The organism is Mycetohabitans sp. B2 (assembly GCF_021733735.1).
Classification (GTDB): domain Bacteria; phylum Pseudomonadota; class Gammaproteobacteria; order Burkholderiales; family Burkholderiaceae; genus Mycetohabitans; species Mycetohabitans rhizoxinica.
Genome location: NZ_JAHKSP010000047.1, coordinates 113,240 through 205,359, shown reverse-complemented (window position 1 = coordinate 205,359; position 92,120 = coordinate 113,240). Strand labels below are relative to the sequence as shown.

General features: G+C 63.4%; 84 protein-coding genes, 1 tRNA gene, 8 pseudogenes and 1 riboswitch. Of the genes and pseudogenes, 41 read left to right on the top strand and 52 right to left on the bottom strand.

All coding sequences use genetic code 11. The annotated features are described in order from the left end of the window. Nucleotides 1–370: 370 nt before the first annotated feature. The 15 genes from KPG66_RS10885 to miaB all read right to left on the bottom strand — a co-directional run bounded on the left by KPG66_RS10885 (nucleotide 371) and on the right by miaB (nucleotide 14,416). Nucleotides 371–757, bottom strand: a complete 387-nt coding sequence (locus KPG66_RS10885; protein ID WP_237070876.1) for a type II toxin-antitoxin system VapC family toxin — start codon at nucleotides 755–757, stop codon at nucleotides 371–373. Then, entirely contained in the window at nucleotides 754–1,005 is a 252-nt protein-coding gene (locus tag KPG66_RS10880; RefSeq protein WP_237070875.1) for a type II toxin-antitoxin system Phd/YefM family antitoxin, read from the bottom strand. The genes KPG66_RS10885 and KPG66_RS10880 overlap by 4 nt, the downstream gene beginning before the upstream one ends. Nucleotides 1,006–1,167: 162 nt before the next feature. Further along, nucleotides 1,168–1,452 carry a hypothetical protein gene (locus KPG66_RS10875; RefSeq protein WP_237070874.1) on the bottom strand — a complete coding sequence of 95 codons (285 nt, stop codon included), beginning with the start codon at nucleotides 1,450–1,452 and terminating at the stop codon, nucleotides 1,168–1,170. Nucleotides 1,453–1,478: 26 nt separating this feature from the next. After that, nucleotides 1,479–1,868 (bottom strand): lactoylglutathione lyase, encoded by a 390-nt coding sequence (gloA, locus tag KPG66_RS10870; RefSeq protein WP_237070873.1) that lies wholly within the window; start codon nucleotides 1,866–1,868, stop codon nucleotides 1,479–1,481. 140 nt (nucleotides 1,869–2,008) lie between these two features. After that, a complete protein-coding gene (locus KPG66_RS10865; protein WP_442929428.1) occupies nucleotides 2,009–3,115 on the bottom strand; it encodes a YgjP-like metallopeptidase domain-containing protein in 1,107 nt (368 codons plus the stop codon). Nucleotides 3,116–3,175: 60 nt separating this feature from the next. Beyond that, nucleotides 3,176–3,955, bottom strand: coding sequence for a lysophospholipid acyltransferase family protein (locus tag KPG66_RS10860; RefSeq protein WP_041753830.1), 780 nt, complete (start codon nucleotides 3,953–3,955; stop codon nucleotides 3,176–3,178). 43 nt (nucleotides 3,956–3,998) lie between these two features. Next, a complete protein-coding gene (gmhB, locus tag KPG66_RS10855; protein WP_237070872.1) occupies nucleotides 3,999–4,550 on the bottom strand; it encodes a D-glycero-beta-D-manno-heptose 1,7-bisphosphate 7-phosphatase in 552 nt (183 codons plus the stop codon). A gap of 43 nt (nucleotides 4,551–4,593) precedes the next feature. Continuing rightward, nucleotides 4,594–6,696, bottom strand: coding sequence for a glycine--tRNA ligase subunit beta (glyS, locus tag KPG66_RS10850; RefSeq protein WP_237070871.1), 2,103 nt, complete (start codon nucleotides 6,694–6,696; stop codon nucleotides 4,594–4,596). A 24-nt stretch (nucleotides 6,697–6,720) separates the two neighbouring features. Then, nucleotides 6,721–7,734, bottom strand: coding sequence for a glycine--tRNA ligase subunit alpha (glyQ, locus tag KPG66_RS10845; RefSeq protein ID WP_237070870.1), 1,014 nt, complete (start codon nucleotides 7,732–7,734; stop codon nucleotides 6,721–6,723). Nucleotides 7,735–7,966: 232 nt separating this feature from the next. Further along, on the bottom strand, nucleotides 7,967–9,613 hold the full coding sequence (gene lnt, locus KPG66_RS10840; protein ID WP_237070869.1) for an apolipoprotein N-acyltransferase: 1,647 nt from the start codon (nucleotides 9,611–9,613) through the stop codon (nucleotides 7,967–7,969). 41 nt (nucleotides 9,614–9,654) lie between these two features. Further along, the gene (locus KPG66_RS10835; RefSeq protein WP_041753829.1) at nucleotides 9,655–10,545 is read right to left on the bottom strand and encodes an HlyC/CorC family transporter; all 891 of its coding nucleotides are present in this window, start codon (nucleotides 10,543–10,545) and stop codon (nucleotides 9,655–9,657) included. 52 nt (nucleotides 10,546–10,597) lie between these two features. Next, complete coding sequence (locus KPG66_RS10830; RefSeq protein WP_237070868.1) at nucleotides 10,598–11,392, bottom strand: gamma-glutamylcyclotransferase; 795 nt, start codon at nucleotides 11,390–11,392, stop codon at nucleotides 10,598–10,600. Nucleotides 11,393–11,413: 21 nt separating this feature from the next. Beyond that, complete coding sequence (gene ybeY / locus KPG66_RS10825) at nucleotides 11,414–11,887, bottom strand: rRNA maturation RNase YbeY (protein WP_013436217.1); 474 nt, start codon at nucleotides 11,885–11,887, stop codon at nucleotides 11,414–11,416. After that, nucleotides 11,884–13,032 (bottom strand): PhoH family protein, encoded by a 1,149-nt coding sequence (locus KPG66_RS10820; RefSeq protein ID WP_013436216.1) that lies wholly within the window; start codon nucleotides 13,030–13,032, stop codon nucleotides 11,884–11,886. The genes ybeY and KPG66_RS10820 overlap by 4 nt, the downstream gene beginning before the upstream one ends. A gap of 22 nt (nucleotides 13,033–13,054) precedes the next feature. Next, on the bottom strand, nucleotides 13,055–14,416 hold the full coding sequence (gene miaB, locus KPG66_RS10815; protein WP_237070867.1) for a tRNA (N6-isopentenyl adenosine(37)-C2)-methylthiotransferase MiaB: 1,362 nt from the start codon (nucleotides 14,414–14,416) through the stop codon (nucleotides 13,055–13,057). Nucleotides 14,417–14,715: 299 nt separating this feature from the next. On the opposite strand from miaB, the pseudogene KPG66_RS10810 reads away from it, so the two are divergent. Further along, nucleotides 14,716–15,049: pseudogene (locus KPG66_RS10810) on the top strand (MFS transporter); the annotation flags it as partial. Here KPG66_RS10810 and ribB read toward each other — a convergent pair. From ribB to KPG66_RS10785, 5 genes and pseudogenes are all read right to left on the bottom strand, one after another. Continuing rightward, nucleotides 15,046–15,789, bottom strand: a complete 744-nt coding sequence (gene ribB / locus KPG66_RS10805; RefSeq protein ID WP_083813467.1) for a 3,4-dihydroxy-2-butanone-4-phosphate synthase — start codon at nucleotides 15,787–15,789, stop codon at nucleotides 15,046–15,048. The pseudogene KPG66_RS10810 and the gene ribB sit on opposite strands and share 4 nt — an antisense overlap. 132 nt (nucleotides 15,790–15,921) lie before the next feature. Beyond that, nucleotides 15,922–16,096: riboswitch (FMN riboswitch) on the bottom strand. A gap of 145 nt (nucleotides 16,097–16,241) precedes the next feature. After that, nucleotides 16,242–17,744: a glycerol kinase GlpK gene (gene glpK, locus KPG66_RS10800; RefSeq protein ID WP_237070866.1), complete on the bottom strand. Its 1,503-nt coding sequence runs from the start codon at nucleotides 17,742–17,744 to the stop codon at nucleotides 16,242–16,244. A gap of 51 nt (nucleotides 17,745–17,795) precedes the next feature. After that, nucleotides 17,796–19,355, bottom strand: a complete 1,560-nt coding sequence (gene glpD, locus KPG66_RS10795; protein ID WP_237070865.1) for a glycerol-3-phosphate dehydrogenase — start codon at nucleotides 19,353–19,355, stop codon at nucleotides 17,796–17,798. A gap of 515 nt (nucleotides 19,356–19,870) precedes the next feature. Then, nucleotides 19,871–20,341: pseudogene (locus KPG66_RS10790) on the bottom strand (TonB-dependent receptor plug domain-containing protein); the annotation flags it as partial. A 254-nt stretch (nucleotides 20,342–20,595) separates the two neighbouring features. Beyond that, nucleotides 20,596–21,375: a DeoR/GlpR family DNA-binding transcription regulator gene (locus KPG66_RS10785; RefSeq protein WP_041753827.1), complete on the bottom strand. Its 780-nt coding sequence runs from the start codon at nucleotides 21,373–21,375 to the stop codon at nucleotides 20,596–20,598. Nucleotides 21,376–21,640: 265 nt separating this feature from the next. Here KPG66_RS10785 and KPG66_RS10780 point away from each other — a divergent pair, with 265 nt between their 5' ends. Further along, complete coding sequence (locus KPG66_RS10780; RefSeq protein ID WP_041754473.1) at nucleotides 21,641–22,468, top strand: ferritin-like domain-containing protein; 828 nt, start codon at nucleotides 21,641–21,643, stop codon at nucleotides 22,466–22,468. Nucleotides 22,469–22,545: 77 nt separating this feature from the next. Next, the gene (locus KPG66_RS10775; RefSeq protein WP_041753826.1) at nucleotides 22,546–23,043 is read left to right on the top strand and encodes a hypothetical protein; all 498 of its coding nucleotides are present in this window, start codon (nucleotides 22,546–22,548) and stop codon (nucleotides 23,041–23,043) included. Here KPG66_RS10775 and KPG66_RS10770 read toward each other — a convergent pair. The 3 genes from KPG66_RS10770 to KPG66_RS10760 form a co-directional block, all read right to left on the bottom strand. Beyond that, nucleotides 23,040–24,689: a DEAD/DEAH box helicase gene (locus KPG66_RS10770; protein ID WP_041753825.1), complete on the bottom strand. Its 1,650-nt coding sequence runs from the start codon at nucleotides 24,687–24,689 to the stop codon at nucleotides 23,040–23,042. The genes KPG66_RS10775 and KPG66_RS10770 overlap by 4 nt on opposite strands. A 189-nt stretch (nucleotides 24,690–24,878) precedes the next feature. Then, complete coding sequence (locus KPG66_RS10765) at nucleotides 24,879–26,177, bottom strand: c-type cytochrome (RefSeq protein ID WP_041753824.1); 1,299 nt, start codon at nucleotides 26,175–26,177, stop codon at nucleotides 24,879–24,881. Further along, on the bottom strand, nucleotides 26,174–26,929 hold the full coding sequence (locus KPG66_RS10760) for a c-type cytochrome (RefSeq protein ID WP_041753823.1): 756 nt from the start codon (nucleotides 26,927–26,929) through the stop codon (nucleotides 26,174–26,176). The genes KPG66_RS10765 and KPG66_RS10760 overlap by 4 nt, the downstream gene beginning before the upstream one ends. A 377-nt stretch (nucleotides 26,930–27,306) precedes the next feature. On the opposite strand from KPG66_RS10760, the gene KPG66_RS10755 reads away from it, so the two are divergent. Next, nucleotides 27,307–28,725, top strand: coding sequence for an F-box protein (locus KPG66_RS10755; protein WP_013436200.1), 1,419 nt, complete (start codon nucleotides 27,307–27,309; stop codon nucleotides 28,723–28,725). Nucleotides 28,726–29,006: 281 nt separating this feature from the next. Here the strand turns inward: KPG66_RS10755 and KPG66_RS10750 are convergent, their stop codons facing one another. Beyond that, nucleotides 29,007–29,669 carry a phosphoribosyltransferase gene (locus KPG66_RS10750; RefSeq protein ID WP_237070864.1) on the bottom strand — a complete coding sequence of 221 codons (663 nt, stop codon included), beginning with the start codon at nucleotides 29,667–29,669 and terminating at the stop codon, nucleotides 29,007–29,009. Nucleotides 29,670–29,839: 170 nt separating this feature from the next. Then, nucleotides 29,840–30,709 carry a manganese catalase family protein gene (locus KPG66_RS10745; RefSeq protein ID WP_041754472.1) on the bottom strand — a complete coding sequence of 290 codons (870 nt, stop codon included), beginning with the start codon at nucleotides 30,707–30,709 and terminating at the stop codon, nucleotides 29,840–29,842. Between the two features lie 541 nt (nucleotides 30,710–31,250). Between KPG66_RS10745 and KPG66_RS10740 the strand changes: the two genes are divergently transcribed. Next, the gene (locus KPG66_RS10740) at nucleotides 31,251–31,454 is read left to right on the top strand and encodes a DUF6723 family protein (RefSeq protein WP_232509368.1); all 204 of its coding nucleotides are present in this window, start codon (nucleotides 31,251–31,253) and stop codon (nucleotides 31,452–31,454) included. Nucleotides 31,455–31,528: 74 nt separating this feature from the next. Beyond that, the gene (locus KPG66_RS10735; protein WP_237070863.1) at nucleotides 31,529–32,794 is read left to right on the top strand and encodes an Nramp family divalent metal transporter; all 1,266 of its coding nucleotides are present in this window, start codon (nucleotides 31,529–31,531) and stop codon (nucleotides 32,792–32,794) included. A 221-nt stretch (nucleotides 32,795–33,015) separates the two neighbouring features. On the opposite strand, the gene ydiK is transcribed toward KPG66_RS10735, so the two are convergent. Continuing rightward, nucleotides 33,016–34,107, bottom strand: a complete 1,092-nt coding sequence (ydiK, locus tag KPG66_RS10730; protein WP_013436194.1) for an AI-2E family transporter YdiK — start codon at nucleotides 34,105–34,107, stop codon at nucleotides 33,016–33,018. A gap of 150 nt (nucleotides 34,108–34,257) precedes the next feature. Next, nucleotides 34,258–34,599, bottom strand: a complete 342-nt coding sequence (locus KPG66_RS10725; protein ID WP_237070862.1) for a hypothetical protein — start codon at nucleotides 34,597–34,599, stop codon at nucleotides 34,258–34,260. A 133-nt stretch (nucleotides 34,600–34,732) separates the two neighbouring features. Between KPG66_RS10725 and KPG66_RS10720 the strand changes: the two are divergent. From KPG66_RS10720 to KPG66_RS10710, 3 genes and pseudogenes are all read left to right on the top strand, one after another. Continuing rightward, nucleotides 34,733–34,957: pseudogene (locus KPG66_RS10720) on the top strand (preprotein translocase); the annotation flags it as partial. Between the two features lie 42 nt (nucleotides 34,958–34,999). Continuing rightward, nucleotides 35,000–35,245 carry an AbrB/MazE/SpoVT family DNA-binding domain-containing protein gene (locus KPG66_RS10715; protein WP_041753817.1) on the top strand — a complete coding sequence of 82 codons (246 nt, stop codon included), beginning with the start codon at nucleotides 35,000–35,002 and terminating at the stop codon, nucleotides 35,243–35,245. Then, nucleotides 35,245–35,670: a type II toxin-antitoxin system VapC family toxin gene (locus KPG66_RS10710; protein WP_013436190.1), complete on the top strand. Its 426-nt coding sequence runs from the start codon at nucleotides 35,245–35,247 to the stop codon at nucleotides 35,668–35,670. The genes KPG66_RS10715 and KPG66_RS10710 overlap by 1 nt, the downstream gene beginning before the upstream one ends. A 309-nt stretch (nucleotides 35,671–35,979) precedes the next feature. On the opposite strand, the gene KPG66_RS10705 is transcribed toward KPG66_RS10710, so the two are convergent. Further along, nucleotides 35,980–36,056: transfer RNA gene (locus KPG66_RS10705), tRNA-Met, on the bottom strand. A 929-nt stretch (nucleotides 36,057–36,985) separates the two neighbouring features. Continuing rightward, a pseudogene (locus KPG66_RS10700) lies at nucleotides 36,986–37,166 on the bottom strand (response regulator); the annotation flags it as partial. Between the two features lie 322 nt (nucleotides 37,167–37,488). Here KPG66_RS10700 and recA point away from each other — a divergent pair. From recA to KPG66_RS10670, 6 genes and pseudogenes are all read left to right on the top strand, one after another. Beyond that, nucleotides 37,489–38,553, top strand: a complete 1,065-nt coding sequence (recA, locus tag KPG66_RS10695; protein WP_041754468.1) for a recombinase RecA — start codon at nucleotides 37,489–37,491, stop codon at nucleotides 38,551–38,553. A gap of 24 nt (nucleotides 38,554–38,577) precedes the next feature. After that, a pseudogene (recX, locus tag KPG66_RS10690) lies at nucleotides 38,578–39,036 on the top strand (recombination regulator RecX); the annotation flags it as partial. Between the two features lie 158 nt (nucleotides 39,037–39,194). Next, nucleotides 39,195–39,859, top strand: a pseudogene (locus KPG66_RS10685) (DUF2889 domain-containing protein). Beyond that, the gene (gene sucC / locus KPG66_RS10680; RefSeq protein ID WP_237070860.1) at nucleotides 39,856–41,022 is read left to right on the top strand and encodes an ADP-forming succinate--CoA ligase subunit beta; all 1,167 of its coding nucleotides are present in this window, start codon (nucleotides 39,856–39,858) and stop codon (nucleotides 41,020–41,022) included. Before KPG66_RS10685 ends, sucC begins: the two are co-directional and overlap by 4 nt. A gap of 87 nt (nucleotides 41,023–41,109) precedes the next feature. After that, nucleotides 41,110–41,991 carry a succinate--CoA ligase subunit alpha gene (sucD, locus tag KPG66_RS10675; protein ID WP_041754466.1) on the top strand — a complete coding sequence of 294 codons (882 nt, stop codon included), beginning with the start codon at nucleotides 41,110–41,112 and terminating at the stop codon, nucleotides 41,989–41,991. Nucleotides 41,992–42,051: 60 nt separating this feature from the next. After that, entirely contained in the window at nucleotides 42,052–42,546 is a 495-nt protein-coding gene (locus KPG66_RS10670) for a YjbE family putative metal transport protein (protein WP_083813466.1), read from the top strand. A 251-nt stretch (nucleotides 42,547–42,797) separates the two neighbouring features. Here the strand turns inward: KPG66_RS10670 and KPG66_RS10665 are convergent, their stop codons facing one another. After that, nucleotides 42,798–43,376: a pilin gene (locus KPG66_RS10665; RefSeq protein WP_013436179.1), complete on the bottom strand. Its 579-nt coding sequence runs from the start codon at nucleotides 43,374–43,376 to the stop codon at nucleotides 42,798–42,800. Between the two features lie 160 nt (nucleotides 43,377–43,536). Between KPG66_RS10665 and KPG66_RS10660 the strand changes: the two genes are divergently transcribed. Further along, a complete protein-coding gene (locus KPG66_RS10660; protein ID WP_041753815.1) occupies nucleotides 43,537–45,342 on the top strand; it encodes a PglL family O-oligosaccharyltransferase in 1,806 nt (601 codons plus the stop codon). Between the two features lie 64 nt (nucleotides 45,343–45,406). On the opposite strand, the gene moaC is transcribed toward KPG66_RS10660, so the two are convergent. Continuing rightward, the gene (gene moaC / locus KPG66_RS10655; protein ID WP_041754463.1) at nucleotides 45,407–45,886 is read right to left on the bottom strand and encodes a cyclic pyranopterin monophosphate synthase MoaC; all 480 of its coding nucleotides are present in this window, start codon (nucleotides 45,884–45,886) and stop codon (nucleotides 45,407–45,409) included. 264 nt (nucleotides 45,887–46,150) lie between these two features. On the opposite strand from moaC, the gene KPG66_RS10650 reads away from it, so the two are divergent. Then, on the top strand, nucleotides 46,151–47,887 hold the full coding sequence (locus KPG66_RS10650) for a M48 family metalloprotease (protein WP_237070859.1): 1,737 nt from the start codon (nucleotides 46,151–46,153) through the stop codon (nucleotides 47,885–47,887). Nucleotides 47,888–47,918: 31 nt separating this feature from the next. On the opposite strand, the gene KPG66_RS10645 is transcribed toward KPG66_RS10650, so the two are convergent. From KPG66_RS10645 to KPG66_RS10620, 6 genes are all read right to left on the bottom strand, one after another. Beyond that, the gene (locus tag KPG66_RS10645; protein WP_013436175.1) at nucleotides 47,919–48,542 is read right to left on the bottom strand and encodes a DUF2946 family protein; all 624 of its coding nucleotides are present in this window, start codon (nucleotides 48,540–48,542) and stop codon (nucleotides 47,919–47,921) included. 6 nt (nucleotides 48,543–48,548) lie between these two features. After that, nucleotides 48,549–49,562 (bottom strand): hydrolase, encoded by a 1,014-nt coding sequence (locus tag KPG66_RS10640; protein ID WP_237070858.1) that lies wholly within the window; start codon nucleotides 49,560–49,562, stop codon nucleotides 48,549–48,551. Continuing rightward, nucleotides 49,540–49,986 carry a nuclear transport factor 2 family protein gene (locus tag KPG66_RS10635; protein ID WP_013436173.1) on the bottom strand — a complete coding sequence of 149 codons (447 nt, stop codon included), beginning with the start codon at nucleotides 49,984–49,986 and terminating at the stop codon, nucleotides 49,540–49,542. The genes KPG66_RS10640 and KPG66_RS10635 overlap by 23 nt, the downstream gene beginning before the upstream one ends. Before the next feature lie 71 nt (nucleotides 49,987–50,057). After that, nucleotides 50,058–51,083: a lipopolysaccharide heptosyltransferase II gene (gene waaF / locus KPG66_RS10630; protein WP_237070884.1), complete on the bottom strand. Its 1,026-nt coding sequence runs from the start codon at nucleotides 51,081–51,083 to the stop codon at nucleotides 50,058–50,060. Between the two features lie 165 nt (nucleotides 51,084–51,248). Then, entirely contained in the window at nucleotides 51,249–51,443 is a 195-nt protein-coding gene (locus tag KPG66_RS10625) for a zinc-finger domain-containing protein (RefSeq protein ID WP_013436171.1), read from the bottom strand. A gap of 31 nt (nucleotides 51,444–51,474) precedes the next feature. Next, on the bottom strand, nucleotides 51,475–52,395 hold the full coding sequence (locus tag KPG66_RS10620; protein WP_237070857.1) for a branched-chain amino acid transaminase: 921 nt from the start codon (nucleotides 52,393–52,395) through the stop codon (nucleotides 51,475–51,477). A gap of 310 nt (nucleotides 52,396–52,705) precedes the next feature. Here KPG66_RS10620 and KPG66_RS10615 point away from each other — a divergent pair, with 310 nt between their 5' ends. The 10 genes from KPG66_RS10615 to KPG66_RS10570 all read left to right on the top strand — a co-directional run bounded on the left by KPG66_RS10615 (nucleotide 52,706) and on the right by KPG66_RS10570 (nucleotide 62,259). After that, a complete protein-coding gene (locus KPG66_RS10615; RefSeq protein ID WP_083813465.1) occupies nucleotides 52,706–53,461 on the top strand; it encodes an AzlC family ABC transporter permease in 756 nt (251 codons plus the stop codon). Continuing rightward, nucleotides 53,458–53,784: an AzlD domain-containing protein gene (locus KPG66_RS10610; RefSeq protein WP_013436167.1), complete on the top strand. Its 327-nt coding sequence runs from the start codon at nucleotides 53,458–53,460 to the stop codon at nucleotides 53,782–53,784. The genes KPG66_RS10615 and KPG66_RS10610 overlap by 4 nt, the downstream gene beginning before the upstream one ends. Before the next feature lie 63 nt (nucleotides 53,785–53,847). Then, nucleotides 53,848–54,015, top strand: coding sequence for a hypothetical protein (locus KPG66_RS10605; RefSeq protein WP_157864432.1), 168 nt, complete (start codon nucleotides 53,848–53,850; stop codon nucleotides 54,013–54,015). A 145-nt stretch (nucleotides 54,016–54,160) separates the two neighbouring features. Next, nucleotides 54,161–55,375 (top strand): phosphoglycerate kinase, encoded by a 1,215-nt coding sequence (locus KPG66_RS10600; RefSeq protein WP_041753811.1) that lies wholly within the window; start codon nucleotides 54,161–54,163, stop codon nucleotides 55,373–55,375. 175 nt (nucleotides 55,376–55,550) lie between these two features. Continuing rightward, complete coding sequence (gene pyk, locus KPG66_RS10595; protein WP_041753810.1) at nucleotides 55,551–56,987, top strand: pyruvate kinase; 1,437 nt, start codon at nucleotides 55,551–55,553, stop codon at nucleotides 56,985–56,987. Nucleotides 56,988–57,151: 164 nt separating this feature from the next. Further along, nucleotides 57,152–58,216, top strand: coding sequence for a class II fructose-bisphosphate aldolase (gene fba, locus KPG66_RS10590; protein WP_237070856.1), 1,065 nt, complete (start codon nucleotides 57,152–57,154; stop codon nucleotides 58,214–58,216). 126 nt (nucleotides 58,217–58,342) lie between these two features. After that, nucleotides 58,343–59,239: a phosphoribosylaminoimidazolesuccinocarboxamide synthase gene (locus KPG66_RS10585; protein ID WP_237070855.1), complete on the top strand. Its 897-nt coding sequence runs from the start codon at nucleotides 58,343–58,345 to the stop codon at nucleotides 59,237–59,239. 13 nt (nucleotides 59,240–59,252) lie between these two features. Continuing rightward, a complete protein-coding gene (gene purE / locus KPG66_RS10580) occupies nucleotides 59,253–59,825 on the top strand; it encodes a 5-(carboxyamino)imidazole ribonucleotide mutase (protein ID WP_237070854.1) in 573 nt (190 codons plus the stop codon). A 191-nt stretch (nucleotides 59,826–60,016) separates the two neighbouring features. Continuing rightward, entirely contained in the window at nucleotides 60,017–61,171 is a 1,155-nt protein-coding gene (locus KPG66_RS10575) for a 5-(carboxyamino)imidazole ribonucleotide synthase (protein WP_237070883.1), read from the top strand. Nucleotides 61,172–61,215: 44 nt separating this feature from the next. Further along, complete coding sequence (locus KPG66_RS10570) at nucleotides 61,216–62,259, top strand: L-threonylcarbamoyladenylate synthase (protein ID WP_237070882.1); 1,044 nt, start codon at nucleotides 61,216–61,218, stop codon at nucleotides 62,257–62,259. Nucleotides 62,260–62,333: 74 nt separating this feature from the next. On the opposite strand, the gene KPG66_RS10565 is transcribed toward KPG66_RS10570, so the two are convergent. Together KPG66_RS10565 and dacB are read right to left on the bottom strand one after the other, a co-directional pair. Beyond that, entirely contained in the window at nucleotides 62,334–63,425 is a 1,092-nt protein-coding gene (locus KPG66_RS10565; RefSeq protein WP_237070853.1) for an SGNH/GDSL hydrolase family protein, read from the bottom strand. Between the two features lie 424 nt (nucleotides 63,426–63,849). Continuing rightward, nucleotides 63,850–65,457, bottom strand: coding sequence for a D-alanyl-D-alanine carboxypeptidase/D-alanyl-D-alanine endopeptidase (gene dacB, locus KPG66_RS10560; RefSeq protein WP_442929429.1), 1,608 nt, complete (start codon nucleotides 65,455–65,457; stop codon nucleotides 63,850–63,852). Nucleotides 65,458–65,860: 403 nt separating this feature from the next. On the opposite strand from dacB, the gene KPG66_RS10555 reads away from it, so the two are divergent. From KPG66_RS10555 to KPG66_RS10540, 4 genes are all read left to right on the top strand, one after another. Next, nucleotides 65,861–66,520 carry a response regulator gene (locus KPG66_RS10555; protein WP_237070851.1) on the top strand — a complete coding sequence of 220 codons (660 nt, stop codon included), beginning with the start codon at nucleotides 65,861–65,863 and terminating at the stop codon, nucleotides 66,518–66,520. 9 nt (nucleotides 66,521–66,529) lie between these two features. Beyond that, nucleotides 66,530–67,894, top strand: coding sequence for an ATP-binding protein (locus KPG66_RS10550; RefSeq protein ID WP_237070850.1), 1,365 nt, complete (start codon nucleotides 66,530–66,532; stop codon nucleotides 67,892–67,894). A 146-nt stretch (nucleotides 67,895–68,040) separates the two neighbouring features. Further along, nucleotides 68,041–68,472, top strand: a complete 432-nt coding sequence (locus tag KPG66_RS10545; protein WP_237070849.1) for a carboxypeptidase-like regulatory domain-containing protein — start codon at nucleotides 68,041–68,043, stop codon at nucleotides 68,470–68,472. Between the two features lie 109 nt (nucleotides 68,473–68,581). Then, the gene (locus KPG66_RS10540) at nucleotides 68,582–68,944 is read left to right on the top strand and encodes a DUF427 domain-containing protein (protein WP_041753805.1); all 363 of its coding nucleotides are present in this window, start codon (nucleotides 68,582–68,584) and stop codon (nucleotides 68,942–68,944) included. A 58-nt stretch (nucleotides 68,945–69,002) separates the two neighbouring features. Here KPG66_RS10540 and KPG66_RS10535 read toward each other — a convergent pair whose 3' ends face one another. Further along, entirely contained in the window at nucleotides 69,003–69,647 is a 645-nt protein-coding gene (locus KPG66_RS10535; RefSeq protein ID WP_041754455.1) for a TetR family transcriptional regulator, read from the bottom strand. Nucleotides 69,648–70,056: 409 nt separating this feature from the next. Here KPG66_RS10535 and KPG66_RS10530 point away from each other — a divergent pair, with 409 nt between their 5' ends. The 4 genes from KPG66_RS10530 to KPG66_RS10515 all read left to right on the top strand — a co-directional run bounded on the left by KPG66_RS10530 (nucleotide 70,057) and on the right by KPG66_RS10515 (nucleotide 77,731). Then, on the top strand, nucleotides 70,057–71,334 hold the full coding sequence (locus KPG66_RS10530) for an efflux RND transporter periplasmic adaptor subunit (RefSeq protein WP_237070848.1): 1,278 nt from the start codon (nucleotides 70,057–70,059) through the stop codon (nucleotides 71,332–71,334). 18 nt (nucleotides 71,335–71,352) lie between these two features. Beyond that, the gene (locus tag KPG66_RS10525) at nucleotides 71,353–74,526 is read left to right on the top strand and encodes an efflux RND transporter permease subunit (RefSeq protein ID WP_237070847.1); all 3,174 of its coding nucleotides are present in this window, start codon (nucleotides 71,353–71,355) and stop codon (nucleotides 74,524–74,526) included. Nucleotide 74,527: 1 nt separating this feature from the next. After that, a complete protein-coding gene (locus KPG66_RS10520; RefSeq protein WP_442929427.1) occupies nucleotides 74,528–76,048 on the top strand; it encodes an efflux transporter outer membrane subunit in 1,521 nt (506 codons plus the stop codon). 243 nt (nucleotides 76,049–76,291) lie between these two features. Further along, complete coding sequence (locus KPG66_RS10515; RefSeq protein WP_237070846.1) at nucleotides 76,292–77,731, top strand: DHA2 family efflux MFS transporter permease subunit; 1,440 nt, start codon at nucleotides 76,292–76,294, stop codon at nucleotides 77,729–77,731. Between the two features lie 31 nt (nucleotides 77,732–77,762). Here the strand turns inward: KPG66_RS10515 and KPG66_RS18010 are convergent, their stop codons facing one another. From KPG66_RS18010 to KPG66_RS10500, 4 genes are read right to left on the bottom strand one after another with little or no spacing between them, the layout of a single operon-like run. After that, entirely contained in the window at nucleotides 77,763–77,882 is a 120-nt protein-coding gene (locus tag KPG66_RS18010; protein ID WP_422393316.1) for a hypothetical protein, read from the bottom strand. Between the two features lie 27 nt (nucleotides 77,883–77,909). Next, the gene (locus tag KPG66_RS10510) at nucleotides 77,910–78,704 is read right to left on the bottom strand and encodes a metal ABC transporter permease (protein WP_013436146.1); all 795 of its coding nucleotides are present in this window, start codon (nucleotides 78,702–78,704) and stop codon (nucleotides 77,910–77,912) included. Continuing rightward, entirely contained in the window at nucleotides 78,697–79,572 is an 876-nt protein-coding gene (locus KPG66_RS10505) for a metal ABC transporter ATP-binding protein (RefSeq protein WP_237070845.1), read from the bottom strand. Before KPG66_RS10505 ends, KPG66_RS10510 begins: the two co-directional genes overlap by 8 nt. Next, nucleotides 79,569–80,585, bottom strand: a complete 1,017-nt coding sequence (locus KPG66_RS10500) for a metal ABC transporter solute-binding protein (RefSeq protein ID WP_013436144.1) — start codon at nucleotides 80,583–80,585, stop codon at nucleotides 79,569–79,571. Before KPG66_RS10500 ends, KPG66_RS10505 begins: the two co-directional genes overlap by 4 nt. Before the next feature lie 154 nt (nucleotides 80,586–80,739). On the opposite strand from KPG66_RS10500, the gene KPG66_RS10495 reads away from it, so the two are divergent. Together KPG66_RS10495 and KPG66_RS10490 are read left to right on the top strand one after the other, a co-directional pair. Continuing rightward, nucleotides 80,740–81,690: an ABC transporter ATP-binding protein gene (locus KPG66_RS10495; RefSeq protein WP_041753799.1), complete on the top strand. Its 951-nt coding sequence runs from the start codon at nucleotides 80,740–80,742 to the stop codon at nucleotides 81,688–81,690. Next, complete coding sequence (locus KPG66_RS10490) at nucleotides 81,690–82,451, top strand: ABC transporter permease (protein WP_041753798.1); 762 nt, start codon at nucleotides 81,690–81,692, stop codon at nucleotides 82,449–82,451. Before KPG66_RS10495 ends, KPG66_RS10490 begins: the two co-directional genes overlap by 1 nt. Here KPG66_RS10490 and KPG66_RS10485 read toward each other — a convergent pair. Further along, complete coding sequence (locus tag KPG66_RS10485) at nucleotides 82,423–82,578, bottom strand: hypothetical protein (RefSeq protein WP_157864429.1); 156 nt, start codon at nucleotides 82,576–82,578, stop codon at nucleotides 82,423–82,425. The two genes, KPG66_RS10490 and KPG66_RS10485, sit on opposite strands and share 29 nt — an antisense overlap. 54 nt (nucleotides 82,579–82,632) lie before the next feature. Next, entirely contained in the window at nucleotides 82,633–84,465 is a 1,833-nt protein-coding gene (locus KPG66_RS10480; protein ID WP_041753796.1) for a glycoside hydrolase family 15 protein, read from the bottom strand. A 246-nt stretch (nucleotides 84,466–84,711) separates the two neighbouring features. On the opposite strand from KPG66_RS10480, the gene KPG66_RS10475 reads away from it, so the two are divergent. Further along, entirely contained in the window at nucleotides 84,712–84,894 is a 183-nt protein-coding gene (locus tag KPG66_RS10475; RefSeq protein ID WP_013436139.1) for a hypothetical protein, read from the top strand. Between the two features lie 19 nt (nucleotides 84,895–84,913). Here the strand turns inward: KPG66_RS10475 and KPG66_RS10470 are convergent, their stop codons facing one another. After that, nucleotides 84,914–85,735: an EAL domain-containing protein gene (locus KPG66_RS10470; protein ID WP_041753793.1), complete on the bottom strand. Its 822-nt coding sequence runs from the start codon at nucleotides 85,733–85,735 to the stop codon at nucleotides 84,914–84,916. A 185-nt stretch (nucleotides 85,736–85,920) separates the two neighbouring features. Here KPG66_RS10470 and KPG66_RS10465 point away from each other — a divergent pair. After that, nucleotides 85,921–86,414 (top strand): annotated as a pseudogene (locus KPG66_RS10465) (FAD-dependent monooxygenase); the annotation flags it as partial. A gap of 224 nt (nucleotides 86,415–86,638) precedes the next feature. Here KPG66_RS10465 and KPG66_RS10460 read toward each other — a convergent pair. From KPG66_RS10460 to KPG66_RS10450, 3 genes are all read right to left on the bottom strand, one after another. Further along, complete coding sequence (locus KPG66_RS10460; RefSeq protein ID WP_013436135.1) at nucleotides 86,639–87,799, bottom strand: MFS transporter; 1,161 nt, start codon at nucleotides 87,797–87,799, stop codon at nucleotides 86,639–86,641. 100 nt (nucleotides 87,800–87,899) lie between these two features. Continuing rightward, nucleotides 87,900–89,066 carry an MFS transporter gene (locus tag KPG66_RS10455; RefSeq protein WP_237070844.1) on the bottom strand — a complete coding sequence of 389 codons (1,167 nt, stop codon included), beginning with the start codon at nucleotides 89,064–89,066 and terminating at the stop codon, nucleotides 87,900–87,902. A 159-nt stretch (nucleotides 89,067–89,225) separates the two neighbouring features. Continuing rightward, nucleotides 89,226–89,555: a hypothetical protein gene (locus KPG66_RS10450; protein WP_237070843.1), complete on the bottom strand. Its 330-nt coding sequence runs from the start codon at nucleotides 89,553–89,555 to the stop codon at nucleotides 89,226–89,228. A gap of 251 nt (nucleotides 89,556–89,806) precedes the next feature. Between KPG66_RS10450 and KPG66_RS10445 the strand changes: the two genes are divergently transcribed. Further along, nucleotides 89,807–90,004: a hypothetical protein gene (locus KPG66_RS10445; protein ID WP_237070842.1), complete on the top strand. Its 198-nt coding sequence runs from the start codon at nucleotides 89,807–89,809 to the stop codon at nucleotides 90,002–90,004. Nucleotides 90,005–90,059: 55 nt separating this feature from the next. Here the strand turns inward: KPG66_RS10445 and KPG66_RS10440 are convergent, their stop codons facing one another. Beyond that, nucleotides 90,060–91,181: a LysR family transcriptional regulator gene (locus tag KPG66_RS10440; protein ID WP_237070841.1), complete on the bottom strand. Its 1,122-nt coding sequence runs from the start codon at nucleotides 91,179–91,181 to the stop codon at nucleotides 90,060–90,062. A 405-nt stretch (nucleotides 91,182–91,586) separates the two neighbouring features. Between KPG66_RS10440 and KPG66_RS10435 the strand changes: the two genes are divergently transcribed. Then, the gene (locus KPG66_RS10435; RefSeq protein ID WP_237070840.1) at nucleotides 91,587–91,802 is read left to right on the top strand and encodes a hypothetical protein; all 216 of its coding nucleotides are present in this window, start codon (nucleotides 91,587–91,589) and stop codon (nucleotides 91,800–91,802) included. Between the two features lie 137 nt (nucleotides 91,803–91,939). Here the strand turns inward: KPG66_RS10435 and KPG66_RS10430 are convergent. Beyond that, nucleotides 91,940–92,113, bottom strand: a pseudogene (locus tag KPG66_RS10430) (MFS transporter); the annotation flags it as partial. Nucleotides 92,114–92,120 lie beyond the last annotated feature (7 nt).

Below are 92,120 nucleotides of genomic sequence, written 5' to 3'. Positions count from 1 at the left end.
TGCGCATCAAGCAGATTATGCAAACACGCGTGCACTACGGCTATCGTCGGGTGCATATGATGCTGCGCCGGGAAGGCTGGCGCGACAATCACATGCTGTAATTGTCTCTGTGACTTACTTTGGAGGCGGACATGGAAACGTATGTGGGTCTCGATGTGTCCCAAAAGGTTACGGTAATCTGCGTTGCCTGGAACAATTTATTCGCACAGTCTTATGCCTATCCGCCATTGTAAGTGGGAGACTGTGTCCGGGCTTTCAAGGGGCTGTTCTAAACTTTAGCTGTGCAGAAAAACTGCAAAGTATCATGCGCGGGCGGCGCGAAGCGAGCCGATGGGGCGGCTGAGCATGGAGCAACCCTAACGGCTTGCCTTCAGACAAGCCGAATCAGGCTAGGGTACTTTGCAATCATCGCATCGTGCGTTACAAGCGGTACGCCTTCGGCAACGGCCTGCGCGATCAAAATCCGATCGAACGGATCGCGATGGATGGGCGGTAGATGTTCGAGTTCCAACGCGTGCGCAGTCACGATCGGCAGTTCCTCGTAGCCAACGTCAAGCAGACTGCGACGCAGCACGCGCGGCTCGACCTGAAAATCGGCGCGGGCCAGGCCGCGTTTAATCACAATCTCCCACAGGCTCGCGACGCTAAAGAGCGGTGTGCAGGCCGGATCATCGAGCAGCGCGCGCGCTGCGGCCGGCAGTTCGGGTGCGGCGGCGGCCGCCCACAGGATTAGGTGGGTATCCAACAGCACCTTCATTCAGCGTTACCGTCAAACAACTGTTCAATGTCTGCAGCGCCCATCGTGTCGAAGTCAGCCGGCACGCTAATCTGTCCCTTCAGGAAGCCGATTCGACTGCGATGAACAGGTGCCGGGAGATCAAGTGGCACGACTTTGACCAGAGGCTTGCCGGCTTTGGCGATCACAAACGGTTCACCGCCGTGCACCGCTTGATCAATGAGTCGCGACAGGTGTGTCTTGGCGTCGTGAATGTTGTATGTATGCATAATCGCCCATTTAAACTAAACTAAGTTCAGTTGGTTTAGTTTAAATGGGCGATTAGGTTGCGTCAAGCACTTGTAGTAATGGATTTATGAGCATTGTGCGAACATTATGCGCGCAAGCAATCTAGGCAGCGCCCTACCCGCTATCGGCTACGGACAGGCTCGCTATCCCAGTCGGTGCGCTGCTTCGTCGGCTCGTGCCGCTTCGCGTTCAACAAAGCACTGGCTAACAGTGAAAGGGAAGCCACCGCACCCTTTGCAAAAGGGGTAGCCGTATTTCTTGGTTAAAGACACGAGGCGACATTGATGCGGAAACCCGTATTTTGCGGTTGGCCAACGATACGCGATGCCGACGACGGCCATGGGCGTCCACTCGGTCACCTGGGCGGTGCCGGTCAGACCCGCCAGCGCCAGCAACGCGATGGTGAAGGCATTGAGCGGCTTGCGCACTGACGCAGCGGTAATGGCCATCTGAATTACAAACGCTTTTTCTCGATAAACTCAATCTTGTAGCCGTCAGGATCTTCGACGAAGGCGATCACCGTGGTGCCATGCTTCATCGGGCCTGCCTCGCGCGTGACCTTACCGCCCTTGGCGCGCACCGCGTCGCACGCCTCGCGTGCGTTGTCCACGGCAATCGCGAGATGGCCGAAGCCGGTGCCCGGCTCATAGGCCGAGGTGTCCCAATTATGGGTCAACTCGATTACCGTATGGTCGTCCTCGTTGCCGTAGCCGACGAACGCAAGCGTGAAGCGGCCTTCCGGATAGTCATGCTTGCGCAGCAACTGCATGCCCATCACGTTCGTGTAGAAGTCCAGCGATCGCTCCAGGTTGCCGACTCGAAGCATTGTATGAAGAAGGCGCATGACGAAATCCTTGAAATGTCGATGGCGTTGCGAGGGGCGCGATAACAGCGTCATACTACGGCTGGCACGGCGCGATACGGCGGGAATTTTAACTCGTGCGGCACGGCTTTGCGCAATGCAGGCAAACGCGCGGGTGAGCCTCACAGCGTGGGCAGTAACTCCATCGGATGGTTTTTCAGCGAACTGCGCGCCTCGCGGAATTCCGGGAAGATCGACGCGACCGTATCCCAGAAACGTGAACTGTGGTTCATTTCACGCAAATGCGCGAGTTCGTGCGCGACGACATAGTCGATGATCGACAGCGGAAAATGGATTAAGCGCCAGTTCAGCCGGATTTTGCCGTCGCTCGAGCAGCTTCCCCAACGGGTTGCCGCCGATGACAGCGCATACGCACTATGTCGCACGCCGAGGCGTTGCGCATAGATGTCGAGTCGCTCGCCGAACAGGCGTCGGGCTTCCTGCTGCAGCCAGCCCTGTACGCGATCCTTGATCTGCTGCGCGTGCGCATCCGGTGGCAAGCCCAGCTCGAGCACGGCCCGTTCGGGGTCATGCCGCAGCGTGCCGCTTGACGACGTGATGGCGATGGTCAACGGCTTGCCCAGGTAGGGCAAGGTCGCTCCATCAGTCCAGACGATCCGCGGCAGCGCGCGTTGTTCCGTGCGTGTTTGCCATTCGGCCAGCTTGGCGAAGATCCAGCGCTGCTTGTCGGCGAGCGCCGCTTCGATATCGGCCAGTGTGGCCCAGCGTGGTGCGGTAACAGCCAGTCCGTTGCCGTCGATCGAGAATCCGATGGTGCGCCGCGCGGAACGCTTGAGCCGATAATCGAGTCGGTGCGAGCCGAGGGACACGCAGCGCAGCCTGCTGCTGTCCGGCAACCGAGTCTCGTTGCGCGGCGTGGCGCCCGTCGGCAGCGATGGCGCCGGCGTCGCGCTCGTCGGTTTAGAAGATGGACGCAACGGCGGCAACAGCGCGGCAAGCGGCTCCACTGGCGCTTGCAACGATGGCAACGGCGCGGCAATCGGCTCCACCGGCGCTTGCAACGGCGCCGACGGTGGTGGCATCGATTCGGCGCCGGGCCTGGGTGAGCAGGCGCCGCCGACGGGCGCCGCGGAGGCGGGCCGCGGCTCGGCCGGGACTTCGACGGATAGGACTGGCAACGCGTTGCCGCTGTCGAACAGCGGCAGGTCGAGTTGGCCCGAATCGAGTGAATCGAGTGCCGCGCGGCGCGGCAAGGGCGCGTGAGCCATAGCTATCGGGTTCGAAGGGGTGTCGCTGCACGGGTCGCTGGCTACCGTATCGAAGCGTGCTCAGACCGCCTCGGACGACGACGCGCGTTTGGCATACACCGGCGTTTCGTCCTGCGCAGGATACGCATGCGGATCGATGCGGCGCATCTCGGTTTCGATCCATTCCTCGACGCGCGCCATGACTTCGTCAGCGTTTAGGTTGCGGGTGTCGATGGGCTTGCCGATCGACACTGTGACTATACCTGGAAATTTCAGAAAGGCGTTGCGCGGCCACACGTGTCCGGCGTTGTGCGCGATCGGCACCACCGGCACCCCGGTAGCGATCGCAAAGCGCGTGCCGCCAGTCTTGTATTTGCCACGCTGGCCCACCGGCACCCGTGTGCCTTCCGGGAACATGATCACCCATGAACCCTCGGCCATCCGTTCCTTGCCCTGTCGAATCAGCGACGTGAACGCTCTGTGCCCTTTGTTGCGGTCGACGTGCACCATCTTCAGCATCCCGAGGGCCCAGCCAAAAAATGGCACGTATAGCAACTCACGCTTGAAAACATAGCACAACGGACGCGGCATGATCGCCGGAAAGGCCAGCGTTTCCCACGCGGACTGGTGCTTGGGCAGCAGGACGGCCGGGCCATCGGGCAGATTGTCCAGGCCTTCGATGCGCCAGCTCACGCCGACCAAGTGCCGCAGCATCCACAGCGTCGAGCGGCACCAGCCGACGGCCATCTTATAGCGCCGGTTTGCGTTCAGAAACGGGAACGCAATGAAGCAGGCGCATGCATACGGGATCGTGTAAACGATCAAATAAATGAAGAACAGTGTCGAGCGAATCACGTGCATGATGGTGCGATATAAGGCCTTGGACGGTGCGAGGCGCGTCGGCTCAGTTGGCCTCGGCGGCAAGGAAGTCGAGCGCGAATGCATGCAAGTCCGCATAGACTGTCGTGCCTGCCGGCAGATGGCCCGCATCCAGCGTTTGCTGGCCTTTGCCGGTCAGCACCAGGTGACAGCTGAATCCCAGCGCCGCGCCAGCTTGCAGGTCGCGCAGCGAATCGCCGACCACCGGCGTGCTGGCAGCATCGATCTCGAAGCGCCGGATGATCTGCGCGAGCAGGCCGGGTTTCGGTTTGCGGCAATCGCAATGGTCGGTGGGCGTATGCGGACAGAAGAAGATGGCATCGACCCGCCCGCCCAGCGCTGCCAGATTGCGATGCATCTTCTCGTGTATCTCGTTGAGCGTGGCCATGTCGAACAGGCCGCGACCGATGCCCGACTGGTTGCTCGCGATCACGACGCGGTAGCCCGCCTGGTTCAGCCGCGCGATTGCCTCGAGGCTGCCCGGGATCGGGATCCACTCGTCGGGTGACTTGATGAACGCGTCGGAGTCGTGGTTGACGACGCCGTCACGATCGAGGATCACGAGTTTCTTTTGCATTGTCCATTCACGCCGTTCGCCAGGAAAGAAAATCGGCCGTCACTCATGCCGCAAGCTTCGAGATATCGGCCACGCAGTGCATCAACTCGTGCAGCCGTGCCAATAAGCCCAACCGGTTCGCCCGCAATGCCGCATCGTCGGCATTGACCATCACGTCGTTGAAAAACGTATCGACCGCGTTGCGCAACGAGGCGAGCGCCGACAGCGCCCCTGTGTAGTCGCGTGAGCCTAGCCGACCCTGCACGGTCGGTGTGACGTTGTGCAACTGCTCGAACAGCGCCCGTTCCGCCGGCTCCACCAACAGCTTCGTCTCGACGTGCTGGGCCGCGCCGTCGGATTTTTTCAGGATGTTCGTGATCCGCTTGTTGGCCGCCGCCAGCGATGCGGCCTCGGGCAACGTGGCAAATTCGCGTACCGCGTCGAGTCGGCCGGTGATGTCGTCGATGCGGGTCGGATTTTGGCTCAGTACCGCGTCCACCTCGTTCGCGTCGTAGCCGCGCTCGCGCAACAGACCGCGTAGCCGGTCGATAAAGAAACCGTGCAACGCGCTGGTGGGATCGGCAACTTGCGGCTGGGCCGCGAATTGGGCGTACGCATGCCGCAATAAATCTATCAAGTCCAGCGGCAGCTGCTTTTCGAGCACGATGCGTAGCACGCCGAGCGCGTGTCGGCGCAGCGCGAATGGGTCCTTCTCGCCGGTCGGCTGCAGGCCGATGCCCCAGATGCCCACCAGCGTCTCGAGCTTATCGGCGAGCGCGACCGCGGTGCTAATTGCGGTGGAGGGTAGCGCGTCGCCGGCAAAACGCGGCCGGTAGTGCTCCGAGCACGCCAGCGCGATATCGTCGGGCTCGCCGTCGTGGCGTGCGTAGTAGGTGCCCATTGTGCCCTGCAATTCCGGGAACTCGCCCACCATGTCGGTGAGTAGGTCCGCCTTGGCCAGCCGCGCGGCGCGCGCTGCCCGCTGCGCGTCGACGCCGACGCCGGGCGCGATCACCGCCGCCAGCGCCTCGAGCCGCTCGACGCGCTGCAACTGGGAGCCCAGCTTGTTGTGGTACACGACATTGGCCAGCAGCGGCACGCGTTGCTCGAGCGTCTTTTTCTGGTCTTGCTCGAAGAAGAACTTCGCGTCGGCCAGCCGTGGGCGCACGACGCGCTCGTTACCCAGCACGATCTGCTGCGGCGTGTCGGTTTGCACGTTCGACACGACCAGGAAGCGTGAGCGCAACTTGCCGCCGGCGTCGGTCAGCGCGAAATACTTCTGGTTCGTCTGCATCGTCAGGATCAGGCATTCCTGTGGCACTTGCAAGAACGCGTCATCGAAACGGCATTCGTAGACGATCGGCCATTCGACCAGCGCATTGACTTCGTCGAGCAGTGCCTCGGGCATCAGTACATGGTCTGCGCCCGCGCGCTCGAGCAGTTGTGCGCGGATCGCCTCCTTGCGTGCCTGCATGCTGGCGATGACCTTGCCACGCTGCTCGAGCGTGCGCGCATAGTCGTGCGCATGCAGGATCGCGACGTGGCCCTCGGACAGGAACCGGTGGCCGAGCGTGACCGCGTCCGCATCCAATCCGAGCGCCGAGACCGGCACGATACGGTCCGCATGCAGCGCAACGAGCCGGTGCGCTGGGCGCACGAACTGCACGTTTGTGCCGTCCGGCCGCTGGTACGTCATGACCTTCGGGATCGGCAGTTTGGCGAGGGTTTCGTCCAGTGCGGCCTGCAGACCGTCTTCCAACGTCACGCCCGGTGCGGCGTAATTCAGGAAGAACGCCTCGGTCTTGCCGTCCATCGCGCGCTCCAGCTGCGTGAGCGGCATGTCCGGAAAGCCCAGGGCGGCGAGTTTTTTGGCTAACGGCGCGCTCGGCTGCCCGTTGGCGTCGAGTGCCACGGAAACTGGCAGGACTTTTTCGCGCACCTGGCGCTGCGGTGCCACCGCGCGCACGTTACGGATCGTGACCGCCAGCCGACGCGGCGTGCCGAACGGCTCGAACGAAGGTGAGCCGCCGTCGGCGACGTCGATTAGGTCACGCGCGGCGAGCCGCTCAACCAGACCGTTGGCAAAGGCATTGGACAAGCGGGCGAGCGCCTTCGGCGGCAACTCTTCGGTCAGCAGTTCGACGAGCAGGGTGGATGGTTGACTCATTGGAATGGCTTCTCTTCTGTCGTCTCAGGCGTCGTCCTCGAGCTTGCGCTCGACCTTCAGCGGCGGCACCCAATCGGGGCGGGCAGCCTCTTGCTCAGCGGTGACGGTGCCGCGCGCATGCGCGCCGGCCGCCTCGCCCAGCATCGGGAAGCCAAGTGCCTCCCGCGAATCGTAGTACGCCTGCGCAACCAGCCGCGATAGCGCGCGGATGCGGCCAATGTACGCGGCGCGCTCCGTCACGGAGATCGCCCCGCGGGCATCGAGCAGGTTGAACGTATGCGCGGCCTTCAGGATCAACTCGTAGGCTGGCAGCGCGAGCCGTTGCTCGATAATGCGCCGGGCCTCGCTCTCATACGCGTTGAAGAACGTGAACAGCAACTCGGCGTTCGAGTGCTCGAAGTTGTACGTCGATTGCTCGACCTCGTTCTGGTGAAATACGTCGCCGTAGGTCAGCCGGCGTAGCACCTTGCCGTCCGGGCCGTCCTCTTCCCATTCGGTCCATACCAGATCGAACACGTTCTCGACCTGCTGGAGATACATGGCCAGACGCTCGATGCCGTACGTGATCTCGCCGAGCACCGGCTTGCAATCGAGCCCGCCGACTTGCTGGAAGTACGTGAACTGCGTGACCTCCATGCCGTTGAGCCACACTTCCCACCCCAAACCCCAAGCGCCCAGCGTCGGGTTCTCCCAGTCATCTTCGACAAAGCGCACATCGTTTTGCTTCAGATCCAGTCCGAGCGCTTGTAGTGAGCCCAAGTACAAATCCAGGATATTCTCCGGCGCCGGCTTGAGGACCACCTGGTACTGGTAGTAGTGTTGCATCCGGTTGGGATTCTCGCCGTAGCGGCCGTCCTTGGGGCGCCGCGACGGCTGCACATAGGCAGCGCGCCACGGCTCCGGACCGATCGCGCGCAGGAACGTCGCGGTGTGCGACGTGCCCGCGCCGACTTCCATGTCGTACGGTTGCAGGAGCGCGCAGCCCTGTTTGTCCCAGTAGGACTGCAGGGTCAGGATGATTTGCTGGAACGTGAGCATGAAATGCCTTTCAGGCGAAGCGTCTGGTCGTGCGCACCGGCACACGCCGCCGCCCCGGGGCAGGAAAAGTGCTAAAGGGTGAGATTTTAGCGGAAAAGGGCGCGAGACCGATCGCTTTGCCGCGTACCGTGGTCGCCGTTGATGATGCCCCTCTTCCATATACAGTACTTGACCGCATCCCAACACATCCGAGCGCACAAGATTTTGTAATGCGAGTTTAGGATCTTCGCTTTTATTCGCATGCGCGGCCAGCGCTGGAGCGGCGTCCCATCCCCAACCCGATTGCCAGCCCGACCAGCGATATGACCAATACAGTGATATTGCCGGCTACGATGTAGGGCGTCATGCCACTGCGGCCTTGCACGCGTACGTCAAGGGCGCCCACTGTGAAGCGACGCAATTGGGCCTTGACCGAGCCGTGCGCATCGATCAGCGCGGTGGCGCCCGTGTTGGTGGCGCGCAGCATCGGCCGCCCGGTCTCGAGCGCGCGCATCCGTGCCATCTGCAGGTGCTGGTCCAGTGCGATCGTATTGCCGAACCAACCGAGGTTTGTCGAGTTGACCAGCACACTGGCGGGTTCCGACTGGCCGCGCAGCGTACGGGCGAGTGCTTCGCCGAAAATGTCCTCGTAGCAGATATTCGGCGCGATCGGCTGCCCGTGTACGATGAACGGCGGCTGTATTGAGCCGCCGCGCGAGAAGTCGCCCAATGGCATCTTCATCATGTCGACGAACCATCGGAAGCCCCACGGGATGAACTCGCCGAATGGCACCAAATGATGCTTGTCGTACCGGTACAGAACCGGCGATCCCGGCGTGATCCCGTACAGCGCGTTGGTCAAATCCTTCGGCCCGTTTTCGGTCATCGTTGCGCCGACAGCACCGAACAGGACCGACGTGTGCGTGGCGTCCACGAAGCGCCGTACCGCCGTGCCGAACTCGGGCGGCGCTTCATACAGCGGCAATGGAATTGCGGTTTCGGGCGTCACGACCAGATCGGCCGGCTTTTCCGTGATGAGCTGCTGGTACAGTGCAATGGCGTGATGCATGCCGACCGGGTCGAATTTCATGCTCTGCTCGATGTTGCCTTGAAGCAGGCGCACTGACAGTGCGGGCCCGCTCGACTGGGTCCACGTCACGCGTGCGAGCAGCATGCCGCAAGCGAGCAGCCCCGCAGCGACGGCGGCGGGCGCGAGCCACGTGGCCACGCGCGCCCCACTCATACGCATGGCTGCCTGTATGAACAACGCGCCGACGAGCGCGAGGACCCAGCCGACCCCGTAGACGCCGACGAGCGGCGCGAAGCCGGCTAGCGGACCGTCAACTTGCGCATACCCGCTTGCAAGCCACGGAAAGCCAGTGAAGACGGTCCCGCGCAACCATTCGCCCAATGCCCATGCGCAGGCGAACGCCACGCTCGCATGCCAACTAGGCGTAAATATCGCGCATTGCCCGCGCGGTGCGCGACATAAATGCCATAGTCCAGCCGAAAACGCCGGATAAAGGGCTAGATAGAGCGAGAGCAGCACGACGGCGGCACCGGCCATGAGCGCGGGCATGTCACCATAGAAGTGCATGCTTACATACAACCACCACACCCCGCTGACGAATTGACCGAAACCGAATGCGCCACCGGTGAGCAACGCGCCGCGCAGCGTGCGGGTGCGCGAAACGAGCCAGAACGCACAGGCAAAGATCGCTAACTCAAGCCAGCCGCCGTGTGGCGTGGGCGCGAACGCAAGCGTATTCAGCGCGCCGATTGTGCCTGCCAGCGTCAAATGCAGCACCGTCGCACGACGGCTGCGTGACGCATGTTGCAACGGCGGGAAACCAGACGAGGCAGCGCGCGGCGCGGGATCGGCGATCGGCTTATCGACCATCTGTCGGTATAGGAAAGACGTGCGTGGGTGCTGCCCTGGGCTCAATGATCATCGCGGTCGCGGCCCGCGAGCGCGCCGGCTGGCACGTGCTTGGCAAGCAGCATATGGACCTGTCGCGCGTCGCCACGCAGGATCTCAAACACGAAATCGTCGATGCGCACTTTTTCGCCACGGTGCGGCACGCGGCCGAAGCGGTGCGTGACCAAGCCGCCGATCGTGTCGACCTCGTCATCGCAGTAGTGCGTGCCGAACGTCTCATTGAACTGCTCGATCTCGGTCAGCGCACGTACCCGGTAGCGGCCGTCCGGCGTCGCGATGATGTTGCCTTCCTCTTCGTCGAAGTCATATTCGTCCTCGATGTCACCGACGATCTGCTCGAGTACGTCCTCGATGGTGATCAAACCGGCGACACCGCCGTATTCGTCGACGACGATCGCAATATGGTTGTGGTTCGCACGAAAGTCGTGCAACAGCACGTTCAGGCGTTTGGACTCGGGGATGAACACGGCGGGGCGCAACATGCCACGCACGTCGAATTCCTCTTCCGCGTAGTAGCGCAGCAGGTCCTTCGCGAGCAGGATGCCGATCACGTTGTCTCGGTTGCCATCGTACACTGGGTAGCGCGAGTGCGCCTTCTCCAGCACAAATGGAATGAACTGATCGGGGCTGTCGGCGATGTTGATCGCATCCATCTGCGCCCGGGGCACCATGATGTCGCGGGCGCACAGGTCAGCGACCTGGAACACGCCTTCGATCATCGACAGCGAATCGGCGTCGATCAGGTTGCGTGCGTGCGCGTCCTGCAGGATTTCGAGCAACTCCGCACGGGATTCCGGCTCGGGCGAGATGAGATCGGTCAAGCGCTCCAGCAGCGAGCGCGGTTTGTCTGGATGTTTCGAGTGACTTTTCCGACTGGGATACGGGTCGTTCATGTTCAAGCGTCCCGCGGGACCGGACGCGCGATGGAGGTAATCAAAGGATACACTAACCGGAATGCGCATCTGTGACGCCGCGCACGATGGCGGTTGTGGCTGGCCGCACGCCCTCGCCCGAGCAGCGCTCAAGCATTTTCTCGAGCGCGACATCGGGGATGCCGTTCGCCCGCAGCGCCTCGACGGTGCGCGCGACGTAGTCGTGGGTGGTGCCGTAGCGGCCGCTTGCCCGGGCGAGCACGATACGCATGACGTCGTCCGACACGCGGCCAGCATAGGTTGCTGCTTCGCGGCGCATCACGAATGCCAGCGCGCGTACATCGCGCCCGTCATCGAGCATGCAGCGCAGCCACGCGGGACGGTACGAGCCCATCGACATTTCACGCCGCCACAGCACCTGCAGGTGCGGCATCGCACTGTGCCCATCGAGCCGGAACGCAATGCCCGGGCAGCAGCCGCCACGGTCTAGCGCGAGCACCAGGCCGGGCAGTTCGGGCGTGCCACGGTTCACCCGCGACCACAGATACAGGCCCCGGTGATAGCCCATCACGCGTGCCCGGCACGATTCAACTGTCGGCAGACCAGGATTCCAAATCAACGATCCATAGCCGAACAGCCACAAATCGCTCGCCCGGTCCCAATGCACCAGCGTATGCTCGATCGATGCCGCCAGTTCCGCGTCCGTCAACAGTCGTGCGTCGCCGCCGATTGTGGGCGGATAACCCGGTACCGCCTCAGGCGGCACGGCACTGGTGCGCGCGACCGGTGTGCGCGGGCACGGCGGCGCCGGCGCATCGTGCTCGCGTTCGTCAGGTTCGGCGTGGTCGCCACGTTCGTCTTGCATCATTCTCGGTAGGCTTTGGCTTGCTCAGCCCTGTTGCGCGTACGGGTCCGGATAGCCGAGCCGCGCCAGAATATCGGTTTCAATCGACTCCATCTCCCGCGCCTGCTCGTCATCCTCGTGATCGTAACCCTGCGCGTGCAGCACGCCATGCACGATCAGGTGCGCGTAGTGTGCATCCAACGGCTTGTGTTGCTCGCGCGCCTCGCTTTCGACCACCGGGCAACAGAGCACTAGGTCGCCACTGACCGGCTCATTGTCCGATTCCCCGTACGCGAACGTGAGCACGTTCGTTGGGTAGTCCTTGCCGCGATAGCTACGGTTCAGCGCGCGGCCTTCTTGCTCGTCGACGAAACGGATCGTCAATTCAGCGGGCGCGAAGAGCGCGGCGCGGACCCAACCGGCGATCCTGGCGCGTGGCAGCAACGCCTTGTGGGCGGCGAACGCCCTGGCCGGGAACTGCACGCTGAGCGTGAGCTTCGGAGCACGGGGCGCGTTCATGCCGAATGCGCGCCGTCCGGATGGCGCTTGGCGTGTGCATCGTAGGCCTCGACGATGCGTGCGACCAGCGGATGCCGCACCACGTCGGCACTGGTGAAATGCGTCAGTGCGATGCCGCGCACGTTATGCAGTACCTGTTGTGCCTCCACCAGTCCGCTCTTGTTGCCCCGTGGCAGGTCGATCTGCGTGATGTCGCCGGTGATCACCGCCTTGGACCCGAAGCCGATGCGCGTGAGGAACATCTTCATCTGCTCGGGCGTGGTGTTCTGCGCCTCGTCCAAGATGATGAACGCGTGATTCAGCGTGCGCCCGCGCATGTACGCGAGCGGCGCGATCTCGATCATCTGACGCTCAAACATCTTGGCCGTCTTATCAAAGCCGAGCAGATCGTATAGCGCGTCGTACAACGGGCGCAGGTACGGGTCAACCTTCTGCGCGAGGTCGCCGGGCAGGAAGCCGAGCCGCTCGCCCGCCTCGACTGCCGGACGCGTCAACACGATCCGCTTGACCTGGTCTCGTTCCAGCGCGTCAACCGCGCAGGCGACCGCCAGGTACGTCTTGCCGGTGCCAGCTGGTCCGACCCCGAACGTCACATCGTGCTGCAGGATCTGCTTCAAGTAATCGCGCTGCGTCGGCGTGCGTCCGCGCAGGTCGGCGCGCCGCGTGTACAGCGTTGGCCCGCGTTCGTCGTCGGGCAGGTCGGCGGCGGCTGATCCGTCGAAGGGATGGTCGGGATCGCCGCGCAGGCGCAACGGCGCTGCCTCGTCCAGCGTCGCGTCGGCGCGTGCAGCCGGCTGCAGGCCGGCGCCTTCGGCACCCGCCGCGCGGGCGCTGCCGCGGTTGGCGGCGTGGCCCGGGGCGCGTGCCGGGTGCTCGGCACTGTAGCGCGCCTCGACCAGCGCGAGTTGAATATCGTCGACGGACAGCGGATCGCGCGCGAGATTGTAGAAGTTCTCCAGTGCGGTTAGAGCGACTTTCGCGGCGCGGCCGCGAACCGTGATTCGGTGGCCGCGCCGCGACAGTGTCACATCGAGCGCCTGCTCGATCTGGCGCAGGTTTTCGTCGAGCGGACCGCACAGGTTCGCCAGTCGCGTGTTGTCGTCGCGAGGCGCGGTGAATTCGAGCGTGGGCAGGGGTGTCTTCAAGATGCGTGAGAATGGGCGCCGGTCAATGCGTGCTTGCCGGCGTTAGCGCGAGCTCCCCGCGCAGGGAATGCGGATAGGCGTGGACAATTTCGACATCGACCATCTGGCCGAGCAGGCGGGCGTGCGGAGCCTGCGGCGCCGGGAAGTTCACCACGCGGTTGTTTTCAGTGCGTCCGGCTAACTCGTTCGGATCCTTGCGGGCCGAGCGCTCGACCAGGATGCGCTGCACGGTGCCGACCATCGATTCGCTAATCTTTGCCGCGTGCGCTTCGATTGCGGCCTGCAATTGCTGAAGCCGCGCAAGCTTCACGTCGCGCGGCGTGTCATCATGCAGGGTCGCGGCCGGCGTGCCGGGGCGCGGACTGAAAATGAATGAGAAGCTGGTGTCGTATTGCACTTCGTCGATTAGCTTCATCGTCTTGGCATGGTCGTCGTCGGTCTCACCGGGGAAACCGACGATAAAGTCGGTCGATAACGAGAGCTGCGGCCGGATCGCGCGCAGCCGTCGCACGATCGACTTATATTCGAGGACCGTATAGCCGCGCTTCATCGCCATCAGGATTCGGTCCGAGCCGTGCTGTACCGGCAGGTGCAGGTGGCTCACCAGCTTGGGCACGCTTTGGTACGTATCGATCAGCCGTTGCGAGAATTCCTTCGGGTGCGACGTTGTGTAGCGGATCCGCTCGATCCCCGGAATCTCCGCGACGTACTCGATCAGCGTCGAGAAATCCGCGATCTCGGCGGCGCCGGCGCTGATCGCGCCCCGATAGGCGTTCACGTTCTGCCCGAGCAGCGTGACCTCGCGCACGCCCTGGTCCGCCAGGCCAGCCACCTCAGTTAGCACGTCGTCCAGCGGGCGGGATACTTCTTCACCGCGCGTGTACGGCACGACGCAATAGCTACAGTACTTGCTGCAGCCTTCCATGATCGAGACGAACGCGGTGGGGCCTTCGACGCGCGGCGGCGGTAGATTGTCGAATTTCTCGATCTCCGGGAACGAGATGTCGACTTGCGCGTGGCCGCTCGCGCGCCGCGCATCGATCATCGCGGGTAGCCGATGCAGCGTCTGCGGGCCGAACACGAGATCGACGTAGGGCGCGCGCGCGACAATCGCCGCGCCTTCCTGGCTGGCGACGCAGCCACCGACGCCGATCAGCAGGTCGGGGCGCACCTGCTTGAGTTCGCGCACCCGGCCCAGGTCGGAAAAGACCTTTTCCTGCGCCTTTTCGCGAATCGAGCAGGTGTTGAACAGGATGACGTCCGCGTCTTCCGGGGAGTCGGTTTTGATAAGACCTTCAGCCGCGCCAAGCACGTCGACCATCTTGTCGGAATCGTACTCGTTCATTTGGCAGCCAAAAGTCTTTATGTAGACTTTTTTAGGCATAGTGTCGCCGTTCGCAGTCGTTTATCTGGGGGCGGGGGAAAGCCAGAATTATACGCCTAGCTGGTGACATCCCTCATGTTGGCGAAGGTGTGGGCAAAACGATCCACTAGAAAGTCGAGCAGCAAGCGCAGCCGCGGCGGTAAGTACCTGTTGCGTGCGGTGGGCGACCGCGTTCAGCGGCGCCAGATAACCGTGCCATGCCAGGCATCACGATTCGCAGGCGGGGCCCGCGCACATGTCGCTGGCAATGTCCCAGATCGACTTGTACGCGATGTCATAGCCACGCTGCCGTTGCTCTGGCAGCGGTCACGACAGTATTCGCGTGGAGTATCGTCGCTTTTGCCACTGTGCTGTCGCTGCAAATGCGCGTGGTCGAGAAGGCGCACGTGGCGCTGAATCTCGCCTCCACACTCAATATCGGGGCGTGCAGCCTCGGCAATGCGGGTGTGGCATGGCTTGGTGGTGGGGTGGTCATCCACGGCAGCGGTTTTGATCGCGCTGCCGTGGACCGCCGCAGCCGTTGCACTGGTGGCGCTCGCGGTGACGCTGCTCGCCGCCGGCGTCAAGCACCACGCCGCGCGTACTGGCCGCGCGCGCACGTGCGACGGCGCGGCGCCCGGTCGCGCCGGCTAGCAGGTGCTCGAGCTAAGCGCTGCGGACATTGGGATCGACGCGCCGGTGCCCGGCCGCTCCAGTGCGCGCCGGAAATCGACCAATTCCTCGATTGTCAGCATCGGCAGCCGATGCTGCGTGGCGAAACGCTCGACATCGTCACCGCGCATCATCGTGCCGTCTGGATTCATGAGTTCGCACAGCACGCCGGCCGGTTTCAGCCCGGCCAGCCAGCATAAGTCGACCGTTCCTTCGGTGTGGCCACGGCGTGCGAGCACGCCGCCGGGTTGCGCACGCAACGGAAACACGTGCCCCGGACGAACGATGTCGGTCGGCTTGGCCTGGTCCGCGATGGCCGCGCGAATCGTGGTCAGCCGGTCGGCCGCCGAGACGCCGGTGCTCACGCCGTCACGTGCTTCGATCGATACGGTGAATGCGGTGCCGTGGCGGCTTTGGTTGGCCGACACCATCTGCGGCAGCGCAAGCTGGCGAATCTTCGTATCCGGCAGGCACAGGCACACGATGCCGCTGCATTCGCGGATCAACAGCGCCATCGTCTCGATCGTAAGCTTTTCGGCCGCGATGACCAGGTCGGCCTCGTTCTCGCGATTGAAGTCATCCTGCAGCACGACAGGACGCCCGTCGCGCATCGCCTGCAACGCGGCGGCGATGCGCGACGGGATCGCGTGTGGATCGGCGTGATAACGGGGGTACAGAACCGAGCCTGTCGGCGGCTCGAACAACGGTGTGGGTTTCGACATGAAACGCTCCTCGCAAGGTTGGGCGAAAAACGTTTCAGGGCAACGGCTGGCAAGAGACAACCGAAGGAAGACCGACACGGGCAGCTGCCCGCACGGCGAACTGGCCGTGTGCGCGCTGTCGGCGTCGTGCCCTCACATCTTCTCTCATCCGGACTATGACCGTCGGCTCTGGCATCGCACCAGATCTGCTGACCCGACGCGGCGTTTGCACGACGCATCGGCGCTCGCGGGCTCGTCGCGCGCCGGCCGAAGGACCGGTGCGCGGCATACCGCCGGTGGGGACTTTCACCCCGCCCTGAAGACGCATTGACGTGCCACCGCGCATCGGTTCGATGACGCACGAGCGGCATCCGGGAGCATACAACAACCCGCGGCGTTGTGCCGCGCGCGAGGCGGCAGCCATGCGTTTGCTCGACATGCAAGGACAGCGGGATTTGCCAACACAGTGCGGTTCATGACGCTGCATCGGCCCACGCCTTCGCGGCACGAATCGCGCGATGCCACGCTGCCAGCCCCCGTTCGACGTCCTCGGCGCGTGCGTGGCGCACGAAACGCCGGTCCATTTGCCATTGCTGCTGTAGCTCAGCAATATCGTTCCAGTAACCGACCGCGAGTCCGGCCAGATAGGCGGCACCCAACGCGGTTGTTTCCTGGATTTGAGGCCGGACCACGTCCACGCCGAGCAGGTCGGCTTGGATCTGCATTAGCAGGTTGTTTTCCACCGCGCCCCCGTCCACGCGAAGCTCGCCGATGCGCAGTCCAGCGTCTGCTTCCATCGCGCGGACCACGTCGATCGACTGGTACGCGATCGCTTCAAGGGCCGCCCGGGCAAGATGGCCGGCCTGCGTGCCGCGCGTGATGCCGAACACGGTGCCCCGCGCGTTGGCGTTCCAGTGCGGTGCACCCAGCCCGGCGAAAGCGGGCACGATGGTCACGCCGTCCGTATGCTCGACCGAGCGCGCCAGCGCTTCGATGTCCCGTGCGTGCCGGATGATGCCCAGTTCATCGCGCAGCCATTGTACGAGTGCCCCGGCGATGAAAATACTCCCTTCCAGCGCGTACGTTACCTGGTTGCCGATCTGCCATGCGATCGTGGTCACAAGGTTGTTGCGCGATTCGATTGGCTGCTCGCCCGTGTTCATCACTAGGAAGCAGCCGGTGCCGTAGGTGTTCTTGACCATGCCGGCACCCGTGCACATCTGGCCGAACAGCGCGGCGTGCTGATCGCCGGCCACACCGGCGAGCGGAATGGTTGCGTTAAACAGGCTTGTCTGTGTGTCGGCGTAGATTTGCGAGGACTGGTACACCTCGGGCAGCATCGAGCGAGGGATGTCGAACAGCGCTAGCAGCGCATCGTCCCACTGCAGCGTATGGATATTGAACAGCATCGTGCGTGACGCGTTGGTTGCGTCTGTCACGTGCAACTGGCGTGCGCTCAGGTTCCACATCAGCCAACTGTCGACGGTGCCGAAGGCGAGCTTGCCCTGCGCCGCCTTGGCGCGTGCGCCATCGACATGGTCCAGGATCCAGCGGATCTTGGTGGCGGAAAAATAAGCATCGATCGGCAGGCCGGTCTTTTCGCGCACCGTCGTTTCCAGGCCGCGCGCCTTCAGCTCGTTGCACAAGCCGGCGGTGCGGCGATCCTGCCACACGATCGCATTGTAGACCGGCTCGCCAGTATCGCGGTCCCAGACGATCGTGGTTTCGCGTTGATTTGTGATGCCGATCGCGGCGATCGACGCGGCACTGAGCCCAGCTCCGACCACGGCTTCGGCGGCGACGCCGGCCTGGGTCGACCACATTTCGCGCGGATCGTGCTCGACCCAGCCCGGCTGCGGATAGATCTGGCGGAATTCCTTCTGCGATACGGACACGACATGTCCGCCGTGATCGAACACAATCGCGCGCGAACTGGTGGTGCCCTGGTCGAGTGCAAGAAGGTAGCGGTCGGTCATTGGCGTCTCCTCGAGCTTTCTATTGCCCGCGGCGCCAGGCCGCTGGCCAGGTTACACGTGAACCGCGCGGGCGAGGCGCGCATTGGGTTCGGCAGCGGCATGCGCATCGCCGCCGAATCGCTCGAACCAGGCCCGCACGTTGCCTACTGCCTGGGCGTCCAGTCGTAAGCCAACTTTGGAGCGGCGCCACAGCACGTCGTCCGCGCTGCACGCCCATTCCTCGTCACGCAAGTAGCGCAATTCGGCTTCATACAAGCCAGGTGCAATTTCCGCGCCCAGGTCGGACAGCCCTTTCGCGCCGCGCAGCAACCGCTCGACGCGCGTGCCATACGCGTGCGCGTAGCGCAGTGCAAGCGAGTCGGGCAGCCACCGATGACGCGCCGCGAATTGCTCGGCGAACGCCGCAAAGTTCGAGCCGGCGATATCGCCGCCGGGCAGGGGCGCATCGTGAGTCCAGGCCGGTTGCGTGATTGCCAGCGGCCCGCTGAGGCGGTCCAGCGCTTCTTCGGCGAGCTTGCGGAACGTCGTGATCTTGCCACCGAACACCGATAGGATCGGCGCCTGCCCCGGGGGCATGTCCAGGTCCAAGCGGTAGTCGCGCGTGACTGCCGACGCAGCGGCGCTTTCGTCGTTCTCCAGTAGCGGGCGAACCCCCGCGTACGTCCATACCACGTCGGTACGCGCGATCGAGCGCTTGAAATAGCGGTTCACCGATTCGCACAGGTACGCGACTTCGCTCTCGTCGATCTGCACGCGCGAGGCGTCGTCATGGTATTCGACGTCGGTCGTGCCGATCAGCGTAAAGTCTTTCTGATAGGGAATCGCGAAGATGATGCGCTTGTCGGGGTTCTGGAAGATATACGCGAAATCATGATCGAACAGCTTGCGTGTAACGATGTGACTGCCCTTGACGAGTCGGACACGATGCTGCGCGCCCAGCTTCAACGTGTCGGTCAGCAACTCGCCGACCCACGGACCCGCGGCATTGGCGATGGCGCGCGCGCGAACCTGTTGCAGCCGTCCGTCGCGTGAACGCAGTTGCGCGTCCCACGACGAGCCGCTGCGCTGTGCGCTCACCAGCCGCGTGCGCGTTAAGATTGTCGCGCCGCGAAGCTGCGCGTCGAGCGCGTTGAGCACGACCAGGCGCGCATCGTCGACCCAGCCGTCCGAATAGACGAAGCCGCGCGTGATCGAGTCCACCAGCGGCGTGCCGCACGGATGGGTGCGCAAGTCGATGCCTTCTGAGCCGGGTAGCATCTCGCGCCGGGCGAGGTGGTCGTACAAGAACAGCCCGGCGCGGATTAGCCATGCCGGGCGCAGGTGCGGCATGTGCGGCATCACGAAACGCAACGGGCGAATGATGTGCGGCGCGGCGCGTAGCAGAACTTCGCGCTCTTGTAGCGCTTTCCTGACCAGTCCGAACTCGTAGTATTCGAGATAGCGCAGCCCGCCATGGATCAGCTTCGTGCTGGCCGAGGACGTGTGCGCCGCAAGGTCGTCTTGCTCGCATAGCAGCACCTTTAGTCCACGCCCTGTCGCGTCTCGCGCAATGCCCGCGCCATTGATGCCGCCGCCGACGACCAGTAGATCGTAGTGATCCGTTTTGTCCACCTTATCCCTCCGAATGTCACGGCACCGCTGCGCGGTCCGCGCGCTGTGTCCTTGCCTATGCGCGTTTAACAACATTAAATGTTCGTAAACGAAAATTTAGCGAATAAACTTAAAAGTATCAAGAAATTAAAATAGGTGACAGAACGATGGGCGCCCGGGCAACGGAAGAGATGTTCGGCACACATGCCTAGCCGCCGCGTGATGTTTGATGCTGGGAGGGTGCTTGGCCGCCGAGTGATGTTCGACGCTGGGAGGGTGCCCAGTCGCCGGGTGATGTTTGATGCTGGGAGGGTGCCTGACCGCCGGGTGATGTTCGACGTTGGAATGGTGCCCAGCCGCCGGATGGTGTCCGACGCTGGGGTGGTGTTCAGCCACTGGGTGATGTGAGCCGCTGGCGTGGCGAGTTGGGCGTCACCGAAATGATGCCCCAGTGGCTGTGTTTACGGTCCTCGACGCTCGGGCGCGCCCGTGGCAGCGCTGGCGGCGAGGCGGGTGCCGTGCTGAAGCATGCGCGCGCGGCGCTTCTGGTACAGCGCAGCAAAGCTCCATGTGATCTCGCGGGTTAGCCGTGCATCCAGTGCCGTAGACACGGTATCGCGGTTCACCGATCCGCCCGTATAAGTCTTGCCTTCCTCGTGTGTCGCATTGAAGCGGTAGCTGAAGCGCTCGTCGAGCCCGAAACGGCTGCCAAAGTCGGCATGCTCGCGCCATATGTTATCCGAGCCGTAGCCGATGTCCACGCTGCGCACGGGCGTGTCAGTAGGCTTCTTGGTGACGTGGTTGACGATCCCGCCGGGGGCGGCGAAGCCCTGCATGAAGCCAGCTAGCCCCTTTTGCAGTTCGATGCGCTCCAGTTGCTCGTAGGGCAGTGTAATGCCGTAGCTGATGAACGGCATCCCATCGATCCGATAGCCGTTTTGCCAATCGATCTGCAGGCCGCGCGCGGACAAATAGCTGGCCTACGCACTATAGGCATCGTTGTTCTCCAGAGAACCGGCTCAGCGATCATGGCGAACCCTTCGGCAACGGGCGCCGAATCGGCTGACAGGCCCGGGTGGGCAGGCTTCCTGGCGCTCGCGGTATGCGTGGCGGCCACGCGCACCATGAACCCCGGGAATTTGCATTCTAGTCGAGCATTGCAGCGTTGCAACTTGCGGCGCACCATCGAAAGTGATTGACAAGCAAACCGGGCGACGGCGCTCATGCAATCGTGAAATGCTTGTGGCGCGCGTTGCCGTGTTTAACCGGCGACGTGAACGTCGGTGCTCGCCGCCAGAATGACCTCTGCCATCTCACTGGGTGTCGGCGCGTCGGTGAACAGCGCGTCGACCTGGCTCAAATGGCCAAGGCGCACCAGCGCGGGGCGCCCGAACTTCGAATGGTCCGCCACCAGGAACACGCTGCGTGCGTGCTCGATAATGGCCTCTGCCACCCTAACCTCGCGTGTATCGAAGTCGCGCAGCGTGCCGTCCAGTTCGATGCTCGAGATGCCGATTAACGCATAGTCAACCTTGAATTGGCGGATGAAATCGATCGCCATCTCGCCGACCACGCCCTGGTCCCACGGACGGACGATGCCACCGGTGACGAGCACCTCGCATTCGGCATAGCCGCTCATGACCGCCGCGACGTTCAAGTTGTTGGTGATCACGCGCAGGCCGCGATGGCGATTTAGCGCACGCGCCACTTCCTCGGTCGTTGTGCCCAGATTGATGAACAGTGACGCCTGGTCTGGAATATGGCTGGCGGCGAGTGCGGCGATGCGCCGCTTCTCCTCGTGGAACATGCGTTGGCGCGCGGTGTACGACACGTTTTCCGAACTGGTGGGCAACGTGACTCCGCCATGGTGGCGGCGCAGCAAATTCATTTCGGCGAGCCAGTTCACGTCGCGCCGGATCGTCTGCGGCGTGACGTGAAAGCGTGCAGCAAGGTTCTCGACAGTGACGAAGCCTTCGTGCTGAACGCAATCGAGCAATTCCTGCTGGCGTGCATTCAACGTGATGCGCAGGTCTGGGGTCATGTTCTTGTCAGCATGGTCGCGAAGCGGTCCGGTTCCGCGTATTGTAAAGGCCCGCACACGATATATAGCGATTGTTCTTTTTGACACGGGCTATCGGAACTGCCTGGGCGAATGCCCGGTCTGTTCCAGGTCAGCAGAGTCGGGCGCGGCACGTTAAACTGCAACCGATACTACGTAGGTCATGCAGAAGTCGCGAACCGATACCCGGATCAAGGACTGCGAGCAGGGGCGCAGGCATGCCGGGGCGCAGGCTTCGGAGGAAAAAATGCAAACCGACACTCAAACTGTGTTGCCGTGGCGTATCGAGGATATCGATTTGTCGCGGATCGATCGTTCGCGCGCCGCTGTGAACGAGGATTTGCTGCTGCTGTTATGCGCGGCGTCGTTTATTGAAAGCGGCTCGGATTTGTATACCAGTAACCTCAGCGCGTTCTTCGATGGCGACCCAGAAGTGTCCGGTTGGCTGAACCAGCATTGGGAACACGAGGAGTTGCAGCACGGCCGCGCGCTGAAGGCCTATATCAATTATGTTTGGCCAGAGTTCGATTGGGATCTGGCATTTGAACATTTTTTTGATGAGTATTCGAAAACGTGCTCGCTGGAAGAGTTCGAAAAGACCCGGGCGCTGGAAATGGTCGCACGCTGTGTGGTGGAGACCGGTACGGCCACGTTGTATCGTGCGATCAACGAGTGCTCAGACGAGCCGGTGCTCAAGCAGATCACTGACAACATTCGTAGTGACGAGGTGCGGCATTACAAGTACTTTTTCAGGTTTTTCAAGAAGTACAACCAGATCGAGGGTAATGGCCGCCTTGCGGTGCTCGGCGCGCTGATGCGCCGCGTGATGGAAATCAAGAACGAAGATTCAGAGATCGCGTTGCGACATGTGTTTGCGGTCAGATATCCTGCGCAGGTTCGCAACAGCGCCTACATGCGGGAAAAGGTGGCGCGCGTGAACACACTGGTACGCAGGCACATGTCGGCCGACATGTGCGTGAAGATGCTGCTCAAGCCGCTCGACCTGCCTGCGAAGATCCAACCCGGCGTGCATTATCCGCTGGCCAAGATCACGCAGCACGTGTTCTTTCGCTAGCTAGTACGGCGGCGCTTAGTTGACGATCACGGGCGGCCCGCTGCGCGCGGGCCGTCGTTCATGACTTGGAGAAGACGATGACGGATCGGCAGACCGCGCTGATACGGGGCACATTCGATGAGTGGCCCGATGTGCTGCGCGCCTGGTTTGATGGCACGCATTTGCATGACAAGGCGTCGTTTGCGGCCTCATTGATCGCCGTCGATCCGCTCCGCTGGCCTTGCACGTCGCTGCTCAGCGTGGGCGAAATCGTCGTGCCTGATTCCCACGGTGTGCGGTTCGCGCTGTGGCCGCAGTCCCGTACCGCGCGGGCGCTTACCGCCGGCGGCAACGCACTGCTCGAGTTCGTTTTCGAGCACGCGTGGTATCAGGTGCGCCTGGGTGTGAGCACGCCGCGCCGGCAGGACGCGACGACGCTGACCGTGTTCGACGCCGTGCTGGAGGCGGCACAATGGCAGCGCGTCGACTATGCGCAACTCGTGACCGGCGTCACGTTCGAGCTGCTTGAGCCCGCGCGCGCTGCCGTGCTTGCGCGTTGGGACGCGCAAATCCGGTCGATGCTCGCACACGACTAGCGCGATGAGCCCTTGGTGCCGCCGCCGAGTAGCGCACCCGGGCCGCCGTTGCGCCGTGGCGATGATTCGGATGCGCGCGGCTGCCGTGCGTCACGATCCTGTGCTTGCGCCATTCGTTTGTCACGGCCACCGTGCGACGCGGGAGGGGTCGCTTCGCGATGTCGCTCTGGCGCGGTCTGGGGCGCCGCGCCAGAGCGCTTGCCTGCTGGTGCGGCGCCCGGTTTCGCAGCGTGTGTCGCCGGGGATTTGCCCGCCTGTGCGGGCCGCGCGTTGGCGGCTGCTCCTGCCGGCGACCTGGCTGGCGCCGCCGGTTGTGACTTGGCGGCTGCCCCTGACTTGGTCGCTAACCCTCGCTTAGTCACTGTCCCTGTGCGGGGTTTGGCCGCTGGCGCCGCTGATGGTTTCGCCGCTTGGCCAGCCTGTGGCTTGATGCCGGCGCGACGGGGTTCGCGTGGCCCCGCACCGCGCGCCGGCTGGCTGCGCCGCTGGATTGGCTCCGGCTTCGCATTGGGATCCGGTTCGAAGCCGGCAATGACTTCGCGCGGCAGCGTACGCTTGATCAGGCGTTCAATGTCCGTCAGCAATTGATGCTCGTCGATGCAGACCAGCGATATGGCCTCGCCCGTCGCGCCCGCGCGGCCTGTTCGGCCGATACGGTGCACGTAATCTTCCGGAACATTCGGCAGGTCGAAATTCACCACGTGCGGCAATTGGTCGATGTCGATGCCGCGCGCTGCGATGTCGGTAGCGACTAACACTTGCAGCGTGCCGTCCTTGAATTCTGACAATGCCCGGGTCCGGGCCGCCTGGCTTTTGTTGCCGTGGATAGCCAGGGCGCTGATGCCATCCTTCGTCAACTGTTCGGCGAGCCGGTTTGCGCCGTGCTTGGTGCGCGTGAACACGAGCACCTGAAACCAGTTGTGCGCCTTGATCAAATGCGTGAGTAGCTCGCGCTTGCGGTCGCGATCGACCGGATAGATCGTTTGGGTGACCGTCTCGGCGGTGGTATTGCGACGGGCCACCTCGATTAGCGCTGGTGAATCGAGCAGGTTGTCCGCGAGCGCCTTGATCTCGTCGGAGAACGTCGCCGAAAACAGCAGGTTTTGGCGCTGTGAAGGCAGATACTTGAGCACCCGCTTGATGTCGTGGATGAAGCCCATATCCAGCATCCGGTCAGCCTCGTCGAGCACCAGGATCTGCAGGCTGCTCAAGTCGATTGTGCGCTGCTGAAGGTGATCTAGTAATCGTCCAGGCGTGGCCACGACGATATCGACGCCGCGCCGCAGCGCGTCGATTTGCGGGTTAATGCCGACGCCGCCGAACATGACCGTCGAGCGCAGCTTGAGGTACTTGCCGTATTCGCGCACGCTTTGCTCGACTTGCGCGGCCAATTCGCGTGTCGGCGTCAGGATCAGTGCGCGAACCGGTATTTTGCCCGATGTCGCGCGCGAATGGGATAGTCTTTCCAGGATCGGCAGCGTGAAGCCGGCAGTCTTGCCGGTGCCGGTTTGCGCGCCGGCCAGCAAGTCGCCGCCGCCGAGCACGGCCGGAATGGCTTGCCGCTGGATCGGTGTCGGCGTCGTGTAGCCGAGTTCGTTGACTGCGCGAACCAGAGGTTCGGACAAGCCGAGAGAATTAAATGACATGTTGGATGGTGTCGTCACCGGTTCGGCGCGCAACGCGCATCAGTCGCGAACCAGTGCAGTGAAAGTCTGAAGATGCGAGGGCAGGCCGACTGTCGCGATGCCCCGCGTAAGTACAACAGCGTGATAACAAAGACAAAGGGCGCAGCCCGTGGTTCCGGCCGCGCCCTGAGATCGGAGATTCGCGTGGGATCAGTCGAGCGGCGCGGAACGCAGTTCGTTGACCTGCTGCGGTGACACTGGCGTGCCCTTGTTGCCCCATGCCATGCGCAGATACGTGACCACTGCGGCGACTTCCTGATCCGACATCGAGTGCGCGAACGGCGGCATGCCGTACGGCTCAGGATTGGCGTGCGTGCTCGGCGGATAGCCACCATTGAGCACCATGCGGATCGGATTCACTGCCGACTGCATCTGCACCGACTGGTTGTTCGCAAGCGGCGGGAAGTGCGGCGGATAGCCAAGACCATTTTCCGCATGGCACTGCGCGCATTGATCGTTGTAGATCTGCTTGCCTTGCTCGAACAGTTCCTTGCCGAACGCGACAGATGTTTCCAGTTGTATCGTCTCCGGTGCTTCTTTCTTCTGCGGAATCGTCTTTAAATACGTCGAGATTGCTCGGATATCGTCGTCGGTCATGTGCTGCAGGCTGTTGTGCACGACTTCAGCCATCGGGCCGAACACCGCGCCACGCTGCGACACGCCGACCTTGAGCAGGTCTGAGATGTCCTTCAAATCCCAGTCGCCCAGGCCCGCTTCCTTGTTCGACGTCAGCGACGGCGCGTACCAGTTCTGCAGCGGGATTAAGCCCCCAGCAAACGCCGCTGACTGATTCGAGCCACCCAGCGCGTTGATTGACGTGTGGCACATGCCGCAGTGGCCCAGCCCCTCGACTAGGTAGGCACCGCGGTTCCACTCGACCGACTTGGTCGGATCCGGCTTGTATTCGCCCTCGCGGAAGAACAACGTGCGCCAGCCGATCAGCATGTTGCGCTGGTTGAACGGAAAGCGCAACTCATGCTCGCGGCTGGGCTGGGCAACGGGCGCCACCGAGCGTAGATACGCGTAGATGGCATCCGAGTCCGCGCGCGTGACTTTCGTGTAACTGGTGAACGGGAAGCCTGGGTACAGTAACTCGCCGTTCTTGCCGCGGCCGGTGTGCATTGCGCGGTAGAAGTCGTCCGAACTCCATTTGCCGATCCCGTACTGCTCGTCCGGTGTGATGTTCGGCGTGTACATCGTGCCGAACGGCGTGGCCATTGGCAAGCCGCCGGCGAAGGGCTTACCGCCGCGTACCGTGTGGCATGCAATGCAATCGCCAGCGCGCGCCAGATATTCGCCTTGCTTGATCAGTGCGGCCTGGTCGGCCGGGCTCGCGGCCATCGCGCTGCCGCCGTGGATATTGTCACTGCCGGACCACAGCACCGGCACCAGTGCCGCGGCCGCTACCGCGATAACGGCCGACAGCGCAAAAAGAGTCTTGCGTTTCATCTCGATGTGTCTCCTGTCGCTGACTGCGGCTCGCTGCCGCATTGCAGCGGCATCTTCGACGAGCGGGCCGGCGCTGGCACTGGGTTGGCCGGTGCGGGTTGCATGGAGAGCCAGTGGGCGACCGCAGCGATGTCGTCGTCGCTGAGCCGGGTTGCGACCGTGTGCATGCAGTCCGGCGCCTTCGCGCGGCGCACGCCGGAGCGCCACGCGCCAAGCTGTGCGCTGATGTAGTCAGCATGCAGGCCCACTAGGCCCGGGATCGCCGGCTCCATGCCGGTCAGCGTCTTGCCGTGGCACGCTGCACACGCGGGCACGTTGCGTGCCGGATCGCCGTTTAGCACGATCTGCTTGCCGCGCGCCAGCGTCGACGCCGAGACGCGCGGTTGCGCCGGCGCCGGGTACGGCGGCCGTTGTTTCGAGTAATATTCGGCGATCTTGCGCAGGTAATCGTCGGAAAGGTACGTGACCAGGTAGTTCATCGGCGGGTACTTGCGGTGCCCGTCGCGGAAATTGACCAGCTGGTTATAGAGATACTCAGCGGGTTTGCCTGCAAGACGCGGGAAGTAGTCGTTGTCGGTGCCCTGACCACGGTCGCCGTGGCATGCGGCGCACGCGGCGACGCGGGCTTCCATCGAGTTCAGAGGCGGCAGGTTCGCTTGCCCTTTGGCAGCGCTGGCAATGCCTGCGCTGGCAGCCAGAAGTGCAGCCAGCAGCGGGCGCAAGAGGCGTCTAGAAGACACGCGTAACTCCATCGATAATGGGGACCGCATTTGGTAACGCAGGTGGTTTTGGCGAAGGCTTGGCGCGCCTTCCGAATCGCGGCGCCGATTTGCGGCGGCGAAGGTGCTGCAATGCAGCAGGTCATTCTATCACCGAACGGTCATATTGGCCATTTGGCTGGACGTCGCGACGGGCGCCGCGATTCGGTCCTCTGGCCAGTATTGCGACGATTTGCCACACTTTCTACGCATGGGGTGGTGACCGTCCCGAATCGGACCGTGGCCTGTGCGCAGCCGCTTGTCGTTGCGTTCGGCGAGGCTACTTCAGATAAGATTCGGGTCGGCGATACGTTTGACCCTAAGGCGGCTGCCGGTGGCCGTGCGTAGATCAAGAAGGAACGGGTGAATTCATGGAGTTTGATGCTGGTCTCGCATACCACGCGGTAATTGCTGCCTTCGTGCAACCACAGCAGGTTGCCGCCGCAGGCGCCGCGCCACCCGGCAGCGCGCCGGGCGCGTCGGCGCCTGATGCGCGCACTGCATGGTCGGTGCCGCACCGTGCCGCGCGACAGCCCACCGGCGCCGCTGCCGTTGCAGCCCGCGCGACGAGGCTCGACGATCTGCCGCCCGAGATCCTGCGCCAGATCGCGACGTATACGCCATTTGACGATATTGGAAGCCTGTCCACGGTAGCGCGGCATACCTATTATGCATTATGGGACTCGCGACGCAGTTGGCTGTGCTGCGAGCGTGCCGACAATGTCCGGCAACTCGATTCCAGCCGTGCACATCAACTGCTGGACGAAATCGAGTACATCGGCGGCGCACCGGTGCTGCGCGCCGCGCCACTTCAGGCGCTGTGGCCTCGCATACCGGAGTTGCCGCAGCAATATCAGCCGCACGCATATAAGCGGATCTTCGAGATGGCGAACCGGCTGCCGACGCATGTGGCGCTGCCGATACTCGAAGGGGTGATCGGGACATTACCGGGATTGGCGGTGGAGCACCGGCTGCCGTTGTACGACTTCGTTTACGCGGCCGTCGAACGCAGTAACGTCGACCGAGGCCGATTGTGGGCCATGCTCGCATGGTCGCTCGGCTGTCTGCCCGTGGATCCGCAGCATTTCGAGCGCGAATACTCGGTATTCTTGAACAGGCTGCCATCGTTGGACGCGACCGCGCAAGCCCGCTTACTAACGCAACTGGCGTTACTGCTGCGCGGTTTTTGCGACAACGGCGTGCATTCACAGGCCACGCTGGCCGGATACCATCGACTCGTGTATGACTGGGTGCAGCGGCTGCCGCCATCGCTGCAAGGCATGCCGGTTGGCGCGCTGGCCCATGTCATCTGGTTGCTGCCCGAGCCGCAAATGTCCGCGCATTATGCCGATCTGCGGCGCTTGACGCAGGCGTTGCCAGACCTTCAGCTCGGTCACGCGATGCGGCACCTGCCGGCTGCGCTGGCGATGCTGCCGCCGCAACATCATACAGCCGAGTTTGCGTTGCTCGAATCCATGGTGAACCGCATACCGGCCCAGCATCGGGAAGCGGTCGCGCTGGGCTTGCTCGAAGGCAGCATCGGACTAGGGGAAGCGCTATCCAAGCGCGGTTGGCAATTGGCACTACGGCTGCTCGACAATGGTGACGGCATGCAACTGTTCGCGGTGCTCGACGACTTAGCCGAGCGGGAGTTGCTCCCCCTGCTTTCCGGGCAGCAATGGGCGGACGCGGTCGACGAAATTCTCCAATTTTGCGAACGTAACCGGCTTGGCGAGACGGACCGTACCATGTTGCTGGACTTTATCGCGCGGCACGGTACCGACCGCTGAGCGTGCGCGCTACCCGTTGGCGAGACTGCCGCTCGCATGTCGCCAAACCGGATTAGCCAGCGGTGACCGACGTGCGCCATTTCGCGCACTTTCCGCTCGTCGCCTGTGATGCCCAACCCGGTCCTTGCGCAATCGCGGTCATGCCGTCGTCGAAGAAGCACGGCGTGCTCGACCAATAGAGCCAAGCAAGTCGTTGCACGGGTGGTAGTGGAGGCCTAGGCTCTGCTCTTGGATGAAGGCGTCCATGATTTAATGCATCGATCTGCAGGCCTGCCGCGTCGTTATCCGCCGTCGCCGCGCGAGCGGGCGAGTAGATCGACGACTTCGTCATCGCTGGTCTGCGCAAAATCCGCGTAATACTGCCCCACCGCGCCGAATGCATCCAGTTGAGCAAGACACGCGTTATCGTCCGCCCATTGCGCCACGTGCGTCCAGACTTCACGCGGCGCCACGGGTGATGCGGCGACAAGCTTGGCTGCGCCGGCATTGCGCAACGCGAGTAGCGCGACCTTCATTGTGCTTCCCGTGGCCACGCCGTCATCGACGACAATGATCGTGCGGTGCGCGGCTGGCACCGGTGGGGCGCCGCGCCGGTACTGTGCGCGGCGCCGCACCAGTTCCTGCTGCTGACGATGCTGCTCGCCGATGAGATAGTCATCGCCGGGGCGCAGTGCCATAACGATGTCCTCGTTCCAGACCACTTGTGGTGGATCACCCTCGACGATCGAGCCTAGCGCGAGTTCCGGCTGGTGCGGCGCGCCGAGCTTGCGTACCAGCAGCACGTCAAGGCTGCCGCCCAGCGCGCGGGCGACCTCGAATGCCACCGGTACGCCGCCGCGCGGCAAGCCGACGACCAGCGGCGCGCAATCCCGGTAGCGGGTCAGCGCGCCGGCCAGTGCGCTGCCCGCCGCGCGGCGGTTTGGGAAAGGCAAAAGCGTGGACATCGTGTAGGAAAACCGGGGTTTGCATTGTCGTCAGCACGCAGCACGACGTGTGCCCGCGGCACGGGTTGCACATGCCGCGAATAAGGTTGCTAACGCTGGTCACCGGAGCGCGTGCTCAAGCCCGGCGTTTGCGCGGTTGCGGCAACCACGCTGCACGTCGCGCATCACTGTCACTGTTTGCCCATTCCCAGCTCCGCGCCAGTGGGCGGGTCTGCGACCGGGTCCGACCTGAGCCGCTGCTTCATCGCGTTCAGCGCGGCATCCTCATCCGGTTGCAGTGTCACGCTCGCCTGGCCGTCACCGCCATCGACCGGTACCGGCGGATTCTCGACGAGATTCAGATCGCCGCCCTCATTCCAGGGGCCGCGTACGGGTGCTACGCCGGTCGACATCCTGAAATAACTGCTCGCATATTCTGGCACGGGCGGCAACTTGCCCGGCGGGAAATTCGACGTAATCGAATAAAGCGCTTTTTCGAAGGATTTCTGGTGAGAGACCTCACGGGTCATCAAAAAGCCGAGCGTGTCTCGCACGCCGGGGTCGTCGGTGACATTGATCAGCCGCTCATAGATGATCTTGGCCCTGGCCTCAGCGGCGATATTCGAGCGCAGGTCGGCAGTCGGCTCGCCGATCGTATCGATGTATGCAGCGCTCCATGGTACGCCGGCCGAATTTGTCAGCGGTGTGCCGGCGCCGTACAGCAATTGTGTCACGTGGCTGTCATTGCCGGCACCATTGAGTTTGCGATAAAGCTCGGCTTGCTCATCGACCGCCTCGGCCAACTCGCCCTTCGCTCCACGGTTGAGCATTGCGACGATGGACCCGATGATCTCCAGATGACTGAGTTCTTCCGTCGCAATATCGAACAGCATGTCCTTGCGACCGGGATCTTCCTCGCTGATGGCCTGCGTGAAATAACGCATTGCTGCGGCCAATTCGCCTTGTGGGCCACCGAACTGCTCCAGCAACAGGTTGGCCAGGCCGGGGTCCGTGCCATTGACCCGCACGGTGTATTGCAATCGTTTGTTGTGGACGAACATGAAGCCTCCTGTGACGTGAAAGGTGTCGCGGTGCTCGCCAAGGCCGTACGCGTAGCGTCGGCCGCCAATTTGCTTGCGCAACACGCGTTCCTGCCAACGCAGCGCGAAACCGATCTATGGCACTAATATTGCTTTAGCGACGTTGCCCGCGGGTTCCGTAGAAGGCATATGCGAATGTCGGTGTAGCGTCGTCGGTGGCGCGTTCGCGCACTAGCGGTGCTGCTCGTACCGGCGGATATCGTGTACTAAACGTATCGCGGCTAAATGTATCGCGTGTGTCGGCGCGGCTGACCTGTGCTCGCGCAACCCTGCAAATTGACGTGGTTCACCGCCGGGAACGAACCCTGCTGACGGCTAACGGCGGCGCCTGGTAGATGAAGCCGGTGCCTTGTTTCGAGGGCACGGCGGCAGCCGATGCATGGACACTGCACGGCGTTGGCGTAGGGAACCGACTCGACAGGAGAGGACCGTGCAGTACAACACACCCCAAGCCGGGGGGCAGCAGCCCGGCGCGGAAGCGCCCTGGAGTGAAGGATTCAAGGTGCTCGTCACCGCCAAGCCCGGCGTGGACGGCCGTTTTATCGGTATGCTGAAGGTCGTGCGACAGGCCGATCGCCGCGTGATCTTCCCATTTCCGGGCGCTCCCGAGATTGGCCCGTTCGACACGATTGAGCAGGCGCGTGCGGCGGCGCTCGAATACGGTCGCAAGGTCGTGGCCGACGACCGCCGCAACCCAGAGCGGTGACGCCGCAGCGTCGCCGCAAGGGCGTTGCACGGGCCGGCGCCGATGCGTTCAATCCGACGGAGATGTGCAAATTCATGGCGATTTCCAGCGAGCAAACCGCGCAACAAGTCAGACAGGTACTGGACGGCCGCCGACGCGGCGTGCGCATCCTGCTGCCGTTGGCCGGACCGGCCGTGGTGGTGTCGGTCGCCTACACGGACCCGGGCAACTTCGCGACCAATATCCAGGCCGGCGCCGGATACGGCTATCAGTTGCTATGGGTGGTGCTGTTTGCCAGCCTCGTTGCGATGCTCTTCCAAGGCTTGTCAGCGCGGCTCGGGATCGTGACCGGATGCAGTCTGGCTCAGTTGTGCCGGGCGCGTCTGCGCAAGCCGGTGACCTTGTCGATGTGGGTGGCCAGCGAACTCGCAGCGATGGCCACGGATCTGGCCGAGTTCATCGGCGGGGCCATCGGCGTGGCGTTACTGTTTCACATCCCGCTGCTTGCCGCCATGGTGATCGTTGGCGTGCTCACGTACCTGATGCTGATGTTCCAGCGGCACGGTTTTCGGCCGCTGGAATTGGCGATCGGCGCCTTGGTCGGTATCATCGCATTGGCCTACGTCGCGCAGCTGTTCATCGTGCCGATTGATTGGCGCGCGCTCGGGCACGGTGCGCTCCATCCGTCGATACCGGACCATGCGGCCTTGACCATCGCGGTCGGCATCGTCGGCGCGACAGTCATGCCGCATGCACTCTTCCTGCATTCAGGATTGACCGGCGAGCGCGTCGTCGCGCGAAGCGACGCGGATCGTCGCACGCTACTGCGCTACAGCCGGATCGAGGTGCTCGTCGCGCTGAGCGTGGCGGGATTGGTCAACATGGCCATGGTGGTGATGGCCGCCGGCGCATTCCACCCCGACCATGCACACGTCGCCGAGATTGAGCAGGCGTACCGGACGTTGACGCCGTTATTCGGTACCGCGGCCTCGGCGTTGTTCATCGTGTCGTTAATTGCGTCGGGCTTGTCGAGCTCGGTGGTCGGCACGATGGCGGGACAGATGATCATGCAGGGCTTTGTCGGTTTTCGCATTCCCGTCGTCGTACGTCGCTTGGTGACGATGCTGCCTGCGTTCCTAGTGGTCGCCGCCGGTGTCGATGCGACCCGCGCTCTGATCATCAGCCAGGTGGTATTGAGTCTCACGGTGCCGGTGCCGATGATCGCGCTGGTCTGGTTATGTCGTCATCGCGACGTGATGGGTCGCTATCGGCTCGGTCCGTGGCTTGCCGGATTATCGACGGTGGCCACAGTATTGGTGATTGGCCTGAACGTCGCGCTGATCGTCGATACACTGCGCTAGCCACCCGATTGCGTCTCAACAATGCGACGTGAAGACTTGTCGCCGCACGTGCGGCAGGCTCAGTTGGTCTCGTCGCCGTGACCAGCGACAGCGGCGACGTCATGACATCGGAAACCGTGCCGTTCCGCGCAGGGCAGGGGGCAAACTGATTAATGGGGATGGCCAGCGCGGCTCACGAGTCCGTTGCTCGTCGTGCGGCGCGGACATCCGCGCCGTTACGGCTATGCTCGTTCTTGGCGAGCGGGGCGGGACACGGCCTTGGCTTGCTCGTCGATCCAAGCGTGCATCAGCTTGTAGGTGACGGCCAGAATGACCGGCCCGATGAACAGTCCGACGATGCCAAATGCGATCAGTCCACCGACCACGCCGGCCAACACTAACAGCATCGGCAGATCCACGCCGCGCTGGATCAGCGGCGGACGTATGACATTGTCGAGACTAGAAACGACGAACGCCCAAACGAGCATGGCGACTCCGGCGATAGTCGCATCCTGGTAGAACAGCCAGATTGCTGCGCCGATCAACGGCAGCAGCGGACCGATCTGCGCCAGGCACAGGATGAGGGTGATCGCGCATACCATGCCCGCGCCGGGTATCCCGGCGGCGAACAGCCCCAGACCAGCCAGCGCCGATTGCACGGCCGCGGTCACGACGATGCCCAGCGCGACAGCGCGGATGGCCTGGCCGGCCAGACGCACCGCGGCCGTACCGCGCTCGTCAGCAAGGCGATAGGCAAAGCGTCGCACGGCCCCTGCGGCTGTTTCGCCATGCATGTACAACACTCCGCATAGGATGAGCGTCAACAGCAGATGTATGAGTACGCCACCGACCGCGGTTGCGTGCGACACCATCCATTTCGCGCCGGTGTCCGCGTAAGGGGCAACGAATTCCAGCAGGCCGTCGACGCCAGCGTGGGTGAGCCGTTGCCATGCCGAGGTGATGCGCTCGCCGATCAGCGGCACCTCGTGCAACCAAGCCGGTGGCGGCGCGGGCCGGTAGTCCGGCAGGGCACGGGCGTATTGCAGAATCGTATCAGCGTGAGCCGCGATGGCCACCACCGCGCCATACAGTGGCAACGCGATGACGATCAACAAGGCGGCCAGCATCAACGCAGTAGCCCGGCCGCGTCGTCCGCCGAGCCGCTCCTGCGCGCCGCGCATCAGCGGCCACGTTGCTACGACGATCATCGTGGCCCAGATCAGCGCAGGCAGGAACGGGCTCATGATGTACAGGCTGCCCCCGATCAGCAGCGACAAAATAAAAATGATCAACAAAGCTCGCGCGATGTCTGTTTGCGCTTGCGAATAGTTCATACCGTTGATACCTCCAGCGTGATTGATATGCTGCGCCCGGTATGTTGCGCCCGGTGCGGCGTGCGTAGGGACTGCAACGGATCGAGCCCGGTTCGCGCGTGCATGTTCCGTGCGATGGCGAAAAAACGTGTGCTTATGGCCGGTGTGGCATCACGGTTGCGACAGCCGTGATTTCAACTGGCAATGGAGATAGCCATTAAGCCTTTTCATGCGCGCGACGGTTAACGCGTCCAGGCACATCTGTTTGACCGCGTCCGTGCAGTTCGGCTGCGCGTGCGTGGCGCTGGCCAGCAGCAACGCGGCGGACCAGGTTCCATGACGCATTGCGAGGCCGAGCGGCGCTGATACCGCCTCACCTTCCAGATCTCGACCATGTTGTCGACTCAGATGAATGATGTTGGACTTCAGGCGCACATTCTGCGCTGCAATGGTTGACGCCAGCGAAATTCGCCCGCCAGTGCGCTGTTCGGCCCATCCGCCTCCATGCCTCATTCTTTGCGAGTGGTCGAAGAGACGGGAAACGATCGCCAGCTCGAGTCGAATCGTGTTTTCCGCCCGGCCGGCATCGCGGCGCCGGTTCCGATACCGGGCGAAATCGGTTCCGCGAAGGTTAGCGAGCGAACAGTGCCGCTCGTTCGGTACACTCGCCGAGTGGTGCGAGATGCCGGTGGGCATCGTGGCCCCAATCATGGAGCATAGGCCGTCCGCCATTGCTGAGAAGCATTACCGCCGCTATCCGCTGGCCCTGCTGCGCGCATGGCACGACAAGATTAAAGCGTGGATGTTGGAACAGGCCGGCATTGGCCTCAAGCCGAAGCAAGCCCCACGGGGATTGCAGGACGTCAAATAGCGCTATAATGTATAAACGTCGATGTATATCAATGGAGCGCATATGAACCTGCAGGTAGCAAAATGGGGTAATAGCCTTGCGCTGCGCATTCCCGCCGACTACGTGCGGCGCATTGGCATCAAGGAAGGTGACCATGTGCAGGCGAGCCTTACCATCGATGGCGGCCTCTACCTTCGTGCCGCCAGGTGGGACCGGCAAGCCTTTGGACGTGAACTGGAAAAATCCCGCGCCGCCATGCCGATGACTGAATCCGTCATGGAGGAGTTGCGTCGCGGAGCACGTTACTGATGATGATGTACGTCGATACGAGCGTACTGGTGGCGCTTTGCGTGAATGAGCCCAAAAGTGCCGCTGTCGCGCGGTGGTACGCCGGCTGTAACGAGGAATTGGCTTCCGCTGCCTGGTGCGTGACCGAATTTGCCAGTGCATTGGGCATCAAGCAGCGGACAGCCCAAATCACTGGCGAACAAAGCGCGACCGCGTGGCAGGCATTTGAGCGCCTGTGCGCCAGTGATTTGCAGTTACTGCTGGTAGACCCGCCCACGTTCCACCGGGCGGCCGTGTTGACGCTGGACGCGGCAACCGGCCTGCGCGCTGGCGATGCCCTCCACCTCGCGGCGGCCCTCGATGCCAAAGCCAAGGGCATGGCAACGCTTGACGACGTGCTGGCACGCAATGCTAAGCGGATGAAGATAAAGCCGGTGATGTTTTGACCGCCGCCTGACGGTATCAGGCAAAGCCGCGGGCACAGTTGCGCCCACACCTGCTCCGCCTGACCACCGACAACGGCTGGCGGGCACGGTTTCCACTGTGGTTTCCTGGAACGGGGCTTTGGAAACCGGTGGTACGCTCCGATGAGGTGCGCAATCCAATCATGCAGGCGGCGCGACCTTTCCGATCTTCCGCTGCATCATCGGGTCCCGCCGCGAACTGCGATTGATGAAATCCGGTTACAGATGGTGATACGCACTAGAAGCGAAAAAGGGTTACAGGCAAGAAGCACTGTAACCCTTTGACTTATTTGGTGGCGAATCAGGGACTCGAACCCCGGACCTGCGGATTATGATTCCGTCGCTCTAACCGACTGAGCTAATTCGCCGAAAGAACCCCGGATTATGGGCATGCCTAGACGAATTGTCAACGATTTTCGCGTTTTCCTGTCGTGAGCACGTGAACTGTCCGGGTCCTTAGCACGTAATGTGCCCGGTTTTGAGTGTCGTATGGAGCCACTCGTAGGTCGGGCACATTGGTGACAGAAAACCCGGAAAATGAGATTCGAAGAGGTCTACAGCGACTGGCAGGATAAGCGGCTCATTGGCAGAACACGCGACTCACACAGGCCGAGGCGGCACAGCTCTACACCGGCTGGAACGTGAGGCAATTTCACAGCGGGTACCAACGTGAGCATGGCGGTACGCGCAGCTATACCTAGGCGAAGAACCCGTTGCAGCAAGCGGGCGAGGTCAACCGCGCCAAGGCCCGTGGCAAAGTGATCGCGCGCCACTGCGCGGGATGCTGGTGCACCAGCACGCCAGTGCTCGTGAATGGGTGCCTGGGCAGGAGTGGGACTAGGTGGACACGATGGACGATGCGACCGGTGAGCATCTGTCGATGTTCTTCTGCGACGAGGAGGGCGCGGCCTCCAGCTTCCACTGGGTGGGGCAAACGATTGCCCGCTATGGCTTGTTTTGCGCGCTTTATACCGACCGAGGCAGCCACTATTTCCATACGTCCCAAGCCGGCGAGAAGGTCGATGCGAACACAGGGACGCAATTGGACGAGCGCTGGCGCTACGGGTATCGAGTACATTGGAGCACATTGCGGCCTATTGGCCGCAGGCTCATGGGGGTTCAGAGCGGGCCTTCGGCATGCACCAGCAGCGTTTTGTGCGAACACCACGAGCGCGTCGTGGGCAACGACAACTGCGTGATGTTCGGGTGGCGGCTCAAATTGCAGATCCCAGCCGAGTGCACGGGCTCACTACGGCAAGCGGCGCGTGCGGGTGCCTCGCTACGTGAATGGCGCTCTGAGCCCGCTCATGCGTGGCAGTCCGAGATCGAGGATCAGCAGGTCGAGCGATTGCATCGACAGGGCAACGTCGGCCTCGATCCCCGTCTTGGCGTAATCGACCGCATAGCCCGAATGGCGGAGTGATCGGATCAGGCCATCCGCGAGTATGCTGTCATCATTCGGCAATGAGCATGCGCAGGGGCGTGTTTTAGTGCCGGCGGCGCAAACCTGTCCCCCCTTTCCGGCGTCTCCTTATCGTGCATATTGCAACGACAAGCGGTGTCCGGCGCCATACGCACCGGCCCTGCTTCAAGGGCGCGGCACGCAGCGGGAACAGGCATGCCATTTGCGTAACGGATGCGTGTATTTCGCGCTTGCAAACAACACTGTTTTTTTATACAGTATCTGGAGCCGCGCGTTGGCGCGGGCAGCGGTGTCATCCGGGGATGACCGGAATGGCCACGATGCGAGGCGTGCCGCTTCGGCAACAGACTGCCGCTCATCATAGCAAAGGACGATTCATGGAAGAAAGCAAGAAAGGCTCAACTGGACTGACTGCGGAGAAGAGCAAGGCACTGGCTGCCGCGCTGTCGCAGATCGAGAAGCAGTTCGGCAAGGGGTCGATCATGCGGCTTGGCCATGGCGAGGCAGTCGAAGACATTCAAGTCGTATCGACTGGCTCACTCGGCTTGGACATCGCGCTAGGCGTCGGTGGACTGCCGCGTGGCCGTGTCGTCGAGATCTACGGGCCGGAATCGTCCGGCAAGACGACGCTTACGCTGCAGGTGATCGCTGAGATGCAGAAAATCGGCGGCACCTGCGCGTTCATCGACGCGGAACACGCGCTCGATGTCCAGTACGCGTCCAAGCTGGGTGTCAACGCGTCGGAACTGCTGATTTCTCAGCCTGATACTGGCGAGCAGGCACTGGAAATCGCTGATGCACTCGTGCGCTCGGGGTCGATTGACATGATCGTCATCGACTCAGTGGCCGCGCTCGTGCCGAAGGCCGAAATCGAAGGTGAAATGGGCGATTCACTGCCCGGCCTGCAGGCGCGACTGATGTCGCAGGCACTGCGCAAGCTGACCGGCACGATCAAGCGGACCAATTGCCTGGTCATCTTCATTAACCAGATTCGCATGAAGATCGGTGTGATGTTCGGCAACCCGGAAACTACCACCGGAGGCAATGCGTTGAAGTTTTACGCGTCGGTTCGGCTCGATATCCGTCGGATCGGCTCGATCAAGAAGAACGACGAAGTCATCGGTAACGAAACGCGGGTTAAGGTGGTCAAAAACAAAGTGTCGCCACCGTTCCGCGAGGCGATTTTCGACATCTTGTATGGTGAGGGGATTTCGCGACACGGTGAAATCATCGATCTTGGCGTCCAGGCGAAGATTGTCGAGAAGGCGGGTGCCTGGTATAGCTACAACGGTGAGAAGATCGGCCAGGGCAAGGACAATGCGCGGGAATTCCTGCGCGAAAATCCGGATCTTGCGCGCGAGATCGAAAATCGCGTCCGCGAGTCGCTCGGTGTCGTGGCGATGCCGGCCGGCGCGGTAGCCGCCGAGGGCGGACAAGCGTAACGCGAAGTGCGCGCGAAGTGCCCGCGCCCCGCGCCAAGCCTGAAGGGGCGCGCGTTGAGGTATTTGTCACGCCGGGATTACAGTCGTGCCGAACTGACTGCGAAGCTCAAGCGCGACGCCCAGGAAGGCGACAATATCGAGCCGATTCTCGATGCACTCGAGCGGGACGGCTGGCTGTCTGACAGTCGGTTTGCCGAAAGTGTCGTGCATCGCCGCGCGTCCCGATTCGGCGCGGCCCGGATCGTTGGTGAGTTGAAGCGGCACGCGTTGCATGGCGACCTGTTGGACGACATCGGCAATCAATTACGGGAAACCGAATGGGAACGGGCGAAAGCGGTGTGGCAAAAGAAATTTCAGGGCCACGTCGCGCAGTCGTCGGCCGAGCGTGCCAAGCAGGCGCGTTTCTTGGCCGCCCGCGGCTTTTCCCGCGCGGTGGTTTCGCGACTCGTCAGCGGGATCGACGACGAAGCCGGCGATGAATGACGGTCCGCGTAGACCGCGTCGTGTTACGCGGTATGTTGCGCTTCGCCTATGCGTTCGTGGCGGTGAAGCGCGTTCCGGGGTGGGCGCGCGGATGTCGTCAGGCCGTTGGACCGGTATGCTAAAATCGCTGGGTTTTCCATCCGGCCGTAACCCTTTCCATGCCGCTCCCTCCCTCTGCTCCTCGTCGGGCGCGTCATCGCCGTGCGATTGACGTGCAAGCGTTCGAGCGCGAAGACGGCTTGTGGGACATCGAAGCATGCCTGACCGATTGCAACGTGCGTGACACGCAAATCGCCACCGGTGTTAGGCCGGCCGGGCTACCTATCCAAGAACTTCGGCTGCGGGTGACGATTGATCGTCAGATGAATGTCGTCGATGCGCAGTCGCCGGCGGTGAAATGGGTTTCTTATCCGGGGCATTGCGAAGACGCCAATCCAAGCGATCGCGCATTGATTGGATTGGACCTGCGTCGTGGGCTCTGGCATGCCGTCACTGAGCGTCTTGGTGAGGCGGCGGGCTGTACGCATCTGACCGATTTGCGCGTGCTATCGCCGAGCGCAGCCAGCCAGGCTTGCGTCGGCGAGGTGTCGCAGACAGGCGCGTCAGACACGGACGCAGCCGGCGATGCGATGCCGTTTCAGCTTGATCGCTGCCACGCGTTGAAGCTTGACGGCCCGTGGTCACGCAATTCTATCCGCGCTGGTATGGCCACGCGCCGCGTGAAGTCCGCGCCGCGCCGTGCCGCGTCGTGCGCGAAGCCGCGCCAAGCGCCGCACACAGCGATATTCATTCCAACTCTCAGACTGAAGGGAATCACGCATGAAGATTCACGAGTACCAGGGTAAAGAGATCCTGCGCAAATTCGGGGTCACGGTGCCGCGCGGCAAGCCCGCGTTTTCGGTAGACGAAGCCGTCAAGGTGGCCGAGGAGCTTGGCGGCTCGGTCTGGGTGGTGAAGGCCCAGATCCATGCTGGTGGCCGTGGCAAGGGCGGTGGCGTCAAGGTCGCGAAATCGCTGGATCAGGTGCGTGAGTATTCGAACCAGATCCTCGGCATGCAGCTCAAGACGCACCAGACCGGCCCCGAAGGGCAAAAGGTTAACCGGCTGCTGATCGAAGAAGGCGCGGACATCAAGAAGGAACTGTATGTCGGTCTCGTCGTCGACCGTATCTCGCAAAAGGTTGTGCTGATGGCCTCCAGCGAAGGCGGCATGGACATCGAGGAAGTGGCCGCGAAGACGCCCGAGTTGATCCATAAGGTTGCGGTCGATCCGGCTAAGGGCTTGCAGGACGCTGAAGCAGACGAGATCGCCAAAAAAATCGGCGTGCCGGAGGCATCGCTCGCGCAGGCCCGTGCGAACCTGCATGGACTGTACAAGGCATTCTGGGAAACGGACGCATCGCTGGCCGAAATCAACCCGTTGATCCTGACCGGCGACGGCAAGGTAATCGCGTTGGACGCAAAGTTCAACTTCGATTCGAACGCGCTGTTCCGTCACTCGGAGATCGTTGCCTACCGCGACCTCGACGAAGAGGATCCGGCCGAAATCGAGGCATCGAAGTTTGATCTCGCCTACATCTCCCTTGATGGCAACATCGGCTGTCTGGTCAATGGTGCCGGCTTGGCGATGGCGACGATGGATACGATCAAGTTGTTCGGTGGCGAACCGGCGAACTTCCTCGATGTCGGCGGTGGTGCGACGACCGAGAAAGTGACCGAAGCGTTCAAGCTGATGCTGAAGAACCCGAACCTGAAGGCCATCCTTGTGAACATCTTCGGTGGGATCATGCGTTGCGATGTGATCGCCGAGGGCGTGATCGCGGCATCGAAGGCGGTGCACCTGCAAGTTCCGCTGGTCGTGCGGATGAAGGGTACCAACGAGGACCTCGGCAAGAAGATGCTCGCCGACTCCGGGTTGCCAATTATTTCCGCGGACAGCATGGAAGAAGCCGCGCAGAAGGTCGTCGCCGCAGCCGAAGGCAAGTAAGCCGCCGCGCTCACTTCGAGGATACGCATGGTGTCGTTGCCACCGCGCTTTGCGCGAACTGCGGCGCCGAACGAAAGAGGTCATTACATGTCGATTCTGATCAACAAAGATACGAAGGTCATCACGCAGGGTATTACCGGCAAGACCGGCCAGTTTCATACGCGCGCCTGTCGCGAGTACGCGAATGGTCGCGCTGCCTATGTCGCGGGTGTGAATCCAAAGAAAGCCGGTGAGGACTTTGAGGGCATTCCGATTTTTGGCAGCGTCAAGGAAGCCAAGGCACAGACCGGTGCGACCGTGTCGGTGATTTACGTGCCGCCGGCTGGTGCTGCTGCGGCAATCTGGGAAGCAGTCGAAGCCGACCTGGACCTGGCGATCTGCATCACCGAAGGCATTCCGGTCCGGGACATGATCGAGGTGCGTGACCGGATGCGCCGCGAGAACCGCAAGACGTTGCTGCTCGGGCCGAACTGCCCGGGTGTGATCACGCCCGACGAGTTGAAGATCGGCATCATGCCTGGTCATATCCACAAGAAGGGTCGTATCGGTGTCGTCTCCCGCTCGGGTACGCTGACGTATGAGGCGGTCGCCCAGCTGACCGCCCTTGGCTTGGGTCAATCGTCGGCTGTCGGGATCGGCGGCGACCCGATTAACGGTCTGAAGCACATCGACGTGATGAAGATGTTCAACGACGATCCGGATACGGATGCGGTCATCATGATCGGTGAAATCGGCGGCCCGGACGAGGCGAATGCGTCGTACTGGATCAAGGACAACATGAAGAAGCCGGTCGTGGGCTTCATCGCCGGCGTGACGGCGCCCCCTGGCAAGCGGATGGGTCACGCTGGCGCATTGATCTCGGGCGGTGCCGATACCGCCGAAGCGAAGCTTGAGATCATGGAGTCGTGCGGCATCAAGGTAACGAAGAACCCATCTGAGATGGGTCGCTTGTTGAAGTCGGTGCTGTAAGCGGCGCCGACACGCACGCATTACTACCGGCACAGCCGGCCACCGCGACGCGGTGGCCGGCTGTGTCTTTTTGGCGGCCTGCTGTTGCTGTGGGTTGGCATCAAGCTGATGCAGCCGCAGTCGGATGCGCATGGCAGCGTCAAGGCCGCGGACAAGCTGTGGGCGGCCGTGCGCACCATTATCGTCGCCGATTTCGTGATGAGCTTGGACAACGTGATCGCGATAGCCGGCGCGGCCGATGCGGCTGCATTGGAGCATCGGCTGGGGCTGGTGGTCTTTGGCTTGCTGTTGAGTGTGCCGTTGATCGTATGGGGTAGCACGCTGGTGCTCAAGCTGTTGGATCGTTTCCCGGCGATCGTCCCACTCGGTGCCGCGTTGCTCGGCTGGATCGCCGGCGGCCTGGTCATCGGTGATCCCCTTGTGGCGAGGTTGTTTGGCAACGGTATGCAAGCGTATCACTACGTCGCCAGCGTCGTCGGTGCGCTGACCGTGATCGGGACCGGCGGGTGGCTGAAACGCCGTAGCCGGCATGGCACGGCGGTGCGTGCTCGCTGACGCGCGGACACGGGACGCGGCAGCCAACGCGGCCCGGCACTCCATCACGACGCTGCCGGTGTCGTTCATGGGCGTAGCTCCAATGGCAACCGCGCAACGCTGACACTTGTCCACGGCATGACGATGCTCGCAGGTCCGGTGCACCGGTACCGGCCCTTCGATGCCACCATGCCCAGCATACCGATGGCGGCACTGCGATGTCGCCACGCCCAGCGTGCCGATGCGCCGCGACATGCGAACCTGGATGCGGCTCACGCACGGCACTCCGGCGGCGCAAAACGGGCCGGCAGCGTCGGGCTTGGGTCGGGCACTGGCCCGGGAATCGGAAGCGACGAAGTGGTCTTGCCTGCGGCGAAGCATTCCCAGGTCAGTGTGCCTGTGCCGCTGCGGTTGCTGCTAATGGATACTTGGGCATGGGATGCGTCCAGATCGTCGGATGTCGACGGCATCAGCACGAGCGTGTTTTCGCCGGATGGGGCGACTAGGGAGGTATAGTGGATCGTGATGGCCCCCGTTTTGTCGTCGATGTCGATCGATTCCACGTTACGCGTCGCCGGCGGTCGTGCATAGCCGCTGCCAAGCCGTTGCGCGCCCGCCACGGCATTTTCTGCCACGGCCAGCCGCGCTGGCGCGGCCAACGACAGGCCCTCGCCAACCCGGCTGCGAGTCAGATAGTCGCGGTAGGCTGGGAGCGCAAATGACGCGACGACGCCAACGATCGCCAGTACGATCATGAGCTCCACTAGCGTGAATGCCGCGCATGACGGTGTTGGTCCCCGTACCGCGGGGCGGTCAGAATCGTCGGGCTTCTGGCGGGTCGATGCAGTCATCGGTGCGCTCCTTACTAGGGGCCGCTTCGGGAATCGAACGCGGTCCGATAAATTGTGCGCAACAGGATGAGCCAGCTGTAGTCAGCTAAATAGCCAATGCATCGCCACAGCGGTGCGGAATTTTTGTATAGTGCGCCGGTTTCCTCGAGTCCAACCTGCCATGCCCGTATCGTTGTCGCGATTGCTCACGTTTGGCTTTCTTATCCTGGCCTGGATCCTGCCGTACGCGGTCACGTTACATACGTATCCGATCCCGACCTTCTACGCTGAGTACTCGGCGCTCGCGTTGTACTTGCTGGTCGGGGCATCGATTTTCGCGTGGGTGTTTGCGTCCGGTGAGCGCGCGGCGATCGATGCGCCGCGGGTGGCGCTCGTGCCGCTGCTGTTCGGCGCGTTGTTGTTCGCGCAGCCGTTCATCATCGATACCGTTCAGCCATCGATGAACCTGCTCGGCGGCGGGTTCCTGCTCGCCGCGTTGATGGCGACGCAGACGGGGTACTGGATCAGTTGCCTCGGTTCGATGCAACGCGCGTTCAATGTGATAGCGTACGCGCTGCTGGCAGGTGGCGTATTCGCAGTGTTTTGTCAATTCGTCCAACTATTTCATTTGGAAAACCGCGTGGCGCCTTTCGTGGTCAGCTACCACGTGCAGATAGGGCGGCGGCCGTTCGGCAACATGGCGCAGGCGAACCATTTGGCGACGTACATCGCGTTTGCGCTGGCCGCGGCGCTATATCTGGTTCAGCAGCGACGGTTACGCTACCCGGTATGGATCGTGTTGTCGGTGGTCTATACAGCCGGTCAGGCATTGACGGTTTCGCGCGGCCCCTGGTTGCAAACCGGTGTCATCGTGCTAGCGGGGGCATGGATGGCGTTTGAAGCGCGTCGCAGTCGCGTCTCTTCTTATGGTGAACGCCACGACACCTGGCGTTCGCTGCGCGACTGGATGACACCGGTGTTGCTGCTGGTCATTTTCATCGCCGTCAATCTCGCGACGCGCTGGGCCAATGCGTCTTTCAATCTGAATTTGGGTCAGTCCGCCGCCGAACGGTTCCAGGATGCTGGCCAGATTGCGCCGCGATTGGCGCTCTGGAAATACGGGCTCGCGATGTTCGACATGCACCCGTGGTTCGGCGTTGGCTGGGGCGAATTTCCGCGCATTCAATACGAACTCGTCGACAAGCTCGGCAGCGTTGAGATCGCGAACAATTCCCATAACATCGTGATCGACCTGCTGGCTAAGACCGGTGCACTCGGACTGGCGATCGCCGTAGTGGGGCTGCTGCTGTGGTTCGTGCGCGTTCTGCGCGGTGGTGAGCGGATCGAACGGGTATTCGGCGTTGCGCTGATCGGCATCCTGTTGATGCACGCGCTGGTCGAGTATCCGCAGCAGTACATGTTCTTCCTGCTGCCGGCGTGGTTCGTGATTGGACTGCTGGAAACCTCGCCGCTGCGGGCGGCGCCCGCCGCCGCCCGGGGAGGGCAGGGCGCGCTGGTATTGGCCGGTCTCGTCGCGTTGTACCCGATCCAGCGCGACTATGCGCGCTCGGAAGTGCTGTATTACGGCTCGAATCCCTATGAGCAATACCGGGCCGATCCGGCGGTGCTATTTTCCGCATGGGGCGAATATGGTTTCGCGACATTGTTGCCATTGGATAAGACCGACCTCGACAAGAAGCTGGCGATGCACCGTCAGGCGATGGCTCTGTTGCCTGGAGAAACCGTGGTGCGGCGGTATGCGGTGCTGCAGGCGATCGCTGGCGACACCGATGGCGCGCTGCAGACCATGCGTCGGCTGAAGGTGTTTGCAGACATGTTGAAGGATTGGCCGGCGCAGCTTGCCGCAGTGTATCGTGCGTGTGACGATGCAGGCAGTGTGCTTGCGCCATTCAAGCAGGCGCTTGTCGCCCGCTATGGGATCATGCCGGCGGCGCCGCCGGAGGACGGCGAAGACAGTGGGGAATGATCGGTATGGCCGGTCCCGCCTTAGCGCGGGACCCGTTTGATGGGATTCGCCGTCCCAGCTGTGCCTATTCTCCCGCCACCCAACTCCCGGACTTGCCGCCGTGCTTCTCGAGCAGCTTCACGTCGGTGATCGTCATGCCGCGATCCACGGCCTTGCACATGTCGTAGACGGTCAGCAGGCCGATCTGCGCTGCCGTGAGCGCTTCCATTTCGACGCCGGTGCGGCTGATCGTCTCGACGCGGACGGTGCAGTGCACGGCCGCTGGCGTTTCGTCTAGGGTGAAGTCGACGCTCACGCGGGTCAGCGCGAGCGGGTGGCACAGCGGAATCAAGTCGGATGTGCGCTTGGCGCCTTGAATCGCCGCGATACGCGCGACGCCGAGCACGTCGCCCTTGGTGGCGCGGCCTTCGCGGATGAGCGTCAGTGTTTCCGCGCGCATCGTGATTGCGCCACGCGCAATCGCGACACGGCGGGTTGCATCCTTGTCGCCGACGTTGACCATCTGCGCCTGGCCGGATGCATCGAAATGGGTAAGTTCTGACATGATAGTGACGGCACGGTATCGTTGCTGGACAGCGGCGGTATGCGGCTTGCGGCGGCTCGCCGATCCACAGAAGGCTGGTCCGGTTCGCGGCGCCTCGGCGTGCAATAGCGATTCACCGAGGCCCGCAGGCATCCCGGTATCATAACAGTGGCACGCGCGCGCACGAGCACCGCGGCGCCCGGGCCTACGTGGATTCATGGTGGTGCGGTGGCCGAACGGGTGCTGCCATTTCGCAGCCGTGTGCCAGAACGTCCTGACCAAGTCATGCAGATCAAACGTCTTATTGCGTTGTCCGTCATCTTTGCGCTGGTTTGGCCGCGGCTGCCGAGCGCTCAGCCATCTGGCGTGCCCGACACCGTGCGGGCCGGCGTGCGGGTGTCCACCGGCACGCCGGCCAATCCAGTGGTCAGCGCAGCGGACCGTGATGCTGGGCAATATGATTCGCGCTATTGCGATTCGCTAAGCGACGTCTTCGGCGTGTATCGCGGCAATGCGGGCGGCGTCGAGCGCCCAGGTACGTCGAGGTTCACAGGTACGTCCTATGGGCCGCACGTGCACTCGCTGCCCAGCCTTGGCGATGGCTCAGGCGGTTCGTTGTCGCCGCAGGCTGAGCGCAAGCTTGGCGAGCGGGTGATGCGCAAGGTGCGGCATGACCCCGACTACCTGGGCGACTGGCTGGTGCGGGACTATTTGAACTCAGTCGCTTCACGGCTCGCGGCCGCGGCCCGCGAGCGCTACATCGGTGGCTACGTGCCGGATTTCGACCTGTTCTCGGTGCGTGACACGCAGATCAATGCGTTCTCGATGCCGGGTGGCTTCATCGGGATGAACACGGGCTTGATCGTCGCGACACGTACCGAATCGGAGCTGGCGTCAGTAGTCGGCCACGAGATGGGCCACGTGCTGCAACGGCATATCGCGCGGATGATCATGATCAGCGAGCGCAACAGCTATGCGGCGATCGCCGGCATGTTGTTTGGTGTGCTTGCTGGCGTGCTGGCCCACAGCGCGGATCTGGGCTCGGCGGTGGCGATCGGCGGACAGGCGTTCGCCGTTGACAATCAGTTGCGGTTTTCGCGCACCGCCGAGCGCGAGGCGGATCGCGTCGGCTTCATGATGCTGGAAGGCGCGGGCTTCGACCCGTATGGAATGCCATCGTTCTTCGAGCGCATGGAGCGTGGCACGGTCGCAGATGTCGGCGTGCCGCCCTACGCGCGAACGCACCCGCTGACCGGGGAGCGGATCGCCGACATGGCGGACCGGGCTCGCCATGCAGCGTATCGCCAGCCGCGGCAGTCGCCGGAGTACGTATTTGTGCAGGCGCGCGCGCGGGTGCTGCAAAACAAGTCGGCAAGCGAGCTTGCGGATATCGAGCAGCGCCTGCGGGCGCAGATCGATGGCCAGAGCGCGCCGAGTGTGGCGGCGAACTGGTATGGCATCGCGCTGGCGCAAATGCTGCAGGCCCACTATGCGTCCGCGCAGGCTTCGTTGCGCCGTGCGCGAGCGGCATTCGACGCAGTGCAATCGGCGCAGCCGGATGGCATGTCGTCCACGGTCAGCCTGGACGTACTGGACTCGGAAATCGCCCGCCGCGCTGGACGGCTGGACGATGCGCTGCGCGACGCCGAACGGGCGCGGCGCCGCAGTCCGGCTTCGCACGCGGCGATCGACGCGTATTTGCAGGCGATGATCGCCGCGCGCCGGTACGCCGACGCTCAGGCGTTGGCACGGGCGCAGGCGGCCGCGGAGCCGCAGTACAGCGAATGGTGGCGCTATTTGGCGCAAGCCAGCGCCGCGCTGGGTGACACGGTCCAGCAGCGCCGCGCGCAAGCAGAGACGCTGGCGCTCGACGGCGCGTGGCCATCGGCGATCCGCCAACTCAGGCAGGCGCGCGATACGCGGGGTGCGTCATACTACGACATGTCGACGATCACCGCGCGGCTGCGGCAATTCGAGGAGTGCTATCGGGAAGAGCGGGACGACGACAAGCTTCGCGGGTAGCGAGTCGGCAGGCGGGCGTCCTGCCGCACGCTCACGCTATGGGGTCGGCAGGGCGCGTTGTTGCGACCGCGGCGGCGGGGCTGGGCTCGAAATGAAAACGCGCCGGTACATCGACGCGGTCGATGGGCTGGATTCGCAACGGCACATGTGGGCGCCAGACGAACGTATGCGGCTGCCCGTCCTCATCGAAATCGATGTGCTCGGAGAAGAGCGCCAGGTCATGATCGTGTAGCACTGCGACCCGGGCCGGTGCGCCATCATCGATGAACAATACGCCGCCGGCATCGTCGAGGTAACACGCGCAAGGCACGAACGGTGCCCCGGTATGGTCGCGCAGCGTCAGCACGTCGCCGTGCAACGCTTTAGACAAATCCTCGTTCTTGGACATCCTAACGACATAAGGCGTGTACGCCAGTTCGACGTAGACTCGCTGTGGCCCATTCTGGAAGTACCACTGACCATCTTTGTCGCTCTGGTAGTTGCGATTGATGAAGCCGAGCAGCGCCGAGTGCCGGATCGGCGTGCCTGGTTCGCCGTTCGCCTGCGCCGCTTCATCGCGCATGCGCCAGTTGCCGCGCCTGTCCAGCAGCAGCCAGCCGGTGCAGTGCGGGACATCGGGCCATTTAGCTAGTGCTTTCTTGACGATTTCATCCATCGCGAGTCACCGAGCGTAGGGGTGGAAATAGTCGAGCACGCGCCGTGCCAGCCACTCGATGCGTCCTGGGAATGGCCCCGTCATGAAACCGACATGGCCGCCGTATTCCGGTTGCTCCAGTTCGACGGCCGCCGACACGTCGCGTGCTGCTGGTAGCGCATGCGCGGGCAGAAATGGGTCGTTGCGTGCGTTGAGCAGCAGCGTTGGCACCGTGATCTCGCGCAGCAGCGGCTTAGACGCTGCACGCTTCCAGTAGTCGTCCACGTCGCGAAAGCCGTGCAGCGGCGCGGTGACGATGTCGTCGAACGCCCGGAAGTTGCGCGCCTGCAGCGTGGCGGTGATGTCGAATAGGCCGGGATATTGTTGCGCCTTGATGATAGCCTTGCGCTTGAGCGTGCGCAGGAAATTACGTGTGTACAGTAGGTTGAAGCCACTGGACAGCGCGACACCGCCTACGCTCGGGTCCAGCGGCGCGCTGATGGCAGCCGCGGCATCGACCCGTCTGCCAGCGTCCTCACGCCGTTCGCCGAGCCAGCGCAGCAGCACGTTGCCGCCCAGCGACACGCCGGTAACGAGTAGCGGGCCCGCGTGCACGTCGCGCAAGCGGCGCAGAATCCAGTCCATTTCGGCGCTGTCGCCCAGATGGTAGAAACGCGGCGCCAGATTGATCGGGCCGCTGCAGCTGCGAAAATGCGGGACCACGCCGCGCCAGCCTTGCAGTGCGACGGCCGCCATCAACGTGCGCGCGTAATGGCTGTCGGAACTGCCCTCTAAGCCATGGAACAGCACGACGAGCGGCGCATTTTGCGCCTGCCCGGCGGTATCGAGCCAATCCAACTCGATGAAATCGCCATCTGGCGTGGTCCATCGCTCGCGCCGGTAGGCGACTCGTGGCGCGCGCGCGAGCAGCGCCGGCACGATCGTCTGGATATGGGCATTCGGTAGCCAGCGGGGCGGCCGGTAGATCAAATCGAGGTGGGCCGCTCTCGACGAGCGCTCAGTGTAGCGAACCCTGTCCATGGCGCATCTTCGCGGCGAACTGGCCGGCAGCCTTGTCTGGCATCGGGCTCGCGTGGATATGGGCGATTCGCCATTCACCGCGCTCGTGCACGAGCACATAGGTCGAGAACACCATCGTCGCGGGCTCGGTCTGGTCGGCCGGACGGTGTGCCTCGGCGATTGCGTAGACCACGGTGCTCAGGCTGTCGTGGACGCGGATGTCGACCGGCTCGATCGTCACGCGGGCCGCCTCAAACTGCTTCGCCAGCCCGTCGCGGATTTCGCCAAGGCCATGCATATGCGCGCCGTCCGCGCAGATGCAGCTGGCGAATTCCTCGTCGATCCACAGGCTCATCGCATGATCCAGGTTCGCGTCGGCAATAGCTTGATAGTACGCGTTGAGCGCGTCGGCGGCGGCGTCGAAAAGGCGGGCGAAACGTGGCATGGCGCGTCGATGGGTTCGGTCCTGGCGGGGCGCTCGTTTTGCGCGGCAAGTGCGGCGCGCCCCGGCACAGTTCAGCGGTTGGCGATCAGCATCCCGCGCAGGTCGCCGAATACCTGTTCGGCGGACAACTCGCGCAGGCAATTCAGATGACCGAGCGGGCACTCGCGCGCGAAGCACGGGCTGCACTCGAGATGCAGCCATTGTACCTTCGCCAGCTCGGACAGGGGCGGGGTATGTCGCGGGTCGGTCGATCCATAGAGCGCGACGAGCGGTCGGCGCAATGCGGAGGCCACATGCATCAAGCCGGAATCGTTGGTCACCACCGCGCTCGCACGCGTGATCAGGGCACAGGCTTCGCCGAGCGACGTCTGGCCGCACAGGTTGCGCACGTTTGGTGCGCGGTCCGCGATGGCCTGAGCGACCGCGCTGTCCTTGGGCGAGCCCAGTGCGACGATCTGCGTGTACGGAAATGACTGGCCGATCATCCGGGCCAGTGCCGCGAAGTGCTCCGGCGGCCAGCGCTTGGCCGGCCCGTATTCGGCACCGGGGCAGAACGCGATCAGTGGCACCCGCGTGTCGAGATTGAACCGGTGCGACACGCGCACCGGCTCGTTCAAGTCGATCTCCAGTCGCGGCGGCGGCAAGTCGGCCGGCAGCTTGGCGCCCGGTGCGTAGGCGAGCGCCGCGTAATGCGCCACCATCGGCGCTCGCTCACCTCGCGGCGGATTCGGATGCCGCACGTTCAGCAGCATATAGCGGCTCTCGCCGGTATAGCCGATGCGCAGCGGGATGCCGGCAAGCCACGGAACCAGTGCTGATTTCAGCGAGTTTGGTAACACGTAGGCTGCGTCATAGCCGGCGTCACGCAGGTCGCTGGCCAATTGCCAGCGCTGCCATAGCTGCAGCTTGCCATGCCCGAGGTCAGTCGAATGGATCTCGCGGATCTCTGGCATCCGCGCGAGCACCGGCGCCACCCACGCGGGCGCGACGGCATCGAGGACGATCCGCGGGTGCAGTCGCTTGATCAGCGCGAACAATGGCTGAGCCATCAACGCGTCGCCAATCCAATTGGGCGCGATTATGAGCGCACGGCGCATCGAGTCAGAAATTCCAGTCAAAAAGCGCTTCGGCCGGCGCTTGCCTGGGGCGCCGGAAGCGGGTCAATTGCGGGGGAGGCAACACGGAGACACTGCGCGCGAAGGCCGTCGCACCGTGGTGCGACAGCTTTCACGACCAGCCTGCGCCGGTGCGTGGCGCTGGGCTCAATGGCCCTTGAGCACCTCGCCGTCGCGCAGTTTATAGCGCGTGCCGCAGTAAGGGCAGCGCGCCTCGCCGTGCGTGACGTCGATGAAAACACGCGGATGCGCGCTCCAGCGGGGCATCGCCGGGTTCGGGCAATAGGCGGGGATGTCCTTCGCGCTGAGTTCGATCAGCGGCATTTCCTTCAATTCGCTCATAGGGTCGATCTTGGGTTCGAAAGAGGCAGGCTCAGACCTGGGTCAGCCAGTGCGCGTACTGTTTGTTTTTTCCCGACACGATATCGAAGAACGCGCACTGGAGCTTTTCGGTGACCGGTCCGCGGTGACCGGCGCCGATCGTGCGGTTGTCCAGTTCGCGGATCGGTGTGACTTCGGCCGCGGTTCCGGTAAAGAACGCCTCGTCCGCCGTGTACACCTCGTCCCGTGTGATGCGCTTCTCGATGACTTCGATGCCGAAGTCTTTCGCCAGCGTGATGATCGTGTCGCGCGTGATGCCGTCCAGGCACGACGACAAGTCCGGCGTATACAGCTTGCCGTGGTTGACGAGGAAGAAGTTCTCGCCGGAGCCCTCGGACACGTAGCCGTCCACATCCAGCAGCAGCGCCTCGTCGTAGCCGTCGGCGGCTGCCTCCTGGTTGGCGAGGATCGAGTTCACGTACCAGCCCGACGCCTTGGCGCGCACCATCGACACGTTGACGTGGTGGCGCGTGAACGACGAGGTCTTCACGCGAATGCCGTTGGACAGCCCTTCGTCGCCGAGGTAGGCCCCCCATGGCCATGCCGCGATCGCGACATGGATCGTGTTGCCTTTCGCCGACACGCCGAGCTTCTCGGAGCCGACCCAGATGATCGGGCGCAGGTAGCACGATTGGAGCTGGTTTTCCCGCACGACGTCGCGCTGCGCGGCGATGATCGTTTCCTGGTCGAACGGCACGTCCATCTGGAAGATCTTTGCCGAGTTGAACAGGCGCCTCGTATGCTCCTTCAACCGGAAGATCGCGGGGCCTGCGCTAGTCTGATACGCACGCACCCCTTCGAATACGCCCATTCCATAGTGCAGCGTGTGCGTCAGCACATGGATCTTCGCGTCGCGCCAGTCGATCAGCTTGCCGTCCATCCAAATCTTGCCATCGCGGTCGGCCATTGACATAGGGATTGTCCTCGCAGTGTCTGTCGTTGGCCGTCCGCACGGAACGCGCAACGGCTCAGCCAAAGGACGTTATTTTAGCGCCAATTTGAGTCCCGACGCGCATACGGCGTACCGCTTGCCGTGACCTGCCACTGTTTCTCGTGGCGTGCCGTGCCGTGGCCCGCCGGCGTCCAACAAAGCGGTTAGCGGATCGTCAATGGGTGGTGGATGCGTGGCCGGGCCAGTCTTATAATCCGTGTGCTTACCTAGAGGGAGTCGCCGCTGCAATCGCCGATCGCCAGCCCGCTCCACTCAATTCATCGTTGCTGCCATGTTCCAGCGTTTGTCCGATGTCGACCGCCGCGCCTTTGTCGAGGGCGTGCGCACCTGTGCGCCGACCTTTGCCGCAATGTTCTCCTGGGGGCTGGTGACCGGCATCGCGATGAGCAAGTCGGTGCTGACCGTGCCGCAGTCGCTCGGGATGTCGCTGCTCGTGTATGCCGGCTCCTCGCAACTGGCCGTGTTGCCGCTGCTCGCGGCGAAGCTGCCGATGTGGACTGTGCTGCTGACCGCGGCGATGATCAATACGCGGTTTATCGTGTTCAGTGCCGGCCTGGCGCCCCATTTTTCGTACCTGTCAATGCCGCGCCGTCTGTGGCTAGGCTATTTCAACGGCGACGTGATCTACCTGCTGTTCCAGGCGCGCGGCTTCAAGTCCGGGTATGAGCCTGGTAAGGAGGCGTTTTTTTGGGGCATGGCGGCGTCAAGCTGGATCATGTGGCAGGCGTCCTCGATCATCGGCATTCTGCTCGCTAGCCTTTTTCCAGACGACTGGGGCTTGAGCCTGGCGGGTACGCTCGCGTTGATCCCGATCATGGTGTCGGCGATTGTCGGCCGCTCGACGCTGGTGGCCGTCGTCATCGCGGCGATCGTCGCACTCGTTAGCATTGACATGCCATACCGCCTGTCGCTGCCGCTGGCGATCCTGGCCGCGCTGCTCGCGGGACTCGCCAGTGACACCTATGCGCGCAACAGGTCGGCGAGCGCATTGCGGCGCGCTGGACAGGGCGGCAGGGTGTCGCAATGAACTCGACCGAGATTTGGCTCACGATTGTCGGCATGATGATCGTCACCGGCGTGACCCGCGCCGCTTTCCTGCTGGGCGGCGAGCGCACCGTGTTGCCAGAGCGCGTGCTGCGCGCATTGCGTTATGCACCTGCAGCGGCGCTGATTGCGGTGGTCGTGCCGGATGTCGCCATGACGCCGCGAGGGCTAGCGTTCGCGCTCGACAACCATGCATTGTATGGCACGGTTGCCGGCACGCTGTGGTTTCTGTGGCGCCGGAGCATGGTCCAGACGATTGTCGTCGGGATGTTGGTGTTCACGGCGCTGCGGTTAGGGTGGTCTTGATCGGTCCCCGTTCCCACTCGGGCCGGGCGGGTGGTACTCCGTTGATGGCACCGCCGGCGATTAATGAGCGCCTATCTGAACGCCTATCCCGCGCTGAACATCTATCCTGTGCGCGCTCCGGGTCAGTCCAGGGCTGAACCGGCATGCCACGATTCCGTGCCGGTGATCCAGTACTTTTTGGCAGCCCTGCCGCAACTTCTGATACTTCGATCGCTCCATCCGATGCGCTAGAATGACATGTTCCCGGCGAGCTGCACGGGCCGGGCCGTCCGCTTGCCCGGTGGTTCACCGGATGCGCATCACGCGACGGCGGCGTGCGCGTCACCTCGTCCGCGCCGCGGCTTTACCCTTTCCTCAACTTTGTCAAGCCAACCTCATGACTCAAGTTCTGCGTTTGACCGACCTCATCGCGGACGGAAAGCTCCGCGGCCAGCGCGTGTTCATCCGTGCCGACCTGAATGTGCCACAAGACGATGCCGGCAACATCACCGAGGACACCCGCATCCGCGCGTCGGTCCCGGCGATCCGCCAGGCGCTTGATGCCGGCGCGGCGGTGATGGTGACCTCGCACCTGGGCCGCCCCACCGAAGGGCAGTTTAAGCCGCAAGACTCTCTCGCACCCGTGGCTAAGCGCCTGGGCCAGTTGCTCGGCCGCGACGTGCCGCTGGTGGCCAACTGGGTCGAGCATGGTGTAAACGTGGCGCCCGGCGATGTCGTGTTGCTCGAGAATTGCCGCGTCAACCCGGGCGAGAAGAAGAATTCGGACGAGCTTGCGCAAAAGATGGCCGCGCTGTGCGACGTCTACGTCAATGACGCGTTCGGCACCGCGCACCGCGCGGAGGCGACCACGCACGGGATCGCGAAGTACGCGAAGATCGCGTGCGCCGGTCCGCTGCTCGCGGCGGAACTCGATGCGTTGGGCAAAGCGCTCGGCCACCCGAAACGTCCGCTCGTGGCGATCGTGGCGGGCTCGAAGGTGTCGACGAAGCTGACAATCTTGGAGTCGCTTGCCCAGAAGGTCGACCAACTGATCGTGGGCGGCGGCATCGCAAACACGTTCATGCTAGCCGCCGGGTTGCCGATCGGCAAATCGCTGGCCGAAGCGGATCTGGTCGGCCAGAGCAAGGCGATCATCGACGCGACGAACGCGCGCGGAGCGTCGGTGCCGATTCCGACCGACGTGGTGACCGCGAAAGAGTTTGCGCCGGGCGCCCAGGCGCAGACCAAGGCGGCAAGCGAGGTGGCTGACGACGACATGATCCTGGACATCGGTGCGCAGACCGCGGCCGCGCTGGCCGCGCAACTGGAAAAGGCCGGCACGATCGTGTGGAACGGGCCTGTCGGGGTGTTCGAGTTCGATCAGTTCGGCAACGGCACGAAGACGCTCGCGCAGGCCATCGCGCAGTCGGAGGCGTTCTCCATCGCAGGCGGCGGCGATACGCTCGCGGCGATTGCGAAGTACGGTATTCATGACAAGGTCAGTTATATCTCGACCGGCGGGGGGGCCTTCCTCGAGTTCCTCGAGGGCAAGACGCTGCCCGCGGTCCAGGTGCTGCAAAGCCGTGCGCAAGCCGGCAACGCCGACACATAAACGGGTTGCGGCGCGCGACCTTGTGCCACTTACCGCCGACGCCGCAACATGGCGGCGCGGCTGTCCTGGCCCGGCCAGCCGCGCGTTGCGGCGTGGCGTCGGTGTCGCATCCGCTCCGGGCCATCGCCTCTGCGGCAGCGCTTTATGCAGCGCTTTAACTCAGTCAAGGAGACTCATGCATCGCGCTACCAAGATTGTCGCCACCATCGGACCCGCGTCCAGTTCGCCAGACATCCTGTCGCGGATGATCGCGGCGGGGCTGGATGTTGTGCGGCTGAATTTCTCGCACGGCACCGCCGACGATCATCGCCAGCGTGCTGAGTTCGTGCGGGAGGCTGCGCGGCAGGCGGGCCGTGAAGTGGCGATCATGGCGGACCTGCAAGGTCCGAAGATCCGCGTCGGCAAGTTCGAGAACGGCCGCGTGACGCTCGTGCCGGGCGCGCCGTTCGTGCTGGACGCCGCGTGCGAACTGGGCAACGACGAGCGCGTCGGCCTGGACTACAAGGACCTGCCACGCGATCTGAAGGCCGGTGATATCTTGCTGCTCAACGATGGCCTGATCGTGTTGAGCGTGCAGCGGGTGATCGGCGGGGAGATCCACACGAGCGTGAAGGTCGGCGGCGAATTGTCGAACAATAAAGGGATTAACCGGCAGGGCGGCGGTCTGTCCGCCCCCGCACTGACGGCGAAGGACATGGAGGATATCCGTACGGCTATGGCGCTCGGCGCGGATCTGGTTGCCGTGTCGTTCCCGAAAAATGCGACGGACATGGAGATGGCGCGGCAGCTCGCGAACATCGCCGGCGCGCCGTACGGTCACAAGCCGAAGATGATCGCTAAAATCGAGCGTGCCGAGGCGATCCCGGCATTGCAGGAGATCCTCGATGCATCGGACGGCATCATGGTGGCGCGCGGCGATTTGGCGGTGGAGGTCGGTAATGCGGCGGTGCCGGCGCTGCAAAAGCGCATGATCCGGATGGCGCGGGAGGCGAACAAGACCGTGATCACCGCCACGCAGATGATGGAGTCGATGATCCAGAACCCGGTGCCGACGCGGGCGGAAGTCTCGGACGTGGCCAACGCGGTGCTGGACGGCACCGATGCGGTGATGTTGTCCGCGGAGACCGCGGCCGGCCGGCATCCGGTCGAGACCATCGAGACGATGGCGGCTATCTGCGTGGAGGCGGAAAAGTCCGAGCACGTCGAGTTGGACAAGGATTTCCTGGATCGCACGTTCACCCGCATCGACCAGTCGATCGCGATGGGAGCGCTGTTCACTGCGTTCCACCTCGGCGCCAAGGCGATTATTGCGCTGACCGAGTCGGGCGCGACCGCGTTATGGATGAGTCGGCATTGGCTGCATGTGCCGATTTATGCGTTGACGCCGCGCGTGGCCAGCGAGCGGATGATGGCGCTGTACCGCAATGTGGTGCCGCTGCATCTGGAATCGAGCCTGGACCGCGATACGGCGCTACAGCAGGCGCTCGAGGTGCTGGTAAAGAACGGCTACGCGGTGCGCGGCGACATGGTTGTGTTGACCGTGGGCGAGCCGATGGGACAGGCGGGTGGGACCAATACGCTGAAGATCGTCAAGGTGGGCGACATCGTCTGAGGTTTTCGCCGCTGGGCGCGTCCCAGTCAACGTACAATAATGGCCGATGACCGACGCGACAGCGCCCGATCGAGGCAGCGCGCGGCGCACGGCACAATATGGATGCGCGCGGCCCACGGTAGCGCGGCCAATGCCGGGAAGAATTCTCATTGAAGGAGTGAAACATGCCTCTCGTATCGATGCGTCAACTGTTGGATCACGCGGCTGAAAACGGCTACGGATTGCCGGCGTTCAACGTCAACAATCTCGAGCAGGTGCAGGCGATCATGGCGGCCGCGCACGAGGCGAATGCGCCGGTGATCATGCAGGCGTCGGCGGGTGCGCGCAAATATGCGGGTGAAGCGTTCCTGCGTCATCTGATCGAGGCGGCGGTCGAGTCTTATCCGCATCTGCCGATCGTGATGCACCAGGACCACGGGCAATCGCCGGCGGTTTGCATGGCGGCGATTCGCAGTGGCTTTACCAGCGTGATGATGGACGGCTCGCTGCAGGCCGACGGCAAGACGGTCGCTAGTTACGAGTACAACGTCGAGGTGTCGCGACAAGTGGTCGAGTTCTCGCATGCGATCGGCGTAACGGTCGAGGCCGAGCTCGGCGTGCTCGGTTCGCTCGAGACGATGAAGGGCGACAAGGAGGACGGTCACGGTGCGGAAGGGACGATGACGCGCGAGCAACTGCTCACCGACGTCGAGCAGGCGGCCGACTTCGTACGCGCGACGCAGTGCGATGCGCTGGCCATCGCGATCGGTACGTCCCATGGCGCTTACAAGTTCACGAAGAAGCCGACCGGCGACATTCTGGCCATCGACCGGATCAAGGAAATCCATGCGCGGATTCCGAACACGCACTTGGTGATGCACGGCTCGTCGTCGGTGCCGCAGGAGCTGCTGGCGGAAATCCGCGAGTTCGGTGGCGACATGAAGGAAACGTATGGTGTGCCGGTCGAGGAAATCCAGGAAGGCATCAAGCACGGTGTGCGCAAGATCAATATTGATACGGACCTGCGACTGGCGATCACCGGTGCGATCCGCCGCTATTTCGTCGAGAACCCGAGCAAGTTCGACCCGCGCGACTACCTGAAGCCGGCGCGCGAAGCAGCCAAAAAGGTGTGCCTGGCGCGCTATCGGCAGTTCGGCTGCGAAGGGCAGGCCAGCAAGATCAAGCCATTGCCGCTGGACAAGATCGCTGAGCAATACAAGTCGGGCGCGCTCAAGCAAGTGGTGCGCTGATTCGCCGCCAACCGGGCCGGTGCGTGTTGCCGGTTGCGCGACGCGGCGCCATGCCGCGCCCGGTTTACAATACACGCCGTTCCCGCATTGCCGCGGAACGGCTTTTCCACTTTCTGGGACCCGACGATGCCCTCTGTGCTCTATGAATCCACGCTGAAGTCGCTGCCGCTGCTGGGCCGCGGCAAGGTTCGCGACAATTATGCGGTCGGCGACGACAAATTGCTGATTGTGACGACCGATCGCCTGTCGGCGTTCGACGTGATCCTGGGCGAGCCGATTCCGGACAAGGGGCGTGTGCTGAACCAAATGGCCAATTTCTGGTTCGACAAGCTTGCGCACATGGTGCCGAACCACTTGACCGGCGTGGCGCCGGAAAGTGTCGTCGCGCCCGATGAGGTGCCGCAGGTCGCCGGCCGCGCGGTCGTGGTGCGGCGCCTGCAGCCGATCCTGGTGGAGGCGGTGGTGCGTGGCTACCTCGCTGGCAGTGGCTGGAAGGACTATCAGGCTAGCGGTTCGGTGTGCGGCGTCGTGCTGCCGTCGGGCCTGCAAAATGCGCAACGGCTGCCGGAGCCGATCTTCACGCCGGCGGCGAAAGCGGACATCGGCCATCACGACGAGAACATTACGTTTGCCGAGGTTGAGCAGCGTATTGGCACCGAGCTGGCCGCGCGCATTCGCGACATCAGCATCTCGCTGTACAAGACGGCTGCGCACTACGCGGCCACGCGCGGGATCATCATCGCGGACACCAAGTTCGAGTTCGGGCTCGATGACGACGGCAAGCTGTATCTGATGGACGAAGTGCTGACCGCCGACTCGTCGCGGTTCTGGCCTGCGGATCAATACCGGGTCGGCACCCATCCGCCGTCGTTCGACAAGCAGTTCGTGCGCGACTGGCTGGAGGCGCAGCCGTGGAACAAGGCGCCGCCGGCGCCGAAGCTGCCGCGCGAGGTGATCGACAAGACCGCGGCGAAGTATCGTGAAGCCCTCGAGCGGCTCACGGGCCAGCCGCTGCATCAATAACGGAGGCGCGGCGATGAACGAAGTCAAGCAGCAAGCACAGCAACCCGTGCAGCCCGGCAGCGCGCACAGTCACTCGGACCCGCTGGTTGGCGTGGTCATGGGGTCCTCATCGGACTGGGACACGATGCAGCACGCCGTGGCGATCCTGCGCGAGTTCGGCGTGTCCTACGAGGCACGCGTCGTATCCGCGCACCGGATGCCCGATGAAATGTTCGATTACGCGCAGGCCGCGCGCGCGCGCGGCCTGCGCGCGATCATTGCGGGCGCGGGCGGCGCCGCGCACCTGCCCGGCATGCTCGCGGCCAAGACAACGGTGCCGGTGCTCGGCGTGCCGGTGGCCAGCAAGTACTTGCGGGGCGTGGATTCGTTGCACTCGATCGTGCAGATGCCCAAGGGCGTGCCGGTCGCGACGTTCGCGATCGGCGAGGCCGGTGCGGCTAATGCCGCGTTGTTCGCCGTGGCGTTGCTCGCGAGCGCGGGCAGTGCCGGCGCGCCGGTCGACGCGGACGGCTTCGCGTCCAGGCTCGCAGCGTTCCGTGTGCGTCAGAACGATGCCGCGCGGGCGATGGTGTTGCCGGTGGATTGACGCGCCGCGTGGGCCGAGGCGCCAGCGTGGCGGCCTTCGGCATTGAATTGTGTGTCCAGGGGCTCTGCCGCTGACCTAATGATGCTGACAAGATGACAGATGCTCGTTTACCCGTAGGCACGGGTTCATTCTCGACGGCGCGTGCCAGCTCGCCCACATTCGGCGCGCCGGCCTATCCACGCGCGCCCATCATGCCGGGCGCGTGGCTGGGCATGGTCGGCGGTGGCCAGCTCGGCCGGATGTTCTGTTTTGCCGCGCAGGCGATGGGCTACCGTGTCGCCGTGCTGGATCCGGAGATCACCTGTCCGGCGGCCGGCGTTGCGGATCGCCATCTTTGCGCCGCGTATGACGATCGCGAGGCGCTCGCTGAAATGGCGCGGCTGTGCGCGGCGGTGTCGACCGAGTTTGAGAATGTGCCAGCCGCTAGCCTGGACTGGCTGGCGCGCACTACCTGCGTGAGCCCGTCCGCGCAGTGCGTCGCCATCGCGCAGGACCGTATCGCCGAAAAGCGCTGGATCGAGCAGTCCGGCGTACCGGTCGCGCCCCACGTGGTGATCGAATCCCCGGCCGCGCTGCAGGCCCTGTCCGATGAGGCCCTGGCGGCGGTGCTGCCGGGGATCCTGAAGACCGCGCGTCTCGGCTACGATGGCAAGGGGCAAATGAGCGTGTGCAATCCAGACGAGGTACGCGTCGCGCATGCGTCGCTGGGCGGCGTCGCGTGCGTACTCGAGCAGCGGCTGCCGCTCGCGTACGAGATTTCGGTCATCGTCGCGCGTGGCGCGGAGCGCACGACGGCGGTGTTTCCGGTCGCACAAAATATCCATTGTCACGGCATTCTGTCGCAGACGATCTCGCCGGCGCCGGTTGCGGATGCGGCGCTTATCGAGCGGGCGCAGGCTGCGGCGCTGTCGATCGCGGCACAACTGGACTATGTCGGCGTGCTGTGCGTGGAGTTCTTCGTGCTGAAGGACGGCTCGCTGGTGGCCAACGAAATGGCGCCCCGGCCGCACAATTCCGGCCACTATACGATTGACGCGTGCGTGTCGAACCAGTTTGAGCAGCAGGTGCGCGCGATGACTGGCATGCCGCTGGGCTGCCCGCGTCAGCATTCGCCCGCGGTCATGCTGAATTTGCTTGGCGATGTGTGGTTTGCAGACAAGACGCCGCGCGTGCCGCCATGGCACGAGGTTGCCGCGATGCCGGGTGCGCACCTGCACCTGTACGCGAAGGAAGAAGCCCGCGTCGGGCGCAAGATGGGCCATCTGACACTGACTGCGCCGACGCTGGACGAAGCCCGGGCGGCCGCGCGCGATTGCGCGCGCCTTTTGCATATTCCACTCGAATGAGCGGCACCCGGCAACGCAACGACGGGCGTGGCGCGCCAACGCCGATGTCTGCCAACAGCGACGCGCCGATGCTCGGGTGGCCGGCGCCGGCCGCAATCGATGCTGCCGCGCGCCGCCTGGACGCCGGCGAACTGGTTGCGTTCCCGACCGAGACGGTGTACGGGTTGGGCGCGGATGCCCGCAATCCACAGGCCGTGGCGCGCATTTACGCAGCCAAGGGCCGGCCCGCGACCCATCCCGTCATTGTCCATCTGGCGCCAGGTGACGATCCCGGTGGCTGGGTCCGGATGCTGGGTTCGGAGGCGCGCCGCTTAATCGATGCGTTTTGGCCTGGGCCATTGACGTTGATCCTGAAACGGGCCGACGCAATCCCGGACGCGGTGAGCGGCGGGCAGGACTCGATCGGGCTGCGATGTCCGTCGCATTCGGTGGCGCAGGCGTTGCTGCGTGCGTTCTCCGACTTGCAGCACGGCCACGGCGGTGTGGCCGCGCCGTCCGCGAATAAGTTCGGCCATGTGAGCCCGACGACCGCGCAGCATGTGCGCGATGAGTTTGGCGACAGCGTGCACGTATTGGATGGTGGCGCATGCGATGTCGGCATCGAGTCGACGATCATCGACCTGTCGCGTGGCTTTCCGGCGCTGCTGCGCCCTGGGCGAATCACTCCGCAGCAGATCGCCGACGTGCTCGGCGCGGCGCCGCGGCTGCCCGACGGTAGCGATGCCACGGTGCCGCGCGCCTCCGGCACGCTGAAGGCGCACTATGCACCGCGCACGCCGCTCGCGTTGCTGCCGCTCGAGGCAATCCTGTGCGAGGTCGCCGCCCATGCGCCGCATGAACGACTGGCGGTCATTGCGCGCGCCGACCTGCCACAGGCCAAGGCGTTGTGTGCACGGCCCAACTTACAGTTCGTCGCCGCACCCGAGGATCCGCACGTGTATGCGCGTGAACTCTACCGGATGTTGCGCGAGTTGGACGGCGCGAACGTGCTGCGTATCTTCATCGAGCCATTGCCAGCTACCGCCGAGTGGGCAGCGGTCAACGACCGGCTGCGGCGCGCGGCGGCGGCGTTCGAAGCCGGCGTCTGACGCGATCGGACCAGGGTGGCCCGGTCGGGCGCCCCATCGCTGTCCACGCGTGGCTTGCGCGCGTTACCGGGCAATTACTTGCCGATGCCGTGCGCCGCGATCTGCTGTTGCACGAATTGCGCGAACAACTGGTGCGTGCGGGTCGTTGGGTGGATCTGGTCGGCGAACATATAAGTCTGGTCCGCGTTCTGCTCGGTGTAGCTGTCCGGCGCGCACAGTAGCGACGTGCCATACGAGGCCGGATTGGGTACGCCGGCCTGTTGTGCCGACGTGACCATTTTGGTCAAATTGCATGCGGTACCGGTGGCGCCGACCTTGAACCCATTGGCCTGGTAGTGGGCCGCCAGGTTGGTGATCCACGAGAACACGTCCAGTTGGATGACCTTCTGGTCGATGCCGCCTTGCGTGAGCGCTGCCTTCAGCGCGGTGTTGAAGCCGGCCGACAGTTGCGTGAGCCCGGTGCCGCCATCGGCGCTGGACACACCAAGCGGCGTCATGCCGATGTTGGGCAGATTCGCGACGACCACCTTGGTTGCGCCGGCCTGCAGGATCTGGCCGACTACGTGGGCGAGCGCGATGGCCGCCGTCGTGATGTTCTGTCTCGCCACGGCTTGCGTGATTTGGCCGGCCGCCAACGCTTGCGCGTTGCCCAGTACATCGTTGGCCCCGGCCTCTATGAGCACCAATTGGTTGCTGTTGAAGCTGCCGTGCGTCTGCAGGTAGGCGCTAACCTGCCAGGTGACGGGCTCGGCCGTCATGCCAACGCCGGTGGTCGAGCCACTGGTATTGACCGTGGCCGCGCCTTGCGCGTAATCTAAGCCGCCCGCCGCGCTCAGCGGCACGCCGAAGCCTCCCTTAAACGCCGGCGTGAGCGTATCGCCGTAGTATTGCGCGACGTTCTGCGTCCACACCTGCCCGGGATTTGTCGTGAAGCGGCCGCCGCCCAACGCGAGCGGGCCGGCGGTGCTCGTGCTGGTAACCGCATAGGTGCCAGCATCGGATAGGCTGTCGCCGAACGTGACCACTTGCAGCCGGATGTTTCCCGCTGGAATCTGCGTCGATGAGTCGCCGCTGGTGCCACCGCCGCATGCGGCGAGCAGCGCGAATGTGGAACATGCGACTGTTGTGCGCACGAAGCGCTGCCACGTGTTCTGCTGATTCTTCATTGTGTCTCCTCGTACGGGTGGGCCGGGCCATCAGGCCAGATAGGTCGTGAGCGGCCGCACGCCACACGTCGCGCGCTTGCCGAGCTGACATCGCGGTGGACTGAATCGATACGGATAACGAAACGTTGCCCGGGCGCCGGCAGCAGCCAAATGGCGTCGAACCGCATCCGCGTCCTCCGATATGCGTCTCGAGCGGCAGGGTGCCGCTCATGCATTGTCATTGTTGTGCCAGGCGTGGGTGCACCGGCGTTCCGTCTCGCTGAAGCCGTCTGAGCGGGCCACTGCAAGAACGGGTTAAGGGTACACCGACTTTGATCGAAGTTTATGTCTATCGGCTAGAAGCTTTACTCAATAAGACACGCCGCACTTCGTGTGCCGTCAGGGTTTTTCCGGATGCTTGAAACGCGGTGTCGGCCGACGAGCGTTATCGGGCGCGGTGGTATACCCATTCGAGCAGGGCATCGTGTGCCTGCCGCGCGGCGGCGGCGCGTGGATCGTTGATCAAGCTCACAACCACGTAGCTTTCGCCGTTCGCCGCGGCGACATAGCCGGCAATCGCGCGCACGCCGCGCAATGTGCCCGTTTTGATCCGTGCATTGCCGCCCACCGGTGCCCCGGTGAGCCGGTGACGCATCGTGCCGTCCACGCCGGCAATGGGCAACGACGCGACGAAAGCCTGCGCGACAGGGCTGGCGTTGGCCGCCACCAGCAGTTGAGCCATCGACGCCGCGCTGACGTGCTCGTTGCGCGACAGGCCAGAGCCATTGTCCAGTTTCAACTCGGGCATGGCCAGCCCGCTCTTGGCCAGAAAGTCGCGGATGACCTGTGCGCTGCGCGCGGGCGTGGACGGCACCGGCGGGGCGAGCGTGACGGGCAGGTGCGACGCAATCGGGCGCGCTCCGACTGCGCCGATCGACAGGAATAGATTGCGCGCCATCGTGTTGTTCGACAACTTGTTGATGTCGTTCACGATCGTCGATAGCACTATCCCGCGATGGGTGGCCACTGGGTGGGCGTTGGGCGGCGTTGCACCTTCGCGCACCGTGCCGGTGAAGGTGCCTCCGGTCTGCTTCCACAGTGCTAGGAAACCACCGGCAAAAAAGCTCGAGTGATCCAGTGCGGCCATGTTGACGGTACGCTCGCCACAGCGCCTCGGATAGCCGCCGCTGAACACTGCCTGCACGATGCCTTGCGGCGTCGGCTTGATGGTCGGGGTCACGCTTTGCAACACGCCGGTGCACGCGCCGCGCGTCTCGCGCAACTGGTTGACGATCTTCAGTTGCGCGAGCGCAGGCTTTACGTCGATGGCTACGTCGCCGCTTGGCGACGGATTCAGCGTAAAGGACAACGACTTGAACGCATACAGCAGCGGATCCGGGCCGACGTTGTACGGTGAGGTGGTGTTCTCGTCGAACGCAGGCAGGTCGCGTGTGGATGCGTCAAACCATCGCTTGTCCAGGACCAGGTTGCCGTTTAGCGCGATGATGCCTTGCTTGCGGATCTTGTTCACCAGGTCGAGCAATTCCTCCGGCACGAGCTTCGGATCGCCTGTGCCCTGGATATACAGGTTGCCGTGCAGTACGCCGGAGGCGTCGATGCTGCCGTCCCGGTACGCGCTCGTGCGCCACCGATAATCCGGGCCGAGGATCGACAGGCCGGCGTAGGTGGTCACCAGTTTCATCGTCGATGCGGGCAGCATAGCCTTGCTCGCATTCCACGCGAGCAACGGCCGCGTGTCGCCCACGCGCTGCACGACGACGCTGACCGACGAGAGCGGCACCCGCGCACGCGCAAGACCAGCCATTACCGGCGCGGGCAGCGGGCCGGACGCTACGTTGGCCGCGCGGCCCGCAGTCTTGCCTTTGTAGCGTTTCGTGCGAGTCTTGGCGCACGAAGCGTTGGCTGCCGCGTTGCGATTTACCTTGCGACTTACCTTGCTCTTGGCCCGCCATTCCTTGGCCTGGGGCTTCGCGTCGGCAAAGGCCGGCGTGGGCACGCTTGGCAGTGCAACCCATGCCGCACACGCGAGCATCACGGCCAGCCACCGGCGGCGCGACCGCTGTGCCGCACCGTCCGTTTGCCGCGGGAGGGGCGTGACGCACGCAGCGCCCTGGCGGACATCGACGTTATGGCGGTGCAATCGGACAGCGAACAGGAATGGGCAGCCGAAGCCGGGGCGGGTGAAGCGACCAAAGAAAGCGAGCGGATGCGGAAGCATAGAGAAGCGCGAGCGATCAAAACGCGCTGACGCCGATATGGTGGCCAGTTGCGCGCAAAGCGCTCATTGTAGTGACAATAGGACAGGCCGGCGGCTCCACGATACAAAAATTCGACATGGGGCGATTCGACACGGGGAGGCGATACGCCGGATCGGTGTGGCGACAAGGATAGAATGTGCGCATGGCTCATTTGTAGATGAACGAACGGTCGGCACTATGCGTGTTTTACTCGTCGAAGACGACTCGATGATCGCCGAAGGTGTGCGCAAGGCGCTGCGCGCGGACGGCTGGGCAGTGGATTGGGTCCAGGACGGCGCCGCGGCGATCCTGGCCGCTGACGGCGAGCCGTACGATCTGATGCTGCTCGACCTCGGATTGCCTCAGCGCGATGGCCTGGACGTGCTCAAGACGGTGCGTGCCAAAAAACATGTGTTCCCAGTGCTGATCGTGACCGCCCGTGATGCGGTGGCCGATCGCGTCAAGGGGCTCGACGCGGGCGCGGACGACTACCTGGTCAAGCCGTTCGATCTGGACGAGCTTGGCGCCCGCATGCGGGCCCTGGTGCGCCGCCAGGCCGGTCGGGCCGAGACAGTGATCCGACACCGCGGCTTGACGTTGGATCCGGCCGCGCGCGAGGTCACGCTCGAGGGTGTGCCCGTTGCATTGTCCGCGCGCGAGTATGGGTTGCTCGAGGCGCTGCTCGCGCGGCCTGGCGCGGTGCTCTCCAAGAGTCAGCTTGAGGAAAAGATCTATGGCTGGAACGAGGAGATTGGCAGCAATACGGTCGAAGTCTATATCCATTCGCTGCGCAAGAAGCTTGGCGCGGAACTGATCCGCACCGTGCGCGGGCTGGGCTACATGATGCCGAAGGCGTGACGCGGGCCGATGAATTCGATTCGCCGACAACTGCTGATCTCGCTGATTGCGGTGCTGCTGGCGGGCTTCGGCCTGGCAGGCTGGCTCACCTTTCGGCAGGCCCGGGCCGAAGCCAATGAGCTGTTTGACTTTCAATTGCAGCAAACTGCCGCGGCGTTGCCATCGGAGCCGTTCAGTTCCGCGTTCGGCGCGGGCGATCCGGAAAGCGGCGGTGTTGTGATCCAGATCTGGAGCCGCGAGGGCGTGCAACTGTACTATTCGCACCCGCGCGCGCCCCTCGCGCCGCGCGCCAGGCTGGGTTTTTCGACCGAACACACGTCCGGTGGCGACTGGCGGGTCTACAGCGCGGTGGTGGGCGACAATGTCGTGCAACTCGCTCAGCCGATGAGCGTGCGCAGCCGGCTGGCGGCGGAAGTGGCGCTGCGTACGCTGTGGCCTTCGCTGATGCTGTTGCCGCTGCTGGGCGTGGCCGTCTGGCTGGTCATCGGTCGCGGGCTGAAGCCATTGCGCCGCGTGGCGCTTGCGTTGGACACGCGGCAGCCGGACGCGCTCGACCCGTTGCCGGACCAGCGGCTGCCCAACGAGGTGCAGCCACTGGTGCGCGCGCTCAACGGATTGCTCGAGCGGCTGGCACATGCGCTGGATACGCAGCGCGCGTTTGTCGCCGATGCCGCGCATGAGTTACGCACGCCGCTGGCCGCGTTGCAGATCCAGGTGCAATTGCTGGAGCGTGCGCGGGACGACGCGGCGCGGCGCGAGGCGACGGCGGACCTGAAGCACGGGGTCGAGCGCGCGACGCGGCTGGTCGAGCAATTGCTGGCGCTCGCGCGTGCCGAGCCCGGCGCGGACTGCGCCAGCGCAGGGGCACCCGTGTCGTTGCGTGCAGTGGTCGAGGACAGCGTGCGCGCGTATACGACGCTTGCCGCGCAACGCGGCGTGGATCTGGGCATGGATGGGGCCGCGGACGCGACTGTGTTCGGCGACCCCGACGCGTTGCGCATGATGATCGGCAACTTGGTTGACAACGCGGTCAAGTACACGCCAAGGGGCGGGCGCGTCGACGTGTCGACCGATGTCGACGGCGCTGGCCGGCCGCGCGTGCAGATCGTTGACACCGGGCCCGGCATTCCGGCAGCGGAGCGCGCGCGCGTGTTCGATCGGTTCTATCGGATGCCGGCACGCGATGAGTCGCTCGCACAGATCTGCGGCAGCGGGTTGGGCCTGGCCATCGTGCGTGGGGTCGCGCAGCAGCACGGTGCGTCATTGCAGTTGGACGACGGGCCGGGCGGATGCGGATTGCGCGTCAGCGTTACCTTTACGCGGCACCCGGGTGGCACGCGCGAAGCCTCTCGGCCCCGATGTGACGGCCCATGAAAAACGCCGGTGTAACAAAGTTTACTGGCCGCGTGGTTCGCTGGAACCGTATGCCGTTGATCGGGTCGGTACAGTAGGGAAGGTCCGTGTGCGCGGCGCGCCGCGGATCCGCCGTCCTTAAACCAGCCAAGGAAAGGAGTGACACGATGAAAAACCGCCATCAAAGGGGGCTTGCCGTGCTGGCGGCCAGCTTGCTCGGCGTCACCGGCTTTGCCACGCGGGTCCACGCGCAGGACAGCAACGGCGTGCCGCCGGTCAGCACGCAGGGCGAGGTCAGCTATACGTCGGGCGGCATCGGGTTGGACGAGTCGCAGGCGTTGCGCCGCGAGATGCCACATTGGCCGCTCGCGTTGCGATTCACCGGCTCGCGCAACGAATACCTGGCCGACGTGCAGGTGACCATCACGCGGGCGGGCGGCCAGAGCGTGCTCGATACGATCTCGCAGGGTCCGTACATGCTGGTCAAGCTCGCGCCTGGACGCTACACGGTACGCGCGCAGTACGAGGACACGGCACAGACTAAGTCGATTAAGCTGGAACGCCACGCGACGCTTGTGTTCCGCTGGTCGCAGCTGTAAGCGCGGCGCGTTTCGCCGGCGCGACGCACGAGGTGCGGCAGCGTCATTTTGCCGAGAATAGGTGCCACGGCTGCGACTGTGTTGCCGTGGCTTTTTAACGGAGGTTCGGATGTATGCATCGTCAGACGAACACCCGATTACCATCGTCAGTAATCCGCACCGCGTTCGCGTCATCCAGCAAGGTGTCACTTATGCGGACACGCTGCACGCGCTGACGCTTCACGAGACCGGCCTGGCGCCGGTCCAATACCTGCCGCGCGCGGACGTGAACATGGCGCGGCTGACACGATCGGCGCATCGTACCCATTGCCCGCACAAGGGCGACGCAAGCTATTTTCATCTGAGAACCGAGGACGGCATCGTCGAGAACGCGGCGTGGAGCTACGAAGAACCGTTCGATGCGCTTGTCTCCATCGCTGGCTATATTGCGTTTTACCCGGATCGGGTCGATCAGATTGAACAGACATCGTGACGGCCACCGAACGCGACGCCTGCCGCGCCCAAGTGGCAGCTCGGTGCCGATGAGCCGGTCAGCGCCTCAAGCGGGGCGCGGTGAGCGTCGCCGGGCTGTGCAGCATCGCGAAACCACTGTCTGCGATACGCTCCGCTTCTTGTGCCAGCGCGATCGACGTATGGTCAAGCAACCAATCGCGCAGGATGCCGCCGAAGAACGCATGCAGCAACTGGGCGCCGCGCCGCGGATCCAACTCGGCGGACAATTGGCCCTTGGCCATCGCATTGCGCAGCCCGACCTCCAGCCGCGCGCGGCCATCGCGGGTCGCGTTACGGTGACGCTCCAGCACGGGGCCCATATCCTCAGTGTATTCGCATTTCGTGAACAGGATCTCGAAAACCCGCCGGCTGCGGGGATTTTGTGCGGCATCGCGCAAGCAGAACACGAATACGTCGCGTAGTCTGCCAAGCGGATCCTGTTCGCGCGAGTCGATGGTGGCCTCGACCAGTGTTTCCATTGGCAGCGTGACCCGATCGACCATCGCGGTGAACAGGTCGGCCTTATTTTTGAAGTGCCAGTAGATCGCGCCGCGCGTCAATCCAGCGGCCACGGCGACATGCGCGAGTGACGTGCGCGCCACACCTCGTTCAAAAAATACTATTTCGGCCGCGTCAAGAATGTGGTTGCGCGTCTCAAGCGCTGCTTCCTTGGTCCTTCTCATGGTCTCGTTGTTGCGCAAGCGCTGTTGCGCAAATTGCAGGGCCGGCACCAGCGGCCCGGATGAATTGCACACAATGTGGGGCGGTGTGCAATGAATGACTTTAGAAGTGTACGGTAATATACATTCAGCAATGAATGTATATACAATAGCACTCGTTGATCGTCAGGCCAACCGGCGTTTTCCTCACGGATTGCACGACACGCCGGGTACGGTTGCTGACCGGCGCGCGCGGATAAAGTGAAGCTCACCGCGTGCTCCCGCCGTATGCAACCTAGGCGGTGCATTTTGGTTCCGGGCGCCGCAGTATTTGCGCACGGCCTGTGATCAGGCGTCGGCAGACGCGCCCCGGCAGTTCTAGGCGCGGGGTCCTTCCAATTCTTAGCCACAGTCAGATACAGAGGTGCGTTCCATGCGCGTCGATTGGGTTCGAGTACGTTTTCTCCCCGCTACCGCGGCGGCCGCGGTAGCCGCAGCTTTCGTGCTTGCCGGGTGCGGCAAGAAGCCAGCCGCTCCACCGGCGCAAGTACCCGAAGTCGGCGTGGTGACGGTGGAGCCCAAGCCGGTGCCGGTGATTACCGATTTGCCCGGGCGCACCAGCGCGTACCTCGTTGCGCAGGTGCGCGCGCGCGTGGACGGCATCGTGCAGCGCCGCGAATTCACCGAGGGTAGCGAGGTCAAGACCGGCCAGCGGCTGTACAAGATCGACCCGGCGCCGTACGAGGCCGCGCTCGCCAGCGCGAAGGCGTCGCTCGCCAAGGCGCAAGCCAATCTCGCATCGACCCGTGCTCAGGCGGAGCGCTTCAAGGTGCTGGTCGCCTCGAACGCGATCAGCAAGCAGGACTACGACAATGCCGTGGCCGCCGAGCGGCAGGCCGAGGCGGATGTCGCGGCCGGCAAGGCGTCAGTGCAGACAGCTGCCATCAATCTGGGCTATACCGACGTGGTATCACCGATTAATGGCCGCATCGGTCTGTCCGTTGTCACGCCGGGCGCATACGTGCAGGCGAACCAGGCCACGCTGATGAGCACCGTGCAGCAACTCGATCCGATGTATGTCGATCTGACTCAATCAAGCGCGGATGGTTTGCGATTGCGGCGCGAGATCCAGCAGGGGCGCTTGCGCACCCAGGGCTCGAACAGCGCGAAAGTGCAGCTGATGCTTGAGGACGGCACGTTTTATCCGATCGAGGGCAAGCTGCAGTTTGCTGACGTGACGGTCGATCAGTCCACCGGCTCGGTCATCCTGCGGGCATTGTTTCCAAACCCGGATCGCGTGCTGCTGCCCGGTATGTTTGTGCGCGCGCGCATCGTCGAGGGGGTGAACGAGCGGGCAATTGTCGTGCCGCAGGTCGGTATCACGCGCGACCAGAAAGGCATGCCGACCGCGCTGGTGGTCGGCCCAGACAACAAGGTCGCGCTGCGCCAGTTGGTTACCAGCCGAACCCATGGCGCGAACTGGATTGTCGAGAGCGGCCTGAACCCGGGTGAACGCGTCATCGTGCAGGGCACCGAGAAAGTGCGCCCGGGGGCAACCGTCAAGCCGGTGCCCGCGCAACTGCCGCCCGAAATGACGGCGAGCCCGTCGCCCGGCGGGGCGCCGGCCGCATCTGGCGTGCAGCCCGCCGCGCCCCGCGGGGCCAGCCAGGCCGCCGCGAGTGCGCCGGCCGATGCAAGCGCCGCGCAATAATCCGAGGAGCATCGCTTCATGGCCAAATTCTTCATTGATCGTCCGATCTTTGCCTGGGTAATCGCGATCATCCTAATGCTGGCGGGCGTCGTGTCGATCTTCCAGTTGCCCGTCGCGCAGTATCCAACGATTGCGCCGCCGGCGATTCAGGTTAGCGCGAACTATCCGGGCGCATCCGCGAAAACGGTTGAGAATACCGTCACGCAGGTCATCGAGCAGCAAATGAGCGGGCTGGATCACTTGCTGTATCTGTCATCCACCAGCGACGACTCCGGGAGCGCGACGATCACGCTTACGTTCGCGCCGGGCACGGATCCGGACATTGCACAGGTCCAGGTGCAAAACAAGCTGCAGCTGGCTACGCCACTGCTGCCGCAAGTGGTGCAGCAACTCGGCACAAAGGTGACGAAGTCGAGCAGCAGTTTTTTGCTGGTCATGGCGTTCGTGTCGAAAGACGGCAGCATGTCGAAGTACGACCTCGCAAACTATGTTGCCTCGAAAGTGCAGGATCCGATCAGTCGGATCGATGGTGTTGGCACGGTCACGCTGTTCGGTTCGCAATATGCAATGCGCATCTGGCTCGATCCGACCAAGTTGACGAACTATAGCCTGACGCCGATCGACGTACAGCAGGCGTTGCTGACGCAAAACGTGCAGGTCGCCGGCGGCCAGCTTGGCGGCACGCCTGCGAAGCCCGGACAGATGTTGCAGGCAACCATCACGGAGGCCACGCTGCTGAATACGCCGGAGCAGTTCGGCAACATTTTATTAAAAGTGAACCCCGACGGTTCACGCGTGCGGTTGAAGGATGTCGCGCGCGTGGAGCTTGGGGGTGAAAACTATAATTTCGATACCAAGTACAACGGTCAGCCCACGGCGGGCTTTGGCATTCAGCTGGCCACTGGCGCGAACGCGCTGGCCACGGCCAAGGCGGTGCGCCAGAAGATCGACGAGCTGTCGAAGTACTTCCCGCAGGGGCTGGTCGTTGAGTACCCGTACGACACGACTCCATTCGTCAAGCTGTCGATCGAGGAAGTGGTCAAGACGCTGTTCGAGGGTATCGTGCTGGTGTTCCTGGTCATGTACCTGTTCCTGCAGAACCTGCGCGCGACTGTGATCCCGACGATCGCGGTGCCGGTGGTGCTGCTCGGCACGTTCGCGATCATGAACGCGGCGGGCTTCTCGATCAATGTGCTGTCGATGTTCGGCCTGGTGTTGGCGATCGGGTTGCTGGTAGACGATGCGATCGTGGTGGTGGAAAACGTCGAGCGGGTGATGGCCGAGGAGGGCCTATCGCCACGCGAGGCGACGCGCAAGGCAATGGGGCAGATCACCGGCGCGCTGATTGGCGTGGCGCTCGTACTGTCGGCCGTGTTCGTTCCGGTGGCACTGTCCGGTGGCTCGGTGGGCGCGATCTACCGGCAGTTCTCGCTGACCATCGTCTCCGCGATGGTGCTGTCGGTGCTGGTGGCGTTGATCCTGACGCCGGCGCTGTGCGCGACGATCCTCAAGCCGATTCCGGCCGGCCATCACGAGCAGAAGACCGGCTTTTTCGGCTGGTTCAACCGCACGTTCAACCGCAGCCGCGACAAGTACCACGACGGCGTGCAGCATGTGATCCGACGCTCCGGGCGCTGGCTGATCATCTACTTGGCCGTGATCGTCGCAGTGGGACTGCTGTTCATGCGGCTGCCGACCTCATTTCTGCCCGATGAGGACCAGGGCATGATGTTCGTGCTGGTGCAGGCGCCGTCCGGCTCCACGCAGGAGCGTACTGCCAAGGTGCTGCAGGACGTGCAGCACTACCTGCTGGAGGACGAGAAGGATATCGTCGAGTCGGTGTTCACCGTCAACGGCTTCAGCTTCGCGGGCCGCGGGCAGAACGCTGGGCTGGCCTTCGTTCGCATGAAGGACTACTCGCAGCGCCACGCGTCGGATCAGAGCGCACAGGCGCTGGTGCATCGCATGTTCGGTCACTTCGCGACGTACAAGGACGCGATGGTGATTCCGGTTAATCCGCCATCGATTCCGGAACTCGGTACCGCATCGGGTTTTGACTTCGAGTTGCAGGACCGCGGTGGCCTGGGTCACGACAAGCTGATGGCCGCACGCAACCAGTTGCTCGGCATGGCCGCGAATGACCCGATGCTAGCGTTGGTGCGCCCGAACGGGCTGAACGACACACCGCAGTTCAAGATCAACATTGACCGGGAGAAGGCGCAGGCGCTGGGCGTGTCGCCGTCCGCGATCGACCAGACGTTCTCGATCGCATGGGCATCGCAGTACGTCAACAACTTCCTCGATACCGATGGCCGGATCAAGAAAGTGTATCTGCAGTCGGACGCGCCGTTCCGGATGAATCCGGAGGACTTGGCAAACTGGTACGTGCGCAGCGCGTCGGGCACGATGGTGCCGTTCACGTCAATCTCCACGGGTCACTGGACCTTCGGCTCGCCGAAGTTGGAGCGCTACAACGGCATCTCGGCAGTCGAGATCCAGGGCCAGGCCGCACCGGGCAAGTCCACCGGCCAGGCGATGGCGGCGATGGAGGCGATTGCCGCGAAGCTGCCCGCCGGCATCGGCTTCGAATGGACCGGCTTGTCGTTCCAGGAGCGCCAGTCGGGGTCGCAGGCGCCGATCCTGTACGGGATCTCGATCCTCGTCGTGTTCCTGTGCCTGGCGGCGCTGTATGAAAGCTGGTCGATCCCGTTCGCCGTGATCCTGGTCGTGCCGCTCGGGGTGATCGGCGCCCTGTTGGCGGTGACGTTGCGCGGGCTGGAAAACGATGTGTTCTTTCAGGTGGGCCTGTTGACCACGGTGGGCTTGTCGGCGAAGAACGCGATCTTGATTGTCGAATTCGCCCGCGAGCTGCAGCAGAAGGAGGGCATGAGCGCGATGGCCGCAGCGATGGAAGCGGCGCGTCTGCGGTTGCGTCCGATCCTGATGACCTCGCTAGCGTTCATCCTCGGCGTGTTTCCACTCGCGGTGAGCAGCGGCGCAGGTTCGGGCAGCCAGCACGCGATCGGCACGGGCGTGATCGGCGGGATGCTGACTGCAACGTTCCTGGCGATTTTCATGATCCCCATGTTCTATGTCGTGATCCGCGATCGTTTTGGCTCGGACAACAAGCAGGCGGGTGAGCCGACGCCGTCACGCATCGAAGGTAACGGCTCGAACCAGCAAGGGCATTGATATGAAACCGATGAGCAAGCTTCCGATCTGCGTGGCCGTTGCCGCGCTGGTATCGGCGTGCACATTCCAGCCGAAGTACGAGCGCCCAGCGCCGCCTGTTGCATCGACGTTTGCGCAGAGCGGCGTCTATGCGACGCAGCCGCGTGTGGCGCCCGGCCAGCAGGGCGCCAACGGCGTGGCCGCCGCTGATATCGGCTGGCGCGAGTTCTTCAACGATCCGCGCTTGCAGCGACTGATCGAGTTGTCGTTGAATAACAACCGGGATCTCGCGGTCGCGGTCTTGAAGGTGCAGCAGGCCGCCGCGCAGTATCGCGTCACCCGCGCGGACCTGTTTCCGACACTGGACGCGGTGGGCCGCGAGACCAAGACGCGTACGCCGAGGAATTTGTCGTTTCTTGACCGCACGATCAGCAACCAGTATTCGGTTGGCTTGTCGGCGTCATGGCAGATCGACTTCTGGGGCCGCGTGCGCAGCCTGAAGGATCAGGCGCTCGCGCAGTATCTGGCGACTGCCCAGGCGCGCAAGGCCGCCGAGATCCTGCTGGTGTCGCAGGTTGCCGACCAATACCTGGCGGTGTTGGCCGCGGACGAGCAACTCGCGCTCACGCAGCGCACGCTCGATACTGCGAGCGCGTCGTATCACCTAGCGAAGCTGCAGTTCGACACCGGTATTGGCTCCGAGCTTGACTTGCACCAGTCGCAGGGGATTGTCGAGCAGGCGCGTGCCAACCTGCAGGCGCAGCAGCGCGTACGCGCGCAGGCCGAGAATGCCCTCGTGCTGCTGGTTGGCCAGCCGCTGCCGGAAGACCTGCCGGCCGGCCTGCCGCTGCATGCGCAGAGCCTGCTCGCCGATATTCCGGCCGGCCTGCCGTCAGAGCTGCTCACGCGCCGTCCGGATGTGATGGAGGCCGAGCAGAGGTTGCTAGCGGCCAACGCGAATATCGGTGCTGCGCGTGCCGCGTTTTTTCCGAATATCTCGTTGACCGGCAACTTCGGTACGCTATCGCCGACGTTGGACGGGTTGTTCAAGCCGGGATCGGCTGCCTGGGGCTTCACGCCGAAGATCGACTTGCCGATTTTTGAGGGCGGGTTGAACGTCGCGAATCTGCAATTGGCCGACGTCGGCAAGAAAATTGCGATCGCGCAGTACGAAAAGGCGATCCAAACTGCATTCCGCGAGGTGGCCGATGGCCTGGCCGCGCGCGGCACGTATGATCAGCAGATCCAGTCATTGGACCGCTATGTAGCCTCGCAGCAACGGCGGCTCGAGCTGTCCGAATTGCGTTATCGCAATGGCGTTGACAGCTATCTGAATGTGCTGACTGCACAAACCGACCTTTACGGCGCGCAGCAGTCGCTGATCTCGGCGCGGTTGAACCGGCTGACAAATCTCGTCGACCTGTATCAATACTTGGGCGGCGGCTGGCTGCAGCACACCGGCGATACCCCGCGGCCGGCTGACGCGCCGGCGTCGCTGGGTGCGGCGAGCGCGCCCGTGGCAGCGTCGGCGAGCGCTGGCTAAGTGCGATGCGCGGTCCGGTGCGGCGATTCGCACCGGACCGCCCGGTCGTAACGAGAGGTACCATCACGCTAGACTGTACCGGCTTCGTTGGAGTAATCCGGTCGCATTCAGTTATTCAGTTGTATCCTGGTCATGCCGAACCGTACCGGGATGCACGATGCGGGTGCGCGCCTTTGCGATGCGACTGCGTGCGGTCATGGCCGCGCGCGGTGGCGCGTATTTGCTTCGAAGGAGATGTCATAGATGAGCGCCGGCCTGGACCACCGCAAACGCTGGCTCGCGTTGGCGGTACTCTGTCTTGGCGTGCTGATGATCGTGCTCGATACGACGATCGTCAACGTCGCCCTGCCGTCTATCCGTGCCGATCTTGGTTTCACGGAAACCACCCTGGTGTGGGTCGTCAACGCCTACATGCTGACCTTTGGCGGTTTCTTGCTGCTAGGCGGACGGCTCGGCGACCTGTACGGTCACCGTCGTGTATTCCTGGCCGGCATCGCATTCTTCACCGTCGCGTCGCTCGCGTGCGGGTTGTCGACGACGCAGCACGCGCTGGTCGCCGCGCGCGCGGTGCAAGGTCTGGGCGGGGCGGTGGTGTCCGCGGTGTCGCTGTCGCTGATCATGAACCTGTTCACCGAAGCGGGCGAGCGCGCCCGCGCGATGGGAGTGTACGGTTTTGTATGCGCCGGCGGTGGCAGCATTGGCGTGCTGCTTGGTGGCCTCCTAACAAGCGCGTTGAACTGGCACTGGATTTTCCTGGTCAATCTGCCGATCGGCATCGCGGTCTATGGGCTGTGCGCGGCATGGCTGCCATCGCGCCGTGCTGAGGCGCCGCCGGCACGCATGGACATCGGTGGCGCGATCACGGTGACCGCGTCGTTGATGTTGGCCGTCTACGCGATAGTGAACGGCAACCAGGCCGGTTGGTTCTCGCCCACGACGCTCGGATTGATCGCATTGGCCGTTGCGCTGCTCATCGGCTTCATTGTCATCGAGGCGCGGGTGCGCGCGCCGCTGATGCCACTCGGGTTGTTCCGCCTGCGCAACGTTGCAGTCGCGAACTTGGTTGCCATGTTGTGGGCCGCAGCCATGTTCGCTTGGTTCTTCATCTCCGCGCTGTACATGCAGCGCGTGCTCGGCTACAACCCGCTCCAGGTGGGGCTCGCGTTCCTACCGGGGAATCTGATCATGGCGTTTTTTTCGCTGGGGTTGTCAGCCCGGCTGATCATGCGCTTCGGAATCCGCCGTCCGCTCGGCGTCGGCTTGCTGGCTGCGGCGCTCGGATTAGCGCTGTTTGCGCGCGCGCCGCTGGACGGCGGCTTCCTGCTGAACGTGCTGCCCGGCATGGCGCTATTGGGCGTGGGCGCGGGCATTGCGTTCAATCCGTTGCTGTTGGCCGCGATGAGCGAGGTGGATCCATCCGAATCGGGGCTCGCGTCCGGTGTGGTCAATACGGCGTTCATGATGGGGGGCGCGCTGGGACTGGCCGTGCTGGCCAGCGTCGCGGCGGCACGCACCGACGCGCTGACCGCGTCCGGCACCGTGGCGCAGGCTGCGCTCAACGCCGGGTATCACGCCGCATTTGGCATCGGTGCACTATTTGCGTTGCTGGCCGGCGTGCTCGGCTCCACACTGCTGCGCGTCAAGTCGCCCGCGCCCGATGCCCATGCGGCGCTGACCGATTGATCGCGGCCCGGTGGACATGATGCTGCCGCGCTCAGAATGCGTAGCGGCCGATGATGAACAGCAGGTTGCCTGCATTGACGCTGCCCAAGTGCGGTATGAACAGACCCATCACCGAAGCGCGCCGGTATCGGATTGACGCGACCGGCGGCAAGCAGGGCGGGATGTCGATTGCAAGGCGCTACAGCGGGCGCCGCCACCGTACCAGCAGGCTGGCGCCGTACGCGATGGCGGACAGCGTGGTGATCCAGAAGCTCGTCGGCCAGTCGGTGTAGAACGCCAGCGTGATGCCGCTCCATGCTTGCGCAAGTGCGAGCAGGGCCGCGCACGCGACGCCGGTGCCGATCCGCGTCGTGAGGTTCTGCGCGGCAGCGGCCGGCCCGACCATCAGTGTGAACACGAGCAGCACGCCGACAATTTGCGTGCATTGTGCGACCGCGATGGCGACAATCGTCAGGAACAGCACCGATACGGCGCGCAGCGACACGCCTTTGGCCTCAGCTAACTCGGGCTGCAGGCTCGAGAAGATCAGCGGCCGGGCGATTGCTGCTAACGCGGCAAGGGCCAGCAGCGCCAGCCAGGCGAGCGATGCCAGCACGCTGGGACTCACGCCCAGCACGTTGCCGAACAGCAGCGTGGTGACCTGCGTCGCATAGGCGGTGAAGAAATGCAGGAACAGTAAGCCGGCGCCGAGCGACAACGATAGCGTGATGCCGATGGCGACGTCGCGTCCAGACAGGCGTTCGCCGAGCGCGCCCATCGCAATGCCGGCCGCGACTGTGAAGCCGATCATGCCCCACAGTGGTGAGACGCCGAGCAGCGCGGCGCCGGTGGCGCCGGTGAAGCCGACATGCGACAGCGCATGTCCTGCAAAGGTCTGCTGGCGCATCACCAGGAAGAAGCCGACAATGCCGGCGACGATCGCGACGATACCGGACGCCGCGAACGCGTTGATCATGAAATCGTATTCAAACATCGTGTTTTCCGCGGCGCGCGAGGGCGTGATCAGGCTGGCGTGCTATTGACAGGTGATCAGCGCCGTCGTCATCTTCGTGTGCGTGTTCGCGCTTCTCAATTTCCACACCGCCAGACATCACGAAGATTCGTCCGGCAAGACGCATGACGTCGATTGGCGCGCCATACAACCGTGACAGCACCGGTGGCGTGATGACCTCGTCGACGGTGCCGAGCGCGGCGCGACCGTTGCCCAGGTAGAGCACGCGGTCGATCGCGTTGAGCAGCGGATTAAGCTCATGGGCGCTGAATAGCACGGTGATGCCCAATTGGCGCTGTACCCGCCGCACCAACTCAACGACGCTGGCTTGGTGGTTTGGGTCCAAGCTGATCAGCGGCTCGTCCAGCAACAGCAATCGAGGCTGGCCGAGCAGGCATTGCGCAAGCAGTAGGCGTTGGCGCTCGCCGCCGGACAGTTCGGCGAGCGGCCGATCAGCCAGCGCCAACGCGCCGACGATCGCCAGCGCGTCGTCCACCGCCCGGCGTGTGCGGCCTCGGGCCAGCGCGATCCCCCAGCGGTGCCCGTCAACCGCGCATGCCACGAAGTCCCGGCCGGACAGGCGTCGCGCCGCCGGGGTGCTGCGCACCTGCGGCATGTAGCCGATCGCGGCATTGCCGCGCGTGACGGGCTGCCCAAGCACGCGTAGCGTGCCGCGGGCGGGGGGCACGAGGCCGAGCAGTGCACGCATTAGCGTGGTTTTGCCGGCACCGTTGGGACCCAGTACGCCGATGAACTCGCCGTTGCCCACCGTGAAGCTGACATCGTCGAGCAGGCGGCGCGGGCCCAATTCGAGCGTGACACGATCGAGCTCGATCGCTGGGTCAGTCATTGAAACTGTCCTTGCAATGCTTTTTCCAAGGCGTCGAGTTGCTCCAGCATCCATTGCCGGTACGTCTTGCCGTGCGGCTGCGTTTCGGTGACGTGCACCGTCGGCACATGCGACTGCTGCGCAATCTTCAGCAGCCGTCGGGTTGACGTGTCGCTGGCCTGGCTGTTGTAGATCAGTACCTTCACCTGCCGCGTCCTCAGGTCGCGCTCAAAGGCGGCGATATCGGCCGCGCTGGGCTCCGTCTCGTTCATTGCCGCAAGCTGAAAACGTTCGTTGCGCATCGTCAAGCCGATGGCCTCGGCCATGTAGCCGAACACAGGTTCCGTCGCGGTCACCGGCGCGCCTTGATAACGTTGTTTCAATGCGGCGATTTTCTCATCGATTGGCTTCAGCGAGTCGATAAATTGTGTCAGCCGGATGGCATAGTCGGTCTTGTGCGCCGGATCCGCTTGCACGAGGAATGCACTGACCGCGCGTGCCACTGCCGGCATGGTCGCGGGTAGATACCACAGGTGCGGATTGTCACCTGGCTTCTTGCCGACCAGCTCGGCGGCGATGATCTCGGTGCGCGGCTGGCGGCTGGCGCGCGATCCGGCGAGCAGCTTGGGCAGCCATGGATCGTAGTTCGCGCCGTTGTAGACGACCAGTTGTGCCGAGGCGAGCGCGCGCGCGGTCTTCGGGCTGGCTTCGAACAGGTGCGGATCTTGGTCGGGGTTGCTCAGGATGCTAGTGACCGACACATGCGGGCCGCCCAGCGCCTGGACCAGTTCGCCATAAAAATTCTCGGCTGCGACGACTTGGATCGTCGGAGAGGCCGCAGCGCATGCGGGTGCGGCGGCCAGTAGCGGCAGGCAGAGGGCGATCGATGCGGCAACGGTCGCGACAAGGCGTTTCATCAAACGGCTCCGGATAGGCCCGCGACGCGGCGGACCGGGATCGACGAAGGGCCCGCTCCGACGGCGGCCGGGCGCGGGCGTGCTGGCGTCATCGCACGAGAATAGATGATATAACATAACATTTTATGCGGTGGTATAACATAACAGCGCGCCGACATGCCGACATAACAGCGCACCGGCGCCGCTCACCTTCGTATCGGGGGCCGTGGCCAGCGCGTTTTGAGGAACGTTGATGCTGAACGAAATGATGGCTTCTGCTATCGTCCCAAGCATGCAGACGATCCTTTCCGTATCCCACCTTTCGAAGACGTATGCGTCCGGATTCCGGGCGCTGCGCGACATTAACCTCGATATCCGGCGTGGCGAGATCTTCGCACTGCTTGGGCCGAACGGCGCGGGCAAGACGACGCTGATCAGCATCATCTGCGGCATCGTCAATCCGAGCGCGGGCCGCGTGACGGTGGACGGCCATGACATCATCACCGATTATCGCGCCGCGCGCACCACTATCGGGTTGGTGCCACAGGAGTTGACCACTGACACGTTTGAATCGGTCTGGGGCACGGTCTCGTTCAGCCGCGGCTTGTTCGGCAAGCCGGCCGATCCTGCACATATCGAGAAAGTGCTCAAGGCATTGTCGCTCTGGGATAAGAAAGACAACAAGATCCGCACGCTGTCCGGCGGCATGAAGCGGCGCGTGATGATCGCCAAGGCGCTGTCGCACGAGCCGCGTATATTGTTCCTGGATGAGCCGACCGCAGGCGTGGACGTCGAATTGCGGCGCGACATGTGGCGACTCGTGCGCTCGTTGCGCGACAGCGGTGTGACGATCATCCTGACCACGCACTATATCGATGAAGCGGAAGAGATGGCCGATCGCATCGGCGTGATTCGCAACGGTGAGATCATTCTTGTCGACCAGAAGGCCGAGTTGATGCGCAAGCTCGGCAAGAAGCAGCTCACGCTGCAGCTTCACACGCCGCTGCAACGCGTGCCGCAGCAGCTTGCCACCTATCGGCTCGAGCTGGCGCGCGGCGGCAACGAGTTGATCTATACCTATGACGAGCGCGCCGAGCACGCGGGCATCATCGAGTTGCTGCACGCACTGGATGACGCGAATATCGCGTTCAAGGACTTGCAGACGACACAAAGTTCGCTGGAGGACATCTTCGTGAGCCTCATGGAGGCGCGCCGTGAACCACAACGACAGGAGGCGCTGTGATGAATGTATATGCGATCCGTGCGATCTACCGCTTCGAAATGGCGCGTACCTGGCGCACGTTGATGCAGAGCATCGTGTCGCCGGTGATTTCGACGTCACTGTATTTCATCGTGTTCGGTGCGGCCATCGGCTCGCGCATCCAGCATGTCAACGGCGTGAGCTACGGGGCATTCATCGTGCCCGGACTGATCATGCTGTCGCTGCTCACGCAAAGCATCTCGAACGCCTCGTTCGGCATCTACTTTCCGCGTTTCACTGGGACGATCTACGAGCTGCTGTCCGCGCCGGTGTCGTATGTCGAGATTGTGATCGGCTATGTCGGCGCGGCCGCGACCAAGTCGATCATGCTGGGATTGATCATTTTTGCGACGGCCCACCTATTTGTGCCGGTCCAGGTCAACCATCCGGGCTTTATGCTGTTGTTTCTGCTGCTGACCGCGTTCACATTTGCGCTGTTTGGCTTCATCATCGGCGTGTGGGCCGACAACTTCGAGAAGCTACAGGTCGTGCCGCTGCTGATCATCACGCCGCTGACGTTTCTTGGCGGCTGCTTCTATTCGATCGACATGCTGCCGCCGTTCTGGCGCACGGTGGCGCTGTGCAATCCGGTCGTGTACCTGGTCAGCGGATTTCGCTGGAGTTTCCAGGGCGAGGCCGAGGTGAACATCGGCGTATGCGTGGGCGTGACGATCGCATGCTTGGCGTTGTTCGTGGCGATCGTCGCGTGGATCTTTAAGACCGGGTACCGCTTGAAGAGCTGAGCAGGCCGGCGCCAGCGTTGCGTGCTTCGCGATGGTGATCGGCGCCGATGAACGTGTCCATCGCCGGCACCACGAACAGGGTGAACAGCATGCCGATCGACAATCCGGCGAAGATTACCCGACCCATCGCGTTGCGCGCGCAGTCCGCTCGCGTCCTGGTCCCATGCGGTCAGCGCGTCGCTCAGATGACTGAATCCCACGGCGCGGAAAGCCGCATCGCGCAGTTGATGATGCCGACCATCGAGTAGGTCTGCGGGAAGTTGCCCCACATCTCGCCGGTGACCGGATGCGTGTCTTCCGATAGCAATCCGAGATGGTTGCGTGCCGCTAGCATCGCTTCGAAGATCGCGCGCGCTTCTTCACGACGGCCGATCCTGGCCAGCGCGTCGATGCGCCAGAACGTGCAGATGTTGAACGCGGTTTCCGGCTTGCCGAAGTCATCCGGTGCTTCGTAGCGCCGCATGTAGGGCCCGTCGCACAGCGAGCGCTCGAGCGCCTCGACAGTGGATACAAAGCGTGGATCCTTCGGGTCGATCATGTTGACTTCGGCCATCAGCAGCACGCTCGCATCCAGATCTTGGCCGCCGACACTTTCCGCGAACGCGCCGCGCGCCTCGTTCCACGCGTTATTCAGCAGGTATTCGCGGATCGCGTCGGCGCGCCCGCGCCACAGCATCTCGCGCTCGGGCAGCCCGAGCGTATGCGCGATCTTTGCGAGCCGGTCGCAAGCGGCCCAGTTCATCAGCACCGACGACGTATGGATGCGCGCGCGCGAGCGCAGCTCCCACATGCCGGCATCCGGCTTTGTATAGATTCGGTAGGCATTCTCGCCGACGGCCTCCAGGTGCTCGAACTCGAACAGGCCGGCTGGGCGTATTAGGCGCCGGTCATGGAAAGCCTGCGTCGCACCCAGGATGATGTTGCCGTACACGTCGTGCTGGAAGTGCTCGTGCGCCTGGTTGCCCACGCGCACCGGCGCGTGGTCGCGGTATCCGCCCAGATGCTCGACGATCGACTCCGGCAGCGACGCTTCCAGGCCGATGCCGTATAGCGGTTTGATATGCCCGCCCTTGGAGCGCAGCACGATGTTGCGCAGCCAGCGCAGGTAGTCCTCCATCGTGCCGACCTCGGACAGACTGTTCAGCGCACGCACGACGAAGAATGCATCGCGCAGCCAGCAATAGCGGTAGTCCCAGTTGCGGCTGCTGTTCGGTGCTTCCGGAATGCTGGTGGTCATCGCGGCGATGATCGCGCCGGTATCCTCGAACAGCGACAGCTTCAGCGTAATTGCCGCGCGAATCACCGCGTCCTGCCACTCCAGTGGTATCGCGAGCCGGCCGGTCCACGTGCGCCAGTACTGGATCGTGTCCTGCTCGAAATCGCGCGCGGTGTTCTCGATGCCCGTGGCAAGCGTCTCGTCCGGTCCGAGGATGAAGTTGATCTCGCGATCGAGCAGGAACTGCTGTTCCGCGACGATGTAGGACAGTGGCGCGTCGGTCGTGAGCCGCAGCGTTTGCGCGGGGCCGACATAGCGGATGTGGTGGCTGCCGTGCGTGATCGCCGGTGGCAGCCGGCCCCAGTCAAAACGTGGGCGCAGCCGTACTGTGATGCGCACCGCGCCTTGCAGCGGCTTCACGCGGCGCACCATCGTCGTGGGGCGGAAATAACGTCCGCGCGAGTAAAAGCGCGGCGCGAAATCGGTGATCTCGATACCCTGTCCGTTCTTATTGTACAGACGCGTGCGCAGCACCGCGGTGTTTGGCTCGTAGGACTGCTCGCCACGCACATAGTTCTCGAGCTCGATGCTCCACAGGCCGGCGTGGTCCGAGGTGTCGATCAGTGCGTTGAAGACCGGATCGCCATCAAAGCGCGGCAGGCAGCTCCAGACGACGCAGCCCATCCTGTCGATCAGCGCGCTGAACGCGCAATTGCCGATGACGCCGACATCGAGCGAGCGATGGGGGGTGGCACGGGAGGGGAGCGTCAGGGATGACTCGGTGGAGGACAGGATCATCGCGAAATACCTTGGTGTTCTAAGTTGGGATGGAGCAGACGCGTCCACGGCGCGCGGCACGGCCATGGCCGCACCACGCACCACGCGCGACGCGCAGCGTGCAGTCTGCGCCAGCGCCGCGGTGTCGCGCAAGGCTGACAGCACGGTTGGTTGTGAAATCGACACGCGCAGACAGATCAGCGCAGACGTGACCGGCTATCCGGTCATCACGATCGAGCTGGAAGTCGAGGCCGCGCTTGGTGCGGCATGGCTCACCGGCCTGGGCGCCGGGGGATACGCGACGACTCAATCCGCGGCTGGGCCAGGCTGCGCGAGCGCGCCGTGCTGGACGCCGCGCGGCATGCGTACTATGCTCAGCTGTTTGACCTATACAAATCGTTGTGCCTGTCACTGAAGGAGGCGATGCCCCGGCTGCGCGACATCAAATAGACGGCGCCCGCACGGTCCGCTAAAGCGAGCCGACCGAGTCAAATACCGGACCTTGTACGTAGCGCACATCGTATTGCTGCAGTAACTCGAACTGCGCGTCGTCCATGACGTGCGTGAAGATCAGCGGGATCTTCAGCCGGCTCGCGTAGCTCACCAGTGGCTTGACCACTGCATCGCGCAACGCCGAGCCCGAGTTTATCTTGATGAAGTCCAGCCGCGCCATGTCTGACACTGACAGGATTTGGCCGGCATTGGGCAGGTTGCCCGCGACCTTGAAGCCATAGCTTTGGTAGCTCTTGGTCAAGTGGCCAAGAAACGTGCGATGCGCGACGGCCGCCTCCGGCAGCTCGATGACCACACGCGCCGGATTCAAGCCGAGCGACACGAGCACGGTCGAGAAATGGCGCCCGTGGTCGTACTTGACGCTCTTCAATAACCGTTCGTGCACGTTCAGGAACAGCAGACCGCTGCGCTGCACGCCGAAGAAGTTGATCGCGTGTACAAGCCGCGACAGCCGATCCAGTGCCACCAGGTCCTGATCGTCGACGGTCGAGTTAAACGGATCGCGCACCGGCGACGACTCCGCGCCTGCCGGCGCGGCCTGTGTTATCGCCTGGTAACCGATGTCGTCACCGAAGCGGTCTGCCGCGTGCGCATCGGCGGCCAACGATTGCGGAAAGCCCCGCGAGCCCACGTCGAAGATCGGCTGGTACTGGCTGGTCAACTCCAGGCCATGATGCCGGCCGCGCGCCGTTGTGCCCGCGTGCAGCAACACGCGCTCGGCGAAGTAAGGATGGCGTGCCGCGGCGGCGGCGAGTTCAGAAAGAGTCGGCGGAATCATTATCGAAATAGTAGCAGTCGCCGTGGCTGCCGCATCGACAAAAAATGCTATTTGACTCACGTAATATGTGGCACAGCTGCGGGGCTGGGCCGAGGACTGACGCAATCCGGCGCAACGCGGGTCTGGACGCGACGATCGACTATCAGAATGTGACTTTTCGCTATCAGCGCTAGCCGGATCAGGCCGTGGCCGCGCCCGCTGAGTATCCGGGCGTCGTGGTCGGCGCGGGTTACGTCGGCTTAGCCTGCGCGATCGACCTGGCCCAGCAGGGCGTACCGGTGGTGCTCAACAACGACAACACGCTATCGACCGGATTGCACGCGATTTGCTTCGCCAAGCGTACCCTGGTGATTTCGCTCGGTTGGGCTGCGGCCAGCGCATGCTCGACAAGGGCGTGAGCTGGAACGTCGGCAGGGTATTTCTGTATGACGAATTGATCTATACATTCAATCTGCTGCCGGAAACAGGCTACACGCGGCCCGCGTTCATCAATCTGCAGCGGTACTACGTCGAAGACTATTTGGCCGAGCGGGCGCAACACCTGCCTAATCTCGATCTGTGCTGGTCGAACAAGGTGGTCGGTCTCGCGCAGGATGGCGCACACGTGACGCTGACGGTGCAAACGCCCGATGGCACGCATGCGATCAACGCGCGCTACGTGAGAACGGCAATGAACTCGTCCTGACCGGATGGTGCCAGGGCGATGGTGGTGCCAGGGCGACGAGTACCGGCTCGGTTTTGGCCGTTGCAGCCGCACGGTGCTGTCGGCGTTGAAGCTTGACTGACGCGGCCGCGCCCGGCGGCATGCCGCCGGTTGCACGCTGGCGCGCTGGGGGCCAAAGGTTGTTGATACCAGCGGCTTTCTGTTCGGGCTGGTGAATCGGGCGGTTTACCGGCTCGTTTTTAGCCTTGCGTCGCAGTCCGCGCAGTGCGCTGTTCCCACAGATGCGCGCAGATAAATATGACGACGCCGGCAAACAGCACGCCGATCAGCGCGTCAGGGCTGCTTGTGCGCATCAGTGTGCCGGCAATCATCGGCCCGAAGCAGCTCGCCACGCTCCACGATGCGCCGATCAACGAGCTAGCGGTGACTAGCGCCGGGCCACGAAAACGTTCGCCGATCGCCGCCAGCGACAACGTGTAGATTCCGCCCGCGGCCGCGCCGAGCACGATCAGCACAGGCCAGCGCAGCCACGGCTGCGCGGCGATCACCGGCAATGTCGGCAGCAGCAGCGCCACGACCAGCGCGGCGCCCAAGTGCACGCGCGCCCGGCCGACGTGATCGGCCAGCCATCCAAGGGCAAATGCGCACGCCGTATCGCCGAGCAGGATTGCGGAGCCGAACACAACGGCCAGTTCCGTTGCGACACCATGGTGGACCGCGAACAACGGCAGTAGCGACAAAGCGAGTGTATCGAACAGCGCAAAGAAGCCTGCACCGACCACCAGTGCCGGCATGCGGGGTAGCACCGTTTGCCAGGCGCTATGGGGCTCGTCGTCGGCCGGGCCGATGTCGCGGGGGATGCGCATCACCCACAGGCCCGGCAGCGCCAGCAGGAAGATCGCGCCGCACAATGCAAAACGCCATCCCGGGTAGTCGGCGATCATGCTGACCAGCAGCGGGCCAGCCATCTGGAACAGCGTGAAGTTGGTCGCGTACAGCGCGACGATGCGCCCACGCGATCGATCGTTGGCGAGCTGGTTTACCCAGGCCTCGGTGATCGTGAACAGCAGCATCAACGCGGCGCCAGCGGTCGCCCTCAGGAGTGCCCAGGCAACGAGGTTAGTCGTCAATTGCATCGCAAGCGTCGCGATTGACGTTATCCACACCGTGACGATGATGGCACGCCGGGCGCCGATACGTGACGTGATGCGCGCCGCGAATGGCACGATCGCGATACCGCCGCCCGCCTGTGCGGCGGTCAGCATGCCGACCACGTGGGAACCATAGCCGGCCTGCATCAACGCCAGGGCGGTCAGCGGCAGCGTGGCGCCGATGCCTAGTCCGACGACGGCAACGCTGACAATCAACGCAAAGAAGTCGCGTGTAAAAATAACTTTCATTCGTCGTATTATGAGGCCGGCGTACCAATGGTGGCAGGCCCATTATCGTGGCGCCGCGCCCGCGGCTGATCGCAGCAGGCGGCGCGGGTTGTTCAGGCGCTCAGGAGGGTGTCACGCAGGCCGGCGCGCGCCGCTCCAGACTGTAGGACCAAGCTGCCAGCACAAGCGCACCGAGCGCCATCGCGATGCCCACGTAGGGTAGCCAATGCAATGGCCAACCCGCGCCAATCGCGGCGCCGCCCAGCCATGCGCCGCTGGCATTGCCAAGGTTGAATGCCCCCTGGTTTAACGTCGAGGCGAGGTTGGGGGCGGCGCTTGCCCGTTCGACGATCAGCATCTGGACCGGTGGCACCACGGCGAAGGACAGGATACCCCAGACGAACACGGTGGCCATGGCCGCCGCCGGAAGCTTCATCGTGAACGAGAAAACCGCCAGCGCACATGCAATGCTGAGCAGGAGCGTCTTAAGCGAGGGCAGCAGTCGCCAGTCCGCCAGCCGGCCGCCGAGCGTGCTGCCGACCGTCAGGCCAAGGCCGAACAGCAGCAGTACCAACGTCACGTGATGCGGCGTAAGTCCAGTGACGTCCTCGAGGATTGGCGTGATATAGGTGAACACCGAAAACAGACTCGCCGACGCGAAGACGCTGATGCCCAGCACCAGCAGCACCTGCGGGTTCTTCATCACGTTGAATTCGTGACCGAAGCTGGCCCGCTGCATCTCGATCTTCGCGGGCAGCCACGCCCCGAGTGCGGCGGCGGCCAACACCCCGATCAGCGTAACCGCCCAGAATGTCGCGCGCCATCCAGCCATCTGCCCGAGCGCGGTGCCCAGTGGCACGCCGAGCACGTTCGCCAGTGTCAGGCCGGTGAACATCAGCGCAATGGCCTGCGCGCGGCGGTTCGGCGCGACCAGTCCCGCGGCGACGACCGACCCGATACCAAAAAATGCGCCGTGGCAGAACGCAGTGACGACGCGGGCCCCCATCAACACCGCATAGTCCGGTGCAACCGCGCATAACAGGTTGCCCACGATGAACACGCCGACCAGACTCATCAGCGCACGCTTGCGGGGCAAGTTTGCCGTGAGCATCGCTACGATCGGCGCACCGATCGTGACGCCGAGTGCGTATCCAGACACCAGCATGCCGGCGGCCGGAATCGATACGCGCAGGTCGCGCGCTACGTCCGGCAGCAAGCCCATGATCACGAACTCGGTGGTGCCGATGCCGAAGGCGGCAATGGCGAGGGCGATGAGCGGCAAGGGCATGAGCAGGCTTCGTGGTAGGGAACCGCGGTCCGGGGCGCGCGGGATATGTGCACAGAGGCCGTGAAGCGCCATCTTACTGTATCCGGGGAAACCCTGCTGCTGCACCTCGTCGATCGCGACTCGCCGTCGATCGCGCACAAGTCATGCGCCGCGCGGCCATCAACTCATATTGTGCCGCCGTGTCGCCCGGTGCCGGCGGACGGCGAACTGCCGGGCATCCGCGAGTCCTTCGTCGAGCGCGGCCCGATAGCCGCTGGCCCCGTTACGCATGAGCGCCAATGCCGGGTCCGGCAGTGGCGCGTTGTCATAAGCCGACCGGCGGTCGCGCACAGTGCCGCCCGTGCCTTGTAGCATGGCCACTGACGCTCGTGAATCGGCGTCGAGCGCTTCGAATGCCTGCCGCAGCGGCGTCGCATAATCGATGGCGTTGCGCGCGTAACGCCGCTCCAACACGATTGTCGTGGCCGTGCCTCGACGTTTGGCATGCATGGACGGGCTGTGATGGGTGGGGATGATGGGCGCGCCGGCCCCATAGTGTCGCGATTCACCGTGCGCTTCACGCAGGCTGCGATATCAAGCGAGCTTCCGATGCTTTGCTGTTTTACGCGAAAGCCCCAATGGGCCGGTGCAGGAGCCGGCAGGTTCTGCGAGAAAGGCGTATACCGTTTTTCAACGGCGGCCGCGGATGGCGACGAGCGGGCCGGACGGGAACGGTACGTTTTTTGAGTCACTAGTGCGGATTGTCAACGAGCGTTCATCCTGGGCGTGATGTAATTGCTGCCGTGCTGGGCGACGGCCGCGGTACGCCGCAACGTGACATTCTCGCTGCGTCGTATTTTCCCGCCGAGGTGCACGAGCGCGAAGCCGATGCGCTGGCCCAGTGCTGCGGCTATCACGGTGACGCCAAGGAATACCTATCGCATGGCGTCACGAATTGATGCGGTGACGTGGCGCGCCGGATGCGGCCAGCGTCAGGCCGGAGGGCGTGGTCGGTTAACTGACGCGCCACTCCCCTGTCGAAAAAGGCCATGGCGCCGCAGGGCGCGATGCCGGTTGCGCCGTGGCGTGCGGACTCTTCGTGCTACTGGCCGAGCCGCTTACATTGTCGCGTGTGACCATCGCGTCGGCCGGATGCTGTCGTTCTGGCATGCCGTGGCCTGCGTTGCACTGCTGCTGCGATGCAGGGGTGCCTTGCTCGGCGTCATAGCCCCTGTCGTCGGCTTGGCCGTAGCGTGCGCAGACGAACTCGACGAATGCGCGCGTCTTGGCCGCCATGTATTGCCGCTCCGGGTAGACCACGGACAGCGTGGTCTTGCTTTCCAGGATTTCGCAGTCGGGCAATAGCTGGACCAGCCTGCCGCTGGCCACGTCACGCTCGACCACGCGCTGCGGCAGCAGCGCGATGCCCATGCCGCCGACAGCCGCGGCGCGTAGCATCTGCGCACTGTTCACCACGTAGACCGGCTCGGGCATCGCCAACTGGTACTCTGCGCCGTGCGCATCGCGCAGGCGCCAGAGCCGGCTGCGGTCACTGTGCGATTGCGCCAGCAACGACAGCGCAGGCAGGTCATTCGGCGCTTGCGGCGCGACGTGCTCGAGCAGGTAATTCGGCGAGGCGACGATCACCGACGCGCACGAACTCAGGATCTGGCTGGAGAGTCCATTGCCCGGTGCCACCGCGGCTTGCACCAGCCCAACGTCGTAGTTGTCGCCGAGCGCGTCCACGGCCTGGTCACCCAGCGTGACATGTAAGCGGATCCGCCCATGACGCTGGCGGAACCCTTCGACCAGTCCGATCAGTTCGTCGCCAAGCGATGTCGAAGCGGCGACACGCAACGTGCCGCGAGGCTCGTCGTCTCCGTTGACCACGGTTGCTTCGATGAAGTCAAGTTCCTCGAGCAGTCGACGACAACCCTGTAGGTAAACGTATCCTGCCTCCGTCAACGACACGTTGCGTGTCGTGCGATTGATGAGCCGCGTGTTCAGGTGGGCTTCCAATGTCGCGATAGAACGCGTGACCAAGGCATTGGAGACATTCAGTTGCTGTGCCGCGCGCCGAAAACTCTGTGTTTCCGCGACCCGGGTAAACACGCGCATGGCCTGGATCTGATTCATTCTGAGCTCGTGGTCGAGAAAGATTATGTTTGACAGCCGATTGTTTTTCCCATATTAAAGTTGCCCGGCCTTCGGTGTTCCGTTGGGGAAATCCATTCGGGATCTCAGACAGTTTATAGAGGATTGCGGAGTCCAAGCAAACGGGGCGCGACAAAAATCGACAATTCGTCAGCGGATTGCATCAACGAATGGACGTACCCGCGGCGCGTAATGTGCTCTGATATCGCGTTATTGCCCCAGTATCGTGGCCCTTTCATGCACCCAACCTCCTGTACATCGGATGGATGCGGCCCCGGCGTTCTGTGTAAGTTATTTCGAAAATTTCAACAGGCACAGGCAATTTTGCTCCGTTGTTGCATTCAATGAGTAACCATTGCATACGTGGCCATTGACAGGCGGCAAAAGATGAATATCTTCACCGGTTCGTTTGGCTTTGCCACTTTATCCGTGAGGCGGCCGACGGTTGCCACCGCCGGAAAACAGCTTGCGCCTATAAGATTACGGGCTGTTTCAAATTATATCGGCGAACTTGTGCCGCAGAATTGCTGGTGCCTAAAAGGCATCGCCGTCGTGCATTTTGGGGTGGCATTACCCCGTTGTGTTCGGATTTTTTATTTTTGATTTCGATATTCGTTTCAATTAGAAAAATTTTTCCTATATTGTTTCGATTTTGTTTTCTATTGGCGCAATGGAGACGGCAGCTTCGCGAAGCTGCTCACTTAGGCCGGCGAAGTGCCCGGTCCATTTTGTCGGCGTGCCTATACAATACTCAGCACAACGGCGACGCATGCGGCGACTGCGGCAAACAGATCGACCGATTTATACCTGAAGGCGCCGGCGATCAGTCCAGCTAGGGGCCCGGTGATGCCCAGCGACAAATCGAAGAGCACGGAATAGGCGGACAACGTTGTGCCGCGGCTGTCCGGTGGGACTTGATGC

Bases quoted from the DNA above. Each gene is read 5' to 3' on its own strand.
- KPG66_RS10585 (WP_237070855.1), top strand. From the start codon at position 58,343: ATGCCCTCTGTGCTCTATGAATCCACGCTGAAGTCGCTGCCGCTGCTG.
- KPG66_RS10520 (WP_442929427.1), top strand. From the start codon at position 74,528: ATGAAACCGATGAGCAAGCTTCCGATCTGCGTGGCCGTTGCCGCGCTG.
- ydiK (WP_013436194.1), bottom strand. From the start codon at position 34,107: ATGAACTATTCGCAAGCGCAAACAGACATCGCGCGAGCTTTGTTGATC.
- moaC (WP_041754463.1), bottom strand. From the start codon at position 45,886: ATGTCAGAACTTACCCATTTCGATGCATCCGGCCAGGCGCAGATGGTC.
- KPG66_RS10860 (WP_041753830.1), bottom strand. From the start codon at position 3,955: ATGCACGTGATTCGCTCGACACTGTTCTTCATTTATTTGATCGTTTAC.
- KPG66_RS10605 (WP_157864432.1), top strand. From the start codon at position 53,848: ATGAGCGCCTATCTGAACGCCTATCCCGCGCTGAACATCTATCCTGTG.
- KPG66_RS10745 (WP_041754472.1), bottom strand. From the start codon at position 30,709: ATGTTCGTCCACAACAAACGATTGCAATACACCGTGCGGGTCAATGGC.
- KPG66_RS10640 (WP_237070858.1), bottom strand. From the start codon at position 49,562: ATGGACAGGGTTCGCTACACTGAGCGCTCGTCGAGAGCGGCCCACCTC.
- KPG66_RS10500 (WP_013436144.1), bottom strand. From the start codon at position 80,585: ATGTTATATCATCTATTCTCGTGCGATGACGCCAGCACGCCCGCGCCC.
- KPG66_RS10475 (WP_013436139.1), top strand. From the start codon at position 84,712: ATGGCTCACCGGCCTGGGCGCCGGGGGATACGCGACGACTCAATCCGC.
- KPG66_RS10880 (WP_237070875.1), bottom strand. From the start codon at position 1,005: ATGCATACATACAACATTCACGACGCCAAGACACACCTGTCGCGACTC.
- KPG66_RS10650 (WP_237070859.1), top strand. From the start codon at position 46,151: ATGCAGATCAAACGTCTTATTGCGTTGTCCGTCATCTTTGCGCTGGTT.
- purE (WP_237070854.1), top strand. From the start codon at position 59,253: ATGAACGAAGTCAAGCAGCAAGCACAGCAACCCGTGCAGCCCGGCAGC.
- gmhB (WP_237070872.1), bottom strand. From the start codon at position 4,550: ATGCAAAAGAAACTCGTGATCCTCGATCGTGACGGCGTCGTCAACCAC.
- KPG66_RS10615 (WP_083813465.1), top strand. From the start codon at position 52,706: ATGTTCCAGCGTTTGTCCGATGTCGACCGCCGCGCCTTTGTCGAGGGC.
- KPG66_RS10725 (WP_237070862.1), bottom strand. From the start codon at position 34,599: ATGAGGCATGGAGGCGGATGGGCCGAACAGCGCACTGGCGGGCGAATT.
- KPG66_RS10710 (WP_013436190.1), top strand. From the start codon at position 35,245: ATGATGATGTACGTCGATACGAGCGTACTGGTGGCGCTTTGCGTGAAT.
- KPG66_RS10625 (WP_013436171.1), bottom strand. From the start codon at position 51,443: ATGAGCGAATTGAAGGAAATGCCGCTGATCGAACTCAGCGCGAAGGAC.
- KPG66_RS10635 (WP_013436173.1), bottom strand. From the start codon at position 49,986: ATGCCACGTTTCGCCCGCCTTTTCGACGCCGCCGCCGACGCGCTCAAC.
- waaF (WP_237070884.1), bottom strand. From the start codon at position 51,083: ATGCGCCGTGCGCTCATAATCGCGCCCAATTGGATTGGCGACGCGTTG.
- gloA (WP_237070873.1), bottom strand. From the start codon at position 1,868: ATGCGCCTTCTTCATACAATGCTTCGAGTCGGCAACCTGGAGCGATCG.
- KPG66_RS10510 (WP_013436146.1), bottom strand. From the start codon at position 78,704: ATGTTTGAATACGATTTCATGATCAACGCGTTCGCGGCGTCCGGTATC.
- KPG66_RS10770 (WP_041753825.1), bottom strand. From the start codon at position 24,689: ATGTCATTTAATTCTCTCGGCTTGTCCGAACCTCTGGTTCGCGCAGTC.
- KPG66_RS10550 (WP_237070850.1), top strand. From the start codon at position 66,530: ATGAATTCGATTCGCCGACAACTGCTGATCTCGCTGATTGCGGTGCTG.
- KPG66_RS10530 (WP_237070848.1), top strand. From the start codon at position 70,057: ATGCGCGTCGATTGGGTTCGAGTACGTTTTCTCCCCGCTACCGCGGCG.
- KPG66_RS10610 (WP_013436167.1), top strand. From the start codon at position 53,458: ATGAACTCGACCGAGATTTGGCTCACGATTGTCGGCATGATGATCGTC.
- KPG66_RS10540 (WP_041753805.1), top strand. From the start codon at position 68,582: ATGTATGCATCGTCAGACGAACACCCGATTACCATCGTCAGTAATCCG.
- KPG66_RS10545 (WP_237070849.1), top strand. From the start codon at position 68,041: ATGAAAAACCGCCATCAAAGGGGGCTTGCCGTGCTGGCGGCCAGCTTG.
- KPG66_RS10525 (WP_237070847.1), top strand. From the start codon at position 71,353: ATGGCCAAATTCTTCATTGATCGTCCGATCTTTGCCTGGGTAATCGCG.
- KPG66_RS10440 (WP_237070841.1), bottom strand. From the start codon at position 91,181: ATGAATCAGATCCAGGCCATGCGCGTGTTTACCCGGGTCGCGGAAACA.
- KPG66_RS10555 (WP_237070851.1), top strand. From the start codon at position 65,861: ATGCGTGTTTTACTCGTCGAAGACGACTCGATGATCGCCGAAGGTGTG.
- pyk (WP_041753810.1), top strand. From the start codon at position 55,551: ATGCATCGCGCTACCAAGATTGTCGCCACCATCGGACCCGCGTCCAGT.
- dacB (WP_442929429.1), bottom strand. From the start codon at position 65,457: ATGCTCGCGTGTGCGGCATGGGTTGCACTGCCAAGCGTGCCCACGCCG.
- KPG66_RS10505 (WP_237070845.1), bottom strand. From the start codon at position 79,572: ATGACTGACCCAGCGATCGAGCTCGATCGTGTCACGCTCGAATTGGGC.
- KPG66_RS10620 (WP_237070857.1), bottom strand. From the start codon at position 52,395: ATGTCAATGGCCGACCGCGATGGCAAGATTTGGATGGACGGCAAGCTG.
- KPG66_RS10755 (WP_013436200.1), top strand. From the start codon at position 27,307: ATGGAGTTTGATGCTGGTCTCGCATACCACGCGGTAATTGCTGCCTTC.
- glyQ (WP_237070870.1), bottom strand. From the start codon at position 7,734: ATGCTCACGTTCCAGCAAATCATCCTGACCCTGCAGTCCTACTGGGAC.
- KPG66_RS10665 (WP_013436179.1), bottom strand. From the start codon at position 43,376: ATGACTGCATCGACCCGCCAGAAGCCCGACGATTCTGACCGCCCCGCG.
- KPG66_RS10645 (WP_013436175.1), bottom strand. From the start codon at position 48,542: ATGGATGAAATCGTCAAGAAAGCACTAGCTAAATGGCCCGATGTCCCG.
- lnt (WP_237070869.1), bottom strand. From the start codon at position 9,613: ATGGTCGATAAGCCGATCGCCGATCCCGCGCCGCGCGCTGCCTCGTCT.
- KPG66_RS10830 (WP_237070868.1), bottom strand. From the start codon at position 11,392: ATGATGCAAGACGAACGTGGCGACCACGCCGAACCTGACGAACGCGAG.
- KPG66_RS10485 (WP_157864429.1), bottom strand. From the start codon at position 82,578: ATGGGTCGGGTAATCTTCGCCGGATTGTCGATCGGCATGCTGTTCACC.
- KPG66_RS10865 (WP_442929428.1), bottom strand. From the start codon at position 3,115: ATGGCTCACGCGCCCTTGCCGCGCCGCGCGGCACTCGATTCACTCGAT.
- KPG66_RS10460 (WP_013436135.1), bottom strand. From the start codon at position 87,799: ATGAAAGTTATTTTTACACGCGACTTCTTTGCGTTGATTGTCAGCGTT.
- KPG66_RS10450 (WP_237070843.1), bottom strand. From the start codon at position 89,555: ATGCATGCCAAACGTCGAGGCACGGCCACGACAATCGTGTTGGAGCGG.
- KPG66_RS10750 (WP_237070864.1), bottom strand. From the start codon at position 29,669: ATGTCCACGCTTTTGCCTTTCCCAAACCGCCGCGCGGCGGGCAGCGCA.
- KPG66_RS10660 (WP_041753815.1), top strand. From the start codon at position 43,537: ATGCCCGTATCGTTGTCGCGATTGCTCACGTTTGGCTTTCTTATCCTG.
- sucD (WP_041754466.1), top strand. From the start codon at position 41,110: ATGTCGATTCTGATCAACAAAGATACGAAGGTCATCACGCAGGGTATT.
- KPG66_RS10535 (WP_041754455.1), bottom strand. From the start codon at position 69,647: ATGAGAAGGACCAAGGAAGCAGCGCTTGAGACGCGCAACCACATTCTT.
- KPG66_RS10515 (WP_237070846.1), top strand. From the start codon at position 76,292: ATGAGCGCCGGCCTGGACCACCGCAAACGCTGGCTCGCGTTGGCGGTA.
- KPG66_RS10480 (WP_041753796.1), bottom strand. From the start codon at position 84,465: ATGATCCTGTCCTCCACCGAGTCATCCCTGACGCTCCCCTCCCGTGCC.
- recA (WP_041754468.1), top strand. From the start codon at position 37,489: ATGGAAGAAAGCAAGAAAGGCTCAACTGGACTGACTGCGGAGAAGAGC.
- glyS (WP_237070871.1), bottom strand. From the start codon at position 6,696: ATGAGTCAACCATCCACCCTGCTCGTCGAACTGCTGACCGAAGAGTTG.
- KPG66_RS10885 (WP_237070876.1), bottom strand. From the start codon at position 757: ATGAAGGTGCTGTTGGATACCCACCTAATCCTGTGGGCGGCCGCCGCC.
- KPG66_RS10470 (WP_041753793.1), bottom strand. From the start codon at position 85,735: ATGATTCCGCCGACTCTTTCTGAACTCGCCGCCGCCGCGGCACGCCAT.
- KPG66_RS10785 (WP_041753827.1), bottom strand. From the start codon at position 21,375: ATGACCCCAGACCTGCGCATCACGTTGAATGCACGCCAGCAGGAATTG.
- KPG66_RS10565 (WP_237070853.1), bottom strand. From the start codon at position 63,425: ATGAAGAATCAGCAGAACACGTGGCAGCGCTTCGTGCGCACAACAGTC.
- KPG66_RS10435 (WP_237070840.1), top strand. From the start codon at position 91,587: ATGAATATCTTCACCGGTTCGTTTGGCTTTGCCACTTTATCCGTGAGG.
- KPG66_RS10735 (WP_237070863.1), top strand. From the start codon at position 31,529: ATGGCGATTTCCAGCGAGCAAACCGCGCAACAAGTCAGACAGGTACTG.
- miaB (WP_237070867.1), bottom strand. From the start codon at position 14,416: ATGCCTAAAAAAGTCTACATAAAGACTTTTGGCTGCCAAATGAACGAG.
- KPG66_RS10835 (WP_041753829.1), bottom strand. From the start codon at position 10,545: ATGAACGACCCGTATCCCAGTCGGAAAAGTCACTCGAAACATCCAGAC.
- KPG66_RS10570 (WP_237070882.1), top strand. From the start codon at position 61,216: ATGTCTGCCAACAGCGACGCGCCGATGCTCGGGTGGCCGGCGCCGGCC.
- KPG66_RS10760 (WP_041753823.1), bottom strand. From the start codon at position 26,929: ATGGAGTTACGCGTGTCTTCTAGACGCCTCTTGCGCCCGCTGCTGGCT.
- KPG66_RS10780 (WP_041754473.1), top strand. From the start codon at position 21,641: ATGCAAACCGACACTCAAACTGTGTTGCCGTGGCGTATCGAGGATATC.
- KPG66_RS10490 (WP_041753798.1), top strand. From the start codon at position 81,690: ATGAATGTATATGCGATCCGTGCGATCTACCGCTTCGAAATGGCGCGT.
- KPG66_RS10765 (WP_041753824.1), bottom strand. From the start codon at position 26,177: ATGAAACGCAAGACTCTTTTTGCGCTGTCGGCCGTTATCGCGGTAGCG.
- KPG66_RS10775 (WP_041753826.1), top strand. From the start codon at position 22,546: ATGACGGATCGGCAGACCGCGCTGATACGGGGCACATTCGATGAGTGG.
- KPG66_RS10455 (WP_237070844.1), bottom strand. From the start codon at position 89,066: ATGCCCTTGCCGCTCATCGCCCTCGCCATTGCCGCCTTCGGCATCGGC.
- sucC (WP_237070860.1), top strand. From the start codon at position 39,856: ATGAAGATTCACGAGTACCAGGGTAAAGAGATCCTGCGCAAATTCGGG.
- glpK (WP_237070866.1), bottom strand. From the start codon at position 17,744: ATGACCGACCGCTACCTTCTTGCACTCGACCAGGGCACCACCAGTTCG.
- KPG66_RS10600 (WP_041753811.1), top strand. From the start codon at position 54,161: ATGACTCAAGTTCTGCGTTTGACCGACCTCATCGCGGACGGAAAGCTC.
- KPG66_RS10715 (WP_041753817.1), top strand. From the start codon at position 35,000: ATGAACCTGCAGGTAGCAAAATGGGGTAATAGCCTTGCGCTGCGCATT.
- fba (WP_237070856.1), top strand. From the start codon at position 57,152: ATGCCTCTCGTATCGATGCGTCAACTGTTGGATCACGCGGCTGAAAAC.
- KPG66_RS10495 (WP_041753799.1), top strand. From the start codon at position 80,740: ATGCAGACGATCCTTTCCGTATCCCACCTTTCGAAGACGTATGCGTCC.
- ybeY (WP_013436217.1), bottom strand. From the start codon at position 11,887: ATGAACGCGCCCCGTGCTCCGAAGCTCACGCTCAGCGTGCAGTTCCCG.
- ribB (WP_083813467.1), bottom strand. From the start codon at position 15,789: ATGTCGAAACCCACACCGTTGTTCGAGCCGCCGACAGGCTCGGTTCTG.
- KPG66_RS10575 (WP_237070883.1), top strand. From the start codon at position 60,017: ATGCCGGGCGCGTGGCTGGGCATGGTCGGCGGTGGCCAGCTCGGCCGG.